The sequence below is a fragment of the Terriglobia bacterium genome, from assembly GCA_020073185.1.
Taxonomy (GTDB): domain Bacteria; phylum Acidobacteriota; class Terriglobia; order Terriglobales; family Acidobacteriaceae; genus JAIQGF01.
Map to the genome: position 1 here is coordinate 1 of JAIQFT010000013.1, position 112,953 is coordinate 112,953.

Consider the following 112,953-nt stretch of genomic DNA (forward strand, 5'->3'; position numbering starts at 1 on the left):
TGATGCCGGGGGACAACGTGAATTTGGAAATCGAGTTGATCACGCCGGTGGCGATGGAAAAGGGACTGCGCTTCGCCATCCGCGAAGGCGGCCGCACCGTCGGCGCCGGAACCCTGACCGAGATTGTGCAGTAAGTCGGGCAGCCGGGCGATCCGGTGATCGGCTGATCTGAAGGCAAGTTTGGAAGGAAGAAGTCATGCCACGGGAAATCGTTCAGTTGCAGTGCACGGAGTGCAAGGACAAGAACTACTCCACGACGAAGAACCGGAAGACAACGCCGGACCGGCTGGAGTTCAGCAAGTTTTGCCGGAAGTGCCGCAAGCACACGCCTCACAAAGAGGTGAAGTAGGCATCGCAGCGGATTTGTAATCTGTAATCTGTAATCTGTAATTTGCGAAAAAGGGCCAGAAGCATCGGCAGTCTCGATCAAATTACCAATTACCCGATTACAAATTACCAATGAAAGTAGGGGCGTAAGCTCAACGGTTAAACTGCCGGTCTCCAAAACCGGACTTGGGGGTTCGAATCCCTCCGCCCCTGCCAGTTTTCAGAGCCGGGCAGTTCGAGAAAGAGGCAGTAACGAATGGCAAAGTCGGCAACAGTGACAGCGATGAGCGAAGGCAGCCTGACAGAAAGAATGAAGTCCTGGCCACTGCGCATCAAGGCCTTCTACAGCGACGTGCGCACGGAGATGAAGAAGGTCACGACACCTAGCCGCAAGGAAGTGCAGGCGACGACCGTGGTGGTGATCATCACGGTGTTCCTGTTCGGAGCGTATTTCTGGGTGGTGGACAACACGATCGCACGCATCATCGACACGGTCATGCGCCACTTCACCCATCGGTAAGCCTCCCATGGCGCGCACAATCGGCGCGCCGGGAACCTAGCGAGAACAAGGAGCGGGCACGCAAGGGCGCGTGTGCCACACAAAACAAGTGATGGAAGAAGAACAGAAAAACGAGGCAAGCGGGGAGCCGATTCCTCCTCAAGCTCCGGTTGACGGGGGCGGGGCACCGCCGGAAGGAACCGAGCCGAGTCCGATCCCGCCTCCATCGAACCCGAACATGCGGTGGTACATCATCCACACCTATTCAGGCTTCGAGCGCAAGGTGAGGGAGTCGCTGGAGTCGCGCAAAGCCGCTTACGGCTTGGAGAGCAAGATCGGGCAGGTGGTGATCCCCACGGAGCCAGTGACCGAGATCCGCGGCGGCAAGAAGTACACCACCGAGCGGGCATTCTTGCCCGGCTACGTGCTGGTGGAGCTGGACATGGATTTGTCCACGCCTGACGGTCAGAACCTGTGGCACGTGGTGAAGTCCACGCCGCGGGTGACCGGGTTCCTGGGGGCGGGCAACCAGCCGACGCCGATGTCGGAAGACGAGGTGAACACCATTATCTTCCGCGTCGCCGAAAGCAAGGACAAGCCGAAGCTCAAGGTCAAGTTTGAGAAGAACGAGTCGGTGCGCATCACCGAAGGGCCGTTCGCGACCTTTACCGGAGTGGTGGACGAAGTCAACGAAGACCGCGAGACGCTGAAGGTGATGGTCACCATCTTCGGGCGCTCGACGCCGGTGGAGTTGGAATTCGGGCAGGTGGAGAAAGTGGCGTAGGCCATGGGAACGTTCACGACCAAAGTTCGAGTTTGGAATCCAGCGGTTCCGTCGCGGGTCGAAGCGCTCGAGCTGACGGTTGATACCGGCGCCTCCTATAGCTGGATTTCACGGCAGCGGCTGGAGGCGCTGGGAATCAAGCCGGTGCGGAAGATGCAGTTTCGGACCATTGACGGCACAGTGCTGGAGCGCGAACTGGCGCCCGTGTTCGTCGCCAGCGAGGGATTTACGGGCGGTGACAATGTCGTTATGGCCGAGGCGGGCGATTTGGAAGTTCTTGGCGCGCACTCGCTGGAAAGCCTGGGCGTCACGGTGGATCGGGTGGGCATGAAATTGGTGTCAGCGATCGGGATGACACTTACCCACACAGTTGCAGGTCCGGGCCGAAAATCCTAGACCCGGCGTAACGCAGAGGTAGAGGCGAAATGGCGAAGAAAATCACAGGTTCGGTGAAGTTGCAGATCGCTGCCGGCAAAGCGACGCCGGCGCCGCCCGTCGGCCCGGCGCTGGGCCAGGCGCAGATCAACATCATGGAGTTCTGCAAGCAGTTCAACGCGCGCACCAGCGCAAAAGAGCTGGAAGGACTCATTATCCCGGTGGTGGTGACCGTCTATGCCGACCGCAGCTTCACCTTCATCACCAAGACACCGCCGGCTTCGGTGCTGCTGAAGCGGGTTGCCGGCATCGCCAAAGGCTCGGGCACGCCCAACAAGGAAAAGGTGGGCAAGGTCACCGAGAAGCAGGTAGAAGAGATCGCGCGGCAGAAGATGCCGGACCTGAACGCAGCGTCGCTGCAAGCGGCGATCAACAGCGTGAAGGGCACGGCGCGGAGCATGGGAATTGAAGTAATCGGGTAATGGAAGCCATTGCTCGATGATCCGATACCGCAATTGTCGATAAACACCACGGCACGCAGTCCTTGGGCGATGCGGTGGGAGACGGAGAAAAACGAATGGCTCGCAAAGCTGGAAAGAACGTGGAGAAGGCGCGCGCCGCGGTCGAGAAGCGCCCCTATCGGCTCGACGAAGCGGTGCCGCTGCTGCAGAAGGTGAAGTTCGCCAAGTTCGACGAGACGGTGGACCTGACCATGCGCCTGGGAGTGGATCCCAAGCACGCCGACCAGATGGTGCGCGGCACGGTGGTGCTGCCGCACGGCCTGGGCAAGAACAAGAAAGTGCTGGTGATCGCCAGCGGCGAAAAGGTGCGCGAAGCGGAAGCAGCAGGCGCCGATTACGTTGGCGGCGAGGATATGGTGGAGAAGATCCAGAAGGAAAACTGGACTGACTACGACGCCGTGGTGGCCACCCCGGACATGATGAAATCGGTCGGGCGGCTCGGCAAGGTGCTGGGGCCGCGCGGCCTGATGCCGAACCCGAAGACAGGGACGGTGACGATGGACGTGGCGCGCGCGGTGCAGGAAGTGAAGGCCGGCAAGGTGGAGTTCCGCACCGACAAGACGGCGCTGGTGCACGTGCCGGTGGGCAAGATTTCTTTCACATCGGACAAGCTGATCGAGAACGCGACGACGGTGATCACCAGCGTGATCAAAGCCAAGCCGGCGGCGGCGAAAGGCAAGTATCTGAAAGGCGTGTACCTGAGCTCGACCATGGGCCCAGGCATCCCAATTGATACCTCGGCGGTGGAAGCGGCGGCGAAGGGATAGTTTCTGGTTTCTGGTTTCTGGCAAGCGGCCAGTCGAGCGTGAGCGCTCCCGAATCGCAGAAGGTTAAGGACCTGACAATGGCGGTTACGAAGGCAAGAAAGATTGAGCAAGTGGAAGAGCTGAGCCAGGACATCAAGCAGGCCAAGACGGCCATCCTGGCCACGTTTTCCGGGTTGAAGGCGGCGCAGACCGAAGATCTGCGCAAGACGGTGCGCAGCGCGGGCGCCAAGTTCCAGGTGGTGAAGAACACGCTGGCGGAGCGGGCGGCGCAGGGCACGGCGCTGGAGCCGGTGCTGAAGGACCTGACCGGCGTCACCTCGATCGCCTACACGACCGGCGATCCGGTCACGCTGGCCAAGGCGCTGCAGAAATACGCCAAGGACAATCCGGAGCTGAAGTTCAAGGTGGGCGTGGTGGAAGGGCGCGTGATCCAGGTCAAGGAGATCGAGGCGCTGGCGACCATGCCGTCGAAGGAAGAGATCGTTTCGAAGCTGCTCTTCCTGATTAATGCTCCGGCGCAGCGGCTGGTGACGGCGATGGGCGCAGTGGGCCGCGACCTGGCCGTGGTAATGAACCAGGGCGTGAAGGAGAACAAGTTTGCCGGCGGCGAGAGCGCTGCCGGAGCGTAGGCATTTGTAATCTGCAATTTGCGATAATTTTCAGTTTGTAGTTTGCCGTCAGGGCGCATCGGCTCTCGACCAAACTACTTGATTACAAATTGCCGATTACCGATTTCGTTATCAGTAGGCCCGGGGTTGCGGAACGGAAATCGTAGTCGCGAAGTCTGGCGCGATGGCGGACGACGCCGCACTGGAAACCTGGTCAACGGATAACGGCAGCGCAGGCCAAGGTCTGCGAAACACAACTGATAACAAGACAGTGGAGAATCGACATGGCGGATCTGCAACAGTTGGAGGAACAAATCGTAGGACTGTCGCTGCTGGACGCGGCGCAGTTAGTGAAGAAACTGGAAGAGCGCCTCGGCGTGTCGGCGGCGGCGGTGGCCCCGGTGATGATGGCGGGCGGTGGCGCCGCTGCGGGCGCGGCGGCGGCCCCGGTGGAAGAGAAGACCGAGTTCAGCGTCATCCTCAAGGAAGTGGGCGCGAACAAGATCAACGTCATCAAGGCGGTCCGTGAAGTCACCAGCCTGGGCTTGAAGGAAGCCAAGGACCTGGTGGATGGAGCGCCGAAAGCGATCAAGGAAGGCGTAGGCAAGGAGGAAGCGGAGAATATCCGCAAGAAGTTCACGGACGCCGGCGCGACGGTGGAAGTGAAGTAAGCGGGCTGAGGAGACACGGGTCGATTGGCCCGTGCCAGACCAGTCAATTCTGAATCAGAGTGCGGCCGGCGGGCATCTGTAAGCTATACCGGTCGCGTCCTGAACAGGTGACACACAACAGGCGGGCGGTCTGCACGGAGACCGTAGGAACAGATCAACGTTACTGGCGCTGAATACAAAATCTAGATATCCGAAGTGCCGCAAACGGCGCCCACGGGGAAGTTTGTCCCTGAGGGCGCTGCCGTGTTTGGTTGGCGCGGCCCCGCCGCTTGCGGCGCATTGGAACGAATGACTGGCGGGCCCAAGGCCGCCGTTCGCATAGCTGAGGAGTTTTAATGCCGACAAAAAAGCACAACGCTTTCCGTAAGCGTCTTGATTTTTCCAAGATCCCGGCGACCATCCAGATTCCCAACCTGATCGAAGTGCAGAAGCGCAGCTACGACCGCTTTCTGCAGATGGACCGCCTGCCCAGCGAGCGTGACGACGCCGGGCTGCAGGCGGTGTTCCAGTCGGTGTTCCCGATTGAAGATTTCCGCAAGGTGTCGCAACTGGAGTTCGTCGATTTCGCTATCGGCAACTGGGAGTGCAAATGCGGCCACCTCAAGGGCCTGCACCACCTGCGCACCACCTGCCGCAACTGCGGTTTCACCGTCATCACCGACCCGTTCCATCCCGGCGAGGTGCTCTGCCAAAAGTGCGGGACGTATAACGCCAACACGCCGGACTTCTGCAACAAGTGCGGCGACCCGGTCGGGCTGCAACTGAAGTACGACGTCAGCGAATGCGAAGAGCGCGGCATGACCTACTCGGCGCCGCTGAAGGTCACGATGCGGCTGACCATCTTCGACAAGGACGCCGAGACCGGCACCCGCTCCATCCGCGATATCAAGGAGCAGGAGGTCTTTTTCGGCGACGTGCCGCTGATGACCGCCAACGGCACCTTCATCGTCAATGGCACCGAGCGTGTGATCGTCAGCCAGTTGCACCGCTCGCCGGGCGTGTTCTTCGAGACCGCCAACAACCGCACCTACTTCCTGGGCAAGATCATCCCCTACCGCGGCTCCTGGGTGGAGTTCGAGTACGACCAAAAGAACATCCTCTACGTGCGCATCGACCGCAAGCGCAAGTTCCTGGGCACGATTTTCCTGCGCGCCCTCGGCCTGCGTTCTGACGAAGACATCCTGCGCACGTTTTACACCGTGGACCGCGTCTCGCTGGCCGACCACAAGGTGCAGTGGCTGCTAGAGTCGGGCATCGAGCGTCCGACGAACCTGGTGGGCATGAAGCTCTCGCACCGCATCACCAACAGCAAGGGCGAGGAGATCGCGCACGCCGGACGCAAGGTCAACCATGCCCTGATGCGCGAAATCCATAAGGCACGCATCACCGAGATCGCGATGGACACCACCGATCTGGAGGGCGCCTGGACAGCCTCCGACATCGTGGACACCAGCACCGGCGAGGTGCTGCTGGAGGCCAACAGCGAAATCACGGCCGACAAGGTGAGCAAGTTCATGGACGCCGGCGTGGCCGAGATCAACGTGTTCTTCCCCGAGCGCGACGACGTGGGCATGGTGATCAGCCAGACGCTGCGCCGCGATTCGGTCAAGACCCCGCAGGAAGCGCTGATCGAAATCTACCGCAAGCTGCGCCCGGGCGATCCGCCCACGCTGGACACGGCTACGGCGCTGTTCCACGGCATGTTCTTCGACCCTCGCAAGTACGACTTCTCGCGCGTGGGCCGGATGAAGTTCAACATCAAACTGTTCGACAAGGCCGACGCCACCAGTCTCGACAGCCGCACCTTGGAGCCGGACGACTTCTACGCCACCATCCGCTACCTGCTGAAGCTGCGCAAGAACCTGGGCGCGGTGGACGACATCGATCACCTCGGCAACCGCCGGGTGCGTGCCGTCGGCGAGCTGCTGGAGAACCAGTTCCGCATCGGCCTGGTGCGCATGGAACGCGCCATCAAGGAGAAGATGAGCGTGTACCAGGAAATGTCCACGGCCATGCCGCACGATCTGGTCAATGCCAAGCCGGTGATGGCGGCCATCCGCGAGTTCTTCGGATCCTCGCAGTTGTCGCAGTTCATGGACCAGACCAACCCACTGTCGGAAATCACGCACAAGCGGCGTCTCTCGGCGCTCGGGCCGGGCGGCCTGTCGCGCGAACGCGCCGGATTCGAAGTCCGCGACGTTCACCCGACGCACTACGGCCGCATCTGCCCCATTGAGACGCCGGAGGGCCCGAACATCGGATTGATCTCGTCGCTGAGCTGCTACGCGCGCATCAACGACTACGGCTTCATCGAGTCGCCGTACCGGCGCGTCAAGCAGGGCAAGGTGATGGATTTCGTGACCGTGGTGAACGCCGGCGACAGCGACCATCGCGTTGGCGACCACATCGAGAAGGCGGAAGCCCTCAAGGCCAATGCCGACCTGAAGGAGCGGCGCAAGCGGCTGATTGATTACGAGCCGTACTCGTTCTACCTGTCGGCGTGGGAAGAGGACAAGCACACCATCGCGCAGGCCAACCTGGAGCTCGACGACAAGTTGCGCATCGTCGCCGAACTGGTGAACGCGCGCAAGGCCGGCAACTTCGTGCTGGTGGCGCGCGACGAAGTGGACTACATCGACGTCAGCCCCAAGCAACTGGTTTCGGTGGCGGCCTCGCTGGTTCCGTTTCTGGAGCACGACGACGCCAACCGGGCCCTGATGGGCGCCAACATGCAACGCCAGTCGGTGCCGCTGCTGCGGGCGGAAGCTCCGCTGGTGGGCACCGGGATGGAAGGCGTCACGGCGCGCGATTCCGGCGCGGTGGTGCTGGCGCGGCGCAGCGGCATCGTGGACTCGGTAGACTCGGAACGCATCATCGTGCGCGTCGAGGGCGAGCATCACCCCATGCAGCTTTCGCGCGAGGTGGGCAGCGACATCTACCAGCTCACCAAGTTCAAGCGTTCGAACCAGAACACCTGCATCAACCAGAAGCCGATCGTGCGCAAGGGACAGCGGGTGGTCAAGGGCCAGGTGATCGCCGACGGTCCCTGCACCGACTTCGGCGAGCTGGCGCTGGGACGCAACGTGCTGGTCGCCTTCATGCCATGGCGCGGCTACAACTTCGAGGACGCCATCCTAGTCTCCGAGAAGCTGGTGAAGGAGGATTACTACACCTCGGTTCACATCGAGGAGTTCGAGATCGAGTCGCGCGACACGAAGCTGGGACCCGAGGAAGTGACGCGCGACATCCCCAACGTCAGCGAGAGCGCGCTGCGCGATCTCGACGAGAGCGGCATCATCCGCATCGGCGCGACGGTGAAGGCGGGCGACATCCTGGTGGGCAAGGTCACGCCCAAGGGCGAGACCCAGCTCACGCCGGAAGAAAAGCTGCTGCGGGCCATCTTCGGCGAGAAGGCCGGCGATGTGCGCGACGCCTCCCTCACCTGCCCTCCCGGTATCGAGGGCACGGTGGTGGACGTGAAGATCTTCTCCCGCAAGGGCCAGGAGAAGGACGAGCGCGCCAAGGCGATCGAGGCGGCGCAGGTAGCCAAGCTGGAAAAGAACCTGGCCGATGAAATCCGCATTCTCATCGACGAGCGGCTGAAGCGCCTGGAAGCGATCCTGGGCAGCAAGGAGGTGCAGGCCGACCTGCACGATGAGCGCACCAACAAGCGCCTGCTCACCAAGGGCACGGTGCTGGACCGGGACACCATCGAGCGCATCTCGACGCGCAACCTGAAGCGCATCCGGTTCGCCGACAAGGACCCGCGGGTCAACGAGCAGATCGACGAAATCGAGGAGATGACCTCGCGCCAGATCGACGTGCTGCGCAAGATTGTGCGCGAGAAGGTGGAGAAGCTGCAGAAGGGCGATGAGTTGCCGCCGGGCGTCATCAAGCTGGTGAAGGTGTACATCGCCATGAAGCGCAAGCTGAGCGTGGGCGACAAGATGGCCGGCCGGCACGGCAACAAGGGCGTCATCGCCCGCATCCTGCCGGAAGAGGACATGCCGTACATGCAGAACGGCACCGCGGTTGAAATCGTGCTCAACCCGCTCGGCGTTCCCAGCCGTATGAATGTGGGCCAGATCCTGGAAACGCACCTGGGCTGGGCGTCGCACGAACTGGGTCGCAAGATCGGCGAAATGGTGGCCAATAACGGCCGCGCCGAAGCCATGCGCCGCGAACTGAAGGCGCTGTTCAAGGAAACTCCGTTCGCCGAGGAGGTCGCCGATCTCGACGACGAGACCCTGGAAAACGTGGCCGAAGGCATGGGGCACGGCGTGTATTTCGCCTCGCCGGTGTTCGACGGGGCGCGCGAAACCGAGATCAAGTCGTTGTTGAACGAAAGCGCGCTGCCCGAGTCCGGCAAGACCGTGCTGCACGACGGAATGACCGGCGAGCGCTTCGAACAGCCGATCACGGTCGGCTACATCTACATGCTCAAGCTCTCGCACCTAGTGGACGACAAGATTCACGCGCGCTCAATCGGCCCCTATTCGCTGATCACGCAGCAGCCGCTGGGCGGCAAAGCGCAGTTCGGCGGGCAGCGCTTCGGCGAAATGGAAGTGTGGGCACTGGAAGCCTATGGCGCCGCCTACATCCTGCAGGAGTTGCTGACGGCGAAGTCGGACGACGTCTATGGCCGTACCAAGATTTACGAGGCCATCGTCAAGGGCGAGGCGGCCATCGAGCCGGGCGTGCCCGAGTCGTTCAACGTGCTAATCCGCGAATTGCAGTCGCTCTGCCTGGACGTCGAGTTGGTCAAGGTCGGCGATCGCAAGCCGGCGCAGGCAGTGACGGCGGCGGCCGATTAGTGGTTAGTGGTTAGTGGCTAGTGGCTAGTGGCCCGTGGTCAGTAACGACCTTGGTCACGCCACGGCGCGCACAAGTTTGGAAGGTTCTGGAAAACGGATCTGCCGATGACGCTCCTGAAACGGTAGATCGAGAATCGAGACTGGCCACTGATCACTGACCACTGGCCACTTGCTTTCGGGGGCCGCCCACAGCGGCGTTGGCGCTGTCAATCGGAGGTTACTTTGTACCGTTCGAGCCCGTTCGACCTCGGCAACACAATCGCTGATTTCGATGCCATCCGCATCAGCCTGGCCTCGCCGGAGAAAATCCGGAGCTGGTCGCACGGCGAAGTCACCAAGCCGGAGACGATCAACTACCGCACCTTCAAGCCGGAGCGCGACGGCCTGTTCTGCGCCCGCATTTTCGGGCCGGTCACCGACTGGGAGTGCCTGTGCGGCAAGTACAAGCGCATGAAGCACCGCGGCGTGATCTGCGACAAGTGCGGCGTGGAAGTCACCCTGTCCAAGGTCCGCCGCGAGCGCCTGGGCCACATTGAGCTGGCGTCGCCCTGTTCGCACGTGTGGTTTTTCAAGGGCCTGCCCAGCCGCATCGGGCACCTGCTCGACATCTCCCTGCGCGACCTGGAGTCCGTGCTCTACTTTGAGGCCTACGTGGTAGTGGAGCCGGGCGACGCCCCGGTCAAGGAACACGAGGTCATCAAGGAAGAAACTAAGTTCCGCGAACTCGATCAGCAGTACCGCGCCGCCGGCTTCAAGGCCATGATGGGCGCCGAGGCCATCAAGGAACTGCTCAAGCGCGTAGACATCGAGGAACTTTCCACCGACCTGCGCGAGAAGATGAAGAACGAGACCTCGATGCAGAAGCGCTTGAAGTACGCCAAGCGCCTCAAGGTGGTCGAGGCCTTCCGCAAGAGCGGCAACAAGCCGCACTGGATGATCCTGGACGTCATCCCGGTCATTCCGCCGGAGCTGCGTCCGCTGGTTCCGCTGGACGGCGGCCGTTTCGCCACCAGCGACCTGAACGATCTGTATCGCCGCGTCATCAACCGCAACAACCGGTTGAAGAAGCTGATGGACCTGCACGCACCCGAGGTCATCGTGCGCAACGAGAAGCGCATGCTGCAGGAGGCGGTGGACGCGCTGTTCGACAACGGACGCCGCGGGCGTGTGCTGCGTGGCGCCAACAACCGGCCTCTGAAGTCGCTCTCCGACACCTTGAAAGGCAAGCAGGGCCGCTTCCGCCAGAACCTGCTGGGCAAGCGCGTGGACTACTCCGGCCGCTCCGTCATCGTGGTCGGCCCCGAGCTCAAGCTGCACCAGTGCGGCCTGCCCAAGAAGATGGCGCTGGAGCTGTTCAAGCCGTTCATCTATCACCGCCTGGAGCAGACCGGGCACTGCACCACCATCAAGCAGGCGAAGGAGATGGTGGAGTCGCAGGAAGCGATCGTGTGGGACATTCTGGAGGAGGTCATCAAGGACCACCCGGTACTGCTGAACCGCGCTCCCACGCTGCACCGCCTGGGCATCCAGGCGTTCGAGCCGGTGCTGGTGGAAGGCAAAGCGATCAAGATTCACCCGCTGGTCTGCACCGCATTCAACGCCGACTTCGACGGCGACCAGATGGCGGTGCACATCCCGCTGTCGCCCGAGGCGCAGGTAGAAGCCAGCGTGCTCATGCTGGCATCGCAGAACATCCTGTCGCCGGCGTCGGGCCAGCCCATCACCGTGCCCACCCAGGACATGGTACTGGGAATCTACTACCTGACCAAGGCCAAGCCGGGCGCCAAGGGAGAGGGCCGGGCCTTCGCCAACATTGACGAGGTGCTGCTCGCGCTGGAGATGGGGGAAGTGGAGACGCTGACGCCGATCCGGCTGCGCTACACCGGCGACGTCATTGACCTGGTCTCGGCCTACGACGATCAGGACGTGCTGCACACAGACCCGGTTCACCTGCAGCGGCACTACATCAACACCACCGTCGGCCGGGCGATTTTGAACGATCACCTGCCCGAAGGCATGCCCTATATCAACGGCCTGCTGAAAAAGAAGGGCGTCGGCCAGTTGGTGAATTACTGCTATCTGCGCTTCGGCCTGGAGACCACCGTCGCCATGCTGGACGAGATCAAGCAGCTTGGGTTCCTGTACGCCACCAAGGCCGGCCTGTCCATCGGCATTGACGACATGGTCATTCCGGCCAACAAGAAGACCCTGGTGCGTGACGCTGAGAAGCAGGTGGTCAGCGTCCAGCAGCAATACCTGGACGGCGCCATCACCAACGGCGAACGCTACAACAAGGTCATCGAAATCTGGTCGGCGATTACCGAGCGCGTGGCCGACGAAATGTTCTCGGCCATGGAGCAGCAGGACAAGCAGGGCAACATCAACCCGATTTTCGTCATGGCCGATTCCGGAGCCCGCGGTTCCAAGCAGCAGATTCGTCAGCTTTCGGGCATGCGCGGCCTGATGGCCAAGCCCTCGGGCGAGATCATCGAGACCCCCATTACGGCGAACTTCCGCGAGGGCCTCACCGTGTTGCAGTACTTCATCTCCACCCACGGCGCGCGCAAGGGTCTGGCCGACACCGCTCTGAAGACGGCGGACTCCGGTTACCTGACGCGCCGCCTGGTGGACGTGGCCCAGGACGTGATCATCAGCGAGTACGACTGCGGCACGGTGGACGGCATCTACGTCGGCTCCATCGTCGAGTCGGGCGAGATCATCGAGCCCATGCGCGACCGCATCGTCGGCCGCGTCTCGCTGGAAAAGATCAAGGACTACGAAGGCAACGTGATCGTGGACGTCAACCAGGAAATCACCGAAGACCTGGCGGGCGCCATCCAATCGGCCGGCATCGAGCGGGTGAAGATCCGCTCCGTGCTGACCTGCGAATCCAAGCGCGGCGTGTGCGTCATGTGCTACGGCCGCAACCTGGCTTCGGGACGGCTGGTGGAGCTGGGCGAGGCGGTGGGAGTCATCGCGGCGCAGTCCATCGGCGAACCTGGCACGCAGCTCACCATGCGTACCTTCCACATCGGCGGCACGGCCTCGCGGGTCAGCGAGCAGTCGCGCCTGGATGCGAAGAACAACGGCGTGGTCCGCTTCATCAACCTGCAGACGGTGAAATCGAAGACCGGCGACCTGGTGGTTATGAACCGCAACGGCTTCATCGCCGTAGTGGACGACAAGGCACGCGAAAAAGAGCGCTACTCGGTCGTCTACGGGGCGCGCGTCAAGGTGGAAGAAAACCACCCGGTCACGCTCGGCCAAGTGCTGGTGGAGTGGGATCCGTACACCTTCGCCATCCTGACCGAGATCGGCGGCACGGTGCAGTTCAAGGACCTGCAGGAAGGCCTGACCCTGCACGAAGAAGTGGACGAGGTCACCGGCCTGTCGCGGCTGGTGGTGACCGATTCGCCCGATGAAAAGCGGCAGCCGGCCATCGTCATCAAGTCGGGCACCGGCAAGGGCACCAAGCGCTACCTGATGCCTTCGCGGGCTCACCTCATGGTGCAGGACGGCGACACGGTTTTTCCGGGCGACGTGCTGGCCAAGATCCCGCGCGAGACTACCAAGACCAAGGACATCACCGGTGGTCTGCCGCGGGTGGTGGAACTGTTCGAGGCACGCAAGCCGCGCGAGACCGCGGTCATCAGCGAAATCGACGGCACGGTCAAGTTCGGCGAGATCAGCAAGGGCCAGCGCAAGGTGTATGTCACCGCCGACAACGGCACGGAGAAGGAATACTCGGTGCCGCGGGGCGTACACATCAACGTGCAGGAAGGCGAGCGCGTCCGCGCCGGCGAACCGCTGATGGACGGCCCGCTCAACCCGCACGACATCCTGGCCGTGCTCGGCGAGAAAGAGCTGCAAGCCTACCTGGTGAACGAAATCCAGGAGGTCTACCGGCTCCAGGGCGTGAACATCAGCGACAAGCACATCGAGGTGATCGTCCGCCAGATGATGCGCTGGGTGAAAGTCGAAGACGTGGGCGACACCCAGTTCCTGCTCGAGCAGCAGGTGGACAAGTTCCGCTTCCGCGAGGAAAACGATCGCGTCATCCGCGGTGACGCGAGCCAGGAGGGTGGCCGCCCGGCGACGGGACGTCCGCTGCTGCTGGGCATCACCAAGGCGTCGCTCTCGACGGAGTCGTTCATCTCGGCGGCCTCCTTCCAGGAAACCACCCGCGTGCTCACCGAGGCCTCCATCAATGGGTCGGTGGACCACCTGCGCGGCCTGAAGGAGAACGTCATCGTCGGCCGCCTCATCCCGGCGGGCACGGGCATGGAGTACTACCGCAATGTCCGCCTGTCGCCGGAGCTGGAGGAAGCCGCCGCCAAGGTGCAGGAGGAGGTCTCGCAGGCCTACGAGGAAGCCGAGCGGGCCTTGGAGCTCATGCGCCACGAAGGCGAAAACGAACCGGAAGAACTGGCGGCGGAGTAGTTCTATTCTAGTCGCCGGTCGCCAGTCTTCAGTTCTCAGTCGCGGGGCCGAACGGCCCCGCGATTATTGTTTAGTCTAGTTCGACATACGACGGAGGCGCGCGCAGCGAGAAGTACGCGCATTGATCAGAAACCGAGAGGGGTGACCTTCTGGCAGTTTATGGAAACGAAGGGCTGCGGGCCGGCCATCGGCATCTCTGATTTCAGAACTTTCCTGCTCGTGCGCTAAACTGATGCAGACACTCGCAATTCACAATGCCTGCGCTGCCGGATAATTTGACCGCTGCGGAACTGAAGGGTTTCGCTAAGTGCCCGGTGAAGTGTCCTCTGCTCCGAAAACGGATTATCAGCGTTGCAGACTATCTTGCAGTGATTAGCGACGCGATTCGCACCGATGAGCCATTCTGGTTTCGTGGACACGACGACGTCGAGTACAGCCTCACTCCTTCAGCGCTGCGTTTTTCTTCGTATACGAACCGGGCCAAGGCTCTCGGGCTGATCGCCGATTTCAAACGAATCGCCGGGATGAAGTTACGCCGCGCTCCGGATCCGGCCAACGAATTGGAATGGGCTTTGATTGCTCAGCACTATGGATTGCCTACTCGACTGCTGGACTGGACTGAAAGTGCAACAACGGCATTGTACTTCGCGTGCTTGAAAACGGACCGCGACGGATTAGTTTTTATCGTTAACCCAATAGCGTTGAATCAGCTTAGCTATGCCACCAAGCCCCGTGTGTTGGACCCTCAGGAGGACAACACAACAATTCTTGCGTATTTGCACATGGGCGCTAAACGAGCGGCCGGTGGACGCCATCCAGTTGCTATTAATCCAATTTGGAATTCTGAACGGCTGATTATGCAAAAAGGAGTATTCACGCTGCATGGCAGGAAGTTTGACCTTGATAGTGGAGTTCCATCACTTGTGGCAATTCCAATTTTGCGGGAGTCGAAAGTGAGGCTTAGGTCCGAGCTCCAGCGGGTGGGCGTCGATGAGATGACCCTTTTCCCTGAGCTCGAACATTCCTGCGCTCACCTGACGCGGAATGCCGGACTTTCGAAGAAAGACGGCAAATGACATCTGACCACATACCCTTCTTAAACAACGCAACGGATTGCGAAATTGCAAGTAACTGGTACGCCGATTCTGCGTATGTCCGCATTTCGCTGGATACTCTGCCGAAAACCTTGAAGCGTCTGCCAGTAGGACCTAAACGGTGGCTCGACCCAGGTATGGATGGCCTGCATTGGCCAAACATTTCAAGCAATGCGTATGAGCATCACATGAACCGCTTTAAGGGTCATCAGCTCATCAGTGACACTGCTTTTCAGCAAAAACCTGACAAGAACGTCGTAAATGAATTTGTCGAGAAGGTTCTGGATTACTGTGTTCAGCAGCTTGCGGTGCCCGATTGGCTTTCGGTGCCTCAATTGCCCATACTCGGCGATTCCTCTCGCAACAAAATCAACAGAGCTCTTGCTGAGAGCACACGGGCTTGGCGGTCGAAACGCGGCTTCACGGGAAAGTTGATTGTCCCCGCTGTGTTCACGAACCAACGTCAGCTAAACAAAAAGACAGAGCGCAACAAGAAAATTGCAGCAGTGCTGAATTCCTACACTACGGCCAGCGCTGATGGCGTTTGGGCTGTTGATGCAACTCTGAATGACCAGGATGGTTCTCGAACCTTCGAACACACCCGGTTCCCTGCACTCGTGCAATTTCATTCCGAACTCAATCAAAGTTTGCCGCCCGACCCAATTACCATTGCGGGGCCGTATTGGGGCATCAACACTGTTATCTGGGCTCGCGGACTGGTGAAGTTTTCTGCCATTGGAATGGGGAACTCGTACCAGTATCACATTCCTGGGACCGTGGTGTTGGGTGGTAAGTCGCGCCTCGCGCTCTCGCCCCTGCGACGATGGGTGATTGCCAGTCCGGCTCTCAAGAAATGGCTAGACAGCGTGGTCTCAACGATTGCCGCAACAGACCCGTCTTTTTCCGATTTTTCATCACTCGCGAAGGACTTCGCGCGGTTGCAGGTACAACTTGAAGGCAGACGGCAGATCGCACAATTTTACAAGCAGTGGTTTGACAGGTTTGCAACCCTACCGCCATCAGGACGCGCACTGGCCCTGTACCAGGACCTCTCTTCTGCGTATGTGCTAGGCAAGAATCTTCCCGAACTGCCGGAAGAAGAAAAGACGGCGCGCAGCCCCGCTCGAATCGCAAAACAACTTATGTTGAATTGTCTTTAGTGCGCCAAAACCGCTCAACGCAATGCATCTGTAAAGTAAGGTCAGGCTGAATGCCGTTTCCCGAAGGCTTCAAAATCACTTTGCAGTTCGTATACGTGACACCAAGGATTCCCACGCCCGCCTGAACAAATTTCTGCCGGCGCGGTCCGCGCGTGAGCCGCCACCCAGTTTCAGCAGGGACAGCTATAAACGATTCTGAAGCGAATGCGCGATTGGAACGGGCCTGGACCAATGCATCAGCAATCCGGTTTAGCTTCAGCTCGATCGCGATAATTCGGTTGTGAAGAGGCACCCACCCATTCTGTTTTTGTAATGTCCCTCTGTCCGTCCGGAGCACAAATCGGCTAGCAATCAGCTTCTCGACTTCCGCTTGAACGTAAGCGGCAGGGGCGCCGGATAGCGTTTGTAAGCGGGGCAGTGCGATGGTGCGACCGGAATTCTTGTCGGGAATGTAGCGTAACAAGCCGATTCGCCCCAGCGGACCAATGGGGTTGATCTGGCGAAACTGAAGCCTCTTGTTCACTCGTTTTACGTTGAATGACAGAGCGACAAAGTCGCAAATGCCCCAAGGCGTCGCATATTCTTGTTTGACTTGCAATCCCTGTTGCTGAAGCCAGTTACGAACCGGCTGCCCCATGTCGCGTTCAAGATTGAAACTCATGTTGATCTCCTTAACATTATGAACCAAAAAACAGCGAGCCGGCATTGAAGATTTACCGACGGCAGTCCGACCTAACTTTCGAACTGGGTCTAGCAAGACGGGGCGCGGGGCTGCGGTCAGCAGCAAATCTTTGCCGACGCTGCCTTCGACCCCAGGCCTCGCGATACGGGCGGTAGAGGTTGCGCTGGGTGCGAGGGTCGAGGCGCACGGTGAGGTGGCGCTGAGTGCCGCTGCCAGGCACTTGACGTGCACTATTTATATACGTTCTTGGGGTTCAAACCTATGGCCGTAAGGGTGACCTCCATCCGTCTCGACACGGAGCTTGCCGATGAAGCCGCCAAGGTGCTCGGGGTCAAGTCGCACACCGAGGCGGTGTGGGTTGCGCTGCGGGAAGTCGTGGCGCTGAAGGAATTTAAGGCCCTGATGCGCAGGAACGCTGGCAAGCACAAGTTCGCAGGTCTCGATGAGTGAAGTTGCCATCCAGCCGGGTGGAGCGGCCCTCAGGCCTTAAGGGACACATAACCTGTGCTACACTGTTTATGTGCCAAACAACAACGTCACCCTGACCATGGATAAGGACCTGTTGCGCGCCGCCCGCAAGGTCGCCCTCGACCGCAACACCTCGGTCAACCAGTTGGTTCGCGACTTCCTCGCGCAATTAGTTCGCGAATCCGGTCGGCAGCAGGTCGCGGCCGAGCGCATGGACGAGTTCTTCAAGCGGCATCGCATTCGCATCGGCCGTCGCACCTGGACGCGCCAGGACCTGCATGAGCGCTGACCCCGCGGAAATCTGTTTTGTGGATACGAATGTCTTCGTCTATGCGTTGACGGAAGATGATCCGGTCCGCTCCGCCAAGGCACAACAACTGATCGCCCGATTACGGTCGACGCAATCGCTACGCACCAGCACGCAGGTCTTGTCGGAATTGTTCGTGACCTTGACGCGCAAGGTGCGCACGCCCTTGTCTCCCGCTGCCGCTCTGGAATATCTCGACCAGATTGCCGCATGGCCGGTTATCGCGCCCGACTACAGCGCGATCCGTGACGCTTGCCAACTCAGCGCTTCCGCCAAACTTTCGTTCTGGGACGCCCTCGTTGTGGTCGCGGCTTCCCGCGCCGGCGCCACTCGTTTATATTCCGAGGACCTCAATCCCGGCCAGAGGCTTCTCGGGGTTGAAGTCGTGAATCCGTTTCGCCCCGCCTGACTCTCGACCGCGCACAAGCTCATGCGCAGGAACGCAGGCTAGCACAAGTTCGCAGGTCTCGATGAGTGATGGAGCGATGGTTCGCGGCCCGGGATGCTAAACTGAGGCCCGCGCGACGATTTAGAATGGAGCGAGGGGCCGGGCATCCGCCCCCCTTGCTGTAGGGTCCGGGTAGCAGAGTTCGCTATTCCCGGAAGCGGCCCCGAGCCTGTAAAGTACGCCGATAGCGGAGGAATACGGTCGGCATCGCGATTGAAATCCCCGAGCAGGGTCGGTCGAGTGAAGGACCGAGTGGGCCGGCCCGCGCCTCGTTTGTGCTCAAGCTGCTGAAGAACGTGCGCCTTGCTATCTGGCGTGGTTTCATTCACGACGCTTTCGGTGTCGCCAAAGGCGGCGCTTTTTCCGCCATCCTGACACTTTTCCCGGCGCTGATGGTGATCGGCGCCATCATTGCCACCCTGAAGAACAGCGCCGAATACATGCGTGAAATCTCCCGCGCCGTCTACCAGATCCTTCCCCCCAGCGCCAGCGGGGTAGTGCGCGCGTTTTTCGAGTCCACCCAGGGGAAGTCGGTGCCCGTGCTGATCGCGGCCTCTCTCATCACGCTCTGGACCGCCTCCGGGGTAATGATTTCCTGGATGGAAGGCTTCCGCAACGCCTACCAGTTTCCCAAGGTCTGGGGGGTGGTGAAGGAAAGGTTGATCGCCTTCGGGCTGGTAATCATGGCCGGTCTGCCGCTCACCTTCGCCACCGTTTTGGTCGCATTCGGAAACGAGATCGAGCTGCGCGTCATCGCCAGCCTCGGCCAAGATTTGGGGCCGTATGTGCTCTTCGTGTGGACCAGCCTGCGCTGGGTAATCGCCATCTTGACCAGCGTGGCCGTGATGCAGTTGGTTTACCACAACGCCGTGCCGCGCACCCTGAGCTGGCATACCGTGCTGCCGGGCGCAGCGCTGACCACCGCCATCTGGTTTCCCGCCACCATCGCCTTCGGGTGGTACGTCCGCCACTTTGCCGCTTACAGCTTGTTCTACGGCTCCCTGGCGGCGGCGATCGTCCTGCTGATCTGGCTGTATATCATCTCTGTGATTGTGCTGGTCGGCGCCGAGTTCAACGCCCTGCTCTATCCGCGGATGGTGTCGGCCAGCCAGAATACGGCTCCGAATCGGCCGGCGGGCCCACGCTAATTTGGTGATTTGGTAATCCCACATGGCCGAAATCCTTTCCATCGCGCACATCAGGGTCGACGAGGGCAAGGAGCAAGAGACGCTCCAGACCCTTTCCGAGTTGTACCTGCTCATGCGGCGCAAGGGCTACAGCCGCGACCTGCTGTATCGCGACGTGAAAGAGCCCAGCCGCCTCATCAACCTGCGCTATTGGAAGTCGGAAGAGATGCGCGAAGCAGCCCACGAGGATCCCGGTGTCCACCACCTTTGGCAGCGTCTCTCGCAGACTTCCCAGGTGGTATCTGTGATTGAGAAACTGGAGGTGATCGAGGGCAGTTGGTCGGCCGGCGCGCCCTGATCCCGCTTGCAGCACCCGCCGTCAAATCACGTGCACTGCGGCGCCCCGCTGAGGCCGTTACTGCTTCCGCCCTGTAAGAATTACACGCCGCAGCACCGGGTGTTTGTGATAAATCATTGTTGGACGGTCGCGAGACGTGGCAACAGCAGTGCACCAGAAATGTGACCGCTGTCGCGGTTATCCGCCCCGTTGTATAACTGCAGAATGCAGGCGGGGTTGATGCCTATGGAACAGAGACGCCACCCACGCTATAAAGTCGAGGCGCCGATGTGGGTCTGGAGCATCTCTTCCGACTCTGCCCGCGCCATTCCCGGACACTGCGTCAACCTCAGCGAGGGCGGCACCGGCGCCATGATTACCGGGCCATGGCAGCCCGGGCAGGTCGTCAGGATGCAGTTGAACATTTCGGAAACGCAGTCGATTACGGTCGACGCCCGGCTCTCTCATCGCAGCCGGCATTACTGCGGCTTTGAATTCCTCGGCGCCAGCGAGGTGGTGGTAGCCCAGGTCAGGAACGCCTGCGCCGTCGCCTGAGACGTCCTCGACTATCCGTTTTACCTGAAGGATATTAATTTACCCAGGGCGGACGCCGTGCTTCGCCGTTGCTCTTATCGTCAGGTGGAGGGTAGTTGCCATACTCGTCGGCGCGGTCGTGCCTGCGCATATACACCTCGAACCTACGCGCGGCCCGACGCCGTTTCCAGCGATAGTAGGCGTTGCGAATCCCGAAATATCGCTCCGAGGCGCCGAACCTCAGCCCGCCGCGCGGCAGGAAGCGCACGTAGACCCACCCCAGCAGCGCGCCGCCCAAGTGGGCAAAGTAGGCCACCGACTCGCCCCGCCGTCCCGGTCCCATGCCCTGGAACGCGCCTGCCAGCGAGATAAACAGCAGGATGCCGACCAGGTACTTCGCCTTAATCATGAAAGGCAATGGAAAGAGCATGAATTCCTGGTCGCCGTGCAGCACCGCAAACGCGACCATCACGCCGTAGATGGCCCCCGACGCGCCCACCGTCACCGTCAACGGCCCAATGCCCAGGAACCCGAACCCCGGCGCCGTGCCCAGGTACGAAATGCCGACGGTCACCAGCGCCGCCGCTATCGCGCAGTAAAAGTAGAACTCGAAAAATTGCCGGTGTCCCCAATCCCGTTCCAATTGCGAGCCGAACATCCACAGCGTCAGCCTCTTGAACAGCACGTGGAACAGCCCGATGTGCAGGAACGAGTAAGTCACCAACTGCCAAATCCAGCCGTGCGCCACGGCGACGGGAATCAAGGCGGCCAGTCCCGTGATCGCGCCGGCCAACCCCGGCGCCACCGCGCCCAGGATCAGCATCAACAGGTACACCGAAGCGTTGGTGATCACCAGCCACTTCACGGCGCGCGTAAAGGGCGGAAACCCCAGGCTGAGGGCACTGCCGTATCCGCCACGACCGCCGCCACCCCCATAACTTCTTATCGTCAAATCAACACTCCTTTGTCGGCGTAAGATCCGCGCTCAGTTGGGCCGGGGCAGAACCACCAGGCTGCGGTGCCCCTGCGCGTCCACCGCGCGCACGCCGAAGATGCCATTATCCTTCGAACGCGGCACGGTGAACTGCTTAACATTGCCCGCCGGAACCGCCTGTTCCCAATCGGGCGAGGTGGTCGGCCGCCACACCACCTCGTAACTGGCGGCCCGCCCGTCCGGCGAAGCCTCCCACATCAGCGTGGAGTCGTTTTCCAGCTTCCGCACCTCGATGCGTACGTTCGCGGGCGGCGCCGGCGCCGAGGCTAGCGTTGCCAGCGTCGCCGCATTCAGCCGCGCTACGTTGGCCAGGTACGCGTAGTCCACGAACTTTGGCAGGTCTCCATATTCGATGCCGTTTTCCGTGCGAGGGTTCTGATGTTGATGATGGTAATTCTCGTGATACTCGGTGATACGCACGGCCGCGAATCCCTGCCGGTTGAACGACGTGTGGTCTCCACCACGCAGGAAGCGGTCGGGACGGAATACCAGCATCGGCTGGAACGACGCCAGCAGGTACTGCGCGCCCGCCTGGCGGATGTAACGCGCCTCCTCGCGTGAAATCGAATCGCTTTCTGCTCCGAGGGCGCGGATGCTTGCAATCGCCGGCTGATTCGCTGCCGTCGCGGGCTGACTGGACGTACCGCGCTGTCCCACATCCACCAGCGGAATGCCTTCGGAAAAGACCCGCACCATGCTTGCGTCCTGCCCCGGACTCTGGTCGCCGCCCACGATGTCGTTGTTCAGCACCGCCTCGATGTTCCATCCCTGCTGTTTCGCCATCTCCGCGAAATGCGCGCTGCCGAGCAGTCCCTGCTCTTCTCCGGCGACGGTCAGAAAGATGATGGTCGCGGGAAACTTGTATGTACTGAGCACGCGCGCACATTCCAGCGAGACCGCGGTCCCGCTGCCGTCATCATTGGCGCCGGGCGCGTCCGCTTGCGTGTCCTGATCGTTGCTCGGACGGGAGTCGTAGTGGCCCGTCACCAGCACGATCCGCTGCGCCGCTGCCGGGTCCGTCCCGTGCAACACGGCGTACACGTTCACGATCTCCGTCGGCTGCGGAATGCGTGGCCCGGGTGGGGCGGTGAAGACGTCGGTTTTGACCTCCAGGCACCCGCCGCAGGCCTGCGAGTAACGCTCGAATTCCGCCTTGATCCACTCCCGCGCCGCCACCACGCCGCGTCCGCTCTGCGCGCTGCCGGCGGCAATCGTCAGCCGCGTTCCGAAGTTGACCAGCTTTTCGATGGTCGCCTTCATCTGCGCCGCCGAAACCTGCTTCAGCGCCGCCGCGATCTGCGCATCCACTGGCGCCGCCAGTGGCTTGGGCATGCCGGAGCGCTCTGCGGCCGCGGCATTCTCCCGTCCCGCAGGCGCTTTCGAGGCGGACGACTGGGCAACCGTCGTGCCCGTCACAGCCATCACAATGACGCCCACAACTATCGCGACACGAAATGACGTAAGTTGGCGCATGGTTCCCTCGGCGGCGGGCATTACCAAAGATGGTTGACGCTGCCCGCAAGAAATTCTAAATATTAACAGGTCGTGGGGGGCTCAGGAGGCGCGGCCGTCGTGCGCGCCGAAGCCCGGTTTGCTGGGAGGGCACACACTATGGTTCTCTGTCCCGAATGTGAAAGTGATCTTGACATTGAAGCCGACGAAGTGGACGAGGGCGAAATCGTCTCCTGCCCGGAGTGCGGCGCCGATTTTGAGGTCGTGACCACCGATCCGCTGGAACTCAGCCCTGTCTCCGAGGAGGAGGACGAGGAAGAAGAGGAGGAGAGCGAAGACGGTGATTACGCCTGATCGCCTCCCCATTCGCCGGTTCTTGTGCCCGGTCGCGGCGTTGGCGTGCTGCCTCGCGGTGCTGCCGTCGCACGCTCAAAGCCAGTCCTCCGACAAACAGCTTCGCAAGGATTACGCCCTGATCTTCGGCACCGTTTGGGACCGGGAGGATCATCCGGTGTACGGCGCAATCATCAAGATTCGCCGCGAAGGCGAGAGGAAGCCCCGCTGGGAGCTGATGTCCGACCGCAGCGGCGAATTCGCCCAGCGTGTGCCCACCGGCGCGGCGGTTTACGTAGTCTGGGTGGACGATACTCGCAATGTCGTTAATCCCCGGGTTATCAGAAGAAAGCTGAAGCCCGGCCAGGCGGAAACCAAGGTCCACATTGAAAGTGATGAGCGGTCCGACATCAGCCTGCATCTAACAGAATAAGCAGAACAAGAGCTCCGTTTTGGGGTTTGTATTGACAGGCGGAGAAAGGTGCCGTTGGCGGCTGCGATGGAAGCTGAAACTCGCACCGGAAACTGGAGCTACCCGTGAAGAAGCTTTGGCTCATCGCCGCATTGGCAGTGTTGCTGTCGGGGACGCCAATGGTTCGCGCCCAGGCGATCCACGGCGGCGACGCGACCTCCGACAAGGAATCGCAGGTGCGCGCGCTCACCGGCGAGGTTATGGATTCCCGCGACCAGCCGATCGCCGGCGCGATTGTCTACCTGAAAAACACCAAGACCATGGCGGTGAAAACCTACATCGTGGGCCAGGACGGTGTGTATCGCTTCAACGCACTCTCTTCCAACGTGGATTACGAAGTCTATGCCGAGCACAACAACAAGAAGAGCGACACCAAGACGCTGAGCTCCTTCGACTCGCGCAAGACCGCCTATATCAACCTGAAGATAAAGGGGTGACTTCCTCCGGACTCGAGGACAAAGAGGCGCCGCGCTGCAGTTCTATACGCGCAAGAGGCCAGCGCTTCCGCCGGGCTGGCTAATCCTCGGTACTCACTCCCAACTACTGGTTATCATTCCCCGCGCGCTTCCACGACATCAGCTCTTCCAGCGTCGTCGTGGAGCTGGAAACCGGGTGCTTGTAGGCCTCGACGTCGGCGCGCGTCGCTTCCTCGCCTACGGCGCGGAGGCTCAAGCCCACCTTCTTCTCGCCCGGATTCATCTTGATGATCTTGAAGTCGAACTCCTGCCCGGGCTCAAGCTTCACCTGGGTGCCGTTCTTGTCCACCGCCTCAGAGTTGTGGCACAGGCCCTCGACTCCCTCCGCGATTTCGACGAACGACCCAAACGTCGCCACCCGCAGCACCTTGCCGTGCACCACGTCGCCGATGCGGTGCTCGCTGAAGAACGTCTCCCAGACATCGGGCTGGAGCTGCTTGATGCCCAGCGACAGCCGGCGGTTCTCCGGCTCGATGGCCAGCACTACCGCCTTCACCTTGTCGCCCTTCTTCAGCACTTCGGAGGGATGCTTTACGCGCTTGGTCCAACTCAAATTACTCACGTGCACCAAGCCATCGATCCCATCCTCGATCTCGATGAACGCGCCGAAGTCGGTCAGGTTGCGCACACGGCCTTCAACCGAGGAGCCCACCGGAAACTTCTCGTGCAGCGTCTCCCACGGATTGGACTCCAGTTGCTTCAGCCCCAGCGAGATCCGCCGCTCGGCCGGGTTCACGTTGAGCACCACCGCTTCCACTTCCTGATTCACGTTCACAATCTTCGAGGGATGCTTCATGCGCTTGGACCAGGTCATCTCGCTGACGTGCACCAGTCCCTCGATGCCCTGCTCCAGCTCGATGAAGGCTCCGTAATCGGTGATGCTGATCACGCGGCCCTTGACGTGCGCCCCGATCGGATAGCGCTGCGCCGCGTCCAGCCACGGGTCCGGCGTAAGCTGCTTGAAGCCCAGTGAGACCCGCTGCTTTTCCTTGTCGAACTTCAGAACTTTTACCTGGATCTGATCGCCGACGTTGACCAGGTCGCGCGGATGCGTCAGCCGGCCCCAGCTCATGTCGGTGATGTGCAGCAGGCCATCAATGCCGCCGAGGTCCACGAAGGCCCCGTAGTCGGTTAGGTTCTTGACCGTGCCGGTCATGACCGCGGCTTCGTGTAACTGCTCCAGCGTGTGATCGCGCTTTTCGTTCAGGTCTTCTTCTAGGAGCTGCTTGCGCGAGACCACGATGTTGCCGCGCTTCTTGTTCAGCTTGATCACTCGGACTTCCAGCTCCTGGCCCTTCATGCCGTCCAGGTTGCGCACCGGACGCACGTCCACTTGCGAGCCGGGCAGGAACGCGCGCGCGCCGTGGATGTCCACCGTCAGACCACCCTTGATCCGCTCCACCACGATGCCCTTGATCGCGGTCTTGTCGTTGTAGGCTTTTTCGATGTCGTCCCAGGCACGCAGGCGCGACGCTCTCTGGTGGGAGAGCTTGGTGTAGCCCTCCTCGGTCTCGCCCTTCTCGATCATGACGTCGATCTCTTGCCCGGGCTCGACCCTCACGTTGCCCTCGTGGTCCTGGACCTCGGCAATCGGAACTAGTCCTTCAGACTTAAAGCCAACGTCGACTACGACGTGGGTGGAGGTGATCTTCAGGACCGTGCCCTTGATTACCCGGTCCTCGTGGGTGGCCTGTTCGGCCGCTTGTTCGGCAGTAAAGTTTTCCAGTGCGGTTGCGAAGTCGTCCGTCATCTCTTTTTCGTTTCGATTCGTCGGCCCAGAAGCAGGCCGGGGAGGATTTACAGCGGAAGCCTCAACCGGAGTCACAACGGTTGCGGTTGGTTCGGTCTCGCCGGCCGGCTGGTTGGGCGGTTCGTTCACCGCGGTGTCCGCCGGCTGCGAGTGGGATGGAACTTCGTCGTTGTGGGCTGTGCGCTCGTCAAGAACCATAATTCTTCCACCCATCGCACACGGAAGCGCGCACATGGGGACCACGATTCCTTGCAGACTGCTGGCGTGGGTCGTCGGGGTGATTGGCCCGCAATCGGGCTTGGACAATCCAGCTGTCGCGCCCTCTGGTGCGGCTGACGAACCAGGGGGACTCTTCGACAACTATAGCAACCGCCCGCAAACAGTGTCAAACGCCCGCGGGAATTTTTCCTCTTGACGAAAATAAACTCCGCCACCAACTGCAAGCAGTGTTGCAGCCCGCCTCCGACCCGGCAAGGTCATTTCGCACATCCGCCTGTGACGCCGCGCACGCGCCGGAAGGCAAGCAAGTATTAAGAAGTCGGAGGTAAGAAGTGGGAAAGCCTTGCGAATGATGTATAAATTGTGTTCACTTCTGACTTTTTGCCATGGATTACCTCTTCACCCCCTGGCGTTTTGCCTACATGGCCAGCGTCCGCAAGACGCCCGGCTGCCTCTTCTGCGAAAAGCTCCGGGAAACCGACGACCGGCAGGCGTTCATCATCCACCGCGGCGAGCACTGCTTCATCATTCTCAACATCTACCCCTACACCAGCGGGCACGTAATGATCGTTCCTTACGAGCACGTGGACGAATTGCGGAAGGTCTCGCCCGCCGCGGCGGCGGAAATGATGGCGCTCTCCCAGCGCGTGGAATCGGCACTGCGCGCGGCCTACAAACCTGACGGGATCAATCTCGGTATGAACATCGGCGCTGCCGCCGGCGCCGGCGTCGCCGGCCATATTCATATGCACGTCCTGCCGCGCTGGATCGCCGACAGCAACTTCATGTCAACCGTCGCCGAAACCCGCGTGGTTCCAGAAGACCTCGCGACTACTTGGGAAAAACTGAGGCGGCAACTCGAGCTACATGCCTGAAGCACGGAAACTGGGCTACGGCGTAGTTTGCCTATTTCTTCTTCAACAACCCGCCCAGCATGCCGCTCAAGCCCTGTTGACCCAGTTGCTGCTGCTGTGGTTGGAGTGAATTGACCAGGCCGCCACTCACCATGCCGGCCACATCCGGCACGAAGACCGGTGACGATGCCGTTCCCTGGATCATGAAAGGGATGTTTCCTCTGGCATCTTAGAGGCCAGATCGAATCCGGTCAGACGCGCGTTCGAGACTTTCAGATCGCCAGTCGTCACCATGAGAACCTGAATTACCTCGACGTCAAAGCGCGCCTGGATAGCGTTGTTTTGCTGGTTTTCAGCTAATCGGTTCTAGTGCGTGTGCCTGTGGCCTTCAGGCGTTTGCGTGTTTGCCGGGCCCGATGCCCGCCCCTGTTTGTCTCCTGCAGTTACCAAGGACCTTGGCCGGACGGTCACGGTAGCGAGCGTTCTCTGTAACTTGCAAAATTGCCCGTTACCAAGGTCAGTTGTTCCGGTTACCTCCATCGCCTATAAACGCGACTGAGCACAATCCCTCCCCCTCGGGTCAAATGCAACGCATGGAGGTATGTCGTGCTCCGATCCTTTGCAGTCAGAGTTCTTCTCGCACTGGCGCTGTTGCCGGCTAGCCCCGCCGCCGCCCAAGTCACCGCCTGGGACGCGGCGCGCGATTTCAGCGCCGCCCAAAATCCCAATGGACAATGGACCTACGGCTGGAAAGCCTCGCCTTCCGCCAGCCTGATCTCATTTCCGACCTACGAACAAACTTTGGTCGCCTATCCCGGACGCGATGCATGGCAGGATCTCAGCCGGAGCAATCTGCTCGGCGTGTACCACAACGCCGTCGGCGTCACCGGCGACATCCCCGCCGGGATGCTCATGCTGCAACCGGATCCGCTGGGAGAACTCGCGATCGCTGAGTGGACCGCGCCCGCTGACATGTCGCTGCACGTACAAGGAATGTTCCAGAGCCTGGCCACCGCCGATTCCCAGGTGACAGTCGTAAGTAGCGTCAGCGGTACGCGCTTCAGCGGCACGGTAAACAGCACGACTACGACCTCCGCCTTCGGGCTGTTTCTGAACGTCGCCGCCGGCGAAAAGATTGATTTCGTGGCTTCCGGCGGCGCTGCCGGGGTCAACGTCGTCGTCAGCACGTTGAGCGTGGTCGGAAACGCCACCATCCAGAGCATCGCGCTTGCGGACACCCGCTTACGCGTGACCAGCAACGCCCAGGGTCAGGTCGGCGGTGCCTGGACCTTCACCAAGCAGCGCTTCGGCGACGGTTTTGACACGACATTTCTTTTCCAGATTTCGCAGCTGACCAACGTAGGCGCCGATGGCTTCGCGTTTGTGATTCAGAACTCCTCCACGACGGCGCTTAGCGCCAGTGGCGGCTCTCTCGGCTACGACGGCATTCCCGCTAGCCTCGTCATTGAATTCGACACCTTCCAGAACACTCAGCCGGGCTGGAATGATCCCAACAGTAATCACATCAGCGTTCACACCCTCGGTATCAACCCGAATTCCGCGATGGGAACCGCTGCCATCGGCTCCACAACCTCGATTCCCAACTTGAAGGACGGCAAGTGGCACCTCATGCACATGCACTACGCCGTGCAACCGCAGCCGCAACTCTCCCTTTACCTGGACAACGTTGCCACGCCGGTATTGCAGGTCGGGGTGAACATCGTTTCCCAGCTGCAGTTGTCGGACGGCGCTGCTTGGGTGGGATTCACCGGCGCTACGGGCGGCTACACCGAGGTGCACGACATCCAGAACTGGCACTTCCTCAGCTATGACCTGCACACGCCCGTCTTGACTTTGCCGGCGAACATGACCGTCGAAGGGAACATCCTTGGCGGTGCGACCATGACCTTCACAGCCTCTGCGGCCGATGTCGTGGATGGACCTCGCCCGGCCACATGCACCCCCGCCAGCGGCAGTGTTTTCCCAGTGGGCGACAGCGAGGTGCAGTGCTCCTCAACCGATCTTAGCGGCAATACCGCCAATGAAAGCTTCGTGGTCACCGTGACCGACACCACTCCGCCGACCGTCGTCGTCCCGCTGACTGTCAGCGCCTCCGCGCCGGACCGCAGCGGCGCGCCCGTGAGCTACGTCGCAACCGCCAGCGACATCGTGGACGGCGCTATCGTTCCGGCGTGCTCTCCGGCTTCCGGGAACGCTTTTCCACTAGGAACGACCCCGGTTACCTGCAGCGCCACCGATCATGCCGGCAATAGCGCGTCGCAAAACTTTTCGGTGAACGTCACAGATCAAACCCCGCCGGTCATCAGCGGCCTGGCCGATCTTCGACTCGAAGCTGCCGGCCCATTCACTACGGTTTCATGGCCGGGGGTCTCGGCAACCGACAACGTGGATGAAACCGTTCCCGTCGTGTGCACGCCTGCTTCCGGCTCGCAGTTTGCGGTCGGCAGCACCACTGTCCAGTGCAGCGCAAGCGATGCGGCCGGCAACCGCCTCAGCGGGTCGTTTGTCGTGACCCTGCAAGATACGACACCATCTGCGATCACCGGAATGCCGCCGAACATGACGGTCGAAGCCACCACCGCCACCGGCGCCGTGGTCAGCTGGCCGGCGCCGACCGCGACGGACCTGGTCGACGGACCTGTGCCTGTGACCTGCGTGCCCGCGTCGGGGTCCACCTTCGCGCTGGGCCCGACTGTCGTCACCTGCAGCGCGACCGACGCCCGCGGCAACGCCGCAAACAAGGCCTTCAAAGTCACCGTGCAGGACACGACTCCGCCCGCGATTACTGGCGTTCCCGCCAATCTGACTCTGGAAGCAACCGGGCCGTCGGGCGCAGTCGCGGCCTGGTCGTTGCCCACGGCGGCCGACCTTGTGGACGGCCCGGCGCTCGTGACCTGCGCGCCTGCATCCGGTTCCACGTTCCCGTTGGGATCTACCACCGTCGTCTGCTCCGCTGCCGATACGCATGGCAACAAGAGCACGAGGAGCTTCAGCGTCACAGTTCAGGCCACGACTCCACCCGTGATCTCCTGCGGAAAGCCGGATGGACTGTGGCATGCGGCTGACGTGGCCATCGCCTGCACCGCCCGCAGCAACGGACCTGGCCTCGCCAATGCTGCCGATGCTTCTTTCGTCTTGACTACCAGCGTGCCCGCCGGCACAGAGACGGCGAGCGCCGCGACCAACAGCCACACGGTATGCGATCTCGCCGGCAAATGCGTGATCGCCGGACCGAGCGTCGGTAATTCCGTGGACAAGCGTGCGCCCGCGATTACCATCGCCGCTCCGGCGAAGGCGGCCTACGCGTTGCACCAGCCCGTTCCGGCTTCCTATGCCTGCGCAGACGGCGGCTCGGGTGTCGCGGCCTGCAACGGCCCCGTCGCCAACCGCGCGCGACTCGATACCGCGTCCGCCGGAGCCAAGCAATTCACCGTCCACGCCAGCGACAATGTCGGCAACGCTTCCAGTTCGTCCGTCAGCTACAGCGTGGGCTACAAGCTGTGCCTGCTTGATCGCCTTCAGCCGAAGCCGTCGGGCAGCACCATCCCGGTGCGCCTCGAGCTCTGCGACTATGCCGGGCACAACGTATCCTCGCCCGCACTGGTCGTGGTCGCCGCGGGTGTCGTCGACGCGAACGGAGCCGCCATGCTGCTCCAGGCTGCCGGCAATGACAATCCAGGTCTGCACTTCCGCTACATCGGGGCCCGTACCTTTGGCGCCTACGGGTTCGAGTTGAAGACGAAGGGGCTTGCTCCAGGAATCTACCGGCTCCTTGTCCGGGTTGGCGGCGATTCCACACTGTACCCAGTGACATTTCTTATCGGTCACAGCAACCATCGCAATCGTGATCGCGACCGCGATCACGACCGTAACGGCGATCATGACGGCGACCGCGACGACGGTCACCGGCGTAGGTAGTGCTCTTTTGCTGGACGCGCTGGGAGGCGCTGTGACGGAATGCTTCCCGGCGCGTTCGCTTAGTGGGTGTGTCCGTGGCTTTCAGGAGTTGGCGTCGGAATCACCACGCACCCATGCGCCACGTCGCACACTACGTGTTCGAACTGGATCGTGGTGTGATGGATGCGGAAGTTCAATCGCAGCCGTTCCTGCACCTCGCGCAAGATCGCCTCGCTCGCTGACGGTGGAATGTCGGCGATGCTGATGTGGCACGACAGCGCGTGCGAGTCGCTGCCGATACTCCACACGTGCAGGTCGTGCACGTCATTCACGCCCGCGACCGCGGCAATCTCCTGTCCCACGTGCGAGAGGTCCATGCCGCGCGGCGTGCCTTCCAACAGGATATTGAGCGTCTCGCGGATGATTCCAAATGACGACCACAGGATCATGGCACCGATGCCGAACGACAGCGCTGGGTCAATCCAGTCCCGGCCCGTCACCAGAATCGCCCAGCCGCCGCCGATCACCGCCGCCGTGGATAGGGTGTCGCCCAGCATGTGCAGGAACGCGCTGCGAATGTTCAGGTCTTTGCTGCTGCGCCACAGGATGACGGAGATGACCCCGTTCACCACCACGCCCGCCGCCGCCACGCCGATCATCAACCCGGGGTGGACGCGCTGGGGGCTCACCACGCGCTTTCCTGCCTCGTAGAAGATGTAGAAGGCGATCGCCACCAGCGTCGTGGCGTTGATGAACGCAGCCAGCACGCCGGCGCGGCTGTAGCCGTAGGTCTTGGTCGCGGTGGGCGGACGCTGTTCCAGATACACCGCCGCCAGCGACAGCAAGAGCGCCAGAAAATCGGAGACGTTGTGGCCGGCCTCCGAGAGCAGCGCCAGGCTGTGCGCACGAATCCCGGAGATCACCAGCAGGACGATGTAGGCCATCGTGACTGCGAGTGAGACCCGCAGCACCTTCGAGGTGTATCCCGGCTGATCGTGAGCATGCGCGCGCATCAATGCCGCCTAAAATATTTTTTCGAACCCTTTTCAGCGCGCGCCCAATCTTTCCGACCATGACACGCAAGAATATATCCAGCGGTACTCCATGGGAACCGATCGTCGGCTACTCGCGGGCGGTGCGCATCGGGCCCTACGTGCACGTTTCCGGTACCACGGCCACCGCGCCGGGCGGCGGCATTACCGGCGTGGGGGACGCCTACGCGCAGGCGGTGCAGACGTTGCGCAACATCGAAGCGGCGTTGCAGCAGGCCGGCGCCGAGATGAAGCACGTGGTGCGCACCCGCACCTTCGTCACCAACATCGAGGACTGGGAGAAGGTCGGGCGGGCGCACGGCGAAGTGTTTCGCGACATCCGTCCGGCGACGACGATGGTGGAAATCTCGCGCCTGATCCTGCCCGAAATGCTGGTCGAGATCGAAGCCGACGCCTACGTCGAGTGAAGTTAATCAGTGGGTAAACCTTCGTTGTATACCCCTCCCCTCCACCCCCACGTGGAATCAGCAACTTACGTCTCGGATACTGGCCAGCAACTGGCCGGTTACTGGAAAAGTTGTTGTCAAAGAACGCGCAAGCCGCAGATAACATTACAGTTACCTGCGGCCGTAAGCTCGGTTTGAGCTGCTTGCATTATACGATGGGTGTCAATAGGGCTAGTCAAACCACGGAGGGACACCGAGAAACAACGGAAGGGAAACAACAATTGAAGAAGTGCCGACTTATACCGCGAGGCGCTGATTATCGTGGGTCGGCATGAAATTTCCCGTACGACGCGGCGGTTGGAGCATACTAGGAGTGCTACGCACCTCTCCGCCAGCGGGGCGGTCTTCTGCGCAGAGGAAGAAGGCCGCTTATGTCGGACTCTCGTGTCGAGAGACTTTCCATTCGCTCCAGCGGACTAATTAAGGACTCGGCTGATCTGGTGCGCGATTCCGAGGCCATCCTGGAAAAATCCAGGGAGCTGCGAGAACATGCGCGGCAATTGAAGGGTGGGACGCGTCGGAACATAACGGCAAACCAACTCGCGGAGGATTTATAGTTATTGCGCCTCCGCGGCCGTGGCGCATTGACGCGAGGGCGCTGATCCGAGCCTACCCTGTCCACGTTCCAAATCCAGCAGCTTCTGCTTCAGTGGAAGACCGCCACCGTAGCCACCGAGCTTGCCGTCGGAGGCAATCACGCGGTGGCAGGGCACGATGATGGCAATGGGATTGTCGTGGTTGGCCATACCGACGGCACGGAAAGCTTTCGGCTGCCCCACGGCGCGCGCCTGCTCGGCATAGGTGCGGGTTTCGCCGTAAGGAATCTTCAGCAGCGCGCTCCAACAGCGCATCTGGAATTCGGTACCGCGCAGGTCGAGCGGAACGGTGAATTGGCGCAACTCACCCGCGAAGTATTCCTCCAGTTCGTGGCGGTAGGGCGCAAGCTTGTCGTCGGAGTAGAGCCACGTGGCCTTGGATTTCCGCTTCAGCTCCGGAAGATATTCCAGCGCGACCAAGCCGCGGTCGGAGGCAACCAGGGTGAGCGGGCCAATGGGGGATTGCCAAGTGGAGTAGTAGAGCGTTTCCATGCAATGAAATCGTAACACCTCGCCCGGCGAGGCGCCGGGACCTACGGCAAGAGAGTGAGGTCGCCATTTCGCCGGGCTGAAGCCCGGCGCTTCCACCGCCTACCGTTGAATGCGTGCGGAGCCCCCTGCCGCAAGGCTTCTGACTTGATCGAGAGTCGCCATGGTGGTGTCGCCGGGGAAGGTGGTGAGAAGTGCGCCATGCGCCCATCCTAAACGAATCGCTTGTTCTGGCGACTCGCCATTCATGAGCCCATAAAAGAAGCCGGAGCCAAAGCCGTCGCCGCCGCCTACGCGGTCATACACGTCCAACTCCGCCGTAGGCGCCGCTACGGTCTGACCGTCAACCCAGGCGACTGCGCTCCAGGTGTGACGATTCGCCGAATGCACGGCGCGAAGAGTGGTGGCGACGATTTTCAGGTTGGGGAAACGCTTGTTCACCGTCTCCATCATGGAAAAGAAGGCCGAAGGATCCAGCTTCGACTTGGCGGCAACATCCGGGCCGGCAAGGCCCAGTCCTTGCTGCAGATCTTCTTCGTTCCCAACCAGGACATCAACATGGCTCGCGATTTCGCACAAGACCTGTTGCGCTCGCGCAGCGCCGCCGGCAGCACTCCACAGTTTCTCGCGGTAGTTGAGGTCAAAGGAAGTGATGGATCCGACTGCCTTGGCAGCCTGCATGGCTTCGATCACCAGTTGCGAAGTTGTTTCGGAGAGCGAGCAGAAAATGCCGCCACTGTGAAACCAGCGCACACCCTCCGCAAAAATAGCCTTCCAGTTGAAATCACCGGGTTTGAGCCTGGCGGCGGCTTCATTGGATCGGTTGTAAAAGACCACCGGTGGGCGAACACCAAAACCGCGGTCACTGTAGACCGTAGCCATGTTCGGCCCTCGACTGCCGTCGTGGGTGAAGTGCTTGTACAAGGGCACCACGCCCATGGCCCGCACTCGTTCGGCGATCAAATCGCCGATTGGGTAGGAGACCATCGCAGTCGCGATCCCGGTGCGCAGGCCAAAACAGTTCGCCAGGTTGGCTGCGCAGTTGTATTCGCCGCCGCTGACATGAAGGTCACAATGTGTCGCCTTGCGGAATGGAACGATACCGGGGTCCAGCCGGCAGACTAAAGCTCCCAGCGACATAAAATCGAAGCGACCTTCTCGAGGAATTCTTAAGGATGAAGCCATCTTTATGTCTCCGAACATCTGTAAATACCCTGGCCAACTACGCCTCTAACTGGACCGGTTCGCCAGGGCCTGTCAGCAAGTGAATGAAAAAAAGAGCGACCAGGTAAGCCGAGCCCGCGATGATGAAAACCGGCATATAGGAACCGGTCCACTGCAGGACATAGCCAACCACCTTGGCGATGAGCATTCCGCCAACCGCTCCCGCCATTCCTCCAATGCCAACCACCGAACCGACAGCCCGCCTCGGAAACAAGTCCGAGGCAACGGTGAAGATGTTGGCCGACCAACCTTGATGGGCGGCGGCGGCCAGGCTGACCAAGGCGACGGCCGCCCACAGGCTGGAGGCTCGCGACGCGAAAACGATCGGCACCACGGCGAGGGCACACATCAGCATGGCTGTTTTTCGGCTAGAGTGGACGCTCCAACCGCGCCGAATCAGCGAAGACGAAAGCCATCCTCCGCAAACACTGCCTACGGTGGCAACGTTGTAGATGATGAGGAGTGGAAGCATCATGCCGTGGAGATCCACGCCATGGCTCCGATGTAGGAAATCAGGTACCCAGAACAGATACAGCCACCAGATAGGGTCGGTAAGGAACTTGCCGATGCAGAACGCCCAAGTCTGGCGGTACTTGATTAATTTCAACATCGGAATAGAGGAGGGTTGGTCAGCAGGATCACTGCGAATGTAAGCGAGTTCCCCGGCCGACAGCCGGGGGTGAAGCTCGGGTGCCCGATAGAACGACACCCAGAGGACAACCCACACAAACCCCAGAGCGCCGGTGGCGATGAATGCCATCTGCCAACCGTAGGTGTAGGTCAACCAAGGGACGACCACGGGAGTGACGATGGCTCCAACGTTGGTGCCGGAATTAAAAATCCCGGTCGCCAGCGCCCGTTCTTTCTTGGGGAACCACTCCGCCACAGATTTGATTGAGGCCGGAAAACTGCCGGACTCTCCCAAACCGAGGGCGAACCGCGCGGCGGAGAATCCGAACACCGAGCGAGCCGCTGCATGCGCCATGGCGGCAATGCTCCAAACGAACACTGCCAAACCAAATCCTTTCCGGGTTCCGAGCCAATCCATCACCCGTCCAACAATCAGCAAACCGGCTGCGTAGGCAACCTGGAAGTAGAAAACGATGTTGCCGTAATCGATCTCGTTCCAGTGCAGTTGGGCCTGCAAGGTGGGCTTGAGAAGTCCAATCACCTGACGGTCGATGTAGTTGACCGTAGCAGCGAAGAACAGAAGTCCACAGATCATCCACCGGAGGCTTCCCGCGGGTGAAACTTGCTGAACTTTCTCCATCTGTACGGCAACGGCGGAGCCGGTGGTTTCGGCGTCGGGCATTTTATTTCTCCAGTTCCCAGACTCGCGTGTCCCCTAATCTGCGGCTGCGATAGTCGTTTTCTGGAGCCGGAACAAGGTTTCGCCAGCACGGGGAATCGCGACAACGCCTTCTTCCTCGCGGCCACGCCACTGGTCGAGATCGATGCTTGCAGGATTCAGATATCCGAGGTTGATGCGGCGGCAGCGCTCTTCAGGAATACCGGTGGCAAGCGTCACCTTGATGCGTGGAGTTTCAATCCCGGTCCTGGCGTCGTACTGGCCGAGGCCCTTGACGTGCGTCGAGTGCGCCAGTACTCCGCCCGGAAAGTGCTTGAACCGGTCCCACTGCTTCATGAAGTAATCGCGGCAGTGGTAGCCAATCTGATCGATCAGCTTTCCGTGGGTGTAGCTGACCTCGGTAAGGCCAGGACTGTAGATGACGACTTCGCCACCGTCGGCGACCGCGGGCTCGATCTTGTACATGCCTTTGGCGGCGGTCCACAAGTCGTCGTACATCTTCGGCATGATGGACAGCACGCGACGAAACGGCCGGTCGACATAGACAATGTGCTTGCGGGCCGATAACGAGGACGCCGCGGTCCACGCTTCCTGGGGAGAACCGAAGTACAAGCCGGCGACTCCCTCATACGTGACGACCAGCGCGAAACAGGACCTGGGGCGGGGAATCAATTCGGCGGCGCGGTCAATCACCGCCCGCACCGGCGTGTAGCCCGCACCGATCACTTCGTAGTTGGTGATCACCGCGCCCAGCCAGTGCGTGAAGTTGATGATCTCGGGCCCTGCAATGCCCGGGAAAAAGTATTTATTGCCGCCCGAGAACCCGACCACTTCGTGCGGGAACACGGGGCCACAGACCACGAGATGGTCGTAATCTAGGATCAGGCGGTTGAGCGTGACCGGCACTTCTTGCGACATGAGGCCGCCGGTGATCTGTGCCATGTCCAGGGCAGAAATGGCGCCGAGCCGGATAAAGTTTTCCGGGTATTCCCAGTGGTGGTTGAAGACGTAGGAATCGCCTGCCTTCCCATCCACCACCGGCTGACCGACCAACTTGCTTAACTGTGCGTCGGTCATGGGGGTGTGGGTACCCAAGGCAACCAGGTAGTCCAGCGCCTTCGTGCGCGGCCGCAACAGCTCGCGAAAAATCACAAACATTTCCGGCATGGGCATGGTGCGTGTCCCATCCGGGATAATGATCAGAATGCGTTGGCCATCGAAGGAGGTGGTGGCAAGAGCCTGGGAAACGATCTGGCGCATGTCATCGGCGCTCAAATAGCCAACGGCAGATCCTCTTCCGACTATCATCACTGCGCTCCTTCAAACACCGCTGTAGGCAGCGAAACCACCGTCAACGGCGACCACAGTGCCGGTAACGAAGGCAGACGCGGGTGACAACAACCACAACACGGCTCCAAACAGGTCCTGGGCTTCACCAAACCTGGCCATGGGAGTGTGGGCGATGATCGATTTGCCACGCGGGGTTAACTCGCCGGTGTCGCGATCTGTCAGCAGGAACCGGTTCTGTTCGGTGAGGAAGAAACCGGGTGCAATGGCGTTGACGCGAATGCGCGGCGAGCACTCCTGGGCCATGTGCACGGCCAGCCATTGGGTGAAATTGCTGACGCCCGCCTTGGCGGCCGAATACGCAGGAATACGAGTCAAGGGACGAAAGGCATTCATCGAGGAAATATTCAGGATGGTTCCGTGTCCTTGCTCCGCCATGATCTTGCCGAAAACTTGACAGGGCAGGATGGTGCCGAGAATGTTCAGGTCAAAAACCCAGCGCAGGGCTTCGGTGGGCAGGTCGAAGAATTTCAGCTCGGCACCGGTAGTCGCTTGCGGCTTGTTTCCTCCCGCGGCGTTGATGAGGCAATCGATCTTTCCGAAACGAGCGAGGACGTCGGCCGCCGCCTTCTTCAGGCTGTCAACCTGAAGCACGTTGCCGGCAAACAGTTCGGCCTGGGCGGCGCACTTGCCCATTCGCTCCAGCAGGGCCTTGCCGGGTTCGAGGTTGAGGTCCAGAATGGCGACCTGCGCGCCGCAGCCGGTCAGGGCGCACGCCATTTCGCCGCCCAAGACACCGGCGCCGCCAGTGATCACGACCGTTTGCCCGGTAAAGTCAAAAGCCTTAATGAACCCCTCGTAACTATTCATCGCCTCTTGATTGCCTTCCTTTTCCTCTCCGGGGTGACCGCTCATTCCGGCCACGCCAAGCAGTCCCTGGCAATAGAGCAGACTTGAGTTCCATGCCGGACTGCTCTAGCGCATGATGTTCGCCGGATATCAGCAGGTGTTTGTCCATGGCGGATCGTGCGGCCTCGGGATCGTGAGCGCGAATCGCCTGATAAACAAGCCGGTGCATCTGGGCGGCTTCGCGAAGATTGGTTTCGGTGGCCAGTCTCGCTGTCGGTTTGCGCCTCTCGTAGAAAAGAGTGGAGACCATTTCCACCAAGGAAGCAACGATCGGATTCTCCGATGCCGCCGCCACTGCACGGTGGAAACTCATGTCGTGGACCAGGAAAAGGTCCTTTTCGTCGATCGCCGCAAACAGATTGCTAACCTCATCGGCAATTTTGGCGATCGCTTCCGGCCGGGCGCGTTGTGCCGCCAATCCCGCCGCGCCGACTTCGAGAATGCGGCGTGCCTCGAACATTTGTTCCTGAGTAAACCCATGCAACGCGGCTTGAAAATTCAGTGGCTCAGAACCCAAACTGGGCGGCCCGGCAGTGATATATGTCCCGGAACCATGTCTCGACTGCACTACCCCCATGGCGGACAAGGCCCTTAGGCCGACGCGCACCGTGGGACGACTGACGCCGATCTGCAGGGCAAGGTCCCGCTCGGCCGACAGACGGTCTCCCGGGCACAACTGACCGCGCTCGATCAAGTGGCGCACGAAGGAAACCACTTGTTCGGCGCTCCCCTTCCATGCCGACTTGCCGTCGCCGCGCTGAGGAGCATTCGTGGGGCTGCTGACCATGTCACGCCTGAATCGACAACCAACCAAAGTGGTATAGCCACATTAGATAAGAATTGCGTAGAATGTCGTACGAGTATCCCGCTCCGATACCAACGTTGTCAACGGTGACTAGTCATTTAAAGCACCTTTAAGTGCCGTTGTGGTCCGGCAGAGGGCATCGGCTTGCCTATGGTGGCATTACCACTTTTGTTATGCGGAAACGTATTGGTCTAGCCTTGTACTTTACGGGATTGGTCCTTCTGTTAGGTGGGCGCCTTGCCAACGCACTCGACATTACGGTTGCGGCGCAAGGGCGCGCCCAGTTCCAGAGCATTCAAGCCGCGGTGGATTCAGTGCCCGAGGGCAATCGCGAGCGCGTCGTAATTCACATCAAGAACGGGACGTACCGCGAGCAGGTGCGGATTCACAGGTCCTTCTTGACGCTGCGCGGCGAAGATCGCAGAAAGACTCTGATTACCGCCGCGGTGGACACCAGTTCCTGTCCTGTTGCCGCCGATCAATCCCAAGAGGAGCAGTGCGCGACGGTGATTAGCGACGGCTCGGAAGTGGCCTTCGAGAACCTGACAGTCGCGAACTCGTTCCAATCCGAGAAGGGCAAAGGGGCGGCGCTGTCGATCGTCGGTGATGCGACGCGCATCGTGATCGCCAACGCGGACGTGGTGGGATTTGGCGGGGATACGCTGGTGCTGGCGGCGCGGCGATGGAAGCTGGGGAACGGCGCCGAGTATTACTTGAACAACGTGTACGTGTGGGGCACCTATCACATCATGGTGCCGCGCGGGACAACCTACGCCGTGAACTCCAGGTTCTGGTGCATGGGCGGAACCAAGAACTGTTTGTTCAACGAAGGGCTGACGCGGGAGTCCGACAAGCTGGTCATACGCAACTCGGCGATCGACGGCCCGGAGCCATTCGGACTGGGGTCGTATTTCCGCGACGCGGCATGGTACTTCGTGGACGACAGGATTTCAGACCGGCTGCGAGCGAATGGACAGATTAGGCGCGAGCCTGCCAAGGAATATCAAATGAAGTGGGGGGAGGGGCGCATCTACTTCGCCGACAACAAGGCTCCGGATTATCCGTGGCTCAAGAACAACATCGAGCAATCGCCGGCACGAACGAAGGCAACGGTGACGGCGGAGTGGACGCTGCCCGACTGGAATCCAGAGAGCACTTCGGCGCCCCGGGTGGTCAAGGTTGAGCAGACGAGCGGCCGCGTGCTGGTGAAGTTCAATGAGAGCGTCACGGTTCACGGAGTACCCGCGCTGGCCTTGGAGTCAGGAGCGAAGGCGGGTTACAGACGCGGAAGCGGCACCAACTCTCTGGAGTTTGAGGCGGGCTCCGCCAGTAAACCGGTAGCGATCGAGTTGCGCGGGGGAGAGATCTTTGCTTCCTCCGCATCCCTGCGACGACGCCATGCCGACTTGTCACTGGAGAGCAGAAGATCTGAAATCCGCGGCGACACGCGATCGCAATCGCTGCTTACGCTCGCAACTCAGAACTCCTCTTCCACTCCCTCGAACAAATCCGTTTCCGGGTTGATGACGCTGGGCACGGAGCGCGCCACCAAGTGAAACTGCTCCTCGTGTCCGCGCTTGCGCACGTTGTTTTCAAACAACGAGAACAGCGGCGTCTGGCTTTTGTGCGCCTTGAAGGCGGAGATCTTGGTTTCCAGGTAATCGCCGATGTCAATCGTGGTGGTTGCCGGAGGCAGCGCCACCGGTTGACGATCCGCCAACGTAAACAAGGCCGTGGAATAGTACAGCTTGTGCGCGCGGTGCGGCCTCAGGCCGTTGTTCAACTGCTCGACGTAACGGTTGGCGCGCCCCGCCCAGTGAAACGCCATGGTGGTGAACGATGCCACCATCGAGTGGTCCGGATGCGCCGTGACCGCGCCTTCCGGTCCGAACGTCATGATCACCTGCGGCCGTATGGTGCGCACGCGTAAAACCAGGTCTTCGACGACGCGGTAAAAATCTGTGCGGTCCAGTGCAGCGTCCGGGTAGTCGAGCACCTCGCCGCGCGTGACCTTCAGGATCCGGCACGACGCCGCGAACTCCCGCTTTCTTTGTTCGGCCAGCTCTTCTTCCGACCGCGTATTGCCACGGTGCGTTGCCGCCTGTCCCGGCGTCAAGCACACAACGTAGGTCTCGACGCCGCGTTCCCGGTAGAGCAGCAGCGAGCCGCCGAACCCTCCGGCCTCGTCATCGGGATGCGCCGTCACACACAGCAGTCGCAACATTGGCCCGCCACGCCCTCGTCGTTTCACATCTTACAAGACGCGCCAATTGCTAACCCATTGCCAGAAGACATCTCATCATGAACCATTTCAGCAAAGTGCGGACTCCCTCAGGGGCTAAAGCCCGCATTATTTGCGACTCTGGGCGGCACGGCTGAAGCCGTGCCCTACCCAAAACCATTTATGGGCTAGTCTAGCTTGGCTCTGTTGAGATCCTCGCAGGAAGCAAGTTTCACTTCGTGCCGTCCCTACGGGACTCTGTGGATTTCAGAAGCAGCTTTCCCGGCACTTACGTGCCGGGCTAGGTTCTGTCGCCCCTGTGGGGCTGAGGCCACGCAGTCCGCAAGGATGAGCAGCTCGAACGAAAAAGGACGTCAACAAAGCCAGATAGCTTCTTAATTGTCTTCTTCCTTTTCCGTCAGCATGAACTCCAGCACCTGCTGCGGATGCTGCGCCATCCACACCGGCGCAAACGACTGGCGATGCAGCGGCGACGGTCCGTACTTGCGCAGGCCGGCAATGTGCTTGGGGCTACGGTAGCCCTTGTTGGAAGCGAGATCGTAGGCGGGAAACACCGGCGCCCAGCGGCGTACCAGTTCGTCGCGATAGACCTTGGCGACGATCGAGGCCGCCGCGATCGACGCCGACAGCGCGTCTCCATGAATGATCTTGGTCTGCGCGCACTCGTACTGCACCCGCACCGCATCCAGCAGCAAGTGATCGGGCGGCGGCTTGAGTTGCGCCACCGCCTCCACCATCGCCAGCAGGGAGGCGTGGTAGATGTTGAGCTGGTCGATGCGCGCCGCGTCCACCGCCGCCACCGCCCAGGCAATGCAGTGCTGCTTGATGCGCTCCGCCAGCATTTCACGCCGCTGCGGCGGCAGCAGCTTGGAATCGCGCAGTCCGCGAATGCGGTAATTGGGATCCAGGATGACGGCACCGGCCACCACCGGCCCGAAGAACGCCCCGCGGCCGACCTCGTCCACGCCGGCCACCAGACGGGCGCCGGCGGCCCACGCCTGCTTTTCAAATCTCAGGGTACACTTCAGCCGCTTCAGCAGGCGCATCTTCGCCGCCGAGGGCGAAATTTCTTCGACGGGCTTCAACAGGCGGGGCACGGAGAAAACTTAACCACGGATTGACCCGGATGTCCACGGATCAAGGCGTTCCGATCCAGTGTACAAAAAACGATCCGTGCAAATCCGTGGCGATCCGTGGTGGCCTTGATTCGGCCTTTATTCCGCTTCGCGCAGGCGGGCGGCCTTGCCGCGGCGGGCGCGCAGATAGTACAGCTTGGCGCGGCGGACGCGGGCCGAGCGCAGCACGTCGATCTTGTCGATGACTTTGGAATTTAGCGGGAAGATGCGCTCCACCCCATGCCCGAAGCTCATTTTGCGGACGGTAAAGCTTGCCTGGGGGCCGCGGCTGCGGGCAATGACTACGCCCTCGAACGCCTGCAAGCGTTCCTTGTCGCCTTCCTTGATCTTCACATGCACACGCACGGTGTCGCCGGCATGGAATGGCGGCAGGTCGGTGCGCTGCCTTTTCGCCAGCAGCTTCTGCAGTATCGGTGAGGTAGACATGACACTTTTCCTTCGTAAAGTCGAAGTTTCAATATAACAGCCACTTGGCCTTGGGCGCTAGGCTACAGGCTTCAGGCCTGGCACTTTGCGGAGTTCATCCACGATTTCCCGGTCCTCATCGCTGAGAACAACCCGTTGCAGCAACTCCGGCCGGTTGCGCAACGTTTTCTCCAGCGCCCTTTTGCGGCGCCAGCGCCGGATTGCCTCGTGATCGCCAGAGACCAGCGGTTCCGGCACCGCCAGGCCGCGAAAGTCCGCCGGACGGGTGTAATGCGGATAATCCAGCAACCCGCCGGCGCTGATCGTGGAATCGGGAATCCGCTTGCCCTCGCCATCCACCGGCAGTCGGACGCTCACTTCGCCGGCGCCGAACGACTCCGTTCGCGCCGACGCCTCATTCCCCAGCGCGCCCGGCAGCAGCCGCGTTACCGCATCAGCGATAATCGCCGCCGGCAACTCCCCGCCGCTCAAGACAAAATCTCCAACCGAAACCTCGCGATCCGCCAGGTACTCGCTTACCCGCTCATCCACTCCCTCGTAGCGCCCGCAGATCAGGAACACCCGCTCCAACTGCGCCAATTCGGCCGCTACCCGCTGGTTGAACAGCTCTCCCTGCGGCGACAACAGGACAACCGATTCTCTGGCGCGCGGACTCCTGACTCCCAGTTCCCGGCTCCTGATCCGCTCTGCCCGCGGCGTGACCCGCAAAAACTCCAGGCAATCGAAAATCGGCTCCGGCTTCAGCACCATGCCTTCGCCGCCGCCGAACGGACGATCATCTACGGTGCGATGCTTGTCCTTGGTGAATGCCCTCAGGTCGTGGACCGTGATCTCCACCAGCCCGGACTGCCGCGCCCGCCGCACGATCCCGTAATCCAGCGGCCCGCGAAAAAAATCCGGAAAGATGGTGATGATTTCGAATTTCATGGAACAGCTTTTAGCTCTTAGCTGTTAGCTGATTCGTTGTGGTTAAAAGCTAACGGCTACTCGCCTTTCTTCCCCTGCAAATCCTTCTCGTCCTTTGACAGCGGCGCGTCCAGCTCCAGCATCCCCTCCGGCAGCTCCATCTCAATCCGCTTCGCCGCCGTATCCATGCACCGCAAGTATGCCGCAGCCAGGGGAATCAAGAACTCCCGTTTTGCGGAACGCACCACCAGCAACGGCGCCTCTCCGGCTCCAAACTGAACGTCGGCCACCGTGCCGATCAGCTGCCCGCCGGCGCGCACCTCACATCCAGCCAAATCCTCGAGGTACTCCGCACCCTCTTCCAGCGCCGCCCGCTGCTGGCGCGGAATCTGGATCTCGCACCCGACCAGCGTTTCCGCGTCGCCGATCGTCTCCACGCCCTCGAATTTCAGCACCACCCGCTGCTTGTGCGGCCAGAAGTCCTCGACGCGCAGTCCCCGGCGCTCGCCGCTCTCGTCGAGGGCAAACACTCGCCTGCGTTCGGCGAACCGTTCGGGAAAATCGGTGAGGATGTCGGCCGCCACTTCACCGTGCCGGCCTTGCGGCTTAACCACCCGGGCGATGGTGATGAAAGCGTCGTCTATTCCAGGATCTCCAGTTCGAAGCGGTGATTTGCTTTCACGCCGACCGCGCCCAGGATTGCGCGGAACGCGCGTGCCGTCCGTCCCTGCTTGCCGATCACGCGGCCCAGGTCGCCGGGCGCAACCTCCAACTCCAGCACGGTGGCGCCGCCTTCCTCGACCGCCTCCACCGACACCTGGTCCGGCTCGTCCACTAGCGATTTGGCAATTTGCTCGATCAGCCCGCAAACGTCAATCTCGGGAGGCTGTGTGCGCAATGCGGAAGGCTCGCTTGACATCGGGTCCTCTGGAGTTGGAGAAACTGGGGAACGCGGCACCGGGTTTAACGGAGAACTCCAGCGCGTCACGCCTGAAGCCTCAAGCCTGGCGCCTGAAGCCTGTTTTTACGCCGCCGGTTCCGCGCTCGCCGGCGTGTACTTCGACACCAGCCGAGCCACCGTTTCCGACATCCTGGCGCCCTTGCTCACCCAATAATCAATGCGGTCGCGCTTCAAATTCACGCTCATCGGCGTGGTGCGCGGATTGTACGTGCCCACCACTTCCACCGAGCGCCCATTGCGCGCCCGCTCCTTTTCGATCACCACCACCCGGTAGTGCGGTTGTTTACGCGCGCCTACGCGCGCCAGTCGGATCATTAACACAGAGCAACATCCTTTCCTGCTATTTCCTGATGGGTTTTCCAGTTGATTCCCCAAGGACTGCGACAAACCTTAATTATTGCGGAAGATACCCCTGTTGGCAACGATAAACGGGTGGCGCAAGGCTTCAGCTCAGCAGCCATTTCCAAAACCAGCTTCAGCCGCTGAGGCACTTCAGCACTTCGAGAGGCTCCACCCTCATCGTATAGTCCGCATCGGCGCTGGCGCACTGGACCGTACCATCGGCTCCGACCACATACGCCGCCGGCAGCGGCAGTTCCCAACTCGAATCGCCATTGATAAACGGCAGGTTTACAAAGGTGCGCGCATGAATCTCCTGCTGATAAGGCGGTACCCGATACACCAGCCCAAACTTCCGCGCCACCGCATTGCCGGTGTCGCTCAGCAGCGGGAACCCCGGCTTGTGCTGCTCGTGCATCAGGTAAGACTGGTGTATCGTTTGCGGCGAAATTCCGACCAGCGACCCTCCAGCCTCCCGCACCTGCGGCAGAGCCTCGTTCCACGCCTCCACCGTCGCCACGCAAAACGGGCACCAGCGCCCGCGCACGAACACGATCACCAGCGGCCCCTTCGCCAGCAAAGCTGAAGACGAAACTTGCTTTCCGTCCTGGTCAGGCAACTCGAACTCCGGCGCTGCCGCCCCAACCGGCAGAATCCACTCCGCAATTCCCAACCCGCGAATCTCCTCCACCGCACGCCGGTTCAGCGCCTGCGTTTCGGCGGGCACGTACTTTTCCATCAGCGCGCGGCGTTCATCCAGCGCGGCTTTCAGGCTTGCATGTCCAAGTCCCGATTTCGCCTCCTCCAGCCCTCGCCATTTCATGTCTTGATTAGACGATGCCTACTCTTTCGCGTCGCGCTCCTCGAGCTTTTTCATCAATTCCTGGTACGTCGGCGGCATGCGGGCGGTCTCGCGCATCGCCACGGTGATCGGATAGCGAATGCCGCCCTTATGCGTGCCTTCCAGTCCCTGGATGATCTCCTCCGCCCAGCCCCAGGGAAGGGCGAACACCATCTCCGTGTCCTGGGCCATGCCGAAAATGCGGTCGCCGCTGCAGGGCAGGATCACCTTGGGCTCGTTGGTGCTCATCGTCTGGATGACAATCTCGGAGCAGTCCAGTCGCCCGCCCGAGGTGCTCACCACGCGCCCGCCGCGCTGGTACAACGTCGCGTGCACTAGCCGCAGCACCTGCGCGCTGTTGCCGTACAGCGCGACGACGTGCGGCTTGAACTTCGCCCGATTGAGCGGCGCCACGCACACGTGCTCGTAGGTGCCGGGCTCGAACTTCCAGGTGCTGGCTTCCAGGCTCGCCGCCGCCGGTTCGTCCTTGCAGTACATGCCGAGTGCCGCGGAGCCCCGCAAGTATTCGTCATTCGGCTTGCGGAAGCCGAAAGCGACCGCCGCTAGCGGGCAGATCACGTCTTTCCTGCCCACCGCAATGCCCCAGCCGTAACGCCGCGCGATGCCAATGGACTGGCACACGATCCACTGCTCGCCCAGGTCGCGGCTGGGCACTTTCACATCGGGTGGGATCTCTTCGCCGGCCTTCAACATGCGGAGCGCCAGCGGAAATGTATCCGGACGCACATAGCGCCCAATGGCGTCATCGAGTTTCTTCAGGGTCGCTGCATAAGCGGAAGCCTCAGGAGTTTCGGTGGCCATAACTTCACCATAATCGATGGAGCAGCGCGCCAGTATGAATCAGCGCAGTCGAAGGCGCAAGGCGGGTTCCGAGTTGCGGGTTTTAAGTTGCGAGCGACAGGCACTGGGCGCCAGCCACTGCCCACTACTTCTTACATTCCCGGGAACTTCATTCCCGCCAACTTCCTTCCGAAGCTCGCCTTTCCCATGCCCTTGAACATCTTGCGCATCTGCGCGTACTGCCGCAACAACCGGTTGACTTCCTGCACCGTGGTTCCGCTGCCGCGCGCAATGCGTTTTCTCCGGCTGCCATTGATCACGTCGTGGTGCTCGCGTTCGTGCGGCGTCATGGAATTGATGATCGCCTCCACTCGCGTGATCTGCCCCTCGTCCACGTGGTCCACCGCTTTCTGCATACCAGCGAACGGGCCCACACTGGGCAGCATCTTCATGATGCTCTGGATCGACCCCATTTTCTTCACCTGGCGCAACTGGTCACGGAAGTCTTCCAGTGAAAACCCGTCGCCCATCAGCGCCTTGGTGGTAAACTCCTCGGCCTTCTTGCGGTCCAGCGTCTGCTCGGCTTTTTCGATCAGCGACAGGATGTCGCCCATGCCGAGAATCCGTCCGACAATACGATCGGGGTGAAACGGTTCCAGCGCGTCGTACTTTTCGCCGATGCCGATGAACTTGATCGGCTGCCCGGTCACGCTCCTGATCGACAGCGCCGCGCCGCCTCGCGCGTCGCCATCCATCTTGGTGAGCACCACGCCGGTGAGTGTCAGCTTCTTGTGGAACTCATCCGCCGATTTCACCGCGTCCTGCCCGGTCATGGCGTCGGCGACGAACAAAATCTCCTGCGGGTTGAGCAGCTTTTTCAGCGACTGCATCTCGTCCATAAGCTGCTCGTCAATGTGCAAGCGGCCCGCGGTGTCCACGATCAGCACATCGCTGCCGGTAACCACCGCCTCGCGCCGCGCTTCCCGGGCCAACCGCTCCACCGTCGCGGTGTTTGCTTCCTCGACCTGCCCTTCGTAAAGGTTCGCGCTTACCTGCTTGGCCACGATCTTCAACTGCTCGCGCGCCGCCGGACGATACACGTCCACCGAGACCAGCAGGGGCCGGTGCCCGCCCTTCTTCAGCCAGTGCGCCAGCTTGCCTGACGTGGTCGTCTTGCCCGACCCTTGCAGACCGGCCATCAGCACCACGCTGGGCGGCTGCGAGGCGAATTTCACCTTCGCCGTGTCGCGCCCCAGCAGCTCGACCAGTTCGTCGCGCACGATTTTGATCACCTGCTCGGCCGGCGACAGCGCGGTCATGACTTCCTGACCCACCGCCTTCGCCTGGATGTGCTCGATCAGCTCCTTGACGACCTTGAAATTGACGTCGGCTTCCAGCAGCGCCAGCCGGATCTCGCGCAGCGCCTCCGCGATGTTTTCTTCGGTGAGCTTTCCCTGCCCGCGCAGGTTCTTGAACGCCCGTTGTAGTTTGTCCGTGAGATTCTCAAACATGGCTTGTCATTTGATTCTATCAAGTGGACCGGAGTAGTTTCTTGGTAGTTGGTAGTTGGTAGCCGGTGATGATTCGCTCAGCATGACAAGACCGATGAAACATGCGGCGCGCTATGCATCCGGCACCAACGTCGTTGTTCTTGAGCCTGATGTCGCACGTGAATTTCCCACCGATAATAATGAGGTTAACGAATCCTTGCGGGCGGTTGCAATGTTTGCTGAGAGGCCGAAAAACAACGCGGCGGCGAGGGTAGAACGGCTTGACGCATGACTGCCTCACCCACAAACTCCTGACTCCTAACTGCTGTCGTCACGCCCTGACCCACCCATACTGCGTATGGCTTGGCTCCGCCATGCCCGATGCTTTGTACATCTTCCTCAGCCGCTGCAAGTAATCTGCCGGCATCGGGTTGATCTTTTCGCTCGGATCAATCCCGTAGACTCGCGCCGCGTTCAATCCAAAGATGCCACGCTTGACCTCCGCCGTCAGCGGCTTGTAGCCAAACCGTTTCTGCAAGTCCCCCGGCATCTCCAACCGGCGGAAGGCCTCGATCTGCCACTGCGGCGATCCCCACCAGATCGAATCCGTCCCCCACAGCACGTGTTCGGCGCCGAAGGCCGCAATGATCATCCCCATCACGTACGCCGCCAGCAGCGGGCTGGTGGATACCATCAGCGCGAACGTGCTCCCCATCTCCATGTAAATGTTCTTCACGTCGGGATTTTTCTTCTTCCACGCGCAGATGTCCGAGGTCCACGGAATGTACGTTGTCTTGCGGAACCCATCCTTCGCCGCCTCCAGCCCCGCCTGCGGCCCCCTGAAGCCGGAGTGATAAATCAAGAAATTCAGCTTGGGAAAATCTTTCGCCGCTTTGGTTACGTCCATCGGGCTCCACCACTGTGGATCACCCGGAAACGGCAGCCCCTTGTGGATGCAGATGTTCTTCACGCCCTGCTTCTGAGCCCGCTCCAGCGCCGGGTACGTGCCCTTCTCGTCATCTAGCCGCCAGCCCTGTTTGCCCTTGGCGCGCGCCACCCCGGTGTAGCCCTTCCATGCGTTGATCTTCAGCTTCGACAACTGCGCGTCCATCAGGTCCAGGTTTTCCTGCCCCAGGTCGGGCGAAAAATATCCGTGGCTGATCACCCGCGGCGAGCTGGTCAACTGGTTGATCCAACTCTTGCTCTTGAAGATCACCCCCGGCGTCAGCACGTCCGTTTCTTCCGACGACCCCGGCAGCGCGCTCAGCGCCACCACGTCGGTTTCGCTGTCGAGAAACACCTCCTTGATGTAGTTCTCGATGTACGCGTCCTCAATCGTCGCCTTGCGGTCCTTCAGCGCCGGGTTCATTTTGGTGGCGTTGTTACGCATTCCCACCACCGCGCCGAGAAAAACCTGGTCGGCCTTCGGCGCCTGCTCTGGCATGGCCACGTGGTGCGTCTGAATATCGAAGATGAAGGTCTTGAGCTTTTTCGCGTCCACGGCCGCCGGCTCAAACAATTCCTCGGCATCGACCGTGAACATCCTGCCGAACACCGTGTTCATCGCGGCGAACGCCAGCGCCATGCCGCACGAGGTCTTCAGGAATTTGCGCCGGTCCATGCCGAGCCGCCGCGCCTGCCGCTCCGCGCCGGCCACGATCTCCCGCTCCAGCCGCCGCTGCTCCGGCGTCTGCGGAATCGGCGTGTACTCTTCGTTGGAGATTACCTGGGTGGGCACAGGCAGATAGCGGTCCAGCCACGCATCCAGTTCCGACTTCCGTATCCAGCCGTTCTCTGCCTTCGGCTTGGCAGCCTTGGGCGCGGTTTTCGAATTCGGCATGTCCTCACCCCCGCAAAAACGTGCTCGTAAGAATACGCCTGCCCGAAACCAACCACAATCCCGGCACGCAGGTCTGCACTCCATTCCCATTTTAAGCGGTGATCACCCGGCAAAAAATTCTGTTGCCTCGCGTTCCAACCCTGTGGTTAAAATTTAATGGGACGACAGCCAACCCGGTTCGCACGCGGCGTGTCCTGCGGGCACAACTCGTTGCCGCGCCAGGTAGGGCTGATTCCAAATTTCGACCCGAGGAAACCTGTGGAAATCCTCAATAGCTGGAAAGAAATTGCCAACTATCTCGGACGTGGAGTTCGTACCGTGCAGCGCTGGGAACGCGACCTCGGCCTTCCCGTGCATCGCCCCAAGGGCAAAGACCGCAGCGCAGTGCTGGCTTTTCCCTACGAACTCCAGGCTTGGCTGCACAGCACCCCGGTGCGCTCGCAGGACAGGAGCAGCCCTTCGCCAAATTCCGGCAACGGGCATCACCAGAACACATCTTGGAATGGGAACAACCAGGCCGCTTTGCTCGATCCCGCGAATGGGGAGCCGCCGCGCTTCGAGGCTGGCCGCATTCGCGTCGCTATCAAGCCCAGCGATGTGCACCAGTCTTGTGCTCGCGCCCGGCACTTGCGCGACAAGTTGCTGGAAAACACGCGCCGCCAACAGGCTCTCGCTGCCGCGCTCTACCAATCGGTGAACAAGATGGCCCGCGGCCATCGCGAGCGGGCCGCCGCCGGCTAACGACTCAGGCCACGACTGATGCCGTGGCCTGATACATTGCGCCTGCGCCTAAGCAAACTCTGCTTTCGCCGCTGCCACCGTATTGCTGTGAATCGCGATGGTGTCGTCCAGGTCCTGCGCGTAACCGCCCGCCAGGGTCACCATAACCGGAATGCCGCGCGTTTTGGCGACGTGGAAAACAAACTCGTCGCGCTGCTTCAGGCCCTCGATGGTCAGGTTGAGTCCGCCGAGCTGGTCTTCCTGGTAAGGATCGGCGCCGGCGACGTAGCTGATCAGTTGCGGCTGGAACTGGCGCAGCGCCGAGCTGACCGCGTTGTCCAGCCAGCCCAGATACTGCTCGTCGCCGATGCCGTCAGGCAGGTTGACGTCAATCGAGGACGGCGGTTTCCACGTCGGGTAGTTGTTTTCCTGGTGGAGCGAAATGGTGAAGACATCGAGACCTTCGTCGGCGGGCAACTCGCGAACGAAGCCGTGCTCGGTGCTGCGCAGGATGGGAGCGCCCACTGAGGGCAGCGCCTGCGACGCCTGCGCCCGCGCGCGCTTGCGCCCGAAGATTATCGCCGTGCCGTTGCCCTGGTGAACGTCGCAATCAATCACCATCGCGCGCTCGATTTTTCCGTCTTTTTGTAGGCGCCGGATGGCGACAGCGATGTCGTTGATCATGCAGAAGCCTTCGCCATGGTCGGGAAAAGCGTGATGGAATCCGCCGCCCAGGTTGATGCCCACGCCGTCTTCCAGCGCGCAGCGTCCGGCGAGTATGGAGCCGCCGGCCGCCATCCAGAAGGCGTCCACCAGCTCTTCGGAGTAGGGAATTTCCATCTGCAGTTCCTCGCGCGCGGTGAGCGTGCCGGTCTGCAGCTTGTACACCCAGTCGGCGCCGTGCACCAGCAGGATGTCACGGTCCTGGGCTTTTTCCGGCGCGATGAAATCCTCCGGCCCGGCGACGCCGCGCTCCAGCAGCCGTTGGCGCGTGAGGCGGTACTTGGCGGAGGGGAAGACGTGCTCGCCAATCGGCAGGCGGTAAGCGTCGCTGTAAACAATCTTGAACGGCAGCATCGCGGAAGGTGCAGCTTAGTCTCTGATGCGTTGGCAGCACAACCGGAATGGCGGAATTGTTGTCAGCCGGAAGTTTCCCTTGCGCGTGGCCTCGCATCCAAGAAAAGGTGTTGGACGAGCTTTCCAAGGAGAACCCATGGGCCTGTTTGACAAGCTCCGAAAAGCCGAGGAGCAGGATCGAGGTGCGGCCCATCGGAGGCTGGAAAAAGCGCGCGAATCCTGGGATGACACCGAGCGGCGGCTGCGCCGCAAAATGCGACTGCATCCCAGCAGCGACAACCCTTCGGCGCCATCGCCGGAAGCAGTCCAGCCGCCGGTGTCGTCCTCCAAGAAAGAAGAGGCTGACCTTATCCTGCCCGACCGCGCGAGCGAGGAAAATGCCGCGTGAAACCGTAACTGGCAGTCGGTAGCTGGTTGTGCTGTTTCGCCGCCCGCTACCAGCTACTAACTGCCGCTAAATTCGTTTCACCAGCCGTGAGGTCGCGGCTGGTTTTTGTTTCCAGCGCTTGCGTCATACCGTGATTCCGGTCAGAATCGCTGCCAGTCCATCATCATGTCTCCGCCCACCATCGCGCCCGCGCATGGCGCATCCCGCACCTTTGTGAATGGCGGACCTACGCCTGCGCCGCGCGCGACGCTGGGGTGGATCGTGCTCAGCGGATTCGCGCTGCGCGTCGCGGTGATGTTGTGGACCAAGGTCTATACGTTTCCGCCGGTGGCGCCGATCACCGATCCCGACAAGCAAGGGTGGTATTTCGGCTACGAGATCGGGCGCGTGGCGCGCTCCATCGCCGAAGGCCACGGCTTCGCCTCGCCGTTCCACGGCAACACCGGACCGACCGCTTGGCTTGCGCCGCTTTATCCGTACCTGCTCGCGGGCGTGTTTCGCGTATTTGGCGTGTACTCGTCCGCGTCCGGCATTGCCATCCTGACGTTCAACAGCCTGTGCGCGGCGCTGACCGCGGTCCCCCTGTACCTGCTTGCCGAGCGCGTGCTGGAGAGGCGCATCGCGCTGTGGTCGGCGTGGTCGTGGGCGCTGATTCCGACCTTCTACTGGACCCCGGTGCGCTGGGCATGGGAGACATCGCTTTCCACGCTGATGGTGATGCTGGCGCTGCTGGTGACGCTGCGACTCCCAGCATCCGACTGGCGCCCGTGGTTCGCCTGGGGATTGCTGTGGGGCGCGATCGCGCTGACCAATCCGTCGTTGCTGTCGCTGGCGCCATTCACGCTGGCATGGGCATGTTGGCAACGATGGCAGACCGAACGCGCGTTTGCCGCTCATGCGGGGCTCGCCGTGCTTGTCGCCATCATCACGATTGCGCCGTGGCTGGTGCGCAACCACCAGACGTTCGGCCAGTGGATGTTCGTGCGGGATAACCTGGGCGCGGAGCTGCGGTTTGGCAATGCGGAGCAGGCGCGCGGCATCTGGATGGGTTGGACCGATCCGCCGCTCAACGACAGTGAGCTGGCGCGCTATCGCAGCATGGGCGAACTGCCCTACATTGCGGAGAAGAAGCGCGAGGCGATCGCGTTCATCCGCGCGCGTCCGGGGTTTTTCTTCAATCTGTGCCTGCGGCGGGCGCTGCTGTTCTGGTGCGGCGTGCCGAAGGATTATTCCGAGGACATCACCCCGCGCGACGTGCTGCCGCAGTGGTCGCAGGTAGCGTTGGCGTCGCTGGCGTTCGCCGGCCTGCTTGAGCTGGCGCGGCGGCGCAGTGGCGCGGCGTGGTTTTTTGCGCCCGCGCTGGTGGTCTATCCAGTGCTGTATTACGTCACCTTTCCCGATGCGCGCTATCGCTTTCCGATTGAGCCGGTGATGGTGATGCTGGCAGTTTATGCGATTCGCCAGAGCTTGAGCGCCCAAGCGCGCGTCACATAAGTGAGGCCGCGCGCTGCGGTATAGTGAACTTGCCGTGAATTCTCCTCGGACATTTCGGGCCAGCCACGAGCCAGGATCGGCGCAGAGGCAGCGGAGGTTGCGGCGCTCGGCGGCGTTCGCCGCGCTCGTCATTGTCCTTGCGATGGTTCTTTCCGGGTGCAAGCGCGGCGGACAGAAGCATGCGGAGATTGCGTACGTGGCGGCGCCGCAGGCCAACCTGCGTGACCGCGTGGCGGCCGTCTACAACAAGGCCGGCGTGGTGCACAACGGCGAGCGCGTCGAGGTGCTGGAGAAGAGCCGCCGCTTCCTGAAAGTGAGGAACGCGCGCGGCGAGATTGGGTGGATTGAGGAGCGCTACCTGGTTGAGGCCGATGTGTACGACGGCTTCGAGAAGCTGGCGAAGGAAGCCGCGCGGGCGCCGGTGCAGGCACACGGTACAACGCGCGCCAGCCTCAACATACACCTGACACCCGGGCGCGAGACCGAGCACCTGTACCAGATGGCGGATGGGACGAAGGTGGAGGTGCTGAAGCGCGAGACGGCGGAGAAGCCGCAGTCCAGGATCAGGCCCTTGTTGCCGAAAGCGGAGAGGCTGGGCGCGAAGAAGGCGGCCGCGACGTCGGAGGAGGCGCTGGTACCGCGCGAGGACTGGCTGCTGGTGCGCGACCAGAACGGTCACACCGGCTGGGTGCTGGCGCGCGTGATCGACCTGGATGTGCCGATGGAGATTGCGCAGTACTCGGAAGGGCAGCGGATCGTCGCCTACTTCGTGCTCAACGAGGTGGCGGACGAGGACAAGAAAGTCCCACAGTACCTGGTCTTGGCGACGGAGAACAAAGACGGCCTGCCGTGGGACTTTGACCAGGCGCGCATTTTTACCTGGAACGTGAAGCGGCACCGCTACGAGACGGCCTATCGCGAGCGCAAGTTGGCGGGTGTTTTCCCGGCAACCGTGGGAACGGCGGACTTCGGCAAGGAAGGCGTGCTGCCGACTTTCACGCTGCGGGTCAAGGACGACGACGACAAGACGTTGGAGCGGAAGTACAAGTTGAACGGGCCGATCGTGAGAAGGATATTGTCGCCGGAAGAAGAGCAGGCAAAGGCGGTGGCAATTCCGAAGCGCCGGAGACGGTAAGGCATCTGCAATTCTTGACCGGTGCTTGGCTGCGCCGTACCGAGCTGCCGGGTACCGAGCACGAGTAGACACCTCGCCACACGGGGAATGACAAGGCTCCCGCACGCGGCCGGACGGCATCCAAAAGCGGAGATGAATTCTCCGCCGCTCGCCATCACGTACATCGGAGGTCCTACCGCGCTGGTGGACTTCGGCGGCGTGCGTCTGCTGACCGACCCGACGTTTGATCCTGCGGGCGGGGCGTATCCGTCCGGGGCAGCGGTCCTGCGAAAGCTTGCAGGGCCGGCGCTCAGCGCCGAGGCCCTCGGGCACGTCGATTACGTGCTGCTCAGCCACGACCATCATTTCGACAATCTCGACCGCGCGGGGCGGGAAGTGCTGGTCAAAGCGAAGAAAGTGCTGACGACTTCCGAAGGCGCTGTGCGGCTCGGTGGGAACAGTATGGGCCTGCAGACATGGGAAAGCGTTGCCATTGCCGCTCCGCAGGGGCGTGTGCTGCGCGTGGTCGGCACGCCCGCGCGGCACGGGCCCGCAGGCTTGAGCCGCGGCGCGGTGAGTGGGTTTGTGTTCTACTTTGTCGATGCACCGGAGCGGGCCGTCTACTTTTCCGGGGATACGGTCTGGTACGAAGGCGTCGGGGAAGTGGCGCAGAAGTTTCCCATTCGAGCCGCGCTCCTTAATTTGGGCGCGGCACGCGTGCCCGAAGTCGGGCCGTTCCATCTCACCATGACCGCTGACGAGGCGGTGGAATCCGCCCGCGCGTTCGCGAATGCGCTCATCGTTCCGTTGCACTATGAAGGCTGGGCACACTTCTCCGAAGGCGCCGAGGATATTGCCCGGGCCTTTGCCGCCGCCGGCATGACGCATCGTTTGCGCTGGCTGGATGCCGGCAAACCGGTTTCAATCGAACTGCAGGCCTAGTTTGAGATTTGTAAGTTGACTTGAAAGTTGCAGGGCTGGCCGGCGGCGAGGGCTTGCTGGCAAGCGGTGATTTCCTGGCGCACTGCAGCGAGGTTCAGCCCGGCATAGGATTCGGGATAAGGCGAGAGATTGCGTTGCGCGCGAGCGAGCAGGGAGCGCGCGCCTGCGGGATTGCCGCGGCTTTGATGGTGAAGCGCGACCGCGATCTGGATCATACCCTGGAGGAGTTTCTTTTCTTCCGCAGGAGCGGCGCGCCAGACGTCTTCCCAGACTTCGTGGGCGTCGAAGTACTGGCCAGTGTTGAAGAGCGAGAGGCCGTGCTGGAAGGTGGGATGGTCCATCGGAGTTTCGGTTTCAGTTTCAGAAACAGTAGATTCCTCGCGGCGCTCGGAATGACAATAGTAAAGCGTGCGAGTGGGCGCGGACACGGGAGTACGGCGGGAAACGCAAGGTCCCTCGACTCGCGCGCCCTTCGGCTTCGCTCAGGGCAGGCTCCAGCGGGGGCTCGCTCGGGACGACATCCGCCTAAATCTAATCTGAAACTGATATTGAACCAAAACCAAATCCCAAACCGAAACTGAACTGAAACTTTGGGCTCGGACTTACTTCCCGAACAACGGGTAATGGCTGGCGGCGCCCATGAAGAAGAGCATGGGGAAGGAGAGCACGAAGCTCAGGCGCGAGGCGAGAAAGCTGAGCCGCGCCATGCGGGCCATTTCCGGGGGCATGGCGCCGTCGGGATTGCCGCGGTTCCAAAGGATAATTTTTTTCTGCACGCGCCAGACGATGCCCCAGACGTTCAACAACATGAACCAGCCGATGCCGCCGCCGACGCCGATGGCAAGCAGACGATTGCTTTCCCAGCCGTCGCTGTTGAGGGCGAGGTAGAGGTAAGCAGCGGCGCAGACGGCGACGCCGCAGATCAGGCTGAACACCGCGCCTTTGCGTAGGGCTTCGGCGGGCGACATGAGCGCGCCCATTTCAATGGCGAAGGCGACGGTCCAGATCACGAAAAAGCTCCAGATGGCGCGGCCGGAGGAGACGTTGGCATTGTGGGCGTCGCTGGAGACGATGTTCATCCAGTAGGAAATCCCGGCCAGCACGGTAACCACGGAGGACCAACGAAACCACCACAGGGCTCGCGGCATAAGCAGGGGAACCATCTTGGCGCGAGCAGGGGAATCCAGTTCCCTCAGGAAGGGCGTACTCACCAGGTTGAAGAAGTAGAGCAGGCCCACCCAGGTGATTCCCGCCAGGAAATGGATCCAGCGCGCGAGTATGAGCGCGTTGAGAGCGGCGCCCGGCGGCAGCGATATGTGAACGTCGAAGGCGGCGATGGCGAACATAAGGGGAATTCTAGCAGAGCAGAATTCCTGGGCAGAGAGGTTGAAAAGCGGCGGACTCCGCCGTATCTTTAGGGGCGCTGTTTAGCGCCGGGTGGGAGCGTGTGGCCCCGCTTGGGACATTGGCGGTTCTTGGCCAAAGGAGAGATCGGCGATGGACAAGCCGGCCCAGAACATACAGGATTCCTTCCTGAACACAGCACGCAAGGACAAAGCGACCATCACCATCTACCTGCTCAGCGGGGTGAAGCTGACGGGACGGATCCGGTCGTTCGACAAGTATTCGGTGGTGCTGGAAACCAACAATCAGGAACAGCTCATCTTTAAACACGCCATCTCGACGGTGGTGATGGCGAAGGGTGTGCACATCGGCGAGCGGCATGAGCTGAGGCCCATCGGCGAAGCCAGGCCGGCCGCGGCTACGCCGGAGCACCAAGCAAACGAAACGGCACCGGCCCCTTCGGGCACGGAGGGATAACAGCCCCCATTGCGCGGTCCCGAATCCAAACGCTGTCTCGAGCGGCTTCGGAGCCGGGGTGCGCTTCACGAAAATCGCGATCGCGATGCCGGGGAACGTGTGTTCCTGGTGGGGCTGGATTATCGGCCACGCGCGCGTGCTGCGGCCAAAGGCGAGGACGGAACGATTCTGGCTTCGGCGCGGGCGGCGCGCGATGCTGCTTCCGTTCCCTCCGCAGCAGGTTCGGCGCGGCAGCCGCAGTTCAGCGCCGAGGAGTCGCTGGCGGAGTTGAAGGAGCTGGCGAGCAGCGCGGGCGCCGCGGTGGTGGGGGAGTTTCTCCAGCACAAGGACAAGCCCGATCCGGCAACGCTGATCGGACGCGGTAAGCTACAGGAGATCGCGGGGGCGGCGGCGATGTCCAGCGCCGACCTGATCATCTTCGATCACGACCTTTCGCCGTCGCAGCAGCGCAACATTGAAAATGAAGTGAAGCCGCGGGTGATCGACCGCACCCAGCTCATCCTCGACATCTTTGCCCGGCACGCGCGCACGCGCGAAGGCCAGTTGCAGGTGGAACTGGCGCAGTTGCAGTACCGGCTGCCGCGGCTAACGGGACGCGGGGTGGAGATGTCGCAACTGGGCGGCGGCATCGGCACGCGCGGCCCGGGTGAAACGCAGCTCGAAACCGACCGGCGAAAAATCTTCCGGCGCATCCGGCACATCGAGGAACGACTGGAGAACGTGCGCAAGATCCGGACACAACAGCGGCAGAGACGGGAATCCGTGCCGGTGGCGACGGTGGCGCTGGTGGGCTACACCAACGCCGGAAAATCCACGCTGTTCAACGCGCTGACGCAGGCGGGAGTGCTGGAGTCGCCGAAGATGTTTGCCACGCTCGACCCGACCCTGCGCGGCGTGACGCTGCCGTCGCGGCGCAAGGCGCTGCTGTCGGACACGGTGGGATTCATCAGGAATCTGCCGCACACGCTGGTGTCGGCGTTTCGCGCGACGCTGGAAGAAGTGCAGCGGGCGGCGCTGATCCTGCAGGTCTCGGACGCGACCAGTCCCATCCGCCAGGAGCAGGAGGCGCAGGTGGAGAAGGTGCTGCAGGAGCTGGGGTCGGAGAAGAAGCCGCGGCTGCGCGTAGTCAACAAGATTGACGCGCTCACCTCGAAGGAGCGCGAGCACCTGCGGGACGACGCGCACACGGTACACGTGTCGGCGCTGCAGGGTCTGGGGCTGGGGACGCTGCTGGACCGGATTGACCAGGCGCTGGAGGAGGATCCGCTGCGGCAGGTGCATTTACAGGTGCCGCAATCGGAAGGCAAGGCGCTGGCCATGCTGGAAGCGGGAGCGCGGATTTATTCGCGGCAGTACCGGGATGGAGTAGTGGAGCTAGAGGCGCAGGCGCCGGAGTCAGTGATGCGGAAGGTGCGAAAGTTTATTGTGGGGTAGCAAGGGAAGCGGATGAATCGCGATTTCACACTAAGCCCACTGCTTCGGATCAGCTACTCTACTGCGATGTCTCCGCCGCCGACAATCGTCCTAACCTCGCTGCTTACGTGGGCCAACAATTCGCAGAAGACCTTTTTGTCATCTCGAATTGAAGGACGAACCGGAAACCGTCTTCGTTGGCGGGTTTTGAGTGTCTGGAAACCTAAATGGGCCAGCGATCAAGAAGCGGTGACATTTCCTTGACCACGGGCCCATTCGACCCTGAATCGGATCGGAGGTGATATCTATATGCTAACCCTCCGGCGGCGAAAGTCAAGCTAAAGCGCAGGTTTTTGCACATGTCGCGGGGCGGGTCCGGAGATTGCCCGCGCCGGATTCGAGAAATTTCCCATGGGTTTAACAGCGGGGCGTGGCCACGCAGCGGAAGTCGGGCAAAATCAAGCAAATGCGCGTTGACAGCCGCTCTGGCGCGATGCTACTTTTGACAATTCAAGTAGCCATCATTCACCTAACCTGGTTCACCCGTCGCCATGGATGAGACGCTCCGACAATTAGGCGGATTACTGCTCGGATCGGTTCCGACCATCCTGCTATTTTCGATTACCTATCTCGCCTACCGAACCATCGTTCACGGAAAACTGGAAGCGGTGCTGAAGGAGCGCTATGCGCGCACCGAAGGCGCGATCGAGCAGGCGCGCGCCGACGTCGCCGCGGCCGAGGCCAAGACCAGCGAGTACGAGCAGCGCCTGCGCGAGGCCAAGATGGCCGTCTTCAAGGCGCAGGAGCAGCGGCGCCAGAAGGCATTGGCGGCGCGCGCTGCAGCCCTGGCGGAAGCGCGCGCACGGGCGGGACAGCAGGTGGCGCGGGCGCGGGAACAGATTGCGCAGGAACTCGACGCGGCAAAGCGACAGTTGCAGCCCGAAGGCGAGCGCTTGGCCGAAGAAGTCATTCGCATCATTCTCAGCCCGGTGGGAGCGGCGCAATATCGGGAAGGCGGTGCGCGATGAGCCGGATCAAGCGTTTGGTCGCGCCTGCGTTGCTGGCAATGTTGTTGCTGGCCGGCGCGGCGGTCGCGCAACCGAAGGCGGCATCAAGTTCAGCGCAGGCGAAATCCGCGCCGGCAGCAAAACCGCAGGAGCCCGCGCGCGAGAAATCCGCGCAGCAGGAGACACCCGGTCAGGAGCTGACGGAAGCGTCGGAACGGGCTGCGGGTGAAGGCGAAGAGAACGCCGAGTTCAAGGAGTCGGCGTCGGTGCGCTTCCTGGCGAAGATTACCGGCCTGAGCCTGCGCTCCGCGTACTGGCTGGCGATTATCATCAACTTCGCGGTCATCGCGGCGGCAGTGATCTGGTTCGCCCGCTCGTCTCTGCCGGGGATGTTCCGCTCGCGCACGCAGTCCATCCGCAAGACGATGGAGGAAGCACAGCGCGCCAGTGCCGACGCCAGCCGCCGGTTGGGCGAGATCGAAAGCCGTTTATCGAAGCTCGACAGCGAGATTGCGGCCATGCGAGCGCAGGCCGAGGCCGACGCCGCGGCGGAAGAGCAGCGCATCAAGGTCGCCGCGGAAGAGGAAGCGCGCAAGGTCGTGGAGTCGGCGGGGCAGGAGGTCGAGGCAGCTTCGCGGCTGGCGCGGCGCAACTTGAAGGCGTACGCGGCGGAGCTGGCAGTGTCGCTGGCGGAGCAGCGTATTCAGGTTGACGCCAAGACCGACCAGGTGCTGGTGGACAGCTTCGTGGGGCAGCTCGGACGAGACGGCAAGGAGGGCAAGTAGATGGCGGCGATCAGCAGCCGTTACGCTCGCGCCTTCGCCGATGTCGTATTCAGCATGAAAATTGCCCCGGCAAGCGTCATGCAGCAGTTGTACGACCTGGCCTCGGCGGTGAAGAGCAACGAGATGTTGCAGCGGGTGTGGGAGACGCCCGCAATTCCCGCGGAGCAAAAGCGCGCCTTGCTGGACGCGATCGTAGCGCGGGAGAACGTCACCAAGCCGGTGCGGAATTTCCTGGCGGTGCTGATTGATCACTGCCGCATTGGGGAATTGGCCGAGATCGCGCGCGGCGTGGAGAGCGAGATCGATGCACGGCTGGGATTCGCCGAAGCCGACGTCACCAGCGCGCGCGAATTGACGGAGCCAGAGAAGCGCGCGCTCGAGGGGAAGATCGAAACCATGACCGGCCAGAAGGTCCGCGCCCATTACGCCACCGACCGCACCATCCTGGGGGGCGCGATCGTGCGGCTGGGCAGCACGATATACGACGGGTCGGTGAAGGGCCAGTTGCATAGGATGAAGGAGCAGTTGGCGGGGGAGTGAAAGCTCTTAGCTATTAGCTTTTGGCTCTTAGCTAAAGCGCGTTTGTCACGATTTCCACTATGAGTCTAGTTGGACAAGAGTTCGAGCTCTAGCGAAGCAAGCAAGAGCGAATAGCTAGGGGCTAAGAGCTGATTTCTATGGCGCAGATTAGAGCTGACGAAATTACGAAACTGATTCGCGAGCAGATCGAGAACTACGAATCGCGCATCGCGGTGGACGAGGTCGGGACGATCATCAGCCTGGGCGACGGCATCGCGCGCGTGCACGGCCTGGACAAGGTCATGGCGGGCGAACTGCTTTCGTTCCCGCACGGCGTAGCCGGCATCGCCATGAACCTGGAAGAAGCGCAGGTCGGCGTCGTGGTGCTGGGCGAATACACCGAACTGAAGGAAGGCGACGAGGTCAAGCGCACCGGACGCATCGCCAGCGTGCCGGTGGGCGAGGCATTGATCGGGCGCGTGGTCAACGCGCTGGGCGAGCCCATTGACGACAAGGGCCCGATTGCTACCAAGGCCTTCCTTCCCGTCGAACGAATCGCGCCGGGCGTCATTGACCGTCAGCCGGTGCGCGAGCCGATGGCTACCGGTCTGAAGGCGATTGATGCCATGATCCCGATCGGCCGCGGACAGCGCGAACTGATCATCGGCGACCGGCAGACGGGCAAGACTGCGATCGTGCTGGACACCATCATCAACAACAAGGGCAGGGACCTGATCTGCATCTACTGCGCCATCGGACAGAAGCGCTCTTCGATTGCGCAGGTGGTGAAGATCCTGGAAGACAAGGGGGCGATGGACTACACCATCGTCGTGGCCGCGTCGGCTTCCGAGCCGGCGCCGATGCAGTACATTGCGCCCTACGCGGCCTGCGCCATGGGCGAGTATTTCCGCGACAAGGGCAAGCACGCGATCACGTTCTACGATGATTTGTCGAAGCACGCGGCGTCCTACCGCGAAATTTCGCTGCTGTTGCGGCGTCCGCCGGGGCGCGAGGCGTATCCGGGCGACGTGTTTTATTTGCACTCGCGGCTGCTGGAGCGCGCCGCCAGGCTGAGCGACAAGAACGGCGGCGGTTCGCTGACCTCGCTGCCGGTGATCGAGACGCAGGCGGGCGACGTTTCCGCCTACATTCCGACCAACGTGATTTCCATTACCGACGGCCAGATTTACCTGGAAACCGACCTGTTCAACTCCGGCATCCGGCCGGCGGTGAACGTGGGCTTGTCGGTGAGCCGCGTCGGCGGCAGCGCGCAGATCAAGGCCATGCGCCAGGTTGCCGGCACGCTCAAATTGGAGCTGGCGCAGTTCCGCGAACTGGCGGCGTTCGCGCAGTTCGGCAGCGACTTGGATAAGGCAACGCAGGCGCAGCTCAACCGCGGCCAGCGTCTGGTGGAAATCCTGAAGCAGGACCAGTACACTCCACTGCCGTTCAGCAAGCAGATTCTCATCATCTTCGCCGGAACCGGCGGCTACCTTGACGACCTGCCGGTGGAGCAGTGCCGCGAGTTTGAAAGGGCGATGTACGCCTACGTCGATACCATGAATCCCGGGCTACTGAAGCAGATCGAGGAGAAGAAGGCGCTCGACGACGCGTTGAAGGCCGACATGGCGAAAATGGTGAAGGAAGCCAAGGAGCGCTTCGTCAGCGAACGGCAGATGGCGGCGGCAAAAGCGTAAGGCAATTTGTAATTGGGCAATTTGTAATTTGAAATTTCGCCGGTTGCACCAAAATTACAAATTGCAGATTACAAATCATGGAGGTCGCCATGACTTTGGAAGAGCTAGAAACTCTGATCGACGATACCAAGCGGCTGCCGCGTGCGGCGGACAAAGTCGCGCTGGCCACGGCGCTGGGCGTGCTGGAAGTGGCGCGGCAGTTGGCGATCATGAATGCCGCGCTCGCAGAGCAGTCCAAGGCGAGGAGTTAGTTGTGAGTTCCGAGTTGCGAGCCGGAACAGCAGATTCCTCGCGGGCTGAAGCCCGCTCGGAATGACAAGAACTTACAACGGCGGTTTCGCACGGCTAAAGCCGTGCGCTTCCACGGTGGATCGTGGTTTAGGAGCTAACGGCTAAGAGCTAAATGGCTAACGTTCTCGACATTCGGCGGCGGATTCGCAGCGTGCGCAACACGCGGCAGATCACCAAGGCGATGAAGATGATCTCCGCGGCGCGGTTGCGGCGGGCGCAGGAGCGCGCCCTGTCCGGACGTCCGTACGCGCAGATGCTGACCAACGTGCTCAAATCGCTAGTCTCGCGCGCGGAAATTTTCGATCCGGAAACCGGTGCGCCGCGACATCCGCTGCTGGCGCAGCGTCCGGAGAAGAACATCCTGGTCATCGTGGTCACCGCTGACCGCGGGTTGGCGGGCGCCTTCAATGCCAACATCGTGAAGGCGGCGGCGCGCTTCCTGGCCGCGAACGAGGGCAAGAACATCGACATCGAAGCGGCCGGACGCAAAGGCCGCGACTTCTTGCGCCGCCGCTTCCCGACCGCAACCCCGGAGCAGGTGGAGCGCGCGGGCGCGGTGCAGATCGTCGGCGAACACATCGGCGTGCTCGGCAAGCTGCAGTTCGAGTACGTGCGCGATTTCTCCGAAAGCGTGATCGACCGTTACACCAAAGGCGAGATCGATTCGGTGTACGTGCTGTACAACGAATTCAAGTCGGTGATCGCGCAGCGGCTGGTGGTGGAGAAGGTGCTGCCGATCGAGGAAATCGGCGAAAAGACCATCGCACAGGCCGAGGAGCTGACCAAGGAGGAGCGCGAGATGCGCGCCGAAGCGGCCAAGTCGGCCGGCGTTTCGCTGGGCGAGGCGGACACCGCGGAGATGGACCGGCGCGCGGCGGCCTTTGCCACGGCGCAGGTGGACTACATCTACGAGCAGCCGCCCGCCGAGTTGTTCCGCGACCTGCTGCCGAAGTACGTGGCGGTGCAGATCTATCGGTCGATGCTGGAGTCCACGGCGGCCGAACATGCGGCTCGCATGACCGCCATGGATTCGGCTACCAGCAATGCCGACGAGATGATTGACAAGCTGACGCTGGCGATGAACCGCGCCCGCCAGGCCAAGATTACCAAGGAAATCATCGAGATCGTGAGTGGAGCAGCGGCGCAATAGTTTCCTGTTTCGAGTTTCCGGTTTCCAGTTGGGAAACCGGACGGCTGGAACTAGAAACTGGAAACTGGAAACCGAATTCTTATGGCAGAGAACATCGGAAAAGTGATTCAAGTTGCCGGGCCGGCGGTGGACGTGCAGTTCAGCGAAGCCACCCTGCCACCCATCTATGAGGCGCTGCGCGTGGTCAGCGAAGGCTTCAGCGTGCCCACGCCCATCGACGTCATCCTGGAAGTGGAGCAGCACTTGGGCGAAGGGCGGGTGCGCTGCGTCGCCATGCTGCCCACCGACGGCATGGTGCGCGGCATGAAGGCGATCGACCAGGGCGGGCCGATCCGGGTGCCTGTGGGCCGCGGCACGCTGGGGCGCGTGATGAACGTGATCGGCGATTCGGTGGACAACCTGGGTCCAATCCAGGCCACTGAGAGGGCGCCGATTCACCGCCTCGCGCCGGCCTTCGACGAGCAGGCCACCTCGGCGGAAATGTTTGAAACCGGCGTCAAAGTCATTGACCTGATCCAGCCGTTCCTCAAGGGCGGCAAGATCGGGCTGTTTGGCGGCGCGGGCGTGGGCAAGACGGTCGTGATCATGGAATTGATCAACAACGTCGCCAAGCAGCACGGCGGATTTTCCGTGTTCGGCGGCGTCGGCGAGCGCACCCGCGAAGGCAATGACCTGTGGCTGGAGATGACCGAGTCGGGCGTGATCGTGCCCGGCGATCCGTCGAAATCCAAGGCTGCGCTGGTCTATGGCCAGATGACGGAGCCGCCGGGGGCGCGCCTGCGCGTGGCCCTGACCGCGCTCACGGTCGCCGAGTACTTCCGCGACGGTGAAGGCGCCGACACCCTGTTGTTCATTGACAACATATTCCGCTTTACGCAAGCGGGTTCGGAAGTGTCCACGCTGCTGGGCCGCATGCCCTCCGCCGTCGGGTACCAGCCGAACCTGGCGACCGAGATGGGCGAGTTGCAGGAGCGCATCACTTCCACCAAGAAGGGCTCGGTGACGTCGGTGCAGGCCATTTACGTGCCCGCCGACGACCTCACCGACCCCGCTCCGGCCACGACCTTCGCTCACCTGGACGCGACTACTGTGCTCTCGCGCGCGCTGACCGAGTTGGGCATTTATCCGGCGGTGGATCCGCTGGCTTCCACCTCGCGCATTCTCGATCCACATGTGGTGGGCGAGGAGCATTACGACGTAGCGCAGCGCGTGAAGCGAATCCTGCAGCGCTACAAGGACCTGCAGGACATCATCGCCATTCTGGGCATTGACGAGTTGAGCGAAGACGACAAGCTGATCGTCGCCCGGGCTCGCAAGGTGCAACGCTTCCTGTCGCAGCCCTTCCACGTGGCCGAGCAGTTCACCGGCATGCAGGGCCGGTACGTGAAGGTGGCGGAGACGATCAAGGGCTTCAAGGAAATCGTCGAAGGCAAGCACGACGACATCCCCGAACAGGCCTTCTACATGAAAGGCGGGATCGAGGAAGTGGTCGAGCACGGCAACCGGCTGAAGGCGGCGGCGGCGTAAAACACATTTCAGTTTCAGTTTCGAGGCTCAGCCGTTGGGCGCTGGAACTGAAACTGAATCTGAAGCTATGGCCGAAACCTTACAACTCGAAATCGTCACTCCCGAGCGGCTGGTGGAGAAAGATGTCGTGGAGGAGATCCAGATTCCCGGCAAGAACGGGTACCTGGGGATCCTGCCGGGACACGCGCCCCTGATCACCGAACTTGGAGTGGGCGAAATTACCTACAAGGCCGACGGCATGGCGTACTACGTCGCGGTGGCGTGGGGCTTCGCCGAGGTGCTGCCGGACAAGGTAACGATTCTGGCGGAGACGGCCGAGCGCGCCGAGAACATTGACGTGGAACGCGCGCGCAAGGCGAAAGAGCGCGCCGAAGAGCGTCTGCGCTCCGCCAGCGGAGAAGTAGACTACCAGCGCGCGCTGGTCGCGCTGGACCGGGCATGCGCGCGCCTGGACGTCGCGGAAAAGAAGAGATAGGCTTCAGGCTTCAGGCTAGAAGACGGCCGCATCGTGCGGCCGTTTGTCTTTCGATTACCTCCCTGTCTCTTTGGTGTGGCAGGGTCCCAAGCTTCGCGAGCCATTCTGAAACTGGCGGGACGATAAACCGGCAAAAGGACCATAAAATTCTTGCGTTTCCGGGAAATCCGTAAGTACAATCCGCCAACCTCCCCCACGTACCGCAGGGGCCGGATTTGCCCCGCAAATCGCCGGACGGGATCACTGCCGGAACAGGTGCGAGCGGCTGATCCACCCTTGGTCGTCCGGCACACGCTGAGAGCATGGGAACGGAGCGCGGAACTATGGCCAAGCCAAAGTTTCACTGGACGGATGTCGCGCTGGGTGCGGTAGTCAGCATCCTGGTACTGTTGGTCTTCTGGATGCAATGGGCGGAGGGGTTGGAAGGCAAACTCTTCGACATGCGGGCCAAACTCCGCGCCCGCGCCAAGACCGCCGAAAACGTGGTGTTGGTCGGCATTGATGACGACAGCATCCGGCAGATCGGACGCTGGCCCTGGCCTCGCTCCTACATGGCGGAGATGGTGGATCAACTGGCCGAGGCGCAAGCCAAGGTCATCGGCTTGGATATTTTCTTTTCCGACGCCGAGTTGAACCCCGGCCTGCAGGAAGTGCGCAAAATCAAGGCAGAGTACGCCTCCAAAGTGGGCGCCAAGAGCGGTGGCGGCACGGCGGTGAAAGCGGGAGCTGAAATCACCGCCGCGGATTTGGCGCGGGCGGCGGCGCGCGCTTCGGCACGGGCCAAGACCGGCGCCGAGCAGGAGTTCGTTTCCATCCTGGATTCGGCGGACAAGCGCCTCGACAACGACGCCCACCTGGAAGATTCCCTCGCCCTGGCACAAAACGCCGTGCTGCCCATGTACTTCACGCTCGGCACGCCGATGGGCAAAGTGGACAAGCCGATCCCGGAAGAAATCGCGAAGAATTTTGTTGCCAATGTGAAGTCCGACGGCTCCGTCACCGCCGCGCAGGATTTCACTCCTCCCTATGAGCGTTTCGCTAAGGTCGCCAAGGCCATCGGGCAGGCAAACCTCACGCCATCGCCCGACGGCGTGCAACGTGAAGTGCCGCTGGTGGTGGACTTCAACGGCAAGCTGTTCCCGTCGTTCGCGCTGCAGTGCCTGCGCGCGTTCTACAACCTGGAGTCGGATGACTACCGCTTCACGCCCGGCAAGGAACTGGTGCTGGGCCGCGCGCACATTCCCGTCGACCCGCAGGGGCGCATGCTGGTGGACTACGCCAAACTGGAGAACCTGACCGGCGTGAAATTCTCCGACGTGCGCAACAAGAAAACTCCGGCCGAGGTGTTCAACGGCAAGATCGTGCTTATCGGCATGATCGCCACCGGCGGCGGCGACCTGTACACCTCGCCCGTCGGCACGCAATTTCCGGGCATGGCGATTCACGCCAGCGTGATTCAGAACATCATCAATGGCCAATACCTGATCCGGCCGGAGTGGGCGGGCAAGGCTGAACTGGCGCTGCTGATCCTGTTCGCGCTCTTTGTTTCCCTGGCCATCCCGCACATGAAGGCCGGGCACAGCGCCATCATCGCGGTGGTGCTGCTCGCTCTCGTCATCGGCGGCGGCATTTACCTGTTCACTGCCTACGGCTACTGGCTGAAGATGGCCTATCCGGCGCTCATGCTGGTGGCTGGCTACACCGTCGTGGTCTCGAAACGCTACCTGGTCACCGAAAAGCGCACGGAAGTGCTGGAAGGCGAATCGGCCGAGACTAACAAGATGCTCGGCCTCTCCTTCCAGGGTCAGGGCATGCTGGACATGGCCTTCGAGAAGTTCCGCAAGTGCCCGGTGGACGACTCCATGAAAGACGTTCTCTACGGCCTGGCGCTGGACTTCGAACGCAAGCGCCAGTTCAACAAAGCGGTGCAGGTCTTCGAACACATTGCCACCGTGGACAAGAGGTTCAAGGACATCGCGGAACGCTCCCAGAAGCTGCGCATTGCGGGCGAGACGGTTATCCTGGGCGGGCGCAGCGGCCTACGAGCGGGCGGCGATTCCACCGTGCTGGTGCAGGGGGGCGTCTCCGATCTGGCCAAGCCCACGCTCGGCCGCTACGAAGTGATGAAGGAACTGGGCAAGGGCGCCATGGGCGTGGTCTATCTCGGCAAGGACCCGAAAATCAACCGCGAGGTGGCAATCAAGACCCTGCGCTTCCAGGACGAGTTCGATCCGCAGGACATGCAGACAATGAAGGAGCGCTTTTTCCGGGAGGCGGAGTCGGCCGGGCGTCTGGTGCACCCCAACATCGTCACCATCTACGACGCGGGCGACGACGGCGACATCAGCTACATCGCCATGGAACTGCTCAGCGGCAACGACCTGAAGGACTACACCAGCAAGGACAAGCTGCTGCCGGTGGCGGAGACACTGGAGACCATGGCCAAGGTCGCCGACGCGCTGGATTACGCGCACTCGCAGAACGTGGTGCACCGCGACATCAAGCCCGCCAACATCATGCGTTTGAAGGACGGCAAGATCAAGGTGACCGACTTCGGCATTGCGCGCATCACCTCGCAGTCGAAGACCGCAACCGGAACGGTGATGGGCACGCCGTCCTACATGTCGCCGGAGCAATTGGCCGGCGCCAAGGTGGACGGCCGCGCCGACTTGTTCTCCTTGGGGGTGACGATGTACGAGTTGCTCACCGGCGAGAAGCCGTTTACCGGCGAGACGGTGGCCACCCTGATGTACCGCATCGCCAACGCGCCGCATCCGCCGATCGAGCAGGCGCGCGCCGATTTGCCGGTGGGCTGCCGCGCCGTCATCGACCGGGCTTTGGAGAAGGACCCGAACAAACGCTATCAGCGGGGCAGCGAGATGGCGGCCGACTTGCGCGCGCTACTCACTAAGACGGCGTGGGCGGGAGCGTAAGAGCGAGAGTCTAGTTTCGAGTTTCCAGCGCCGGGCACGCGGTGAATGGGTTTTGGTTCCAGAGCGAAAGAACTAGAAAACAGAAACTGGAAACTGATTTAGGATTACGCGGAAGACGATGAGCCTCACAGTCGAAGTTGCCGGGAAAACCGACGTTGGATGCGTCCGCAAGAACAACGAGGACAACTTCGGCTACGACTCGCGCTGCGGAATTTACGTGGTCTGCGACGGCATGGGCGGCCAGGCTGCCGGAGAAGTCGCCAGCAAGATGGGGGTGGACGTCATCCTCACCTACTTTCGTGAGGCGAAGAAGAACGGCTCCTATCCAACGGTGGGCCCGCCGATGGATGGCGTCTCGGAGCGCGCCAACGCGCTGGGCAGCGCGATCCATCTGGCCAACGAGGCGATTTACGAAGCCGCCACCAGGCACCAGACGCAATCGGGAATGGGCTCCACCGTCGTCGGCGTCCTGGTCGGCGCCGGGTTCTTCTCCATTGGGCATGCGGGAGACAGCCGCATTTACCTGATCCGCGAAGGCGCCATCCAGCAGCTCACCAGGGACCATTCGCTGGTGATGGAGCAAGTGCGCCGCGGGCTGCTGACCATGGAAGAAGCGCTGCACTCGGAGATGCAGAACATCATCATCCGCGCCCTCGGTCCCGAGGAGAAAGTGCAGCCCGACCTGGACGACATGATGGCGCAGCCCGGCGACGTCCTGCTGCTGTGCAGCGACGGCCTGATCCGTCATGTTCCCGACGACAGCATTCTTGAAGTCGTACAGGGAACCATCAGCCTGCAACTGATGGCCGACCGGCTGATCGACGCCGCCCGCGACGGCGGCGGGTCCGATAACATCACCGTGCTGCTCCTGCGCTTCGAGGAGCTGCCCTGGTACAAAAAATTTTTCCGCTGGCTCTTCGGCGGAGGGAGTCCCAAATGGCAAAACTCTATCTGAAGTTCGAACAGGCAGTTCTGAAGGAGTTCTCGCTCTCCCAGGGCGTGGTAACCATCGGGCGGCTGCCGGACAACCTCATCCAGGTGGACAACCTCGCCGTGTCCGGCCATCACGCCAAGATTTACTGGGACGTGGACCATTATGTCCTGGAGGACAACAACAGCCTGAACGGCACCTTCGTCAACAACCGCCGCATCAGCAAGGCGGTGTTGAAGGACGGCGACGAGGTGCTGATCGGCAAGCACACCGTCGCCTTCAAGGACGAGCGGCACCCGGAGGCGTCCGGCAAACCCACAGTCGAGAGAACCGTGGCCGTGGTCCCGACGCTGGAGGCCACCGTCGTGCTCGACACCCGCAAGGCGAAGGAGATGCTGGCGCGCCAGGCGCCCACACCGCCCTCGCCGGCGCCCGCTGCCGCCGTGCCCGCTCCCGCCAGAGAGCGCACCGGGATGCTGACCGTCATGTCCGGCAAGACCGACCAGTCGCAGTACGTCCTGACGGGTAAGCTGAACGTCATCGGTAAGAGCGACATGGCCTCGATCAAGCTCAGAGGTTGGTTCGCCCCCAAGGTCGCCGCGGTGATCAACCATCGTGATGGGAAGTACTTCATCGCCGCTTCGGAGACGAACATCAAGGTGAAGGTCAATGACGAGAGGATTGCCGGCCAGCACGAGCTCGGCGATGGCGACGTGGTGGAAGTCCACCGCGTGAAGATGACCTTCAGCTACAACGACTAGCGGCAGCCCATAGCGGGCCACGAATTTCCACGGATCAGCACGGATCAAGCAAGGTTGATCGGTGGCGATCCGTGGCCGATTTGTTTTGTGCCATCCACCAGCGACTAGCGACCTGTTCTGCTACACTGCTCGGCTTTCATTTCCTCAGCGAGGCAATCATGGACATCAAGACCGTCGGTGTGCTCGGCGCGGGCACCATGGGCAATGGCATCGCGCATGTGTTCGCCAAGTCGGGCTACAAGGTCGTGCTGCGCGACGTGGAGCAGCGTTTCCTCGATCGCGCCATGGACATCATCTCCAAGAATCTTGAGCGCGAGGTCAAAAAGAACAAGATCACGGCCGAGCAGCGCACGCAGGCGCTGGCTCACATCACGCTGGGCGTGGACCGCGGCGCGCTGGCCGCCTGTGACTTCGTGGTCGAGGCGGCCACCGAGAAGTTCGAGATCAAGGCCGAACTGTTCCGCGAACTCGACCGCATCTGCCGGCCGGAAATCATCCTATCGTCGAATACCTCTTCCATTTCCATCACCAAGCTGGCGGCGCTGACCAGGCGCCCGGACAAGGTGATCGGCATGCACTTCTTCAATCCCGTGCCGATGATGAAGCTGGTGGAGGTGATCCGCGGCCTGGCCACGTCGCAGCCGACGTTCGACGCAGTCGTCGACTTGGCAAAGAAGCTGGATAAAACGCCGGTCGAGGTGAACGATTTTCCCGGCTTCGTCGGCAACCGCGTGCTCCTTCCCATGTTGAACGAGGCGATGTACGCGGTGATGGAGGGCGTAGCCACGCCGGAAGCGGTGGACGAGGTCTTCCAGCTCGGCATGGCGCATCCCATGGGGCCGCTGACGCTGGCCGACTTCATCGGCCTTGACGTTTGCCTGGACATCATGCGCGTGTTGCACGCCGGCCTCGGCGACCCCAAGTATCGGCCCTGCCCGCTGCTGATCAAGATGGTGGACGCGGGCTGGCTGGGGCGGAAGAGCGGTCGCGGGTTTTACCAATATGATGGCAAGTAGAGACGAGTGCAGCGCCCTGACGCGGAGACGAAAATTGTTGTTCGCCGCCGCGCTTGCTGCCGGGGCGTTTTTCCTGGCAGCCCATGCGGACGACAAGCCCACCTCGATTGCCGCCGCGGCGGCCGCGGTCGAAGCCAACATGAAGACGCGGGAAGGCAAAGCTTACGACGAGCAGTTCACCAAAGAACTCGGCAATCAATACCTGGCAGTGATGAAGGACTGCCAAGGAAAGGCTGGCGCCGACCTTCGCAGTTTCGACATGCTGGTCAGGATCGAGAAGGACGGTTCGGTAAAGGAGATCTTGCTTTATCCGCCGACGAAGATCTCGCAATGCCTGCGCGAACCGCTGTTGAAAGGCAGGTTTTCGCCGCCGCCCAAGCCCGCCTACTGGGTGGACATTCACATGATCGTCCGTCATTAAGTCCAGTCGCTTGGCGTGCGAAAACCGTACACTGGAAACGATGGCCGCAGCTTCACCAGGATCGGTCTCCGCCCACGGCCGCGCTGACTGGCCATTCACCATCTTTGCGCTGGCCTTCGGCGCGCTGATCGGCTACGCGCAATTGCGATTGGGCGAGCTGGCGATTTCGGCGTTACTCGTGGCTATGGCGACCATGTTTCTCGGGGCGGTGCGTCCGCAGCGGCCGTGGTTATGGGCGTTGCTGGTGGCGCTCGGCGTCCCGGCGGCACAGTTCGTCGCGTACCTCGGGCGCGAACATTTCACGCGCGGCGCGATCTTCGGCTCGTTTGCCCTGCTGGCGCCTGCGTTCGTGTGCGCGTACGGCGGCGCGGTCGGGCGGAAACTGGTGGACGAGCTACTCTCCAAATAGTCTCCGTTTCAGTCTGGAGCCAGGCGCGCTGGAGGAAACGGCTCTAAGTGACGCTGAGCGCTGGTTCATTCGCCATTGGCAACGGCGTGCCGGCGGCGGTCTCCGGCACGCCGCCGAACCTCCGCTCGCGCCGGTGAAACGCCGCGACCGCCAGCGCCAAATCGTCGCCGTCAAAGTCCGGCCACTTGCGCGGCGTGAATACGAACTCGGCATAGGCAGCTTCCCACAGAAGGAAGTCGCTGATGCGCTGCTCGCCCCCGGTCCGGATCAGCAAGTCCAAGTCGCAGGCCGAGTCGGCGTACATGGCGTCGGCCATGGCCTGTGCGAACGCCTGGCTGGTCAGCAGGCTCGGGCGCTCGCCGTCCCGCATGGCCAGCGCCGCTTCCAGGGCGGAGCGCCGCGCGGCCTCGAGGATAACTTCGCGCGCGGAATAATCTACCGCCAGCCGGACGAGGAGCCGGCGTCCGTTCTGGGTGGCCTCTTCAGTCACTAAAATCGCGTGCTGCAGCCGGACGGGTAGGCGGTCGCGACGGCCGATAACGCTGATGCGCACGCCTTTCTCGACGCACTCCGCGGTTTGCGACCGCAGGTAGCGCAGGAACAGCTTCATCAGGGCATCGACTTCAGCACGCGGCCGCCGCCAGTTGTCGCTGGAGAAGGCATAGAGGGTCAGCGTGCCAATGCCGAGGTCCGGTGCAGCCTCGGTCACACGGCGCACCGCCCCGGCGCCGGCGCGATGCCCCGCCACCCGCGGCAGCCCGCGGGCGCGCGCCCAGCGGCCGTTACCGTCCATGATGATGCCCACATGCAAAGCGGACTTCCCGTTCGCTCCGTCATTGCTCATGCTCGTTCCCTTCTTCCGTCAGGTCCGCTAAGCGAGAGCCGCAAACCAAGAATGCGATGCAAATAACTTTGCTTCACAAAGCTACCACCCAAAAAAATTTACCCTTCGCGGGTGGCGCGAATGATCTCTTCCATGCGGTCGAGATAGCGCTGCAACGACCTGCGGCCGGTGCCGGTCAGCCAGTACTCCGTCTTGGGAACCCGCCCATCGAAATACTTGTCGCAGCCCAGGTAGCCGGCCTCTTCCAGCTTGCGCGCGTGCACGCTGAGGTTGCCGTCGGTGGTGTTCAGCAGCCGTTTCAGTTCGTTGAAGCTGAGGCGCTCGTTGACCGCCAGCGCGCTCACGATGCCCAGCCGGATGCGCTCGTGGATCATTGGATCCAGTTCCGGGACCGCCTGCTCTGCCCGTGGACGCGCCGCCGCGCCGGCCCGCCGGACCGGTTCTTCCCGCTCGCCGTGCCGTCTTTCGTGTGCCTTAGCCACCGTGCCTCCTTGCGATCAGATACCCGAACACCGCGTGCAGCCCGCAAAAGCCAGCCAGCATGAACCAGTTCTCCCACGCGCCCGCCGCCAGCAAGGCCAGTCCTCCCAGCATCATGAAGCAACTTCCCATGGCGGGCACGATGCGCACGGAGAAGGCGCCGCCGCTCACCACCGCCGTGCCGTACAGCAGAAGCCACATGCCGGGGATGGCGCCCAGCGAACCCGCACGATAGAGGGCAGCGGTCAACACTCCGCCGACCAGCATCGGGGGCATGAAGTTGAGCAGAAAACGACGTCCCGGGCCGGAAAATAGCGGCACGCGTGCGCGGCGGGCCTTGCGCTGCATCGTCCCCATGGCCAGCGCGAGCGCAACCACCGCCTCCGCCAGCCAAACCGTCATCCAGCGCTCGAAGCGCGCTCCATGCGCCAGCGCGGCCGCGGCCAGCGCGGTGGCCGCCATGCCCACCATGCCCCAGCCGGGCACGGCGGTAAACGACCCCGAGTTCTCCAGGGTCTGGCGAATGAATCGCAGGTCATCGAGCGCGTTCGCCGGGGCGAGGGGAACGGCCGGCCGGATCCGCGCGCCGCGGCATCGCCTTGCCTCCGCCATGGGGGTAGAAATACCGCGGATGCTCGCTCTTGTCAAGTACTTTATATAGCAAAGCAGAAAGCCCCGATGTGATAGACCAGGCACCGGCCGCTAAAAGGTATCTGGCTCAGCGGCTTTCCCGGCCTTACGAATCGTGTGAGAACTTCAGTCGTGCCTGCGGCGCTGAACGATCTTTCCACTATGCCCCGCCGCTGAAGCGGCGGGCTATTCTCAATCGCCCCGCTGGGGCTGCGATGTCGCTGTTTCGCGCCGCCAGCAATCATGCGACCGATTCTCACAAAGACTCTTATGGACCGGGCTGTTTTCCATCGCCCGCTTCGACTTTGCGCAGGGCAGGCTCTGCGGGACTAAGGACGCGCCGGTCCGCAGGAATGCAGCACCGAACGAAGCGGATGAGATGGCCGCCCGCCACTATTTCGTCGATTTTTCCGTGGTCACCGTCACCCGGATAGGGCTGGGATCGGCCAGCCGGACCAGCGGATCGGAAACGTAGGCGTGGGTGACGAAGGTCGCCGTGCCCACCACGCCGGAGGCGTCCACCGGGTCGGTGATCGCGGTCTCCACGCTCTCGACGTGCGTCGCCGGGCCCACGATGGTTACCATCTGCGGGGTGGGCGTGACCTTCTCGATGCGGTATCCGGTAGCAAAGGTGCCCATCACCCGCGGCTTGACCTCGACCTGGCGGGTCTGGCGCCTGTCGAAGCTGATGCGGATTTGGCCAGGTACGGCCTGCACCACCTGCAAACCATCAGGAACGTGAATGAGGTTGGGCGCCAGATCGTAGGTGCGCTCGCCGGGCTGCGTGTTGGCCAGGTCAATCACCGCGTGCACCTCCGAGGGTACCAGATCGCGCACCTCGTGCACCGGGCCTCGCACCCGCACCTGCACCTGGGGGATGGTCTCGGAGCTGATCTCCAGGTGCTCCGGCGAGTTGTGAAATTCTATGGGCACGTTCAATGCGACCTCCGCCACCGGATCGCGCGTAATCGCCATCCACAGCAGGACCGCCACGGCGAGCGACAACAGCTTCAGCCCGAAGTTGTGGAAGACGTATTTGCGAAGGAAGTCCATCGCTTCAATCGTGTGAATCGCCGGCGCGTTCCAGCTTGGGCGGCGCCAAGCGGCGTTCCGCCTGCTCCGGCGTGGTCGCGACCGGGGTCGGCAGCGTAGTCGCAGGCACGTAGCGCCGGAGCAAGTCGCTGAGACGCGCGCGCAGTTCCTCCACCGTGATGTCGCGCTCGATGTTGCCGGCCACCGCGATGCTGATCGCCCCGGTTTCTTCCGACACAATGACCGCGATCGCGTCCGTCTCTTCGGTGATGCCGATTCCGGCGCGGTGCCGCGTACCCAGTTGCGTGGAGAGCACCGGGTTCATGGACAGCGGCAGGAAGCAGGCGGCGGCGGCGATGCGGTCTTTCTGAATGATGACCGCGCCATCGTGCAGGGGCGCGCTGGGGCGGAAGATGGTGGCGAGCAGGTCGTAGGACATCTGCGCGTCCATGGGCACGCCGCTTTCGATATAAGTGCGCAGCCCGATCTCGCGCTCGATCACCACCAGCGCACCGGTCTGGTTCTGGGCGAACAGGTTGGCGGCCATCACGATGTCGTCATAACTCTCCGCCACCGCGGCCGACATGCGCGAGAGCGTCAGTCTCCTTCCCAGCTTGGCGAGCGCGAAGCGGATCTCCGCCTGGAAAACGACGATGAGAGCAAAAATTGCGTACGGCAGCAGCGTCCCCACCAGCCAGTTGACGGTTTTGAGCTGCAGCGCGTGCGCCAGGTAAAAGGCCAGCGTCAGTCCGCCGATTCCCACCAGAATGGGCACCGCGCGCGTGCCCCGGATGAGCACCAGGAACTCGTAAATGAGCGCGGCCACCAGCACGATGTCGACCACCGACACCGCCGACACGTGTGGCCACTGCAGCCAGGCTGGCGTCACTTACGCGCTCCTTTCGTGATATCCGCCCCTTCAATTGTAATGCAAATCGAGTGATGCTCGCGAAGGGATGGAGTGGCGGAGTGCTACTTATGGCGAGTTCTTCTTGCGCACGTGCAGTACCTTTTGCACCTCGGCGATCACGGCGCCAGATTCGTCCCGGACTTCGACCGTGAACGTGGGCTCGATCTTTTCCTGAGTTTCCAAGTCGCGGCGAATTGCTTCGATCTGCTCGCCGGACAAACGAAACCGCGCCACGACCTTGCCCTTGCCCGGCTTGCGCAAGCGGATGTTCGCCGACTTGTCCCACACGATATAGTCGCAACCCAGGTTCTGGATCAGCATCAGCATGTAGAAGGGATCGGTCATGGAATATAGCGACCCTCCGTAGTGGGTGCCGACAAAATTGGAGTTCCAGAACCGCAACTTCATTTCGACATCGACTTCTTTCCAGTCGGGCTGCAGGCGTTTCACCCGGATTCCCGCGCCCAGGAACGGCGGCCACAGGTTCAGCAGGGATCGCATGTGGCGCTTCAACAGTGTTGGCAAGTCTCTACTCCGTTGTCTTCGTCACGGTGGCGTTGATGTTACCGCGATGCACCCGGGCGCGGATTTCGTCCCCGGGTCTGAGCTGTAGCGCATCTTTGACCAGACTTCCTCTGGCATCGAACACCAGCGCGTATCCGCGCTCCAGGATGTTCAACGGCGAAAGCGCCTGCAACTTTCCGCGCAGTCCGTCCAGCCAAGCACGATGCTTCATCAAATCAGCCCGCGTGGCCGCCGCCAAGGCTGATGTGTGCGCCTCGATGTCCCGCCGCATGGCCTCCAGCGTCCGCCGCATGTCGCGGGCGCGCACCCGCGCTGTCGCCGTATCCAATCGCTGCCGATACTGTTGCAGGTGCCGCCGCTCCGCCGATGCCAGCCGGAACAGAAGCTCATCAAGCCGCTGCCGGCGGCGCCCGATCACATCGCTCATGCGCGCGAAAGCCCCGTGTTGGGCCAGTTGCGTCAGCGTCTGCCTGGCCATCAGCAACTGGTAACGCGCGGCGCGCGCCAGCCGCTGGCGCAACGTGGCCACGCGCTGCTCGAGCTGGTGCTGCGACTCGATTACCAGCTCCGCCGCCGCCGACGGGGTGGGCGCGCGCAGGTCGGCTACGAAATCCAGGATGGTGAAGTCGGTTTCGTGCCCGATGGCGGAGATCAGCGGCACCTCGGAGGCCGTCGCGACGCGCGCCAGCGCTTCGTTGTTGAAGGCCGCCAAGTCTTCGATCGATCCGCCGCCGCGCGCGACCACGATAACGTCGACGTTGCTTGCGCGATTGAAATATCGAATACCGGCGCTGACCTCGCCCGCCGCAGCCTCGCCCTGCACCTGCGCGGGATAGATCAGCACGTTAAGCCCGCGATGCCGCCGCCGCACGATGTTGACGATGTCGCCAATAGCGGCGCCGCGTGGCGAGGTTACCACGCCAATCCTGCGCGGCAGGACCGGGATCGGCTTTTTGCGCGACGGGTCGAACAATCCTTCGGCCGCGAGCTTCTGCTTCAGTTGCTCGAATGCGATCTGCAGCGCGCCGGTGCCCTTGGGCTCCAGACACTCGGCGCAGAGTTGCAGCTCGCCGCGCGGCTCGTACACCGTCACCCGCCCGCGCGCGATCACCGCCATCCCGTCCGCAGGCCTGAATTTCAGCAGGCGCGCCTGCGAACGGAACATCACCACCCGCACCTGTGCGCCATCTTCTTTGAGAGTGAAATAAAGGTGTCCCGACTCCGCCGGGCGGAAATTGGAAATTTCGCCCTCCACGAAGACGTCGGTGTACTCGCGCTCGACCGCGGTGCGCACTGCGCTGATCAGGTCCTTGACGGTCCAGATGCGGCGCGACGGCGCCTGAAAGCTAAACCCCAGTTGGTCGGGAAGGGACATCGAAGGCAGTGTAACTCAGGCAGGCTTCAAGCTTGAGGCTGCAGGCTTCACGCGCAGGGCTTAGTATATTGCCGCCATGCGACTAACCGTCACCCTCGCCGCTTCGCTATTGCTGCTGGCTCTCAGCGGGACGCCGACCGCCCAGGTTGATCCCAGCTCGTCTGCCGAACGGCAGATTCGGCAACTCCACGCCCAACTCATCCAGGGCTATCTTCACAACGACGCCGGCTTGCTGAACCGCGTTTTGGCCGACGAGTACACGTTCATCGACGATTCCGGCCGATTCCTCTCCAAGGCGCACATCATCGAGAGCTTTCGCTCCGGAGACCACCACATTTTTTCTTATGACATAAGCGAGGAGAAGGTCCACATTTACGGCAACGCGGCGGTCATGACCTACCGCTACGTCTCGAAGGAAAATTACAAGGGCCAGGATGAACGCGGCAACGATCGCATCACCCGGGTGTTTGCGAAGCAGCACGGAAGGTGGCAGATCGTAGCCGGGCAGGAGAGCAGGATTTCGTCGCCCAACTAGATTGGTTTGCTATCGGCTGAACTTGCCAATCAAATAAAGCACGACCGACAGCACAATGCTGAGCAAGATGGATGTCATGATCGGGAAATACACGGTCGTACTCTTGCCGCGATAGACAATGTCCCCCGGCAGCCGGCCGATGGGCAAATGCGCGCGCGCGCCCAATACCAGAGCCATGCCAAACACCACCAGCAGCACGCCGAAGAAAATCAGGACTTTTCCGAGCGCCGTCATTGCCGTCAATTCTATAAGCGCCCAGCTACCAGGCGCCAACTGCCAGCTACCCTATAATGACCTCACACCCCATGTCTTCCAACCCGCAGCTCAGCCGCGCTGAGACCGTCCGTTCCTGGTACGAGAAGCGCTGGGTTCCTCCGGCACTGGTCTGCGGACTGGTGTTGCTGGTGTACGCGGGCGCCATCCGCTTCGATTTCGTATACGACGACGATACCCAGATTCTGCGCAACCCCTGGCTGACCTCGTTCTCTTACCTGCCGCGCTACTTCACCTCGCATGTCTGGGCGTTTTCCAACATCGTCGGCGCTTACTGGCGACCCCTGTTCCTCATCTGGCTCCTCGTACAGCGCACCCTGTTCGGCGCGCATCCGGCGATGTGGCACCTGGACAGCGTTCTGCTGCACGTCGCCGCCACCGGCTTCGTTTACCCGCTGGCGCGCCGCCTGGCCCGCGACCGCGTTGCCGGCATGATCGCGGCGCTGATCTTCGGCCTGCATCCCGCGCTCATCGAGAGCGTCGCCTGGATCTCCGGCGTCACCGACCCGTTGCTCGCCGTCTGCCTCGTGCCCGCGTTCCTCGCGTACCTCAACTGGCGTGGTGTGGCGCCGGTCCGCGGCCCGAGTGAGGCCGGTCAGCATCGCAACCCACGATGGCTCGTGCTGTCCCTTGTCCTCTACGCCCTCGCCCTGATGTCGAAGGAGCCGGCGGTGGTGCTGCCAGCGCTCATCTTCGCCTACGAGTGGATCTACTCGGATCACTCGCGGTTCCGCCGCACCCGCGACGCCCTCATCCCCGTGCTTCCCTACGTGCCGGTGACCATCGTGTACGCCGCCGTGCACCTCATCGTTCTGCAACGCGTGGACTACTCCCGCACGCTCACCACGCCGCTGCGCACGCTGCTCACCTCGCCGTCGCTGTTCTTGTTTTACCTGCGCACGCTGGTCTTTCCGGCGCTCATCAGCCCGCATTACAACTTCAAGCTGGTGATGGGATTTTCCTTTACGCGCGTGATTGTGCCGGCGGTGATGGTGATCGCCGTGGCCGCCTTGCTGTACGTATCGGCACGCCGCAACCGCGATCGACTGACCGCCTTCGCATCGGTATGGATCGTGCTTCCGCTTCTGCCCGCGTTTTACTTGGCGCCGCAGGGGCCGCACGACTTCGCGCACGCCCGCTATCTCTATCTGTCCTGCATCGGCTTCGGCATCATGATCGCCAGCGCGATTCGACGCCTCCGCCCTGTTCACGCGCGGCGTGGCCATCGGGCCCGACAACCCCACTGCGCTTACCGGGCTGGGCATCGAATACGGCAAGCGCGAGCGCTACCCGGAAGCGATCCAGCTTTTCCAGCGCGCGCTCGCCATTGATTCCACCGACTGGCACCCCAACTTTTCGCTCGGCTACACCTACTTCGTGCTCGGCCGCTACGCGGAAGCGGAGCCGCTCATCGCCCGCGCTGTCTCGCTGAACCCGTGGGGCGCCGACCCCGACCAGTTCGCCTATCTCGGCTTGGTCGAAATGAAGCTCGGCGATCTCCCCAAAGCCGAGGCCGCTATCCGCCAGGCCGCGACCCGGCAGCCCGGCCGTGAGCAGTTTCGCTATGCTCTGGGGCTCATTTACGAGCAGGAAGGCGAGCTCGCCGAAGCCGCCCACGAATTCAAGGCCACGGTTGACATCAATCCCAACAACGCTGACGCCCGCGCCCGCCTTGCCCGCGCCCAAGCTGCCGCCGCCCGCTAGCAACCACCCCTCAACGCATTCACCGCGGCGAGTCGAACGAACACGGGTCGCAAGTTACAACAGATCGCACGGCGGCTCGACATTTCTCCGCGATTGCGGCTTGGACGCCGCAAAATCGCACATGAGCCGTACAATGCAAGCACTTCGGTACTCAAAAACGGAGTTCCTGATTCAGGGCTTCCGACGCCCGTTCCGGCCCCGGCCGGGCGATTTTGAATTCTTCCTGAAGGGCTTTGCCGCCAGGGCCAGAATGGAGCTGTCATGTCGGAATATGGATTCGGTCGGCCGAAGATCATTGAGGGCTCAGGCGGTACGATCCTGCGTTCGGCTGGGATCGGCGCAGCGGTTGTGATCGTGCTAGTGCTGGTGTGGACCTCGATTGCCTATGTTCCCGCCGGCCACGTCGGTGTGCTGACGCTGTTCGGCCGGGTTACCGGCGACGTGCTGCCGGAAGGCACGCACGTAGTGAATCCTTTCAAAGTCAACAACACCCTGTCGGTCCGCACGCAGGAGATCAAGGAGACCGCCAGCGTCCCCTCCAACGAAGGGCTGATCATTACCCTGGACACCTCGCTGCTGTTTCGCCTCAACCCCGCGCAAGCTTCAGAAGTCTACCGTTCCCTGGGCCCGCGTTACGCCGAGTTGGTGGTCGAGCCCAACCTGCGCTCGGCCATTCGCGAAGCTACGGCTTCCCACTCCGCCAATGCGCTTTACTCCAGCGAGCGCGAGCGGGTGGCGCTGCAGATCACGGAAACGCTCACGCGCGAGCTGAACAAACGCGGAGTCATTGTGGAGAACATCCTGCTGCGGGATATTCAGCTTCCGGCGGCGCTGAAAACTTCCATCGAAACCAAGCAGCAGGCGGAGCAGGAATCATTGGCGATGAGTTTCCGCCTGCAGAAGGAGAAGCAGGAAGCCGAACGCAAGCGCATCGAAGCAGCCGGCATTCGTGATTTTCAACAAATTGTGGCCCAGGGCATCAGCCCGCAACTGCTGGAATGGAAGGGTATCGAAGCCACCGAGACGCTGGCCAAAAGCGCTAACTCCAAAATCGTCGTCATCGGCAACCCGAAGAATGGGCTTCCCCTGATCCTCGGGCACCAGTGAGTGCGCGGCGCAGTGGGTGATGCGCCAGTGGGAACGGTCGGGGATAGCTGGAGAAAGGGCTGTTAGAGCATCAGTTGATGGTGCGACACCGGTCCGATTGCACCGCAAAGCGTGGGGGCTCCTCCGCTTGGCACGCATCTTGAATCAGGACTTGTAAGCTGCGCTCCGCCACAGCATCTCACGCGCCGGGCTGGACAATTTCCCGCGAACCGCCGCCACCTCGCTTACGTATGTCTCTCCAATGCGTCTGACGCGACGAAGGGGTGTGCCATGACACGAAACCACCGTTTCCGCTTGCTGTTGGTTCTCGCCGCCGTTCTCGGGCTGTGCTCGCTGAGCCGCGCGCAGCAGGGCACCGGCGACAATTTTCACTGGACCGGCAGGCTGGCCGCCAACCAACTCCTGCAAATCAAGAACATCAACGGACCGATTGACGCCGAGGGCATCCCGGGGGACACGATCGGCGTTTCCGCCGTCAAAGGCGGCCCCGACCGCGACAAAGTGCGCATCGAAGTGGTGCAGAGCGGCGATGGAGTAACCATCTGCGCGGTTTATCCTGGTGGCAACTGCAGCGGCGACGGCAGCACGCACGAGCACGGCAGCATCAAGGCACACGTGGACTTCACCGTGCGCGTGCCGCGCAACCTGCGCTTCTCCGCCACCAGCGTCAACGGCCACGTCAAGGCCGAAGACATGGGACGTGCGGTCAAGCTGACCACCGTGAACGGCGGCATTGATGCCTCCAGTTCGGCGTGGGTATCGGCAACCTCGGTCAACGGCAGCATCAAGGTCAGCATGGGCAGCGCCGACTGGGACGGCAAGCTGAAGATTGCCACCGTCAACGGCTCGGTCACGCTCACCGTGCCCACCGACTTCAGCGCCGAGGTGCGCTTCAGCTCGGTCAATGGCTCTCTCAATACCGATTTCCCGCTGACCGTGGAGGGCAAAGGGTTCGGCATTGGTCCGAAGAGTATTCACGGCACCATCGGCAAAGGCGGGCGCGAACTGGAAGTGTCAACCGCGAACGGCAGCCTGCACATCAACAGGGGAAAAGCGGCGCTGTAGAAGAGGAGCTGGTAGGTAGGCGTTAGTAGTTGGGTTGGCATTTGCGAGTAGGAGTTAACGGGTCCAGCGCGACTTATCTACCATCCCATCCTCTTCCGCAGGCTCGTGATGTGCGCCACGTGATGCTTGCCGTGCCAGGCGTACAAGCCGAGGTAGCGGTCCAGATTCAACTCACCCAACTCCGGATGTTTGAGCTTGTACTCGAACTGCTGCGGCGTCATGGCGCGCAGCAGCGCCACCCAGCGATGATGCAGCGCCTCCAGCAGCACCAGGGAAGTCTCGATCGGCACCTGCACGTCGGCCAGCTCCGCCCACAGCTTTTCGTCGTACGGCTTGATCGTGGGGTTGGGCTCGGTCAGCGCCAGCTTGAAGCGGATATAGGCATTCATGTGGCTGTCGGGGACGTGGTGCGCCACCTGGCGCAGGGTCCATCCGCCGGGACGATACGGCGTGTCCAGTTGCGACTCGCGCAAGTTGTGCACCGCGCCGCGCAGCCGTTCCGGAGCGGCCGCGATCTCGCCGATGAAACGACGCCGCTGATCGTCGGTGTACGGCCCTTCGTAGTTGAACTTGCCGATGGGATAGCTCAGGTCGGGGGTAGCTGTGCTGCTCATGCGCACATTGTAGAGCAGTTTCAGAATTAGTGTAGCCGAGAGAGGAAACAGCGAGATCCCTCGGCTCGGGTTTCCCGCGCACGACCACCCCGGCAAGAACGCGCGGGAGTCCTTCCTTGCTCAGGACGACATCGGCGGCGGGAAGATGAACCGGCTCTAGCCTCAACTCCGCTGCAGGTCAGCTTGCGTGCGCAGCTTTTCAGTCTGACCCACTTTTCAAAATACAAATTGCAAATTTACAATCCCTCTATGCAGCACTCACCGCGATTTCTCCAACTCGTCAACGATGCCAAGAAGCGCGTACGCGAAACCACCGTGGACGAGATCAAGCGCCGCCTCGACTGCGGCGACAAGTTTGTTCTGGTGGACGTGCGGGAAGAGAGCGAGTACGCCAAGGACCACCTGCCCGGGGCGATTCATCTCGGCAAGGGCATCCTCGAGCGCGACATTGAGGCGAAGGTTCCGGAGACCTCTGCCGAAATCGTTCTCTATTGCGGCGGCGGCTTCCGCTCCGCCCTGTCCGCCGACAGCCTGCAAAAGATGGGCTACAGCAACGTGATCTCGATGGACGGCGGCATCCGCGAGTGGCGGGAAAAAAAGTACCCGCTCACCGACAAGTAACAGGCAGTGCCAGCGCGGTGCGGGATGGGATCGGGCAGGTTTTCCGTCAGGTCTTGGGCGTCGTTTGCGGCATCTGTGCCTTGTCCTTGCGGCGGCAAACCGGAACTAACAACTACGTCCGTCTGCCGCCAGGGCACACAGGTCCTTGATCGCTTCCCGGTGGCCGTCGCGCGAGTAGAGAAACTCGAGCCCGTGGTCGGTGCCGCGGGTATTGCGTACCGTGGCATAAACCCCGATCAGCGGCGGCATGTCGAGACGAACCACTTCGCCGATATAGAGTTGGTCGGCGAGCGTGGCGCCCACGCCGCCTTCGCCGACGACGCGGCAGCGGCCGTGGACTTTGCGGATGGGTGTGTCCTCCCAGAAGACAATCGCCGTCAGAGACCGGTCGATGGCGTAGCGTGGAAACCGACGGATTTGCACGGCGGGTCACTCCTCCTGCGAAGCTCAATTGTACGAATTCTCGCCGCCGGAGGGCACGGCACCAAAGTCGCTGCCGTGAGGTAACGCAGCGAGCGCTGGTTGAAAATCGCATAGCATCGTAGAACGATATAGTTCCCAAGCAAGTGCCGGCTGGTGGTACGCCGCCGGCGCAAGCAAAGACGGCGTAACTATTGGACATGTCCGAAAGATCGCGTTGCAGGCGGCGCCTGCTTTGGGCCGCCAATCTCGCCCTCGCCTCTGGGTACGAAGGTGCAGCGCCTGCCGTAATTTGGTACATGTCCGCCAGGTAGGCTAGCATCCTCGGTGTACGGGGCGTTGCATTGGAACTGTCCTCCCCCAAAAAGCGAGGACGCCATGTTAGTACAAGCACGCCAGGGCGTTCCGTTTGGGACGCACATCCGCTATCGCACCGCAGGGGGAGAATGGTACGCGGGAGAGACCGTGGACATTCGAGACTCGGAACTGAAGTTGCTGTGCGACGAGCCGCTGGAATTGCATGCCGACGTCGACATCCTTCTCCCCTCGAAAGTGCAAGTCAAGGGACGCGAGTTGCCGCTCAACCTGCTGTGTACGGGCCGGGTGGTCGGCCGCGTTCTGGCCAACTGGCCCGATTTGCGGTGCGCGCTGGTGGTCAGCATTTCCGGCTGTCAGATCTGGTCCGAACCGGGCGGCGGTGAAGCCAACACCGCGTGATCCGACGCAGTTGGAGGTAGGACATGGAGCCCTTACAGGGCGAGTCGTACGGCCGCCGCGGCTGTCGCATCACGCGCCGTCTCCCACTGATGCTCCACTGGCGCGAAGCGCAGGGAGCCTGGCGGGAAATCCCGGCGGAAACCAAGATCCTCAGCCGGCACGGCTGCCTGGTGGCTTGCTGTGCCAGGATCAAACTGCATGATGAGGTCATGATCTGGTGGCTGGAAAAAATGAGCTACGCCCGGGCGCGCGTCGTATTTCGGTCGGTCAGCCCGAACAGCGATTCGGTAGAGATCGCGTTCGAGTTCTTGGATAGCGAGGATTTCTGGGGGCTCAATTTCCAGGACACGGTTCCGCAGCATTGCGAACCCGACCATACTGTACTGCTGCGCTGAGCCGTGACATGAGATAACTCCCGCGGTTACTCGACTCCGCCCAGGGGAGGCTCCGGACACGGAGGAAACTCCACTCCCTCGAAAATTACCCTTCGACTTCGCTGGGGGTTGGAATGACAAGTCGCTGGCAGTGACCGCCAGAAGCCGGCCGGCGATCAGATTTTCTCGCGATAAATCTCGTTCACCATCTGGTTGGCTTCGTGGCTTTCCACCAGCACACAACGGATGCCGTGCTTCAACCACATGTCGCACACCGGGGGGCGGTCTTCGATGACCAACTGGATCCGTTTCTTCGGCCAGCGCTGCAGGACTTCTTCCTTCATTTCGTAGTCGGGACGGTGGTCGCCGTCGCGGCGCATGAAGAGATCGGTGAAGGGAATGTCGTTTTTCTTCAGCCAAGCGACGGTGCGCTTGCGGTATAGCTCGGGGCGGCCGGTGGTGATGATGATGTCGTGATACTGCGCGAGCGACTGCACCCAGGCTACGGTGGAGGCGATGGGCCTGTCGAGGTCCATGGCTTCGAAAAAAGCTTTCCAGTTCTTCTTTTTTTCGCCGCGGATGTGGTGGAGACGATGGCGAACGTCAGCGAGCGTGCCATCGATGTCAACGAGCACAATGGGCCTCAGGTTCGACCCCGCGGGCACAGAAAAGGCTCTTGTCGGCTGCTGGCGGTGCACTCGACTCGTTCTTCGCGCTTTCGCAGTCATCTTCGGAGGAGTTCTGGGCTAGACGGCGATCGAGGGCTCGCGCAGGTTGGTCTCGAAAAATCGGTCGACGGCCTCGAGGATTTCGCGCTCCTCCCGTGCCTCGTACACCGCCTTGCGCAGGGCACTGCCGTTGCGGACGCCGTGTGTGAACCAGGAAGCGAACTGCTTCATCTTGCCGGCCGCGCCAGGCATTTGTTCCTCGATCAGCATCTGGAAATAGGTGCGGATCATGTCATAACGGTCGCGCTCGCTGGGCTCGTCGTAGGCGCCGGTAGCGGCGTGCTGCGCGATCTGGCGGAAGATCCACGGATTCGAGGCAGCGGCGCGGCCGATCATCACCGCATCACAGCCGGTCTGCGCAATCATGGCGCAGCCGTCCTGCGGCGAGCGAATGTCGCCGTTGCCGATCACCGGGATTCGCACCGCATTCTTGACCGCGGCGATCCAGCCCCACTGCGCCGTGCCGCCGTAGCCCTGCTCGCGGGTGCGGGCATGAAGGGCGACCGCCTGCAGGCCGCAGTCTTCGGCCAGGCGCGCCAGGTCTACGCAGACGATCTCGTTGTCGTTCCAACCGGCGCGAAACTTCACGGTGAACGGAATCTTCACCGCCGCGCGCACGGCGCGGAGAATTTCGCCGATGCGCGGCAGGTCGCGCAGCAGTCCCGAGCCGCCGTTGCACTTGACGACCTTCTTTGCCGGGCAGCCCAGGTTCAGGTCCACCAGGTCGAAGCCGAGATCTTCGACTATGCGGGCCGCGTCGGAAAGCGCCGCCGGGTCGCTGCCGAACAGTTGCGCCGAGATGGGATGCTCGTCGTCGTAGAAGTGGAGGTAGCGTCCGCGCATGCGCTTGTCGCGCAGCATGCCGTCGGCGGAGGTGAACTCGGTCATGATCAGGCCGCAACCGCCGAGATTGCGGATGAAGCGGCGGAAAACCGTGTCGGTGACGCCGGCCATGGGCGCCAGAACGGTGGCCGGGGAGAGCGTCACGCCGCCGATCTGGAACACGGCGGGCACCGGCGCCTGCGGGCGGGCGGCGTCGGTCGAGACCGGGTTTTCCCAGCGCTTGTGCACGGTTCTATTGTACGGATTGAGTGCAAGTCGCGTCATCACGGTTCTTGGCAGACTTCGATGACGCTGCCTTCAGTATCGCGAATTTCCCACCAACGGAGGTTACTTCGTGTCTGCGGTTTTTTCCGCGGTTGCAGGCTCTTTCTTAGCGTACTTGCGGCGGAAGCGCTCGACGCGTCCGGCGGTGTCAATCAACTTCTGTTTGCCGGTGAAGAACGGATGGCACGCGGAGCAGATTTCCACGTGGATGTCGCCTTTGTGCGTGGAACGAGTGGTAAAGGTACTGCCGCAGGCGCAATGCACACGCACTTCTTCGTAAACGGGATGGATGGCTGCCTTCATGGGACTGCAAGTTCCTTTCGCGAAACCCCTATTTTAGCGGATGAAAGCAGGTTGGGCAAACCGGCGGTCTGGCCGGCGCTGTTTCAGTGAAATTGGAAGCTCGCGGAGGTCACAGCAAAACGATACGGCAGGCGTGCGGCCTGCCGATCGAGGAAGCGGATCGATAACACCTGGTTCAGCCGGTGTTACCTGCGGTTGACCGCCTTCTTGAGATCGATGCCCGGGGTGAACTTGGCGACCTTGCGAGCGGCGATCTTAATCAGCGAGCCGGTCTGCGGATTGCGCCCGTTGCGCGCCTTGCGCTGCGAGACGGAGAAGGTTCCGAAGCCCACCAGCGTAACGCGTTCGCCTTTCTTCAGGGCGGCGGTAACGCTGTCGGCAAGGGTGTCAATGGCCGCGGCGGCCTGCGTCTTGCTGCACTTGGTGGAGGTGGCAATCCGGTCAACAAGATGGCCTTTGTTCATGGTGCTCTCCTGGCAGGTCTTGCAAGTTCCCCACCCCACGGGGTTTTGTCAGACCTGGCGCGCGCCTATTCTCCCCTTCTTGACCTGAAAGTCAAGAACAGACGCGGGTTTTGGGCGATTTTCCTGTGCAAAGCCGGGGATGGGACTCTGCATGGTTACGGCGGCTAGTCTAGTCGGAAGCGGCCAGTTGCGGGCCGGGCTGCGCTACCCGTCCCGCCGACAGGTCATCGAGCAGCTGCTTGAGGCGGGTGAGGATGTCGGCGGCGGCGGTGGATTGGAGGCAGAACTTGAGCACGCCGGCGGGGGTGAATTGCGCGCGCGTTTGCGCAGCGACGAAACGCGCCAGCCGTTCCGGGTCAACGGCGGCGTTGCCGCTGAAACGAATGCTGACCAACTCCCGTTTGCGCTCGATGCCGGACACGCCCACACGCTGCGCCATCAACTTCAGGGTGGCGTAGGCGAGCAAATTGCGCACCGCGACGGGCGGCTCGCCGTAGCGATCTTCCAGTTCGGCGCGCACGTCGTTCAACTGCGACTCGCTTTCCACCCCGGCAACGCGCTTGTACATGCGCAGGCGCTGGTTTTCCTGCGGGATGTATTCGGCGGGAATGCGGATGTTGAGGCCCAGGTTGAGTTGCGTCTCGACCTCTACGGCCGTGACTTCGCCTTTCAACTCGCGGACCGTGCGCTCCAGCATCGAAGTGTAAAGTTCGAATCCGACCGCATCAACGTGGCCGCTCTGCTCGCCGCCGAGCAGATTACCCGCGCCGCGAAGTTCCAGGTCGAGGGCGGCGATCTTGAACCCGGCGCCGAGGTCGGAAAACTCTTTCAGCGCGGCGAGACGACGGCGGGCGAGCGGAGTCAATTCCGTGTCCGCCGGAATCAGCAGGTAAGCATAGGCGCGGCGGTTGGAGCGCCCGACGCGCCCGCGTAACTGGTACAGCTCGCTCAGGCCGTGGCGGTCGGCGCGATTGACGATCATGGTGTTGCAGAGCGGGATATCGAGGCCATTTTCGATGATGGTCGTGGCCACCAGCACGTCGGCGTCGTGCCGCATGAACGCCAGCATGACTTTTTCCAGCTCGCTCTCGCTCATCTGGCCGTGTCCCACGATCACCCGCGCCCGCGGCGCCAATTCCTGCACGCGGGCGGCGATTTCGTAGATGGTGTCCACGCGGTTGTGCACCACGTAGGCTTGGCCGCCGCGCTCCAGCTCGCGCTCAATGGCGGACTTGACCAGCTTTTCGTCCCAGGCGGCGACCACGGTTTCTATCGCAATGCGATCTTTCGGAGGCGTCTCGATCACGCTCATGTCTCGCAGGCCGACCAGCGACATGTGGAGCGTCCGCGGGATGGGCGTGGCCGACATGGTAAGCACGTCCACCTCTTTCTTGAGTTGCTTGAGCCGCTCCTTGTGGCGCACGCCGAAACGCTGCTCCTCATCCACCACGACCAGGCCGAGATCGGAAAACTTGATGTCCTTGGAGAGGAGGCGGTGCGTGCCGATCAGGATGTCTACCTTGCCCTGCTCGACCTTCTCGACGATCTCCTTCTGCTGGCGGGCGGTGCGGAAGCGACTGATCATCTCCACCGTGATGGGAAAGGCGGCGAAGCGGCGCTTGAAGGTTTCGTAGTGCTGGAAGGCCAGCACCGTAGTGGGGGCCAGCACCGCCACTTGCTTGTTGTCGCTGACCGCCTTAAAAGCGGCGCGCATGGCCACCTCGGTCTTGCCGTAGCCGACGTCGCCGCAGAGCAAACGGTCCATCGGCTGCGGCTGCTCCATGTCCCTTTTCAAGTCCACGATAGCCTGCGCCTGATCCTCGGTTTCGTTGAACTCGAAGGCGTCTTCGAACTCGCGCTGCCACTCGGTATCGGACGGGAAGGCATGCCCCTCGGCCGTGTTGCGCAGGGCGTAGAGCTTGAGCAGTTCGTCGGCCATGTCCTTCATGGCCTTCTTGACGCGCGCCTTGGTCTTGGCCCATTGCTGCGTGCCGAGGCGGTTGAGCACGGGCTTGACGCCGCCCTCCGCCGAACGGTATTTCTGCACCAAATCCAAACGCGTGAGCGGAACGTAGAGGCGCGCGCCCTCGGCATACTCCAGGATCATGAACTCGGCTTTGTCGCCGTCGGCCTGCGCGATCTCCTTTAGCCCCTGGTACTGCCCGATGCCGTGCTCGACATGAACGACGTAGTCGGCGACGGCAAGATCGCGGAAGTCGGAGATGAAGGCGCTGGTTTTGGATTTGGAGCGCTGCGGGCGGACGATGACGTCTTCCGGTTCGTCAAACAGGTCGCGGGCGCCGAAAACGACCAAGCGGGCATCAGGAAGGGCGACGCCATCCGGCACACTTGCTTTTACCACAGTTGTAGTAGAGTCAACGCCCACCAAATAGGCGGCATCGTCCAGGTAACTTTCGCCCGGATGCGGGGTGCGCGAACCCAGGCGGAAGGGCACGCCGTAGTCGCTGAAGAGGTCGGCGACGCGTTCCACCTCGCCGGTGGAGGCAGCGGCAAACAGCACGCGCTTGCCCTCGGCCGACAGTTTCTTGACCTCGTCCACCATGGCGGGCACGGAGCCGTGAAAACGGGTCGTGGGTTGGGACAGGAAGCCGAGGGTCGATGGTCGCTGGTCGATCGCAGCATCAGTGTCGGCGGTCGACGGTCGACGGTCGACGGCAAATTCTTCCAACGCGAGCCCGAGGCGCTGAAGATCGGCGCGGGGCAAGGTGTTCAGCTTGCCCTCGAACTCGTCGGGCGCGAGGTAAAGTTCCTCGGGGCGTACCAGGTTGCCGACGCCGCTGCGCGCGTGCATGTCGCGCACACGTCCCCACCAGCGCTCGGCTTCGGCACGCAGGTCGGCCGGCTCATCGGCGAGCACGGCAACGTTGGACAGCAGATCGAAGACGGTGTAGTCCGCGCCCGCAACCGCGGCATAAAACTCCCACCCCGGGAAGACGCCGACGCCGCCGGCGCGCACCGCTGCCTGGACCACATCATCCTCGCCGCTCACGCGTTTGCCGGAAAGCCGGGAATGAATCGCCGCCAGCGTGTCCTCACGCATGGGAACGTCGGTGAGCGGCAATAGCAGCGCCTCTTCTACAGATGTAGTAGAACGCTGCGTGCCGGGATCGAACTTGCGAATGGACTCGACCTCATCGCCGAACAGCTCAACGCGCAGCGGGCGATCGGCCTCCGGCGGGTAAACGTCGAGAACGCCGCCGCGCAGGGCGTACTCGCCGGGCATTTCGACCACGTCGGAGGCGGTGTAGCCCAGCGTGTTCAGGTGCTGCAGCAGCGGCTCGGTGTCCAGCGTCTCGCCGCGCCGTATGGTGCGCGCCATCTCGCCATAGAATTCGGGCGCGCGCAGGCGCATGGCGGCCGCGGTAACCGGGACGATCACCACGGAGGCGGCGCCGGCCGCGATCTTGGCCAGGGTGGCGGCGCGCTCTTCCTGGATCTCCGGGTGTGGCGATAGTCCCTCGAAGGGCAGCACGTCGGGGGCAGGCAGGACGAGCACAGTGTCAGAGCTGGTAGCGCGGTCGGAGTGCGGTGCGATGGCGCCGGTGAGTTCGCCGAACGCGGCAACCACCGGCTGGAGATTTTCCGCAGCACGGTTGTCGGAAACCAGCACGATCAGCGTCTTGCCGGCGGCACGATGCAGCAGCGCGATGAACAGGGCCTTGGCCGTCGGCGTGAGTCCAGAGACTCTTATCCGCCCCGCGCCGGTCTTGAGGTGGGAGGCGGCACGCGTGAAGGCGGGCAAAGTTTCCACGTCCGCAAGAAGATCGCGGACGAAAGGGAGGACCATGCTGGTTTGATTCTAACAGCCAGAATGAGGAGCGACCGGCAGTTGGCTTTTTTTGTACCGGGCCGGGAAAGCCTCAGCCGTTCCTTCGTTTCTCCGCGTACTCGGCCGCCAGTTCGACCGCCTTGGCGACGCGCCGCGCCCGCGACTCAGGATTGCGGTAGTAGAAAATCGCCAGCAACTGCGCGCGCCGCTGCCCCGGCGACATGCGCTGCCAGCCTTCCCATGCATGCGGAACGCGCGCGAACTCGCGCTGCAGCAGCGGCGGCAGCTCCTGCTCGGCTTCCATGGTGGCCAGCAGGCGCTCGGCAATCGGCGCGGCGCACGCGCGCTTCGCCGCTCTTCACCTCAGTGATCCAGTCCGCGATGTACTTGCGAGTGGAGTAGTTCAGCGCTTCGTACCAGCGCAGCAGCGCGCGGTCCCCGGCCATAGAGCGCCTCAATTCGCTGGTGAGGCTGACGGTGCGCTCTTCGGTGTCGGGCTCCAGCCGGAATTTCGCCATGCTGCCGGCGACGGTCCCGCTGCCACGCAGCATGCGCTTGTTCACCAGCACGAAATGATCGCCCGAGCGTGCGGGAAACAGCGTGCTGCGGAACCGGAAGCCGTTGATCTCGCCCTTGACTTTCGGCCGCCGTGTTCCCCAGGTTTTCAACACGTCGAACGGCACGCGCGCGATCACCCAACCGAGCCGGCCCGGAAGGCGCTCCAGGGCGGCCGCAAACGATTTCGGTTTCGCTGCGCTCATGCGGACGGTCGGACATTATCGCGCATTCGTTGTTACGCCGCGGTTCTGACTTAGTTATATTCGCCGGATGCCGACCGCTCCGAGAGTTCGACGCAGTCTGGGCCTGCTGCCGATGATCGCCGCCACCTTTTTCATGGTTTCCGGTGGGCCGTACGGACTCGAGGACCTGGTTCAGAAGGCGGGTTACGCCCGCGCGCTTATCGTGCTGGTCGTGCTGCCGTTCATCTGGAGCCTGCCCACGGCGTTGATGGTGGGCGAGCTTTCCGGCGCGCTGCCGGAGGAGGGTGGCTACTACGTCTGGGTGCGCCGGGCGCTGGGGCCGTTCTGGGGATTTCAGGAAGCGTGGCTGTCGCTGCTGGCCTCCATCTTCGACATGGCCATCTACCCCACGCTGTTCGTGCTCTACCTGGGACAGTTCGCGCCGTCGCTGGGCCGCGGACGCAACGGGCTGTTGGTGGGCGCGGCGGTGGTGGCGACGGCGGCGCTTTGGAACATCGCGGGCATTCGCGCGGTGGGAAAAAGTTCGGTGTACCTGATGCTCGCGTTGCTGTTGCCCTTCGCGGCTATGACAGTTTACGCGATGTGGCCGGCTGGCAGCGCGGTCTCGCACGGCTCGTCGATGGATTTTCTCGGCGCGCTCTCGGTCGCCATGTGGAACTACATGGGGTGGGACAACGCGTCCACCATCGCGGGCGAAGTCCAGGACCCGCAACACACCTATCCGCGGGCGATGATCGGTGCGGCGGTTCTGGTGGCGGTGGTGTACGTCATCCCGGTCGCCGCGGCGATGCTGGCCGGCATTGACGCGAGCGCATGGACTACGGGCGCGTGGGTCGAAGCCGCAGGCGCGCTCGGCGGACGCTGGCTGGGGCTGGCCGTGGTGGCCGGCGGGATGATCTGTGGTCTCGGCATGACCAACGCATTGGTGCTATCCTACACGCGCGTGCCCTTCGCCATGGCGCGCGACGGATTTCTGCCGGCGGCGTTTTTGCGCGTGCATCCGAAAACCGGGGCGCCGTGGGTGTCGATCCTGGCGTGCGCGGTGGCGTGGACGGTATGCCTCCCGCTGGGATTCGAGCGCCTGGTGCTGATTGACATCATCCTCTACGGCGTGGCGTTGCTGCTGGAATTTGTCGCGCTGGTCGTGCTGCGCGTGCGCGAACCGGACTTGCCGCGGCGATTTCGCGCACCGGGCGGGCTGGTCGGCGCCGCTGCGTTGGGAGTCGGACCGTCGGCCCTGCTGGTGCTGACCTTCGTGCGCGGCGAGTCGGAGCGCGCCGGACCGGTCACCGCGCTGGGATTGGGAGCGATCCTGGGATTGTTGGGCGTGCTGGTGTATTTCGCGGTGAGAGAATTTCAGCCACGGATTTCCGCGGATGAACGAGGATCGGAACAATAAATAAAAAATCCGTGTGAATCCGTGCCAATCCGTGGCGGCGCTTTCAAATTCTCGGCGTGTAGTGCCGCATCAGCCAGCGCGCGAGGCCGTCGAGGCCGGGGAAGAGGACACGCTCGGTGATGTTGGCCTGGTCGAGCTTGTCGCGCGCTTCCCACTTCAGTTCCGCGGGGATGATGATGCGGCGCAGCAGGTCGCCGTGCTCCTTCACCAGCCATTCGTCCAGGCGCGCCAGCGGGCTGGACATCATGGCGAAAATGGAAAACTGGTTGACGATGCGCTCGTCGAGCGAGGGCGGCTCGAGAAACACGGCGAAATCTTCTTTCGACAACTTCTCCAGCGCGAGCAGCGACCCGGCCGCCCTCTCTACCATTTCCACCGTGAATGCGTTGCAGCGTTCTTCGCTGAGTACCTCGCGCAGGGCTCTCGGCAGCAACTTGTGCACGGCGACGTAGTTCACGCACCAGATGATGCCGTCGCGGTCGTACTCCTGCAGTCCCTCGGTCGCGAAGTGCAGCGCGACGTAGGGGGAGTAACTCCAGTCAAGCAGGCGTGTGGGCACGCCGTGGTGCTGGGCGACGGAGAGCCAGTTCCATTCCGAGGCTTCGCGCACGGCGTCCTGGCGGGCATACTTTTTGAAGTTGCGCAGGATGTGGAATTCGACCTCACGGATGTTGCCGCCGAGTTTCATCAACCCGGTGCGCAGGTCGGCGGCGGCGTCACCCATACCGCGATAGACGAAATCGGAGCGGAAGCGCCGGATGGCCTGGTTCCAGGTGTTCTCGAAGAGCGCGCGGTTGAGCTCGGTCCAGTCCGTGACGCGTACGTCTTGCACGATGACTCCGATGTACCTCGGCGCGATTGTAGTCGGTTTTCACCACGGAGACACAAAAGGCACGGAGAAAGGGCGTTTTCTATTTCCTCTGTGTCCTCTCGCCTCCGAGGTGAATCAAGAATCCATATGCAGGTTTAGCGCCAGCACCCAGACCGGAGCGGCAGCTACCGGGCTGTTATAGTACGGAGTTTGCCATCGCGCAGGAGAACCCTATGGCCCGCAGATTCGACAAATCGCGCGAACTCCGCCTGCGCGCCGAAGCGGTTATTCCGGGCGGGGTGAACTCACCGGTGCGCGCCTTTCGCGCCGTGGGCGGCGACCCGCCGTTCATCACCCGCGGCGAAGGCGCGCGCATCTGGGATGCCGACGGCAACGAGTACCTTGACTATGTCGGTTCCTGGGGACCGCTGATTCTGGGGCACGCCGCCCCAACGGTGATCGAAGCGGCGATTGACGCGGCGCGCCGCGGCACCAGCTTCGGCGCATCAACCCCATCTGAAATCGATCTCGCCGAGGCCGTGCTCGACGCCTACCCCTCCATGGAGAATGTGCGCTTCGTCAACTCGGGGACGGAAGCGACCATGTCGGCCATCCGCCTGGCGCGCGCCTACACGCAGCGCAAGTACATCGTGAAATTCGAAGGCTGCTATCACGGCCACAGCGACGCGCTGCTGGTGAAGGCCGGCTCGGGCGTGGCGACGCTGGGCATCCCCGGCTCGGCCGGTGTGCCCGAGGAATTTGTGCAGTTCACGCTCGCGCTGCCGTACAACGATCCCAGCGCGGTCGAGGAGGCGTTCAAGAAATACAAGGGTCAGATCGCGTGCGTAATTGTGGAGCCGGTGGTCGGCAACATGGGTTGCGTGCCGCCGCAGAAAGGATACTTGGACGCGCTGCGCTACCTCACCTCGCGCGACAACGCGCTGCTCATCTTCGACGAAGTGATGACCGGCTTCCGCGTGGCCTTCGGCGGCGCGCAGGAACTGTACGGCACGCGTCCCGACCTGACCACGCTGGGCAAGATCATCGGTGGCGGCTTGCCGGTGGGCGCCTACGGCGGGCCCAGCGACATCATGGACATGATTGCGCCGCTCGGGCCGGTGTACCAAGCGGGCACGCTCTCGGGAAATCCTCTCGCCATGGCCGCGGGGCTGGCGACCATCCGCCACCTGCGCGACAACCGCGAAATCTACGGCCGCTTGGAACGCGTGGCGGCCACGCTGGTGGAGATGGTCACGGAAGCGGCACGCGAAGCCGGCGTGCAGGTGACCGCCAACCGCGTCGGATCCATGTTCACCTGGTTTTTTACTCCGGAGACGGTGACGGACTGGCTGGCAGCGGCGACCTGCGACACGCAGAAGTTCGGCCGCTTCCATCACGGTATGCTGAATGCCGGGGTGTACCTGCCGCCCTCGCAGTTTGAGGCGGCCTTCCTGAGCGCGGCCCACACCGACGAAGACATCAGCCAGACCATCGCGGCCGCGCGCGAAGCCTTCAGCGGCGTGTTGGTGTGACTCCAGGCTTCAGGCTCCAGGCTGCAGGCGTATGACGTGGGTGACGTCGTTCCTGAAGCCTGAGGCCTGCAGCCTACTGCAACACCACTACCGCGATATAGAGCGCGATCACCATTACCGTCCAGCCGAAGCCGATGGGGATCAGGAATTCCTCTTCGAATCTGCGATATTTGCCGCTGTCGGAAGCCATGGCCGCCCCTATATGCACCAGATTTCATTGCGGGATTGAATCGGAGGGGCTGCGAGTCGGAGGATCAGCTCGCGATTCCAGGGCGGTGCCGGGTCGAAGGCGCGCCGCGCGTATTCCCGTTACGCTCTACCAGCTTGGCAGCAGAATTGCCGGCACGTAAGCGACTTGGGTCACACACGCATGTGAGGGACGCTAACTTTGGTAACTACCACCAAAGTGGGAGGCGGCAACGCTATAGCTCCAGCTTCTTCATCCATTCGCGCAGCGGCCCGCCCAGATCCTCGCGCTTGAGGGCGAATTCCACCGTCGCCTTCAGGAATCCGAGCTTGTCGCCGGTATCGTGGCGCGTGCCGTCGAATTTGTAGGCATAGATTTTCTCCCGCTTGAGCAACTGGCGCATTCCGTCGGTGAGCTGCAATTCGCCGCCGGCACCCAGCGGGGTGTTTTCCAGCATTTCGAAAATGGTGGGCGTGAGGATGTAGCGCCCGATCACCGCCTGGTTCGACGGCGCTTCCTCGGGCCGCGGCTTCTCCACCAGATTTTGGATATCGAACAGCTTGCCTTGCCAGCGACCGTTTACCGGCTTGGCGTCAATCACGCCGTAGGCCGAGATCGCCTTGCCTTCGACGGTTTGCGTGGCGATCACGGACGATTGCGTCTCCTCGAACACCTCCACCATTTGCTTCAGGCAGGGGACCTCGGCGTCAATGACGTCGTCGGCGAGCAGCACGGCGAAGGGTTCGTAGCCGACGAGTTCGCGCGCCATCAGCACCGCGTGCCCCAGTCCCATCGCTTCCTTCTGACGCACGTAGGCGACGTGAATCATGTCGGAAATGTGGCGCACCACCGCCAGCAGTTCGGTCTTGCCGCGCTCCTCCAGCATTTTTTCCAGCTCGTAGCTGACGTCGAAATGGTCCTCGATGGCGCTCTTGCCGCGGCCGGTAACGATGATGATCTGGTCGCAGCCGGACGCCATCGCTTCCTCGACGCCGTACTGGATGATGGGCTTATCCACCAGCGGCAGCATTTCCTTCGGTTGCGCCTTGGTGGCGGGAAGAAAACGCGTGCCCAGGCCAGCAGCCGGGAACACCGCCTTACGGACTTTCATCTTCATGAGGACGCTCGCATCATGGGTGACAACACGCCAAACCGGATAAGGTAGCACAACGAAGCGCGGCGCTTTCCCGATTTCCTCTGCCGTCCACAGCAAATTCACTTCACTCGCACTCTCCCCGGTGCGCGTTACCATGAATTGCTCTTGCGCCCAACTCCGTCTTGTCGCAATGTATCTGCCGAGCCCCATGGACACCACCAAGCTGTGCCCGGTGTGCGCCGACACCGGTTGGAAGGCCATCGGCGCAGGCCGCGATCGCCGCGTCACCCGTTGTGACTGTCGCCGTCAGGAGCGCAATCAGAACCTGCTCCAGCAGGCGCGCATCCCCAAACGCTACGAACACTGTGAACTGTCCAACTTCGTCGCGCATAATCCCTTGCTGGCGAGGGCGAAGAAAGTTGCTGAGAAGTTCGTGGAATCTTATCCGGTCGAGAAGATGGGATTGCTATTGATTGGTCCTATCGGTGTCGGCAAGACTCACCTCGCCGCTGGAATCGCGCGCGAGTTGATACTGACCAAGGGAATTCAGTGCGTATTCTGCGATTACCGTGTACTACTGAAGCAAATCCAAGACACCTACGGACCACAATCGCAACAGAGTGAATTGCAAGTCTTGCAACCGCTGCTCGATACGGAAGTCTTGGTGCTGGATGAACTTGGGGCTTTGACGCCAACTGAGTGGGTACAAGAAACAGTTACTCGTATCATCAACGCTCGTTATAGCGATGCTAAGACAACCATCGTAACCACCAATTTCGCCGATGCACCTCCTGCCAAATCTCCGATTGAAGCCCATCCGGACCAGAGCCGCGCCAAACAAGCAAATGTTGAGGAAACTCTGGGCGACCGGGTAGGAGAGAGGGTACGTTCCCGCCTGCATGAGATGTGTCTATCCGTACCAATGAACGGCGATGACTACCGGCCTAGGAAGGGCAAACCGTAGGACATGGAAGAACCGTTGCCCAAGCTGAGTTGGTTCCCACTGTACGTGGAAAAGATTCTCAGCTCCAGTTCGTGGCTTCAGATGAAAGACTACCAGCGGGGCTGGTACATTCAGTTGCTGCTGTTGTCGGCACACTCGGTACGACCGGGGTATTTGCCTCTCGACGGGTCACTGTGGCGGCTTGCGGGTGCGCGCACGAAACAGTACTTCGAACAGGAGTCTGTGGTCGTGATGGCTTGCTTCAAGCGTCGGCAGATGGACGGGCGAGAATGGATCTACAACGAGCGTTTGGTCAGGGTGCTGGAGCAACAGGCGCGGCGTCAGATGGATTTCGACAGACGTGGAAAAAAAGGGAGTGGAAAAGACGATCAAAGACAAACATCCTTGTCTTTCTCTTCTTCTACTATCTCGATCTCACCTGACTTGATACAAAAAACAGTGGAGGAGCTGTTTGAATATTACTGCAACACGTTCACGCGCGATCCCCGATACAAGCTCACGGAATCCAGGCGAATGGCGTGTGCGCACCGGTTGATGGAATTGGCCGAGGAGAACGGCGGCGACTTCGATGTCGCCAAGCAGGCGGGTATGCAAGCGATTGGCAACCTCAGCCGGAGTGAATTTCATGTGGCGCACGGCTACTGTGATTGGCTCGACCACATTTTCAAATCGCCTGAGGTATTCCAAAAGCGCCTCGACATGAGGTCTTCCCCGGTGGTTCTCCAACCTGGCACCCGGGCAGGCTTCTTCGCAGATCCAGAATTCGGCAAGAATGAAGACTTGGACCGGTGGCTTTCCAGCGGCGTGCAGGACACGCAAGTACTGAAGCGAGCTCAAAGTGAAAGAGATCCCATCCCACCTGAACGCCACCGAGTCATAAACGGGTAAACCGGTTTCTAATCCGCGCTTCTCTGCGTTAGTCAACGGCTAGAATGGTTCTCGTGCTCCCCGTGCAGCTTGAATTCCGCCCTGAGCGCGATGGCGACCTCTTCGCCACCGTGCCCGCCGCGCCCGCGGTTTTCCTGCTGCGCGGAGGCGATCCGCAATCCAAGCCTTACGTCAGCAAGACTGCCAATCTTCGCCGTCGTCTCATTCGCCTGCTCGGCCCAAGCGAAGAGCGCACCCGCAAGCTCAACTTGCGCGATCGCGTCGCATCCATCGAATACGCGCCCACCGGCTCGGACTTTGAATCCAGCTTCGTTCTCTACCAAACCCTGCGCGAAGTTTTTCCCCAAACGTATCCGGACCGGCTGCGTCTGCGTCCGGCGCCGCTGGCCCGATTTCGCTTGGAGAACCGCTATCCGCGCGTCTCCATCACTACCCACTTGGGCAGCGGCAAGAGCGTTTACTACGGCCCCTTCCCCTCGCGCGCGGCGGCCGAGAAGTTCGCCACCGACGCGCTCGACTATTTCAAGATCCGCCGCTGCGTGGAGGAACTGAATCCCGATCCCGCGTTTCCCGGCTGCGTCTACTCAGAAATGAAGATGTGCCTGGCACCCTGCTTCAAGGGCTGCACCGACGAACAGTACGCCGCCGAAGTCGCGCGCGTCGAGACCTTCTTCGACTCGCGCGGCCAGTCGCTGATTCGCGAAATCTGTGCCGCCCGCGACAAGGCCTCCACCGACCTTGAATTCGAAACCGCGGCCGCTCTGCACGGCCAACTCGATAAGCTGAAACCTGTGGTCGCGCAATTGCCCGAAATCGTGCACCGCCTCGCCGGCCTCGCCGGCCTCTTGATTCAGCCGTCTGCGCAGCCCGATTCGGTGACCTTCTTCCGCCTTCAAGCCGGCTGCCTGTCCGACCCGATCGCCTTCCTTCTCAAGGTGGAGACTGAGTCTGCGTCCGGCCCGCGCAAGCCGCACTCCATGGAATCCCGCGTCACCGAAACGCTCGCCGCTGCGCCCGCTGCAGCTTGCTCGCGCCATGAAACCGTGGAGCACATGGCGATCCTCAAGCGTTGGTACTACCGCTCATCGAAAGTCGGGGAAATTTTTTTCGCCGAGGACAATGGCGAGCTTCCCATGCGCCGCATCGTGCGCGGCATCTCGCGCGTCTTTCGCGGCGAAAAACCCGCCGCCGACCTCAGCGAAACCGCGCGCAACTACTGGATCAACCGCGGGAGAGAAGCGGAATTGGGAAAAGACTAACCGCGGATTCACAATGATCAAGAACGTCAATCGCTGTTTCATTCTGACTTCTTAATTCTTAATTTCTTCGATCCGCGTTCATCTGCGTAAATCTGCGGCCAATTCCTTAATTGGGTGCTTGCGAAACACCACCCGCACCCCCTCTCTCCAGCGCTCATCCACCGCGACCAACTGCCACTCGATCGCCGGCGAAAGATACCGCAACAGCGTATCGGTCGCGGGATGCACGTGCAACGCGGGCGCAACCAGCAGCAGCAGCGGCGGCTCCGCCGAGAGCTCGCGTCCGGGAAAGTATCCGAACTTAGTAAACTCGCCGCGCTGCTGGTGCCAGCACACCCGCGCCCAGTAGTCCAGCCCTTGCAGCGGCAGGTGGATGTCCTCGTCGGCCTTTAACTCAATCACCGCCAGTCTGCGCTCCCGCGTCGCCGCCAGCACGTCAATCATGGCGCGGTCGGAGGCGGAAAACGCCGGCACCTGCGAGTACACGCAGGCCGCGTCCAGCCGCGCGTCAATCGCCGTAACATCGTGCAGGACCAGCGACTCCAGCCAGCGCTCCGGACACGCGCGCCGCAGCGGATGCAGCGGGTCGCTGTGCGCCTGCCGCGCCGCCCTGACCACCTCCACGAACGCGGCAAATTGCTCCGCGTTGTCGTCCGTTACCACGGTCTCGCTGGCGCCCGCGCCGAACACCAGCTCCTCGGATGCGCGAAACGATGCCTCGTTCATCGCCATGCGCGCCCGCGCGAACTCCAGGCCGTGCAGGCGCAACGCGATCTCGCCCGGCGAGACTATGGCAATGTCCGCCTGCGGTACAAGTGACAGCACACGCGCTATGGACGTTTGGAAGCGCGCGCGCGCGGCAGCTTCATCGGCGCAGCGCACCAGCCGCGTCTCGATGTTGCCCGCATCGCTGCAATCAATCTCCCGCATTTCGCCGCTGGGCTCGTGCACTTCCAACAGCCGCCACTTACAAGCGCCGCGCGCCAGGTGCGCCATGCGCGCCCGCACCACGGCCGAGGTCCCCGCGGGCACGAACAACGCCAGGCTCTCGACAAAATTCTTGCCGCAGCGCTCGCGCAAATTATCCAGCCACAATAGGCCGAATGTCAGCGAGCCATCAATGGACGCCTGCAACTCTTCCGCGTTCACGCCCAGCACCGCCGTCCACGCGTTGCCACGCCGCAGCACGCCGCGCGCGTACACCGGACCGAAGGAGTGCTCCAGGTCCGTGGAGGAAGTGAGCCGGCCGAGCTTGTGGGTGGGGAACTCGCGTTCGACCAGCCGCGTCAGCAGCGACCGGTACTGCGCGCGCGCCGTATTCTTGGCCGACACACTGCGCCGATCGCGGCTGCGGCAAATTTCCAGCTTCGTGGGGCGCGTCTGTCCGAAGCGCAGCACGGTTAACTGCAGCGAGTCCTTCCCGCTCTCCACTTCCAAAACCCGCCGAACGACATTCCTCTCGTGCGACCACAAGTGCAGCAGGCATTTCCCATGTTGCTCGGAGATCGAATACCGCGCCTCGCGCAGGTCGAACGCCACCGCGCCGTCTTCCAGCACGACAGCCTCGGTCGAGCCGCCGAGAAATTCCTGCAACTCGCGCGTTAGCAGTTCGAGGTTCATGCGAGCTGCTCATTGTTCCACCGCGGAGGCACCGTGACACGGAGAAAATCTGCACTCTCCAATCGACCGCATTTCGCAAGATTAGGAGCCGACTCGGGCCGTGCCGGTCACCTACAACCCATTTACAATGACTTGGGGTCGATGCGAGCGCCTGTCGCATCCAATCACTGTTATGCACAACGGCAATTATTTCTTCGATCGTTATGGGTTGTCCGAAGCCGACTTGCAGCGCTACCTAGCGGCGGCGCTGTCGGCGGGCGGCGACTACGCTGACCTCTACTTCGAGTACCTGACCACGACCTCCATCATGGTGGATGAATCCATGGTGAAGTCGGCGACGCAGGGCATCTCCGCCGGGTGCGGGGTACGCGTGCTCAGCGGCGAGCGCACCGGCTACGCCTACACCGACGACCTCGCGCCGGAGAGAATCCTGCGCGCCGCGCGCACCGCCGCGCTCATCGCCCGCGGTCCCGCGAAGCAGCCCGAAGTCAGCCTCCAGGAAAACCGCGGGCGCAATCTGTATCCGGTAGCGCTTCCCTCGGTCAGCTCCGACGTGCGCGAGAAGCTAATTCTGGTCATGCGGGCCGACCGTGCCGCGCGCGCCTACGATCCGCGCATCAAGGAAGTCCGCGCCAGCTACGCCGACGAGTTGCGTCGCATCCTCGTCGTCGGCTCCGACGGCACGCTTGCCGAAGACTCGCAGCCGTTGGCGCGCATGAGCGTGCTCTGCCTCGGCCGCAATAACGGGCAATCGTCGAAAGGCACGTCGGGCGGCGGCGGGCGCGTATCGCTGGAATTCTTTCGCAGCGAGAAGACTCCGGAACACTTCGCCGAGGAGGCTGCGCGCCAGGCCATCATCCAGCTCGATGCGCGCGAAGCGCCTGCGGGCGAGATGGAAGTGGTGCTCGGACCGGGATGGCCCGGAATCCTGCTGCACGAAGCCATCGGCCACGGCCTGGAAGCCGACTTCAACCGCAAAGGCACGTCGGCGTTCACCGGGCGGTTGGGCACGCGCGTGGCCAGCGAGAAGTGCACCGTGGTGGACAACGGCACTGTCCCCAATCGCCGCGGCTCGCTCAACGTGGACGACGAGGGCAATACCACGCAAGAAACGGTGCTGATCGAGAAGGGCATTCTCAAGGGCTACCTGAGCGACAAGCTCTCGGCGCGTCTGATGGGCATCGCCAATACCGGCAATGGCCGCCGCGAAAGCTACGAGCACATTCCCATGCCGCGCATGACCAATACCTACATGCTCAGCGGCACCGATTCTCCAGAAGACATCATCCGCTCCGTCCAGCGCGGCGTGTTTGCCGCCAACTTCGGCGGCGGGCAGGTGGACATCACCAACGGCAAGTTCGTCTTCTCCGCCTCGGAGGCGTACCTGATCGAGGACGGCCACGTTACCGCGCCCCTGAAAAACTGCACCCTCATTGGCAACGGGCCTGACGTGCTCACGCGGGTGTCCATGGTGGGCAACGACCTCAAACTTGACGAAGGCGTCGGCACCTGCGGCAAGGACGGTCAGTCGGTCCCGGTCGGCGTCGGCATTCCGACCCTGAAGGTGGATCGCATCACCGTCGGCGGGACGGGACAGTAGATGAGAAGTGGAACGCAGGTTTTGCGCACGTTGCTCCTTGCTGGAAGCCTCTTCGTAGCTAGCCTTGCAGCCCATTCTCAGGTCGCTCCCGCGGGCGACATCACCGGGAAATTGGAACTGGCTGAGATTCCTCCAGGTGCTGTTCCGACCCCAGTGGAAATGCTGCCTGTCACGATTCGTTCACTGGCCACTATGCAATCAATCACCGCAGATCCCGACAAGACTGGCAAATTCGTCCTCAAAAACGTTCCTGCAGGGCAGTATTCGTTGTCATTGCCGTTTCCGGGGCTGATCCGAATTTTTGCAATGGGAAACAAGGCGCTGAATCCCGATCGCTTTGGCTTGGAGCCGGACGACACCGCTCCCCTGCAGATAGTCGTTAGTCTTAGGGAATCGACTGCAGTTGTCGATGTACATGGAATACCGACTAACGCCGGCAAGGTCGATGGACTGCTATTTCCCGACGACCCCTACATCACACCTCGGTATTCAGGACGGTCCCTTCCGGTGTTAAACGGGCGCAACGAATTTAGGGGCCTCTCTCCCGGCAAGTACCGCGTCTTTATCTACGATCACGACTATTGGCGGGTTGTCGTATCTCCCCCCATGCTTAACGCATTGCGAGAGCGTGCAGCTATTGTCGAATTGCCAGAGCAGGGCCAAGCCAGTGTTGAGGCAAACTACATAGATACAGGAACAATCCTGGAAGCCTTTCGACACTGCACGAAAACGGAAGCGGCCTTTGACTGTCCGCCGGCGTCATATCTGCCAGAGTTCGGTAGTAAAGCGGCAGATAACCCAACCAGCAAATCACCCAATTGAGAGAGATGGACCTAAAAGAAATCGCTGTCGATGTCGTGAACCGCGCCATGCGCGGCGGCGCGAGTGCCGCCGAAGCCGTGGTGCGCGAGGGCAACGAATTCTCCACCGTGGTCCGGCTCGGGCAGGTGGAGACGCTGAAAGAATCGGGCTCGAAGGCGATCGGGGTGCGCGTGTTTCGCGGGCAGCGCGCGGCTTCCACCTACAGCAGCGATCTTTCGCCGGAAGGCCTGGACCAGATGGTGTCGTCGGCGCTGGCGCTGGCGGAGGTCACGTCAGAGGATCCGCACGCGGGCTTGCCGGAGCCTTCGCAGCTCGGCTCCATCGGTGGCGATCTCGATCTTTACTTCGACGACGTGTACTCGCTCTCCGGCGAGCAGCGCATTGACTACGCGCGGCGCGCAGAGAAAGCGGCGCTCGCGGTTGATCAGCGGATCAACAACTCCGAAGGCGGCTCGTTCGACGCCGCCGATGGACAAAAAGTGCTGGCTAATTCGCACGGCTTTGTCGGCGGGTACCGCAACTCCTACTGCTCGGTTTCCGCCGTGCCTATCGCGCAGGAAGGCGGCTCGATGCAGCGTGACTACTGGTACTCGGTGGCGCGCACGCTGAAGAAGCTGGACGATCCCGAGCAGGTGGGCCGCATCGCCGCGCAACGCACGCTGCGCAGGCTGGGCGCGCGCAAGGTCAAGACCGCGAAAGTTCCGGTCATCCTCGACCCGCTGATGGCGCGTTCGCTGATGGAGCACATCTTCGAGGCGGTCAACGGCGACTCCATCTACCGCGGCGCGTCGTTCCTGGCGGGCAAGCTGGGCGAGCGCGTCGCCGGCACCAACGTCACCGTCATTGACGACGGTACGCTGCGCGGCGGCTTCGGCACCAGCCCCTTCGACAGCGAAGGCGTGCCCACGCGGCACACCGTGGTGATCGAGAACGGCGTGCTCAAGTCCTACCTGCTGAACACCTATACCGCGAAAAAACTCGGCCTCCAAACCACCGGCAATGCGGCGCGCGGCCTGGCGGGAAATCCTTCTATTGGAATCGGCAACTTCTTCCTGCAACCGGGAACCAAGAAACCGGAGGAGATCATCGCGGGAGTGGCGGAGGGCCTGTACGTCACCGAGTTTCTCGGCTTCGGCGTGAACCTGGTCACCGGCGACTTCTCGCGCGGCGCATCCGGGTTGTGGATCGCGGGCGGCGAGCTGGCGTATCCGGTCGAGGAGATCACGGTGGCCGGAAACCTACAAGACATGCTGCTCAACATCGCCGAAATCGGCAGCGACCTGGAGTTCCGCGGCGCCGTGGCGGCTCCCACGCTGCGGCTCGATGGGCTGACGGTCGCGGGCGAATGAGTTGACGCATCGGTAAACCTTGGACGGTATACCACCCCCTCCCCGGGCCTCTAATAGAACCAGCAACTTGCGCACGGTATACAGGTCGCGGCTTTGCGGCACGACTGAAAGTCGTGCCCTGACACGAGCCCAGCCCTGACACGGAGAGTCGTGCCCTGACGAGCCAGACACGAGCCAGTCGTGCCCTGACACGAGCCAGTCGTGCCCTGACACAAGCGCGTTTATCTGAATTCTGACACGGAGCCGGAGTCCCGTGTCAGGGCATGTCTTTCAGTCGTGCCGCAAAGTCACGTTTACAGAATCTGGGCTTCAGCCCCTGCGGGCCTGCCTGCAGCAGAGCAGAAGGGCAGTTTGCTTTTGCGGCGCGCGCAAGCGACAATCCTTCGCGTATGAGCACAGGAGACGTGTTCTCGCCGCGCCAGGAAGAGAAACGACGCTGGATGCCGCTGGCGCTTGGCGCGATGGTGGTCGTGGTCGTCGTGGCGGTGATGCTGATCATCGGACGGCCGGCGAAGCAGCCCGCGGCAGTGGCGATTGACCCCTACGCGGAGTTCCTGCGCCTCTCCGACCCGAAGCTGAGTGCGGCAACCAATTTTGTCGGCGCCAGTGTCAGCTACCTCGACGGCAAGATTGCCAACCTCGGCAGCAAGACGGTGGCGGGCGCAACCGTCGAGGCCATCTTTCGCAACTCCATGGGACAGGTGGTGCAGCGCGAGACGCTGCCGCTGATGCTCTACCACACCGGCCTGGCGGGCTTTCCCGATGTCGCCCCACTCAGCGCCGCCCCGCTCACACCCAATCAGACGCGCGATTTCCGGCTGACCTTCGAGCACATCTCGGCGGATTGGGACCAGGGATACCCGGAGCTGAGGTTTGTGCGGATCACAACCCAATGAAGAATTAGGAATGCCGGCAGCGCCGCGCGATGTCACTGCGCCGCAATTCTTCATTCTCAGTCCTTCATTCTGAATTCCCCGTGCCTCCGCGGTGAATCGCTTCGGTGGGAGATTGGACCGACGCGGGTGGGGCCAGGGCGGGCAGGGGATTCGGCGCGCAGGGGAAGGAAGCGTTTTTCAAATTCGCGCAGCCAGGCTTCCAGGTCGGCGAGAGCGCGTTCGCACTGCCGGCGATGGCGTAGAGCGCGGTCCCGAATCCTCTTCTCACCATTCAGCGGCGGCAATAAATCAAATGTGATGTTGGCGGGCTGGAAATCGCGCGCGTCGCTCTGCGTGATGTAGTGGACCAGCGATCCGAAGGCGGTGGCGCGCGGAGCGGGCAGCGATTGGGCGTCGCGCACCAGGGCGGCGGCGTGCAGCCCCGCGAGCAGCCCGGTGGCGATGGATTCGACATAGCCTTCCACGCCTGCAATTTGCCCCGCGAACAGCACGCGTGGGTGCGCTTTCATCTGCAGCGTGGGTGTGAGCAGTGCAGGCGCATTGATGTAGGTATTGCGATGGATCTGGCCGTAGCGCAGGAAGCGGGCCTTTTCCAGGCCGGGGATGAGGCGGAAGACCAGTTCCTGCTCGGGGAAGCGCAGGTGATTCTGGAAGCCGACGATGTTGTAGGAGTCGGCGCGCAGGTTCTCCTGACGCAACTGCACCACGGCGAAGGGGCGCTGCCCGGTGCGCGGGTCCACCAGGCCGACGGGCTTCATCGGTCCGAAGCGCAGGGTATCGCGGCCGCGGCGCGCGATTTCCTCGATCGGCAAACAGCTCTCGAAATAATTCAGATTCTCCCAGTCGTGGCCTTCGACGGATTGCGCGGCGAGGAGGGCGTCGTAGAAGCGGTCGTACTCCTCGTGCGACATCGGGCAGTTGATGTAGTCGGCGGAGCCCTTGCCGTAGCGCGCTGCCAGGTAGACGCGCGAGCGGTCGATGGATTCGGCGTCCACGATCGGGCTGATGGAGTCGTAGAAGAACAGGTGTGGCACACCCGCCCCCGCGTGTGCGCTCAGGCGCGCGATGTCGTTCGCTAACGAATCCGAGGTCAGGGGCCCGGTGGCGATGATGGCGATACCGGAGTCTTCGTCAATCTGCGTTACCTCCTCGCGAATGACTGTGATGTGCGGGTGGTGGGAGACGGCCTCGGTGACCTGGGCAGCGAACATGGCGCGGTCTACGGCGAGGGCGTGCCCGGCCGGGACGGCGGTCTGGCGCGCGATCTCCAGCAACAGCGAGTCGGCGCGGCGCATTTCTTCCTTAAGCAGCCAGGGAGCGGTGAATTCCGACATCGACTTGAGCGAGTTGGAACAGACCAACTCCGCGAAATCGGCGGTCCGATGCGCGGGCGTGGTCCGTCGCGGGCGCATTTCGTAAAGCTCGACCGGGATGCCGCGGCGGGCACACTGCCAGGCGGCCTCGCATCCAGCCAGACCCGCGCCGATGATTTTGACTGTCTGCTCGGGCATAACCAAGCTCAACCACGAAGGGCACGAAGGTTCACGAAGTAACCGCGTTGCCTTGGTGATCCTTCGTGTCCTTTGTGCTCAGGTCTGTTTTCGCAAGTTTCTCCAGCGCTTCGCCTGCCACGCGCATGGTGAGCCACTCGGTCATCCTTTGCGCACCGAGAGCTTCGTAGAATTCAATCGAGGGTTGGTTCCAGTCAAGCACCTGCCACTGAAAACGGCCGCAGTTCTCGCTCACCGCGATTTTTGCCAGATGCACCAGCAGCGCCTTGCCGATACCTCGGCCGCGAAACGCCGGCCGCACGAACAAATCTTCCAGATACAGCCCCGGACGTCCCTGCCAGGTGGAGTAGTTGAAGAAGAAGAGGGCGAATCCGGCGGGCTGGCGGCGCCATTCGGCGATGAGGACGCGGAATTTCGGCGCCGGACCCCAGCCGTCGCGCAGCAAATCCTCGGGACGGGCGATGGCCTGCTCGGGCGCGCGCTCGTATGCGGCCAGTTCACGAATGAATTCGAGGACCAGAGGAATGTCCTCCGGAGTGGCCGGACGGATGCAGAGCATGGCGGTATTATACGGAGGCTTCAGGCTGCAGGTCCGCTGATCCAGTGTGCGAATCCGTCTTTAGCCTGAAGCCTGGCGCCTGTGCTGGACTTACGTTTGCAGAATCCGGCTCTTCAATCCTGAAATCGAGATTCAATTCGGCGGGCTGCCCCCGCCTCGTTTGTCGAGCTCCTGCTGAAGCAGCGCGGTGAGGCGATCGCGCTCCGGGCCGGTCAACTCGCGCTCTAATTCCTTGAGGGCGAGCCCGACCACATCGTAGTGATGCAGACCGGCGTAGCGCGGGTCGTTGGTGAGCCGCAGCCAAAGGTTGTGCAGGAGCGCGAGGTCTTCATCGCGCAGGCGCGGGGTGTGCGGCCCGAGCAGATACTCCTTGCGGCTGCCGTCCGGGGCGACGATCTCCAGGGTGACGCGCGGCTTGGGCGCGGGCAGGCGCTCCCAGGCATCGCCGGTCAGCTTCGCCTGTTCATCGGATGTCAGCTTGGTGGAGAGGCCGCAAACGATCTTCGCCGAGTCCAGCCGCTGCGCCGTCAGCATGATGGTGTCGAAGACATCGGTGCCAGGCACGACCAGCAGCGACACCGGTTTCCCCTCTTTTTCCGCCACCGCCACCACGCGCGAGAACAACTCCTGCTCGTAGGTATCGAAAATTTCCTTGGCTTCGTACATGCGGTTGCCGCTGAAGGAGTGCTCGCGCGGGGAGAGGCGCGCGGTCATGACCACCACGTCCTGCTTGGTGCATTCGGTGCGGTGGAGGATGTCGCGCAGGTAGTAGAGGCTGGGATCGCGCACCGGGACCAGCACGTTGCCGGGACGGGCGCGGAGTTGCTGGTTGTCGAGTTCGGGATCGGCGAAGACGCGGAATTGCTCCAGCGCGGCGTGCTTGCCGTGCTGCTGGCGGAGCGTGTAACGCTCGCTGAAGGTAAAGACGAGGAAGAAGACGCCGCTGAAGATGATGCCCGCGATGGTGGCATCTTGCTTGGTGAACAGATTCACGATGGCAGTGGCAAACAGCACGAGCGCGATCATCACCAGCCCGAGCGGAATCTCCTTGTCGCCGATGTGGATATTCCCGGGCACCTTGAACTCACGCTTTTCCGGCTGGGTATAGCGCAGGCGCAACACGGCCAGCGAATTGAACGAGAAGCTCCAGATCACGCCGAAGGCGTAGAGCGCGGCCAGCAGGTAGACGTTGCCGCGGCTGGCAATAATGGTGAATATCTGCAGGCCGACGATCAGGTTAATAATCCGGAAGCTGGTGCCGTAGCGTCGTTGCGGCCGCTGGAACCAGGGCGTGAGGACGCCATCTTCGGCGATACGATTGAGCACGCCGTTGGCGCCGACGATCGAGGTATTCAGGGCACCGGCCAGAATCAACACCCCCACCAGCACCACGAAACCGTGGAAGATCAGCTTGGGCAATTCCGGCCCGGCCAGATAAATGGCGATGCCGCCGATCAGGTTGGCGAAGTAGGCGGGACGGACACTGTCGGGGATGATCATCTCGCCGAAGAAGGAAACCAGTCCGGTGAAAAGCAGGCTATAGAGGAAAATGACCAACCCGGCGCGTTCCAGGTTCTGGAGTTTCGGGCTCTCGATTTCCCGGTTGACCTGGGCCAACGTCTCCTCGCCGCTCATGGCGAGCACGGAGTGGCCGAAGCCGACCAGGACGATGAGCCAGGTCAGGCTCTGCGCCCAGGTGCCATGGAACCAACCCCACGCCTCCTTGTCCATCTTGAAGTTGCTGACCGAGGGCAGGGGCGGAAGGTGGGCGCCGCGGAGGACAATGGTGATCAGCGACCACACGATCAGGATCACCACCATGACGGTGGTGATCTTCATGATCTGCATCGCCTTTTCGCTGGACTCGTGTATGCCCTGGATGTTCTTCCACCAGAAGTACACGCACACGAGCACGGCGAAAACGGCGGCGAAGTGGTCTTCGTTGAACTTGACGGCGTGCCCGGCATAGGCCGAGATCTCTTGGATGAAGCCGGCGAGATACTGCCCGGCGGAAACGGCGCTGATGGGGCCGGTAAGGATGTAGTCGAACAGAAGCGCGGAAACCGACAGCTTGGCCAGCGGCGCGCCCAGCGACCGCTTGACCACCCGGTACACGCCGCCACGCACGAACATGGCGCTGGACTCGATGTACACCGCGCGCACGGCGTAGCTGAACAGCATCACCGCCAAGATGAACCAGGGCGCGCTCTTGCCAATCACCTTCTCCGCGTCGCCACCGACGTAGTACGCCGAGGAGGCAAGGTCAGCCAGCACCACTGCCGCTACCCGCCAGAAGCTGATGAAGCTCAGCATCACCGTGGTAGCGATGAAGACCGGCACTGCCGGCCGTTTCAGGTTCGGGTTCTCGGCTACGGGCATGGAATCGGCTAGTTGGATGTACCGTGACAGTCGCTGGGTTTAAGAGTTCTGAGCTACCGCTTTCTGTAACTTGCTACTCACAACACGCAAACTGGCAACCATCGCTTCCGCTGCTTCGCAAACTCCTCGTATCCTTCCGCGCCGACGCGCCGCTCGTTGTCATAGCGGAACTGGATTTCCACGGGCGTGGAGCAAGCATTAGAAATCAAATCGTCGGTTTAGGGAAATCGCCCCCGGAAGTAGAAGGGTAACCGGTAATTCGTAGCTGGTAGCTGGGCGGGCGACGATTTGAGTCGTGACTGGGCGCTCGTCCACTGCCAGTTACGAGCTACCAGCTACCACATACGTCCGCGTGATCCGGTCGTGCCAGCACAGCGTATCTTCATCCAGCAGCGCCCAGACCAGGCCCAGGCCAAGCGACAGGGTTGCCAGCACCATGGCGAGAGCACGACCGCGGCGGGTGCGGCGGCGCGCGCGGACGCCGTCGAAGGTGACCAGCTCCAGGCGCGCCAACTTCATGCCAGGCGTCGTTCCGGCGTAGACCAGGAACATATATTCGTAGATCGCCCAGAGCAAGCAAGGCGCGGCCAAGGCAACCAGGAAGCCGATTTTGGCGTGCGGCATGGGCACGCCTGCTTTCAGCGTGATGATGACGAATACTGCCGCCCCAACCAGCGCGAGGAGTGCGTCCACAATCCCGGCAAAGACGCGCTGCGACATGGGCGCAACCTGCAGCGGAAGCTCGAATTCCATCGCCGGGCGCTGCTCCGCCTCGGGCGCCACGTTGATGTCGGCCAGCGGCGCCGTGGTTTCCACTTCCTCGGAAACATCCAGGATGCGCGGCCGGTCGATGATCGTTTCGGCCAGTTCCTCGATCGAAGGCGGCGTCACCGGCAGCATCGCCTGGCGGGGAAACTCGATGATCTTCAAATCCTGGGGCCGCTCGAAGTGGTACCGCTCCTCGGTTTGCAACTCTGGGACAAAGTTCTCGACGGTTTCTGCGTGCGACTCGAGGCTCGGGACTTCAGACTCCTCTTCCCGGCTGGCCGACAGATTCCCGCTGGTGATCTCGCGGTTGACGGCGCGTTCGAAATCCAGCGGCAGCGATCGCTCGCGAATCGGACGCCGCCGGCGCGCGCGGTAGCTCTCTACCCGCGACGCCACCTCCTGCCTCCAAATTGCCCCGTCTTCCATTCCCGAACGTCCCCCCCTGCGGTTCCGATCTCACCGGCTCGGCGCCCCACATCCGCTCCCCTTTGGCAGGTGTGGAACACGGCGCCG

General features: G+C 62.0%; 113 protein-coding genes, 1 tRNA gene and 1 pseudogene. 66 read left to right on the forward strand and 49 right to left on the reverse strand.

Features of this window, described 5'->3' with window-relative positions; translation table 11 throughout:
* The 14 genes from tuf to LAN64_06310 form a co-directional block, all read left to right on the forward strand.
* Positions 1–134, forward strand: a 134-nt coding sequence (gene tuf / locus LAN64_06245; protein ID MBZ5567435.1) for an elongation factor Tu, incomplete at its 5' end; no start/stop codon positions are given.
* A 62-nt stretch (positions 135–196) separates the two neighbouring features.
* The gene (gene rpmG / locus LAN64_06250; GenBank protein ID MBZ5567436.1) at positions 197–349 is read left to right on the forward strand and encodes a 50S ribosomal protein L33; all 153 of its coding nucleotides are present in this window, start codon (positions 197–199) and stop codon (positions 347–349) included.
* Positions 350–467: 118 nt separating this feature from the next.
* A tRNA-Trp gene (locus LAN64_06255) sits at positions 468–543 on the forward strand.
* A 40-nt stretch (positions 544–583) separates the two neighbouring features.
* Positions 584–847: a preprotein translocase subunit SecE gene (secE, locus tag LAN64_06260; GenBank protein ID MBZ5567437.1), complete on the forward strand. Its 264-nt coding sequence runs from the start codon at positions 584–586 to the stop codon at positions 845–847.
* A 91-nt stretch (positions 848–938) separates the two neighbouring features.
* A complete protein-coding gene (gene nusG, locus LAN64_06265) occupies positions 939–1,610 on the forward strand; it encodes a transcription termination/antitermination protein NusG (protein MBZ5567438.1) in 672 nt (223 codons plus the stop codon).
* Positions 1,611–1,613: 3 nt separating this feature from the next.
* Positions 1,614–2,006: a retropepsin-like domain-containing protein gene (locus tag LAN64_06270; protein MBZ5567439.1), complete on the forward strand. Its 393-nt coding sequence runs from the start codon at positions 1,614–1,616 to the stop codon at positions 2,004–2,006.
* 29 nt (positions 2,007–2,035) lie between these two features.
* Positions 2,036–2,467, forward strand: coding sequence for a 50S ribosomal protein L11 (gene rplK / locus LAN64_06275; protein MBZ5567440.1), 432 nt, complete (start codon positions 2,036–2,038; stop codon positions 2,465–2,467).
* 95 nt (positions 2,468–2,562) lie between these two features.
* Positions 2,563–3,273, forward strand: coding sequence for a 50S ribosomal protein L1 (gene rplA, locus LAN64_06280; GenBank protein MBZ5567441.1), 711 nt, complete (start codon positions 2,563–2,565; stop codon positions 3,271–3,273).
* A 77-nt stretch (positions 3,274–3,350) separates the two neighbouring features.
* On the forward strand, positions 3,351–3,902 hold the full coding sequence (gene rplJ / locus LAN64_06285) for a 50S ribosomal protein L10 (protein ID MBZ5567442.1): 552 nt from the start codon (positions 3,351–3,353) through the stop codon (positions 3,900–3,902).
* A gap of 263 nt (positions 3,903–4,165) precedes the next feature.
* A complete protein-coding gene (rplL, locus tag LAN64_06290; GenBank protein ID MBZ5567443.1) occupies positions 4,166–4,552 on the forward strand; it encodes a 50S ribosomal protein L7/L12 in 387 nt (128 codons plus the stop codon).
* Between the two features lie 335 nt (positions 4,553–4,887).
* Positions 4,888–9,366, forward strand: a complete 4,479-nt coding sequence (gene rpoB / locus LAN64_06295; protein MBZ5567444.1) for a DNA-directed RNA polymerase subunit beta — start codon at positions 4,888–4,890, stop codon at positions 9,364–9,366.
* 222 nt (positions 9,367–9,588) lie between these two features.
* Positions 9,589–13,806: a DNA-directed RNA polymerase subunit beta' gene (gene rpoC / locus LAN64_06300; GenBank protein ID MBZ5567445.1), complete on the forward strand. Its 4,218-nt coding sequence runs from the start codon at positions 9,589–9,591 to the stop codon at positions 13,804–13,806.
* Between the two features lie 254 nt (positions 13,807–14,060).
* The gene (locus tag LAN64_06305; protein MBZ5567446.1) at positions 14,061–14,882 is read left to right on the forward strand and encodes an FRG domain-containing protein; all 822 of its coding nucleotides are present in this window, start codon (positions 14,061–14,063) and stop codon (positions 14,880–14,882) included.
* Entirely contained in the window at positions 14,879–16,060 is a 1,182-nt protein-coding gene (locus LAN64_06310) for a hypothetical protein (protein ID MBZ5567447.1), read from the forward strand. The genes LAN64_06305 and LAN64_06310 overlap by 4 nt, the downstream gene beginning before the upstream one ends.
* Here the strand turns inward: LAN64_06310 and LAN64_06315 are convergent.
* On the reverse strand, positions 16,041–16,721 hold the full coding sequence (locus LAN64_06315) for a hypothetical protein (protein ID MBZ5567448.1): 681 nt from the start codon (positions 16,719–16,721) through the stop codon (positions 16,041–16,043). The genes LAN64_06310 and LAN64_06315 overlap by 20 nt on opposite strands.
* A gap of 282 nt (positions 16,722–17,003) precedes the next feature.
* Here LAN64_06315 and LAN64_06320 point away from each other — a divergent pair, with 282 nt between their 5' ends.
* The 6 genes from LAN64_06320 to LAN64_06345 all read left to right on the forward strand — a co-directional run bounded on the left by LAN64_06320 (position 17,004) and on the right by LAN64_06345 (position 19,984).
* A complete protein-coding gene (locus tag LAN64_06320) occupies positions 17,004–17,192 on the forward strand; it encodes a type II toxin-antitoxin system VapB family antitoxin (protein ID MBZ5567449.1) in 189 nt (62 codons plus the stop codon).
* Between the two features lie 70 nt (positions 17,193–17,262).
* Complete coding sequence (locus LAN64_06325) at positions 17,263–17,499, forward strand: DUF6364 family protein (GenBank protein MBZ5567450.1); 237 nt, start codon at positions 17,263–17,265, stop codon at positions 17,497–17,499.
* Positions 17,489–17,926 carry a PIN domain-containing protein gene (locus LAN64_06330; GenBank protein MBZ5567451.1) on the forward strand — a complete coding sequence of 146 codons (438 nt, stop codon included), beginning with the start codon at positions 17,489–17,491 and terminating at the stop codon, positions 17,924–17,926. Before LAN64_06325 ends, LAN64_06330 begins: the two co-directional genes overlap by 11 nt.
* A 314-nt stretch (positions 17,927–18,240) precedes the next feature.
* Entirely contained in the window at positions 18,241–19,113 is an 873-nt protein-coding gene (locus tag LAN64_06335) for a YihY/virulence factor BrkB family protein (GenBank protein MBZ5567452.1), read from the forward strand.
* A 22-nt stretch (positions 19,114–19,135) separates the two neighbouring features.
* Positions 19,136–19,450 (forward strand): antibiotic biosynthesis monooxygenase, encoded by a 315-nt coding sequence (locus LAN64_06340; protein ID MBZ5567453.1) that lies wholly within the window; start codon positions 19,136–19,138, stop codon positions 19,448–19,450.
* 225 nt (positions 19,451–19,675) lie between these two features.
* Entirely contained in the window at positions 19,676–19,984 is a 309-nt protein-coding gene (locus LAN64_06345; protein MBZ5567454.1) for a PilZ domain-containing protein, read from the forward strand.
* Between the two features lie 34 nt (positions 19,985–20,018).
* Here the strand turns inward: LAN64_06345 and LAN64_06350 are convergent, their stop codons facing one another.
* Positions 20,019–20,915: a rhomboid family intramembrane serine protease gene (locus LAN64_06350; GenBank protein MBZ5567455.1), complete on the reverse strand. Its 897-nt coding sequence runs from the start codon at positions 20,913–20,915 to the stop codon at positions 20,019–20,021.
* A 33-nt stretch (positions 20,916–20,948) separates the two neighbouring features.
* Positions 20,949–22,379, reverse strand: coding sequence for a M28 family metallopeptidase (locus LAN64_06355; GenBank protein MBZ5567456.1), 1,431 nt, complete (start codon positions 22,377–22,379; stop codon positions 20,949–20,951).
* A 189-nt stretch (positions 22,380–22,568) separates the two neighbouring features.
* Here LAN64_06355 and LAN64_06360 point away from each other — a divergent pair, with 189 nt between their 5' ends.
* The 3 genes from LAN64_06360 (at position 22,569) to LAN64_06370 (ending at position 23,651) form a co-directional block, all read left to right on the forward strand.
* Positions 22,569–22,763: a hypothetical protein gene (locus LAN64_06360; GenBank protein ID MBZ5567457.1), complete on the forward strand. Its 195-nt coding sequence runs from the start codon at positions 22,569–22,571 to the stop codon at positions 22,761–22,763.
* A complete protein-coding gene (locus LAN64_06365; GenBank protein ID MBZ5567458.1) occupies positions 22,750–23,175 on the forward strand; it encodes a hypothetical protein in 426 nt (141 codons plus the stop codon). The genes LAN64_06360 and LAN64_06365 overlap by 14 nt, the downstream gene beginning before the upstream one ends.
* Before the next feature lie 104 nt (positions 23,176–23,279).
* Positions 23,280–23,651 (forward strand): carboxypeptidase-like regulatory domain-containing protein, encoded by a 372-nt coding sequence (locus tag LAN64_06370; protein MBZ5567459.1) that lies wholly within the window; start codon positions 23,280–23,282, stop codon positions 23,649–23,651.
* A 103-nt stretch (positions 23,652–23,754) separates the two neighbouring features.
* Here the strand turns inward: LAN64_06370 and LAN64_06375 are convergent, their stop codons facing one another.
* Positions 23,755–25,653: a 30S ribosomal protein S1 gene (locus tag LAN64_06375; GenBank protein ID MBZ5567460.1), complete on the reverse strand. Its 1,899-nt coding sequence runs from the start codon at positions 25,651–25,653 to the stop codon at positions 23,755–23,757.
* 392 nt (positions 25,654–26,045) lie between these two features.
* Here LAN64_06375 and LAN64_06380 point away from each other — a divergent pair, with 392 nt between their 5' ends.
* On the forward strand, positions 26,046–26,534 hold the full coding sequence (locus LAN64_06380) for an HIT domain-containing protein (GenBank protein ID MBZ5567461.1): 489 nt from the start codon (positions 26,046–26,048) through the stop codon (positions 26,532–26,534).
* 31 nt (positions 26,535–26,565) lie between these two features.
* On the opposite strand, the gene LAN64_06385 is transcribed toward LAN64_06380, so the two are convergent.
* Positions 26,566–26,718 carry a hypothetical protein gene (locus tag LAN64_06385; GenBank protein ID MBZ5567462.1) on the reverse strand — a complete coding sequence of 51 codons (153 nt, stop codon included), beginning with the start codon at positions 26,716–26,718 and terminating at the stop codon, positions 26,566–26,568.
* A gap of 401 nt (positions 26,719–27,119) precedes the next feature.
* Between LAN64_06385 and LAN64_06390 the strand changes: the two genes are divergently transcribed.
* Complete coding sequence (locus LAN64_06390; GenBank protein MBZ5567463.1) at positions 27,120–30,452, forward strand: HYR domain-containing protein; 3,333 nt, start codon at positions 27,120–27,122, stop codon at positions 30,450–30,452.
* 59 nt (positions 30,453–30,511) lie between these two features.
* Here the strand turns inward: LAN64_06390 and LAN64_06395 are convergent, their stop codons facing one another.
* The gene (locus LAN64_06395) at positions 30,512–31,444 is read right to left on the reverse strand and encodes a cation diffusion facilitator family transporter (GenBank protein MBZ5567464.1); all 933 of its coding nucleotides are present in this window, start codon (positions 31,442–31,444) and stop codon (positions 30,512–30,514) included.
* A gap of 59 nt (positions 31,445–31,503) precedes the next feature.
* Here LAN64_06395 and LAN64_06400 point away from each other — a divergent pair, with 59 nt between their 5' ends.
* Positions 31,504–31,890 (forward strand): RidA family protein, encoded by a 387-nt coding sequence (locus tag LAN64_06400; protein MBZ5567465.1) that lies wholly within the window; start codon positions 31,504–31,506, stop codon positions 31,888–31,890.
* Between the two features lie 596 nt (positions 31,891–32,486).
* On the opposite strand, the gene LAN64_06405 is transcribed toward LAN64_06400, so the two are convergent.
* The 6 genes from LAN64_06405 to LAN64_06430 form a co-directional block, all read right to left on the reverse strand.
* A complete protein-coding gene (locus LAN64_06405; GenBank protein MBZ5567466.1) occupies positions 32,487–33,017 on the reverse strand; it encodes a methylated-DNA--[protein]-cysteine S-methyltransferase in 531 nt (176 codons plus the stop codon).
* Positions 33,018–33,116: 99 nt separating this feature from the next.
* Positions 33,117–34,199, reverse strand: a complete 1,083-nt coding sequence (locus LAN64_06410; protein MBZ5567467.1) for a sugar kinase — start codon at positions 34,197–34,199, stop codon at positions 33,117–33,119.
* Positions 34,200–34,236: 37 nt separating this feature from the next.
* Entirely contained in the window at positions 34,237–35,508 is a 1,272-nt protein-coding gene (locus tag LAN64_06415) for an MFS transporter (GenBank protein MBZ5567468.1), read from the reverse strand.
* A 75-nt stretch (positions 35,509–35,583) separates the two neighbouring features.
* Positions 35,584–36,855, reverse strand: a complete 1,272-nt coding sequence (locus LAN64_06420; GenBank protein ID MBZ5567469.1) for a lactate racemase domain-containing protein — start codon at positions 36,853–36,855, stop codon at positions 35,584–35,586.
* A gap of 12 nt (positions 36,856–36,867) precedes the next feature.
* Complete coding sequence (locus LAN64_06425; GenBank protein ID MBZ5567470.1) at positions 36,868–37,704, reverse strand: SDR family oxidoreductase; 837 nt, start codon at positions 37,702–37,704, stop codon at positions 36,868–36,870.
* The gene (locus LAN64_06430) at positions 37,697–38,530 is read right to left on the reverse strand and encodes a FadR family transcriptional regulator (GenBank protein ID MBZ5567471.1); all 834 of its coding nucleotides are present in this window, start codon (positions 38,528–38,530) and stop codon (positions 37,697–37,699) included. The genes LAN64_06425 and LAN64_06430 overlap by 8 nt, the downstream gene beginning before the upstream one ends.
* Before the next feature lie 191 nt (positions 38,531–38,721).
* Here LAN64_06430 and LAN64_06435 point away from each other — a divergent pair, with 191 nt between their 5' ends.
* The gene (locus tag LAN64_06435; protein ID MBZ5567472.1) at positions 38,722–40,104 is read left to right on the forward strand and encodes a hypothetical protein; all 1,383 of its coding nucleotides are present in this window, start codon (positions 38,722–38,724) and stop codon (positions 40,102–40,104) included.
* Here LAN64_06435 and LAN64_06440 read toward each other — a convergent pair.
* The 10 genes from LAN64_06440 to ffh all read right to left on the reverse strand — a co-directional run bounded on the left by LAN64_06440 (position 40,026) and on the right by ffh (position 47,711).
* On the reverse strand, positions 40,026–40,772 hold the full coding sequence (locus LAN64_06440; GenBank protein ID MBZ5567473.1) for a PIG-L family deacetylase: 747 nt from the start codon (positions 40,770–40,772) through the stop codon (positions 40,026–40,028). The two genes, LAN64_06435 and LAN64_06440, sit on opposite strands and share 79 nt — an antisense overlap.
* 392 nt (positions 40,773–41,164) lie before the next feature.
* Positions 41,165–41,836, reverse strand: a complete 672-nt coding sequence (locus LAN64_06445) for a ribonuclease HII (protein ID MBZ5567474.1) — start codon at positions 41,834–41,836, stop codon at positions 41,165–41,167.
* 168 nt (positions 41,837–42,004) lie between these two features.
* Complete coding sequence (gene rplS / locus LAN64_06450; GenBank protein ID MBZ5567475.1) at positions 42,005–42,334, reverse strand: 50S ribosomal protein L19; 330 nt, start codon at positions 42,332–42,334, stop codon at positions 42,005–42,007.
* A gap of 75 nt (positions 42,335–42,409) precedes the next feature.
* On the reverse strand, positions 42,410–43,279 hold the full coding sequence (gene trmD / locus LAN64_06455) for a tRNA (guanosine(37)-N1)-methyltransferase TrmD (GenBank protein MBZ5567476.1): 870 nt from the start codon (positions 43,277–43,279) through the stop codon (positions 42,410–42,412).
* Positions 43,280–43,335: 56 nt separating this feature from the next.
* Complete coding sequence (rimM, locus tag LAN64_06460) at positions 43,336–43,902, reverse strand: ribosome maturation factor RimM (protein MBZ5567477.1); 567 nt, start codon at positions 43,900–43,902, stop codon at positions 43,336–43,338.
* The gene (locus LAN64_06465; protein ID MBZ5567478.1) at positions 43,899–44,177 is read right to left on the reverse strand and encodes a KH domain-containing protein; all 279 of its coding nucleotides are present in this window, start codon (positions 44,175–44,177) and stop codon (positions 43,899–43,901) included. The genes rimM and LAN64_06465 overlap by 4 nt, the downstream gene beginning before the upstream one ends.
* 105 nt (positions 44,178–44,282) lie before the next feature.
* Entirely contained in the window at positions 44,283–44,534 is a 252-nt protein-coding gene (gene rpsP, locus LAN64_06470) for a 30S ribosomal protein S16 (protein MBZ5567479.1), read from the reverse strand.
* A 160-nt stretch (positions 44,535–44,694) separates the two neighbouring features.
* Positions 44,695–45,381 (reverse strand): AhpC/TSA family protein, encoded by a 687-nt coding sequence (locus LAN64_06475; GenBank protein ID MBZ5567480.1) that lies wholly within the window; start codon positions 45,379–45,381, stop codon positions 44,695–44,697.
* Positions 45,382–45,399: 18 nt separating this feature from the next.
* Positions 45,400–46,221, reverse strand: coding sequence for a DUF169 domain-containing protein (locus LAN64_06480; protein MBZ5567481.1), 822 nt, complete (start codon positions 46,219–46,221; stop codon positions 45,400–45,402).
* Positions 46,222–46,352: 131 nt separating this feature from the next.
* Entirely contained in the window at positions 46,353–47,711 is a 1,359-nt protein-coding gene (gene ffh / locus LAN64_06485) for a signal recognition particle protein (GenBank protein ID MBZ5567482.1), read from the reverse strand.
* Between the two features lie 82 nt (positions 47,712–47,793).
* Here ffh and LAN64_06490 point away from each other — a divergent pair, with 82 nt between their 5' ends.
* A complete protein-coding gene (locus tag LAN64_06490; GenBank protein MBZ5567483.1) occupies positions 47,794–47,982 on the forward strand; it encodes a hypothetical protein in 189 nt (62 codons plus the stop codon).
* A gap of 39 nt (positions 47,983–48,021) precedes the next feature.
* Here LAN64_06490 and LAN64_06495 read toward each other — a convergent pair whose 3' ends face one another.
* The gene (locus LAN64_06495) at positions 48,022–49,530 is read right to left on the reverse strand and encodes an amidohydrolase (GenBank protein MBZ5567484.1); all 1,509 of its coding nucleotides are present in this window, start codon (positions 49,528–49,530) and stop codon (positions 48,022–48,024) included.
* A 258-nt stretch (positions 49,531–49,788) separates the two neighbouring features.
* Here LAN64_06495 and LAN64_06500 point away from each other — a divergent pair, with 258 nt between their 5' ends.
* Positions 49,789–50,271, forward strand: coding sequence for a hypothetical protein (locus LAN64_06500; GenBank protein MBZ5567485.1), 483 nt, complete (start codon positions 49,789–49,791; stop codon positions 50,269–50,271).
* Positions 50,272–50,319: 48 nt separating this feature from the next.
* Here LAN64_06500 and LAN64_06505 read toward each other — a convergent pair whose 3' ends face one another.
* Entirely contained in the window at positions 50,320–51,327 is a 1,008-nt protein-coding gene (locus LAN64_06505; GenBank protein MBZ5567486.1) for a histone deacetylase, read from the reverse strand.
* Positions 51,328–51,463: 136 nt separating this feature from the next.
* Here LAN64_06505 and LAN64_06510 point away from each other — a divergent pair, with 136 nt between their 5' ends.
* From LAN64_06510 to LAN64_06525, 4 genes are all read left to right on the forward strand, one after another.
* Positions 51,464–51,715, forward strand: a complete 252-nt coding sequence (locus LAN64_06510) for a hypothetical protein (GenBank protein ID MBZ5567487.1) — start codon at positions 51,464–51,466, stop codon at positions 51,713–51,715.
* 165 nt (positions 51,716–51,880) lie between these two features.
* On the forward strand, positions 51,881–53,209 hold the full coding sequence (locus LAN64_06515) for a glycosyltransferase family 39 protein (GenBank protein ID MBZ5567488.1): 1,329 nt from the start codon (positions 51,881–51,883) through the stop codon (positions 53,207–53,209).
* Between the two features lie 34 nt (positions 53,210–53,243).
* Entirely contained in the window at positions 53,244–54,344 is a 1,101-nt protein-coding gene (locus LAN64_06520; GenBank protein MBZ5567489.1) for an SH3 domain-containing protein, read from the forward strand.
* Between the two features lie 132 nt (positions 54,345–54,476).
* Entirely contained in the window at positions 54,477–55,265 is a 789-nt protein-coding gene (locus LAN64_06525; GenBank protein ID MBZ5567490.1) for an MBL fold metallo-hydrolase, read from the forward strand.
* Here the strand turns inward: LAN64_06525 and LAN64_06530 are convergent.
* Together LAN64_06530 and LAN64_06535 are read right to left on the reverse strand one after the other, a co-directional pair.
* Positions 55,262–55,606 (reverse strand): DUF309 domain-containing protein, encoded by a 345-nt coding sequence (locus LAN64_06530; GenBank protein ID MBZ5567491.1) that lies wholly within the window; start codon positions 55,604–55,606, stop codon positions 55,262–55,264. The genes LAN64_06525 and LAN64_06530 overlap by 4 nt on opposite strands.
* 261 nt (positions 55,607–55,867) lie before the next feature.
* On the reverse strand, positions 55,868–56,611 hold the full coding sequence (locus tag LAN64_06535; GenBank protein ID MBZ5567492.1) for a hypothetical protein: 744 nt from the start codon (positions 56,609–56,611) through the stop codon (positions 55,868–55,870).
* Between the two features lie 151 nt (positions 56,612–56,762).
* On the opposite strand from LAN64_06535, the gene hfq reads away from it, so the two are divergent.
* From hfq to LAN64_06615, 16 genes are all read left to right on the forward strand, one after another.
* Positions 56,763–57,086 carry an RNA chaperone Hfq gene (hfq, locus tag LAN64_06540; protein ID MBZ5567493.1) on the forward strand — a complete coding sequence of 108 codons (324 nt, stop codon included), beginning with the start codon at positions 56,763–56,765 and terminating at the stop codon, positions 57,084–57,086.
* 108 nt (positions 57,087–57,194) lie between these two features.
* On the forward strand, positions 57,195–58,520 hold the full coding sequence (gene hflX, locus LAN64_06545) for a GTPase HflX (protein ID MBZ5567494.1): 1,326 nt from the start codon (positions 57,195–57,197) through the stop codon (positions 58,518–58,520).
* Positions 58,521–59,050: 530 nt separating this feature from the next.
* Positions 59,051–59,527, forward strand: coding sequence for a hypothetical protein (locus LAN64_06550; protein ID MBZ5567495.1), 477 nt, complete (start codon positions 59,051–59,053; stop codon positions 59,525–59,527).
* Entirely contained in the window at positions 59,524–60,291 is a 768-nt protein-coding gene (locus LAN64_06555) for an ATP synthase F0 subunit B (protein MBZ5567496.1), read from the forward strand. The genes LAN64_06550 and LAN64_06555 overlap by 4 nt, the downstream gene beginning before the upstream one ends.
* A complete protein-coding gene (gene atpH, locus LAN64_06560; GenBank protein MBZ5567497.1) occupies positions 60,292–60,831 on the forward strand; it encodes an ATP synthase F1 subunit delta in 540 nt (179 codons plus the stop codon).
* A 137-nt stretch (positions 60,832–60,968) separates the two neighbouring features.
* The gene (gene atpA, locus LAN64_06565; protein ID MBZ5567498.1) at positions 60,969–62,507 is read left to right on the forward strand and encodes a F0F1 ATP synthase subunit alpha; all 1,539 of its coding nucleotides are present in this window, start codon (positions 60,969–60,971) and stop codon (positions 62,505–62,507) included.
* 89 nt (positions 62,508–62,596) lie between these two features.
* Positions 62,597–62,758: a hypothetical protein gene (locus LAN64_06570; GenBank protein ID MBZ5567499.1), complete on the forward strand. Its 162-nt coding sequence runs from the start codon at positions 62,597–62,599 to the stop codon at positions 62,756–62,758.
* 152 nt (positions 62,759–62,910) lie between these two features.
* Entirely contained in the window at positions 62,911–63,948 is a 1,038-nt protein-coding gene (gene atpG / locus LAN64_06575; GenBank protein MBZ5567500.1) for an ATP synthase F1 subunit gamma, read from the forward strand.
* Between the two features lie 81 nt (positions 63,949–64,029).
* Entirely contained in the window at positions 64,030–65,475 is a 1,446-nt protein-coding gene (atpD, locus tag LAN64_06580) for a F0F1 ATP synthase subunit beta (GenBank protein MBZ5567501.1), read from the forward strand.
* A 67-nt stretch (positions 65,476–65,542) separates the two neighbouring features.
* Positions 65,543–65,950: a F0F1 ATP synthase subunit epsilon gene (locus tag LAN64_06585; GenBank protein MBZ5567502.1), complete on the forward strand. Its 408-nt coding sequence runs from the start codon at positions 65,543–65,545 to the stop codon at positions 65,948–65,950.
* Between the two features lie 323 nt (positions 65,951–66,273).
* On the forward strand, positions 66,274–68,883 hold the full coding sequence (locus tag LAN64_06590) for a CHASE2 domain-containing protein (GenBank protein MBZ5567503.1): 2,610 nt from the start codon (positions 66,274–66,276) through the stop codon (positions 68,881–68,883).
* A 118-nt stretch (positions 68,884–69,001) separates the two neighbouring features.
* A complete protein-coding gene (locus LAN64_06595) occupies positions 69,002–69,838 on the forward strand; it encodes a Stp1/IreP family PP2C-type Ser/Thr phosphatase (GenBank protein ID MBZ5567504.1) in 837 nt (278 codons plus the stop codon).
* On the forward strand, positions 69,820–70,575 hold the full coding sequence (locus tag LAN64_06600; GenBank protein ID MBZ5567505.1) for an FHA domain-containing protein: 756 nt from the start codon (positions 69,820–69,822) through the stop codon (positions 70,573–70,575). The genes LAN64_06595 and LAN64_06600 overlap by 19 nt, the downstream gene beginning before the upstream one ends.
* A 158-nt stretch (positions 70,576–70,733) precedes the next feature.
* Positions 70,734–71,591 (forward strand): 3-hydroxybutyryl-CoA dehydrogenase, encoded by an 858-nt coding sequence (locus tag LAN64_06605; GenBank protein MBZ5567506.1) that lies wholly within the window; start codon positions 70,734–70,736, stop codon positions 71,589–71,591.
* Between the two features lie 34 nt (positions 71,592–71,625).
* Positions 71,626–72,012, forward strand: coding sequence for a hypothetical protein (locus tag LAN64_06610; GenBank protein ID MBZ5567507.1), 387 nt, complete (start codon positions 71,626–71,628; stop codon positions 72,010–72,012).
* A 40-nt stretch (positions 72,013–72,052) separates the two neighbouring features.
* Complete coding sequence (locus LAN64_06615; GenBank protein MBZ5567508.1) at positions 72,053–72,421, forward strand: hypothetical protein; 369 nt, start codon at positions 72,053–72,055, stop codon at positions 72,419–72,421.
* Positions 72,422–72,464: 43 nt separating this feature from the next.
* Here LAN64_06615 and uppS read toward each other — a convergent pair whose 3' ends face one another.
* The 7 genes from uppS to xseA form a co-directional block, all read right to left on the reverse strand.
* Positions 72,465–73,265, reverse strand: a complete 801-nt coding sequence (uppS, locus tag LAN64_06620; GenBank protein MBZ5567509.1) for a di-trans,poly-cis-decaprenylcistransferase — start codon at positions 73,263–73,265, stop codon at positions 72,465–72,467.
* Positions 73,266–73,363: 98 nt separating this feature from the next.
* Positions 73,364–73,639, reverse strand: coding sequence for a transcriptional regulator (locus LAN64_06625; protein ID MBZ5567510.1), 276 nt, complete (start codon positions 73,637–73,639; stop codon positions 73,364–73,366).
* Between the two features lie 100 nt (positions 73,640–73,739).
* Complete coding sequence (locus LAN64_06630) at positions 73,740–74,324, reverse strand: hypothetical protein (GenBank protein MBZ5567511.1); 585 nt, start codon at positions 74,322–74,324, stop codon at positions 73,740–73,742.
* A 444-nt stretch (positions 74,325–74,768) separates the two neighbouring features.
* Positions 74,769–75,428 carry a hypothetical protein gene (locus LAN64_06635; GenBank protein MBZ5567512.1) on the reverse strand — a complete coding sequence of 220 codons (660 nt, stop codon included), beginning with the start codon at positions 75,426–75,428 and terminating at the stop codon, positions 74,769–74,771.
* 4 nt (positions 75,429–75,432) lie between these two features.
* Positions 75,433–76,296: a diadenylate cyclase CdaA gene (gene cdaA / locus LAN64_06640; GenBank protein ID MBZ5567513.1), complete on the reverse strand. Its 864-nt coding sequence runs from the start codon at positions 76,294–76,296 to the stop codon at positions 75,433–75,435.
* An 87-nt stretch (positions 76,297–76,383) separates the two neighbouring features.
* Positions 76,384–76,818 (reverse strand): DUF4442 domain-containing protein, encoded by a 435-nt coding sequence (locus tag LAN64_06645; protein ID MBZ5567514.1) that lies wholly within the window; start codon positions 76,816–76,818, stop codon positions 76,384–76,386.
* A gap of 28 nt (positions 76,819–76,846) precedes the next feature.
* Complete coding sequence (xseA, locus tag LAN64_06650; protein MBZ5567515.1) at positions 76,847–78,217, reverse strand: exodeoxyribonuclease VII large subunit; 1,371 nt, start codon at positions 78,215–78,217, stop codon at positions 76,847–76,849.
* 76 nt (positions 78,218–78,293) lie between these two features.
* Here xseA and LAN64_06655 point away from each other — a divergent pair, with 76 nt between their 5' ends.
* On the forward strand, positions 78,294–78,752 hold the full coding sequence (locus tag LAN64_06655) for a nuclear transport factor 2 family protein (GenBank protein ID MBZ5567516.1): 459 nt from the start codon (positions 78,294–78,296) through the stop codon (positions 78,750–78,752).
* 9 nt (positions 78,753–78,761) lie between these two features.
* On the opposite strand, the gene LAN64_06660 is transcribed toward LAN64_06655, so the two are convergent.
* Positions 78,762–78,986: a DUF2905 domain-containing protein gene (locus tag LAN64_06660; protein MBZ5567517.1), complete on the reverse strand. Its 225-nt coding sequence runs from the start codon at positions 78,984–78,986 to the stop codon at positions 78,762–78,764.
* Between the two features lie 71 nt (positions 78,987–79,057).
* On the opposite strand from LAN64_06660, the gene LAN64_06665 reads away from it, so the two are divergent.
* From LAN64_06665 to LAN64_06680, 4 genes are all read left to right on the forward strand, one after another.
* On the forward strand, positions 79,058–80,356 hold the full coding sequence (locus LAN64_06665) for a hypothetical protein (GenBank protein MBZ5567518.1): 1,299 nt from the start codon (positions 79,058–79,060) through the stop codon (positions 80,354–80,356).
* The gene (locus LAN64_06670; protein ID MBZ5567519.1) at positions 80,244–80,729 is read left to right on the forward strand and encodes a tetratricopeptide repeat protein; all 486 of its coding nucleotides are present in this window, start codon (positions 80,244–80,246) and stop codon (positions 80,727–80,729) included. Before LAN64_06665 ends, LAN64_06670 begins: the two co-directional genes overlap by 113 nt.
* 261 nt (positions 80,730–80,990) lie before the next feature.
* The gene (locus LAN64_06675) at positions 80,991–81,836 is read left to right on the forward strand and encodes a prohibitin family protein (GenBank protein MBZ5567520.1); all 846 of its coding nucleotides are present in this window, start codon (positions 80,991–80,993) and stop codon (positions 81,834–81,836) included.
* Between the two features lie 270 nt (positions 81,837–82,106).
* The gene (locus LAN64_06680; protein ID MBZ5567521.1) at positions 82,107–82,901 is read left to right on the forward strand and encodes a DUF4097 domain-containing protein; all 795 of its coding nucleotides are present in this window, start codon (positions 82,107–82,109) and stop codon (positions 82,899–82,901) included.
* Positions 82,902–82,978: 77 nt separating this feature from the next.
* Here LAN64_06680 and bstA read toward each other — a convergent pair whose 3' ends face one another.
* The gene (gene bstA, locus LAN64_06685; protein ID MBZ5567522.1) at positions 82,979–83,515 is read right to left on the reverse strand and encodes a bacillithiol transferase BstA; all 537 of its coding nucleotides are present in this window, start codon (positions 83,513–83,515) and stop codon (positions 82,979–82,981) included.
* Between the two features lie 249 nt (positions 83,516–83,764).
* On the opposite strand from bstA, the gene LAN64_06690 reads away from it, so the two are divergent.
* On the forward strand, positions 83,765–84,136 hold the full coding sequence (locus LAN64_06690; protein MBZ5567523.1) for a sulfurtransferase: 372 nt from the start codon (positions 83,765–83,767) through the stop codon (positions 84,134–84,136).
* A gap of 105 nt (positions 84,137–84,241) precedes the next feature.
* Here LAN64_06690 and LAN64_06695 read toward each other — a convergent pair whose 3' ends face one another.
* On the reverse strand, positions 84,242–84,559 hold the full coding sequence (locus LAN64_06695; GenBank protein MBZ5567524.1) for a PilZ domain-containing protein: 318 nt from the start codon (positions 84,557–84,559) through the stop codon (positions 84,242–84,244).
* Between the two features lie 375 nt (positions 84,560–84,934).
* Here LAN64_06695 and LAN64_06700 point away from each other — a divergent pair, with 375 nt between their 5' ends.
* The gene (locus tag LAN64_06700) at positions 84,935–85,273 is read left to right on the forward strand and encodes a hypothetical protein (GenBank protein ID MBZ5567525.1); all 339 of its coding nucleotides are present in this window, start codon (positions 84,935–84,937) and stop codon (positions 85,271–85,273) included.
* A 23-nt stretch (positions 85,274–85,296) separates the two neighbouring features.
* The gene (locus tag LAN64_06705; GenBank protein MBZ5567526.1) at positions 85,297–85,668 is read left to right on the forward strand and encodes a hypothetical protein; all 372 of its coding nucleotides are present in this window, start codon (positions 85,297–85,299) and stop codon (positions 85,666–85,668) included.
* A 155-nt stretch (positions 85,669–85,823) separates the two neighbouring features.
* Here LAN64_06705 and LAN64_06710 read toward each other — a convergent pair whose 3' ends face one another.
* The 6 genes and pseudogenes from LAN64_06710 to LAN64_06735 form a co-directional block, all read right to left on the reverse strand.
* Entirely contained in the window at positions 85,824–86,282 is a 459-nt protein-coding gene (locus tag LAN64_06710) for a hypothetical protein (GenBank protein ID MBZ5567527.1), read from the reverse strand.
* Between the two features lie 111 nt (positions 86,283–86,393).
* Positions 86,394–87,482, reverse strand: coding sequence for a tRNA dihydrouridine synthase DusB (gene dusB / locus LAN64_06715; protein MBZ5567528.1), 1,089 nt, complete (start codon positions 87,480–87,482; stop codon positions 86,394–86,396).
* A 63-nt stretch (positions 87,483–87,545) separates the two neighbouring features.
* Positions 87,546–87,785: a 50S ribosomal protein L31 gene (gene rpmE / locus LAN64_06720; GenBank protein ID MBZ5567529.1), complete on the reverse strand. Its 240-nt coding sequence runs from the start codon at positions 87,783–87,785 to the stop codon at positions 87,546–87,548.
* A 185-nt stretch (positions 87,786–87,970) separates the two neighbouring features.
* Positions 87,971–88,249: an HU family DNA-binding protein gene (locus LAN64_06725; protein MBZ5567530.1), complete on the reverse strand. Its 279-nt coding sequence runs from the start codon at positions 88,247–88,249 to the stop codon at positions 87,971–87,973.
* A 169-nt stretch (positions 88,250–88,418) separates the two neighbouring features.
* On the reverse strand, positions 88,419–92,057 hold the full coding sequence (gene mfd / locus LAN64_06730) for a transcription-repair coupling factor (protein ID MBZ5567531.1): 3,639 nt from the start codon (positions 92,055–92,057) through the stop codon (positions 88,419–88,421).
* A gap of 73 nt (positions 92,058–92,130) precedes the next feature.
* Positions 92,131–92,800 (reverse strand): annotated as a pseudogene (locus LAN64_06735) (YdeI/OmpD-associated family protein).
* 67 nt (positions 92,801–92,867) lie between these two features.
* Here LAN64_06735 and LAN64_06740 point away from each other — a divergent pair.
* Positions 92,868–94,199, forward strand: a complete 1,332-nt coding sequence (locus LAN64_06740) for an APC family permease (GenBank protein ID MBZ5567532.1) — start codon at positions 92,868–92,870, stop codon at positions 94,197–94,199.
* Positions 94,200–94,242: 43 nt separating this feature from the next.
* Here LAN64_06740 and LAN64_06745 read toward each other — a convergent pair whose 3' ends face one another.
* Complete coding sequence (locus LAN64_06745; protein MBZ5567533.1) at positions 94,243–95,031, reverse strand: FRG domain-containing protein; 789 nt, start codon at positions 95,029–95,031, stop codon at positions 94,243–94,245.
* A gap of 212 nt (positions 95,032–95,243) precedes the next feature.
* Here LAN64_06745 and hemL point away from each other — a divergent pair, with 212 nt between their 5' ends.
* Complete coding sequence (gene hemL, locus LAN64_06750) at positions 95,244–96,542, forward strand: glutamate-1-semialdehyde 2,1-aminomutase (GenBank protein ID MBZ5567534.1); 1,299 nt, start codon at positions 95,244–95,246, stop codon at positions 96,540–96,542.
* A gap of 422 nt (positions 96,543–96,964) precedes the next feature.
* Here hemL and galU read toward each other — a convergent pair whose 3' ends face one another.
* Positions 96,965–97,846: a UTP--glucose-1-phosphate uridylyltransferase GalU gene (galU, locus tag LAN64_06755; GenBank protein MBZ5567535.1), complete on the reverse strand. Its 882-nt coding sequence runs from the start codon at positions 97,844–97,846 to the stop codon at positions 96,965–96,967.
* A 187-nt stretch (positions 97,847–98,033) separates the two neighbouring features.
* Here galU and LAN64_06760 point away from each other — a divergent pair, with 187 nt between their 5' ends.
* Genes LAN64_06760 through LAN64_06770 form a run of 3 tightly spaced genes read left to right on the forward strand, consistent with a single transcriptional unit; the run spans position 98,034 to position 100,936 of the window.
* Positions 98,034–98,789: an ATP-binding protein gene (locus LAN64_06760; protein MBZ5567536.1), complete on the forward strand. Its 756-nt coding sequence runs from the start codon at positions 98,034–98,036 to the stop codon at positions 98,787–98,789.
* Positions 98,790–98,792: 3 nt separating this feature from the next.
* Positions 98,793–99,677 (forward strand): hypothetical protein, encoded by an 885-nt coding sequence (locus tag LAN64_06765; GenBank protein MBZ5567537.1) that lies wholly within the window; start codon positions 98,793–98,795, stop codon positions 99,675–99,677.
* A gap of 44 nt (positions 99,678–99,721) precedes the next feature.
* Positions 99,722–100,936, forward strand: a complete 1,215-nt coding sequence (locus LAN64_06770) for a hypothetical protein (protein MBZ5567538.1) — start codon at positions 99,722–99,724, stop codon at positions 100,934–100,936.
* Positions 100,937–101,014: 78 nt separating this feature from the next.
* On the opposite strand, the gene LAN64_06775 is transcribed toward LAN64_06770, so the two are convergent.
* Positions 101,015–102,556 carry a hypothetical protein gene (locus LAN64_06775; protein ID MBZ5567539.1) on the reverse strand — a complete coding sequence of 514 codons (1,542 nt, stop codon included), beginning with the start codon at positions 102,554–102,556 and terminating at the stop codon, positions 101,015–101,017.
* Positions 102,557–102,728: 172 nt separating this feature from the next.
* Here LAN64_06775 and tldD point away from each other — a divergent pair, with 172 nt between their 5' ends.
* The 4 genes from tldD (at position 102,729) to LAN64_06795 (ending at position 107,223) form a co-directional block, all read left to right on the forward strand.
* Positions 102,729–104,156: a metalloprotease TldD gene (tldD, locus tag LAN64_06780; GenBank protein ID MBZ5567540.1), complete on the forward strand. Its 1,428-nt coding sequence runs from the start codon at positions 102,729–102,731 to the stop codon at positions 104,154–104,156.
* 21 nt (positions 104,157–104,177) lie between these two features.
* Positions 104,178–104,978 (forward strand): hypothetical protein, encoded by an 801-nt coding sequence (locus LAN64_06785; protein ID MBZ5567541.1) that lies wholly within the window; start codon positions 104,178–104,180, stop codon positions 104,976–104,978.
* A 5-nt stretch (positions 104,979–104,983) separates the two neighbouring features.
* Positions 104,984–106,327: a TldD/PmbA family protein gene (locus LAN64_06790; GenBank protein ID MBZ5567542.1), complete on the forward strand. Its 1,344-nt coding sequence runs from the start codon at positions 104,984–104,986 to the stop codon at positions 106,325–106,327.
* A gap of 389 nt (positions 106,328–106,716) precedes the next feature.
* A complete protein-coding gene (locus LAN64_06795; GenBank protein MBZ5567543.1) occupies positions 106,717–107,223 on the forward strand; it encodes a DUF2393 domain-containing protein in 507 nt (168 codons plus the stop codon).
* Positions 107,224–107,279: 56 nt separating this feature from the next.
* Here LAN64_06795 and trmFO read toward each other — a convergent pair whose 3' ends face one another.
* The 4 genes from trmFO to LAN64_06815 all read right to left on the reverse strand — a co-directional run bounded on the left by trmFO (position 107,280) and on the right by LAN64_06815 (position 112,866).
* Entirely contained in the window at positions 107,280–108,734 is a 1,455-nt protein-coding gene (trmFO, locus tag LAN64_06800) for a methylenetetrahydrofolate--tRNA-(uracil(54)-C(5))-methyltransferase (FADH(2)-oxidizing) TrmFO (protein ID MBZ5567544.1), read from the reverse strand.
* 31 nt (positions 108,735–108,765) lie between these two features.
* The gene (locus tag LAN64_06805) at positions 108,766–109,293 is read right to left on the reverse strand and encodes a GNAT family N-acetyltransferase (protein MBZ5567545.1); all 528 of its coding nucleotides are present in this window, start codon (positions 109,291–109,293) and stop codon (positions 108,766–108,768) included.
* A 132-nt stretch (positions 109,294–109,425) separates the two neighbouring features.
* A complete protein-coding gene (locus tag LAN64_06810; GenBank protein ID MBZ5567546.1) occupies positions 109,426–111,672 on the reverse strand; it encodes an APC family permease in 2,247 nt (748 codons plus the stop codon).
* A gap of 321 nt (positions 111,673–111,993) precedes the next feature.
* Entirely contained in the window at positions 111,994–112,866 is an 873-nt protein-coding gene (locus LAN64_06815) for an RDD family protein (GenBank protein MBZ5567547.1), read from the reverse strand.
* Between the last annotated feature and the right edge of the window lie 87 nt (positions 112,867–112,953).

What these genes read in the sequence shown, in the direction of transcription:
- LAN64_06395 (MBZ5567464.1), bottom strand. Translation starts at nt 31,444, where the DNA reads ATGCGCGCGCATGCTCACGATCAGCCGGGATACACCTCGAAGGTGCTG.
- LAN64_06440 (MBZ5567473.1), bottom strand. Translation starts at nt 40,772, where the DNA reads ATGTTGCGACTGCTGTGTGTGACGGCGCATCCCGATGACGAGGCCGGA.
- LAN64_06270 (MBZ5567439.1), top strand. Translation starts at nt 1,614, where the DNA reads ATGGGAACGTTCACGACCAAAGTTCGAGTTTGGAATCCAGCGGTTCCG.
- LAN64_06535 (MBZ5567492.1), bottom strand. Translation starts at nt 56,611, where the DNA reads ATGTTCGCCATCGCCGCCTTCGACGTTCACATATCGCTGCCGCCGGGC.
- LAN64_06805 (MBZ5567545.1), bottom strand. Translation starts at nt 109,293, where the DNA reads ATGCTCTGCATCCGTCCGGCCACTCCGGAGGACATTCCTCTGGTCCTC.
- LAN64_06360 (MBZ5567457.1), top strand. Translation starts at nt 22,569, where the DNA reads ATGGTTCTCTGTCCCGAATGTGAAAGTGATCTTGACATTGAAGCCGAC.
- LAN64_06680 (MBZ5567521.1), top strand. Translation starts at nt 82,107, where the DNA reads ATGACACGAAACCACCGTTTCCGCTTGCTGTTGGTTCTCGCCGCCGTT.
- hemL (MBZ5567534.1), top strand. Translation starts at nt 95,244, where the DNA reads ATGGCCCGCAGATTCGACAAATCGCGCGAACTCCGCCTGCGCGCCGAA.
- LAN64_06600 (MBZ5567505.1), top strand. Translation starts at nt 69,820, where the DNA reads ATGGCAAAACTCTATCTGAAGTTCGAACAGGCAGTTCTGAAGGAGTTC.
- LAN64_06605 (MBZ5567506.1), top strand. Translation starts at nt 70,734, where the DNA reads ATGGACATCAAGACCGTCGGTGTGCTCGGCGCGGGCACCATGGGCAAT.
- LAN64_06760 (MBZ5567536.1), top strand. Translation starts at nt 98,034, where the DNA reads ATGGACACCACCAAGCTGTGCCCGGTGTGCGCCGACACCGGTTGGAAG.
- rplK (MBZ5567440.1), top strand. Translation starts at nt 2,036, where the DNA reads ATGGCGAAGAAAATCACAGGTTCGGTGAAGTTGCAGATCGCTGCCGGC.
- galU (MBZ5567535.1), bottom strand. Translation starts at nt 97,846, where the DNA reads ATGAAGATGAAAGTCCGTAAGGCGGTGTTCCCGGCTGCTGGCCTGGGC.
- LAN64_06585 (MBZ5567502.1), top strand. Translation starts at nt 65,543, where the DNA reads ATGGCCGAAACCTTACAACTCGAAATCGTCACTCCCGAGCGGCTGGTG.
- xseA (MBZ5567515.1), bottom strand. Translation starts at nt 78,217, where the DNA reads ATGTCCCTTCCCGACCAACTGGGGTTTAGCTTTCAGGCGCCGTCGCGC.
- LAN64_06700 (MBZ5567525.1), top strand. Translation starts at nt 84,935, where the DNA reads ATGTTAGTACAAGCACGCCAGGGCGTTCCGTTTGGGACGCACATCCGC.
- LAN64_06530 (MBZ5567491.1), bottom strand. Translation starts at nt 55,606, where the DNA reads ATGGACCATCCCACCTTCCAGCACGGCCTCTCGCTCTTCAACACTGGC.
- LAN64_06795 (MBZ5567543.1), top strand. Translation starts at nt 106,717, where the DNA reads ATGAGCACAGGAGACGTGTTCTCGCCGCGCCAGGAAGAGAAACGACGC.
- LAN64_06655 (MBZ5567516.1), top strand. Translation starts at nt 78,294, where the DNA reads ATGCGACTAACCGTCACCCTCGCCGCTTCGCTATTGCTGCTGGCTCTC.
- LAN64_06595 (MBZ5567504.1), top strand. Translation starts at nt 69,002, where the DNA reads ATGAGCCTCACAGTCGAAGTTGCCGGGAAAACCGACGTTGGATGCGTC.
- LAN64_06345 (MBZ5567454.1), top strand. Translation starts at nt 19,676, where the DNA reads ATGGAACAGAGACGCCACCCACGCTATAAAGTCGAGGCGCCGATGTGG.
- rplJ (MBZ5567442.1), top strand. Translation starts at nt 3,351, where the DNA reads ATGGCGGTTACGAAGGCAAGAAAGATTGAGCAAGTGGAAGAGCTGAGC.
- rplL (MBZ5567443.1), top strand. Translation starts at nt 4,166, where the DNA reads ATGGCGGATCTGCAACAGTTGGAGGAACAAATCGTAGGACTGTCGCTG.
- LAN64_06510 (MBZ5567487.1), top strand. Translation starts at nt 51,464, where the DNA reads ATGGGCCTGTTTGACAAGCTCCGAAAAGCCGAGGAGCAGGATCGAGGT.
- LAN64_06490 (MBZ5567483.1), top strand. Translation starts at nt 47,794, where the DNA reads ATGACAAGACCGATGAAACATGCGGCGCGCTATGCATCCGGCACCAAC.
- LAN64_06790 (MBZ5567542.1), top strand. Translation starts at nt 104,984, where the DNA reads ATGGACCTAAAAGAAATCGCTGTCGATGTCGTGAACCGCGCCATGCGC.
- rpmG (MBZ5567436.1), top strand. Translation starts at nt 197, where the DNA reads ATGCCACGGGAAATCGTTCAGTTGCAGTGCACGGAGTGCAAGGACAAG.
- nusG (MBZ5567438.1), top strand. Translation starts at nt 939, where the DNA reads ATGGAAGAAGAACAGAAAAACGAGGCAAGCGGGGAGCCGATTCCTCCT.
- LAN64_06310 (MBZ5567447.1), top strand. Translation starts at nt 14,879, where the DNA reads ATGACATCTGACCACATACCCTTCTTAAACAACGCAACGGATTGCGAA.
- hfq (MBZ5567493.1), top strand. Translation starts at nt 56,763, where the DNA reads ATGGACAAGCCGGCCCAGAACATACAGGATTCCTTCCTGAACACAGCA.
- rpsP (MBZ5567479.1), bottom strand. Translation starts at nt 44,534, where the DNA reads ATGATCCGACTGGCGCGCGTAGGCGCGCGTAAACAACCGCACTACCGG.
- LAN64_06665 (MBZ5567518.1), top strand. Translation starts at nt 79,058, where the DNA reads ATGTCTTCCAACCCGCAGCTCAGCCGCGCTGAGACCGTCCGTTCCTGG.
- LAN64_06445 (MBZ5567474.1), bottom strand. Translation starts at nt 41,836, where the DNA reads ATGCGCCTGCTGAAGCGGCTGAAGTGTACCCTGAGATTTGAAAAGCAG.
- LAN64_06480 (MBZ5567481.1), bottom strand. Translation starts at nt 46,221, where the DNA reads ATGGCCACCGAAACTCCTGAGGCTTCCGCTTATGCAGCGACCCTGAAG.
- LAN64_06815 (MBZ5567547.1), bottom strand. Translation starts at nt 112,866, where the DNA reads ATGGAAGACGGGGCAATTTGGAGGCAGGAGGTGGCGTCGCGGGTAGAG.
- mfd (MBZ5567531.1), bottom strand. Translation starts at nt 92,057, where the DNA reads ATGGTCCTCCCTTTCGTCCGCGATCTTCTTGCGGACGTGGAAACTTTG.
- LAN64_06495 (MBZ5567484.1), bottom strand. Translation starts at nt 49,530, where the DNA reads ATGCCGAATTCGAAAACCGCGCCCAAGGCTGCCAAGCCGAAGGCAGAG.
- tldD (MBZ5567540.1), top strand. Translation starts at nt 102,729, where the DNA reads ATGCACAACGGCAATTATTTCTTCGATCGTTATGGGTTGTCCGAAGCC.
- rpmE (MBZ5567529.1), bottom strand. Translation starts at nt 87,785, where the DNA reads ATGAAGGCAGCCATCCATCCCGTTTACGAAGAAGTGCGTGTGCATTGC.
- LAN64_06555 (MBZ5567496.1), top strand. Translation starts at nt 59,524, where the DNA reads ATGAGCCGGATCAAGCGTTTGGTCGCGCCTGCGTTGCTGGCAATGTTG.
- LAN64_06305 (MBZ5567446.1), top strand. Translation starts at nt 14,061, where the DNA reads ATGCCTGCGCTGCCGGATAATTTGACCGCTGCGGAACTGAAGGGTTTC.
- LAN64_06615 (MBZ5567508.1), top strand. Translation starts at nt 72,053, where the DNA reads ATGGCCGCAGCTTCACCAGGATCGGTCTCCGCCCACGGCCGCGCTGAC.
- LAN64_06810 (MBZ5567546.1), bottom strand. Translation starts at nt 111,672, where the DNA reads ATGCCCGTAGCCGAGAACCCGAACCTGAAACGGCCGGCAGTGCCGGTC.
- LAN64_06515 (MBZ5567488.1), top strand. Translation starts at nt 51,881, where the DNA reads ATGTCTCCGCCCACCATCGCGCCCGCGCATGGCGCATCCCGCACCTTT.
- LAN64_06550 (MBZ5567495.1), top strand. Translation starts at nt 59,051, where the DNA reads ATGGATGAGACGCTCCGACAATTAGGCGGATTACTGCTCGGATCGGTT.
- trmFO (MBZ5567544.1), bottom strand. Translation starts at nt 108,734, where the DNA reads ATGCCCGAGCAGACAGTCAAAATCATCGGCGCGGGTCTGGCTGGATGC.
- LAN64_06590 (MBZ5567503.1), top strand. Translation starts at nt 66,274, where the DNA reads ATGGCCAAGCCAAAGTTTCACTGGACGGATGTCGCGCTGGGTGCGGTA.
- LAN64_06315 (MBZ5567448.1), bottom strand. Translation starts at nt 16,721, where the DNA reads ATGAGTTTCAATCTTGAACGCGACATGGGGCAGCCGGTTCGTAACTGG.
- LAN64_06570 (MBZ5567499.1), top strand. Translation starts at nt 62,597, where the DNA reads ATGACTTTGGAAGAGCTAGAAACTCTGATCGACGATACCAAGCGGCTG.
- LAN64_06625 (MBZ5567510.1), bottom strand. Translation starts at nt 73,639, where the DNA reads ATGATCCACGAGCGCATCCGGCTGGGCATCGTGAGCGCGCTGGCGGTC.
- LAN64_06770 (MBZ5567538.1), top strand. Translation starts at nt 99,722, where the DNA reads ATGGTTCTCGTGCTCCCCGTGCAGCTTGAATTCCGCCCTGAGCGCGAT.
- bstA (MBZ5567522.1), bottom strand. Translation starts at nt 83,515, where the DNA reads ATGAGCAGCACAGCTACCCCCGACCTGAGCTATCCCATCGGCAAGTTC.
- LAN64_06475 (MBZ5567480.1), bottom strand. Translation starts at nt 45,381, where the DNA reads ATGAAATGGCGAGGGCTGGAGGAGGCGAAATCGGGACTTGGACATGCA.
- LAN64_06425 (MBZ5567470.1), bottom strand. Translation starts at nt 37,704, where the DNA reads ATGAATAGTTACGAGGGGTTCATTAAGGCTTTTGACTTTACCGGGCAA.
- atpH (MBZ5567497.1), top strand. Translation starts at nt 60,292, where the DNA reads ATGGCGGCGATCAGCAGCCGTTACGCTCGCGCCTTCGCCGATGTCGTA.
- LAN64_06525 (MBZ5567490.1), top strand. Translation starts at nt 54,477, where the DNA reads ATGAATTCTCCGCCGCTCGCCATCACGTACATCGGAGGTCCTACCGCG.
- LAN64_06340 (MBZ5567453.1), top strand. Translation starts at nt 19,136, where the DNA reads ATGGCCGAAATCCTTTCCATCGCGCACATCAGGGTCGACGAGGGCAAG.
- LAN64_06400 (MBZ5567465.1), top strand. Translation starts at nt 31,504, where the DNA reads ATGACACGCAAGAATATATCCAGCGGTACTCCATGGGAACCGATCGTC.
- LAN64_06705 (MBZ5567526.1), top strand. Translation starts at nt 85,297, where the DNA reads ATGGAGCCCTTACAGGGCGAGTCGTACGGCCGCCGCGGCTGTCGCATC.
- atpD (MBZ5567501.1), top strand. Translation starts at nt 64,030, where the DNA reads ATGGCAGAGAACATCGGAAAAGTGATTCAAGTTGCCGGGCCGGCGGTG.
- LAN64_06430 (MBZ5567471.1), bottom strand. Translation starts at nt 38,530, where the DNA reads ATGGTCAGCAGCCCCACGAATGCTCCTCAGCGCGGCGACGGCAAGTCG.
- LAN64_06355 (MBZ5567456.1), bottom strand. Translation starts at nt 22,379, where the DNA reads ATGGCTGTGACGGGCACGACGGTTGCCCAGTCGTCCGCCTCGAAAGCG.
- LAN64_06675 (MBZ5567520.1), top strand. Translation starts at nt 80,991, where the DNA reads ATGTCGGAATATGGATTCGGTCGGCCGAAGATCATTGAGGGCTCAGGC.
- LAN64_06435 (MBZ5567472.1), top strand. Translation starts at nt 38,722, where the DNA reads ATGCGGAAACGTATTGGTCTAGCCTTGTACTTTACGGGATTGGTCCTT.
- LAN64_06385 (MBZ5567462.1), bottom strand. Translation starts at nt 26,718, where the DNA reads ATGATCCAGGGAACGGCATCGTCACCGGTCTTCGTGCCGGATGTGGCC.
- LAN64_06405 (MBZ5567466.1), bottom strand. Translation starts at nt 33,017, where the DNA reads ATGGAAACGCTCTACTACTCCACTTGGCAATCCCCCATTGGCCCGCTC.
- LAN64_06465 (MBZ5567478.1), bottom strand. Translation starts at nt 44,177, where the DNA reads ATGTCAAGCGAGCCTTCCGCATTGCGCACACAGCCTCCCGAGATTGAC.
- LAN64_06320 (MBZ5567449.1), top strand. Translation starts at nt 17,004, where the DNA reads ATGGCCGTAAGGGTGACCTCCATCCGTCTCGACACGGAGCTTGCCGAT.
- LAN64_06740 (MBZ5567532.1), top strand. Translation starts at nt 92,868, where the DNA reads ATGCCGACCGCTCCGAGAGTTCGACGCAGTCTGGGCCTGCTGCCGATG.
- LAN64_06725 (MBZ5567530.1), bottom strand. Translation starts at nt 88,249, where the DNA reads ATGAACAAAGGCCATCTTGTTGACCGGATTGCCACCTCCACCAAGTGC.
- LAN64_06690 (MBZ5567523.1), top strand. Translation starts at nt 83,765, where the DNA reads ATGCAGCACTCACCGCGATTTCTCCAACTCGTCAACGATGCCAAGAAG.
- LAN64_06330 (MBZ5567451.1), top strand. Translation starts at nt 17,489, where the DNA reads ATGAGCGCTGACCCCGCGGAAATCTGTTTTGTGGATACGAATGTCTTC.
- atpA (MBZ5567498.1), top strand. Translation starts at nt 60,969, where the DNA reads ATGGCGCAGATTAGAGCTGACGAAATTACGAAACTGATTCGCGAGCAG.
- trmD (MBZ5567476.1), bottom strand. Translation starts at nt 43,279, where the DNA reads ATGAAATTCGAAATCATCACCATCTTTCCGGATTTTTTTCGCGGGCCG.
- LAN64_06415 (MBZ5567468.1), bottom strand. Translation starts at nt 35,508, where the DNA reads ATGGAGAAAGTTCAGCAAGTTTCACCCGCGGGAAGCCTCCGGTGGATG.
- LAN64_06775 (MBZ5567539.1), bottom strand. Translation starts at nt 102,556, where the DNA reads ATGAACCTCGAACTGCTAACGCGCGAGTTGCAGGAATTTCTCGGCGGC.
- LAN64_06505 (MBZ5567486.1), bottom strand. Translation starts at nt 51,327, where the DNA reads ATGCTGCCGTTCAAGATTGTTTACAGCGACGCTTACCGCCTGCCGATT.
- LAN64_06635 (MBZ5567512.1), bottom strand. Translation starts at nt 75,428, where the DNA reads ATGGACTTCCTTCGCAAATACGTCTTCCACAACTTCGGGCTGAAGCTG.
- LAN64_06660 (MBZ5567517.1), bottom strand. Translation starts at nt 78,986, where the DNA reads ATGACGGCGCTCGGAAAAGTCCTGATTTTCTTCGGCGTGCTGCTGGTG.
- LAN64_06645 (MBZ5567514.1), bottom strand. Translation starts at nt 76,818, where the DNA reads ATGCGATCCCTGCTGAACCTGTGGCCGCCGTTCCTGGGCGCGGGAATC.
- LAN64_06410 (MBZ5567467.1), bottom strand. Translation starts at nt 34,199, where the DNA reads ATGGCTTCATCCTTAAGAATTCCTCGAGAAGGTCGCTTCGATTTTATG.
- rplA (MBZ5567441.1), top strand. Translation starts at nt 2,563, where the DNA reads ATGGCTCGCAAAGCTGGAAAGAACGTGGAGAAGGCGCGCGCCGCGGTC.
- LAN64_06380 (MBZ5567461.1), top strand. Translation starts at nt 26,046, where the DNA reads ATGGATTACCTCTTCACCCCCTGGCGTTTTGCCTACATGGCCAGCGTC.
- uppS (MBZ5567509.1), bottom strand. Translation starts at nt 73,265, where the DNA reads ATGAGCAATGACGGAGCGAACGGGAAGTCCGCTTTGCATGTGGGCATC.
- secE (MBZ5567437.1), top strand. Translation starts at nt 584, where the DNA reads ATGGCAAAGTCGGCAACAGTGACAGCGATGAGCGAAGGCAGCCTGACA.
- dusB (MBZ5567528.1), bottom strand. Translation starts at nt 87,482, where the DNA reads ATGACGCGACTTGCACTCAATCCGTACAATAGAACCGTGCACAAGCGC.
- atpG (MBZ5567500.1), top strand. Translation starts at nt 62,911, where the DNA reads ATGGCTAACGTTCTCGACATTCGGCGGCGGATTCGCAGCGTGCGCAAC.
- LAN64_06420 (MBZ5567469.1), bottom strand. Translation starts at nt 36,855, where the DNA reads ATGATAGTCGGAAGAGGATCTGCCGTTGGCTATTTGAGCGCCGATGAC.
- LAN64_06765 (MBZ5567537.1), top strand. Translation starts at nt 98,793, where the DNA reads ATGGAAGAACCGTTGCCCAAGCTGAGTTGGTTCCCACTGTACGTGGAA.
- rpoB (MBZ5567444.1), top strand. Translation starts at nt 4,888, where the DNA reads ATGCCGACAAAAAAGCACAACGCTTTCCGTAAGCGTCTTGATTTTTCC.
- ffh (MBZ5567482.1), bottom strand. Translation starts at nt 47,711, where the DNA reads ATGTTTGAGAATCTCACGGACAAACTACAACGGGCGTTCAAGAACCTG.
- LAN64_06375 (MBZ5567460.1), bottom strand. Translation starts at nt 25,653, where the DNA reads ATGGGTGGAAGAATTATGGTTCTTGACGAGCGCACAGCCCACAACGAC.